General features: G+C 63.7%; 128 protein-coding genes and 1 tRNA gene (1 of these 129 only partly in view). 63 read left to right on the top strand and 66 right to left on the bottom strand.

Translation table 11 applies throughout. The annotated features are described in order from the left end of the window. Window positions 1-35: 35 nt before the first annotated feature. From scpA to AO684_RS20045, 9 genes are all read right to left on the bottom strand, one after another. Entirely contained in the window at window positions 36-2165 is a 2130-nt protein-coding gene (scpA, locus tag AO684_RS20010; protein ID WP_054304504.1) for a methylmalonyl-CoA mutase, read from the bottom strand. 99 nt (window positions 2166-2264) lie between these two features. After that, window positions 2265-3488: a hypothetical protein gene (locus AO684_RS20015; RefSeq protein ID WP_054304505.1), complete on the bottom strand. Its 1224-nt coding sequence runs from the start codon at window positions 3486-3488 to the stop codon at window positions 2265-2267. A 98-nt stretch (window positions 3489-3586) separates the two neighbouring features. Beyond that, a complete protein-coding gene (locus AO684_RS20020) occupies window positions 3587-5590 on the bottom strand; it encodes an acetyl/propionyl/methylcrotonyl-CoA carboxylase subunit alpha (protein ID WP_054304506.1) in 2004 nt (667 codons plus the stop codon). A gap of 125 nt (window positions 5591-5715) precedes the next feature. Further along, window positions 5716-5973 carry a hypothetical protein gene (locus tag AO684_RS20025; RefSeq protein WP_054304507.1) on the bottom strand — a complete coding sequence of 86 codons (258 nt, stop codon included), beginning with the start codon at window positions 5971-5973 and terminating at the stop codon, window positions 5716-5718. 337 nt (window positions 5974-6310) lie between these two features. Beyond that, window positions 6311-6706, bottom strand: coding sequence for a hypothetical protein (locus tag AO684_RS20030; protein WP_054304508.1), 396 nt, complete (start codon window positions 6704-6706; stop codon window positions 6311-6313). Window positions 6707-6769: 63 nt separating this feature from the next. Beyond that, window positions 6770-6910, bottom strand: coding sequence for a hypothetical protein (locus AO684_RS22100; RefSeq protein WP_170120522.1), 141 nt, complete (start codon window positions 6908-6910; stop codon window positions 6770-6772). Window positions 6911-7121: 211 nt separating this feature from the next. Further along, entirely contained in the window at window positions 7122-7529 is a 408-nt protein-coding gene (locus tag AO684_RS20035; protein ID WP_229825263.1) for a DUF6497 family protein, read from the bottom strand. After that, a complete protein-coding gene (locus AO684_RS21910) occupies window positions 7516-8286 on the bottom strand; it encodes a hypothetical protein (protein ID WP_054304509.1) in 771 nt (256 codons plus the stop codon). The genes AO684_RS20035 and AO684_RS21910 overlap by 14 nt, the downstream gene beginning before the upstream one ends. A gap of 18 nt (window positions 8287-8304) precedes the next feature. Continuing rightward, a complete protein-coding gene (locus AO684_RS20045) occupies window positions 8305-9837 on the bottom strand; it encodes an acyl-CoA carboxylase subunit beta (RefSeq protein ID WP_054304510.1) in 1533 nt (510 codons plus the stop codon). Between the two features lie 233 nt (window positions 9838-10070). On the opposite strand from AO684_RS20045, the gene AO684_RS20050 reads away from it, so the two are divergent. The 3 genes from AO684_RS20050 (at window position 10071) to AO684_RS20060 (ending at window position 13175) form a co-directional block, all read left to right on the top strand. Beyond that, the gene (locus AO684_RS20050; RefSeq protein WP_054304511.1) at window positions 10071-10421 is read left to right on the top strand and encodes a DMT family protein; all 351 of its coding nucleotides are present in this window, start codon (window positions 10071-10073) and stop codon (window positions 10419-10421) included. Window positions 10422-10492: 71 nt separating this feature from the next. Then, window positions 10493-11710, top strand: coding sequence for a multidrug effflux MFS transporter (locus AO684_RS20055; RefSeq protein ID WP_054304512.1), 1218 nt, complete (start codon window positions 10493-10495; stop codon window positions 11708-11710). A gap of 67 nt (window positions 11711-11777) precedes the next feature. Then, window positions 11778-13175, top strand: coding sequence for a short-chain fatty acyl-CoA regulator family protein (locus AO684_RS20060; RefSeq protein ID WP_054304513.1), 1398 nt, complete (start codon window positions 11778-11780; stop codon window positions 13173-13175). 55 nt (window positions 13176-13230) lie between these two features. On the opposite strand, the gene AO684_RS20065 is transcribed toward AO684_RS20060, so the two are convergent. The 4 genes from AO684_RS20065 to betI all read right to left on the bottom strand — a co-directional run bounded on the left by AO684_RS20065 (window position 13231) and on the right by betI (window position 17261). Further along, window positions 13231-13467 (bottom strand): YdcH family protein, encoded by a 237-nt coding sequence (locus tag AO684_RS20065; protein WP_054304514.1) that lies wholly within the window; start codon window positions 13465-13467, stop codon window positions 13231-13233. A gap of 97 nt (window positions 13468-13564) precedes the next feature. Next, complete coding sequence (gene betA / locus AO684_RS20070; protein ID WP_054304515.1) at window positions 13565-15217, bottom strand: choline dehydrogenase; 1653 nt, start codon at window positions 15215-15217, stop codon at window positions 13565-13567. A 7-nt stretch (window positions 15218-15224) separates the two neighbouring features. Then, window positions 15225-16679: a betaine-aldehyde dehydrogenase gene (betB, locus tag AO684_RS20075; protein ID WP_152968484.1), complete on the bottom strand. Its 1455-nt coding sequence runs from the start codon at window positions 16677-16679 to the stop codon at window positions 15225-15227. Between the two features lie 15 nt (window positions 16680-16694). After that, window positions 16695-17261: a transcriptional regulator BetI gene (gene betI / locus AO684_RS20080; protein ID WP_054304517.1), complete on the bottom strand. Its 567-nt coding sequence runs from the start codon at window positions 17259-17261 to the stop codon at window positions 16695-16697. 115 nt (window positions 17262-17376) lie between these two features. On the opposite strand from betI, the gene AO684_RS20085 reads away from it, so the two are divergent. From AO684_RS20085 to choV, 3 genes are all read left to right on the top strand, one after another. Further along, on the top strand, window positions 17377-18312 hold the full coding sequence (locus AO684_RS20085; RefSeq protein ID WP_054304518.1) for a choline ABC transporter substrate-binding protein: 936 nt from the start codon (window positions 17377-17379) through the stop codon (window positions 18310-18312). Window positions 18313-18392: 80 nt separating this feature from the next. Continuing rightward, window positions 18393-19229, top strand: a complete 837-nt coding sequence (choW, locus tag AO684_RS20090) for a choline ABC transporter permease subunit (protein ID WP_054304519.1) — start codon at window positions 18393-18395, stop codon at window positions 19227-19229. Continuing rightward, window positions 19226-20251 (top strand): choline ABC transporter ATP-binding protein, encoded by a 1026-nt coding sequence (choV, locus tag AO684_RS20095; RefSeq protein ID WP_054304520.1) that lies wholly within the window; start codon window positions 19226-19228, stop codon window positions 20249-20251. Before choW ends, choV begins: the two co-directional genes overlap by 4 nt. A 48-nt stretch (window positions 20252-20299) precedes the next feature. Here the strand turns inward: choV and topA are convergent, their stop codons facing one another. Beyond that, window positions 20300-23020 carry a type I DNA topoisomerase gene (gene topA / locus AO684_RS20100; protein WP_054304521.1) on the bottom strand — a complete coding sequence of 907 codons (2721 nt, stop codon included), beginning with the start codon at window positions 23018-23020 and terminating at the stop codon, window positions 20300-20302. Between the two features lie 161 nt (window positions 23021-23181). Here topA and AO684_RS20105 point away from each other — a divergent pair, with 161 nt between their 5' ends. Then, complete coding sequence (locus AO684_RS20105) at window positions 23182-23610, top strand: hypothetical protein (protein WP_152968485.1); 429 nt, start codon at window positions 23182-23184, stop codon at window positions 23608-23610. Between the two features lie 7 nt (window positions 23611-23617). On the opposite strand, the gene dprA is transcribed toward AO684_RS20105, so the two are convergent. Then, window positions 23618-24769: a DNA-processing protein DprA gene (dprA, locus tag AO684_RS20110; protein ID WP_054304523.1), complete on the bottom strand. Its 1152-nt coding sequence runs from the start codon at window positions 24767-24769 to the stop codon at window positions 23618-23620. Window positions 24770-24875: 106 nt separating this feature from the next. On the opposite strand from dprA, the gene AO684_RS20115 reads away from it, so the two are divergent. Then, window positions 24876-25898 carry a GlxA family transcriptional regulator gene (locus tag AO684_RS20115; RefSeq protein WP_054304524.1) on the top strand — a complete coding sequence of 341 codons (1023 nt, stop codon included), beginning with the start codon at window positions 24876-24878 and terminating at the stop codon, window positions 25896-25898. A 6-nt stretch (window positions 25899-25904) separates the two neighbouring features. Here the strand turns inward: AO684_RS20115 and AO684_RS20120 are convergent, their stop codons facing one another. Next, the gene (locus AO684_RS20120; protein ID WP_082401161.1) at window positions 25905-26882 is read right to left on the bottom strand and encodes a formylglycine-generating enzyme family protein; all 978 of its coding nucleotides are present in this window, start codon (window positions 26880-26882) and stop codon (window positions 25905-25907) included. Between the two features lie 147 nt (window positions 26883-27029). On the opposite strand from AO684_RS20120, the gene AO684_RS20125 reads away from it, so the two are divergent. The 4 genes from AO684_RS20125 (at window position 27030) to AO684_RS20140 (ending at window position 30298) form a co-directional block, all read left to right on the top strand. Further along, window positions 27030-28307, top strand: coding sequence for a 4-aminobutyrate--2-oxoglutarate transaminase (locus tag AO684_RS20125; RefSeq protein WP_054304526.1), 1278 nt, complete (start codon window positions 27030-27032; stop codon window positions 28305-28307). A gap of 144 nt (window positions 28308-28451) precedes the next feature. Beyond that, on the top strand, window positions 28452-29171 hold the full coding sequence (locus AO684_RS20130; protein WP_054304527.1) for an energy-coupling factor ABC transporter ATP-binding protein: 720 nt from the start codon (window positions 28452-28454) through the stop codon (window positions 29169-29171). Further along, a complete protein-coding gene (locus AO684_RS20135) occupies window positions 29146-29742 on the top strand; it encodes an energy-coupling factor transporter transmembrane component T (RefSeq protein WP_054304528.1) in 597 nt (198 codons plus the stop codon). The genes AO684_RS20130 and AO684_RS20135 overlap by 26 nt, the downstream gene beginning before the upstream one ends. A gap of 13 nt (window positions 29743-29755) precedes the next feature. Then, window positions 29756-30298, top strand: coding sequence for a biotin transporter BioY (locus tag AO684_RS20140; protein WP_054304529.1), 543 nt, complete (start codon window positions 29756-29758; stop codon window positions 30296-30298). A 146-nt stretch (window positions 30299-30444) separates the two neighbouring features. Here the strand turns inward: AO684_RS20140 and AO684_RS20145 are convergent, their stop codons facing one another. From AO684_RS20145 to aroQ, 3 genes are read right to left on the bottom strand one after another with little or no spacing between them, the layout of a single operon-like run. Continuing rightward, window positions 30445-31530, bottom strand: coding sequence for a thiolase family protein (locus AO684_RS20145; protein ID WP_054304530.1), 1086 nt, complete (start codon window positions 31528-31530; stop codon window positions 30445-30447). Then, on the bottom strand, window positions 31523-32677 hold the full coding sequence (locus tag AO684_RS20150) for an AMP-binding protein (protein WP_054304531.1): 1155 nt from the start codon (window positions 32675-32677) through the stop codon (window positions 31523-31525). Before AO684_RS20150 ends, AO684_RS20145 begins: the two co-directional genes overlap by 8 nt. 5 nt (window positions 32678-32682) lie before the next feature. Then, window positions 32683-33123: a type II 3-dehydroquinate dehydratase gene (gene aroQ / locus AO684_RS20155; RefSeq protein WP_054304532.1), complete on the bottom strand. Its 441-nt coding sequence runs from the start codon at window positions 33121-33123 to the stop codon at window positions 32683-32685. Window positions 33124-33233: 110 nt separating this feature from the next. Here aroQ and AO684_RS20160 point away from each other — a divergent pair, with 110 nt between their 5' ends. Genes AO684_RS20160 through msrQ form a run of 3 tightly spaced genes read left to right on the top strand, consistent with a single transcriptional unit; the run spans window position 33234 to window position 35701 of the window. Next, window positions 33234-34118, top strand: coding sequence for an asparaginase domain-containing protein (locus tag AO684_RS20160; RefSeq protein WP_054304533.1), 885 nt, complete (start codon window positions 33234-33236; stop codon window positions 34116-34118). A 60-nt stretch (window positions 34119-34178) separates the two neighbouring features. Further along, on the top strand, window positions 34179-35087 hold the full coding sequence (gene msrP / locus AO684_RS20165) for a protein-methionine-sulfoxide reductase catalytic subunit MsrP (protein ID WP_054304534.1): 909 nt from the start codon (window positions 34179-34181) through the stop codon (window positions 35085-35087). Continuing rightward, the gene (msrQ, locus tag AO684_RS20170) at window positions 35087-35701 is read left to right on the top strand and encodes a protein-methionine-sulfoxide reductase heme-binding subunit MsrQ (protein ID WP_054304535.1); all 615 of its coding nucleotides are present in this window, start codon (window positions 35087-35089) and stop codon (window positions 35699-35701) included. Before msrP ends, msrQ begins: the two co-directional genes overlap by 1 nt. A gap of 52 nt (window positions 35702-35753) precedes the next feature. On the opposite strand, the gene metF is transcribed toward msrQ, so the two are convergent. Next, window positions 35754-36620, bottom strand: coding sequence for a methylenetetrahydrofolate reductase [NAD(P)H] (gene metF / locus AO684_RS20175; RefSeq protein ID WP_054304630.1), 867 nt, complete (start codon window positions 36618-36620; stop codon window positions 35754-35756). Window positions 36621-36711: 91 nt separating this feature from the next. Here metF and AO684_RS20180 point away from each other — a divergent pair, with 91 nt between their 5' ends. Then, complete coding sequence (locus AO684_RS20180; protein ID WP_054304536.1) at window positions 36712-37614, top strand: LysR family transcriptional regulator; 903 nt, start codon at window positions 36712-36714, stop codon at window positions 37612-37614. A 73-nt stretch (window positions 37615-37687) separates the two neighbouring features. Continuing rightward, entirely contained in the window at window positions 37688-38629 is a 942-nt protein-coding gene (locus tag AO684_RS20185) for a calcium-binding protein (RefSeq protein ID WP_054304537.1), read from the top strand. A 4-nt stretch (window positions 38630-38633) separates the two neighbouring features. On the opposite strand, the gene ppk2 is transcribed toward AO684_RS20185, so the two are convergent. After that, window positions 38634-39551: a polyphosphate kinase 2 gene (ppk2, locus tag AO684_RS20190; RefSeq protein ID WP_054304538.1), complete on the bottom strand. Its 918-nt coding sequence runs from the start codon at window positions 39549-39551 to the stop codon at window positions 38634-38636. A gap of 200 nt (window positions 39552-39751) precedes the next feature. Here ppk2 and AO684_RS20195 point away from each other — a divergent pair, with 200 nt between their 5' ends. After that, window positions 39752-40540: an inositol monophosphatase family protein gene (locus AO684_RS20195; RefSeq protein ID WP_054304539.1), complete on the top strand. Its 789-nt coding sequence runs from the start codon at window positions 39752-39754 to the stop codon at window positions 40538-40540. Here AO684_RS20195 and AO684_RS20200 read toward each other — a convergent pair whose 3' ends face one another. Further along, on the bottom strand, window positions 40541-41290 hold the full coding sequence (locus AO684_RS20200) for a rhomboid family intramembrane serine protease (RefSeq protein WP_054304540.1): 750 nt from the start codon (window positions 41288-41290) through the stop codon (window positions 40541-40543). Between the two features lie 411 nt (window positions 41291-41701). Beyond that, window positions 41702-42337, bottom strand: coding sequence for a hypothetical protein (locus tag AO684_RS20205; RefSeq protein ID WP_054304541.1), 636 nt, complete (start codon window positions 42335-42337; stop codon window positions 41702-41704). Window positions 42338-43086: 749 nt separating this feature from the next. Here AO684_RS20205 and AO684_RS21435 point away from each other — a divergent pair. The 3 genes from AO684_RS21435 to AO684_RS21675 are packed head-to-tail and all read left to right on the top strand — an operon-like array spanning window position 43087 to window position 44119. Next, the gene (locus AO684_RS21435; protein WP_082401163.1) at window positions 43087-43386 is read left to right on the top strand and encodes a hypothetical protein; all 300 of its coding nucleotides are present in this window, start codon (window positions 43087-43089) and stop codon (window positions 43384-43386) included. Continuing rightward, window positions 43383-43736 carry a hypothetical protein gene (locus AO684_RS21440; RefSeq protein WP_082401165.1) on the top strand — a complete coding sequence of 118 codons (354 nt, stop codon included), beginning with the start codon at window positions 43383-43385 and terminating at the stop codon, window positions 43734-43736. The genes AO684_RS21435 and AO684_RS21440 overlap by 4 nt, the downstream gene beginning before the upstream one ends. Beyond that, complete coding sequence (locus AO684_RS21675; protein ID WP_152968486.1) at window positions 43733-44119, top strand: hypothetical protein; 387 nt, start codon at window positions 43733-43735, stop codon at window positions 44117-44119. Before AO684_RS21440 ends, AO684_RS21675 begins: the two co-directional genes overlap by 4 nt. Window positions 44120-44357: 238 nt before the next feature. Here AO684_RS21675 and AO684_RS20215 read toward each other — a convergent pair whose 3' ends face one another. Beyond that, on the bottom strand, window positions 44358-45110 hold the full coding sequence (locus AO684_RS20215; protein ID WP_054304543.1) for a Crp/Fnr family transcriptional regulator: 753 nt from the start codon (window positions 45108-45110) through the stop codon (window positions 44358-44360). 172 nt (window positions 45111-45282) lie between these two features. On the opposite strand from AO684_RS20215, the gene AO684_RS20220 reads away from it, so the two are divergent. From AO684_RS20220 to AO684_RS20235, 5 genes are all read left to right on the top strand, one after another. Beyond that, window positions 45283-45522: a hypothetical protein gene (locus AO684_RS20220; protein WP_054304631.1), complete on the top strand. Its 240-nt coding sequence runs from the start codon at window positions 45283-45285 to the stop codon at window positions 45520-45522. A 549-nt stretch (window positions 45523-46071) separates the two neighbouring features. Beyond that, on the top strand, window positions 46072-46278 hold the full coding sequence (locus tag AO684_RS20225; RefSeq protein ID WP_054304544.1) for a cold-shock protein: 207 nt from the start codon (window positions 46072-46074) through the stop codon (window positions 46276-46278). Then, window positions 46275-46514, top strand: coding sequence for a hypothetical protein (locus tag AO684_RS20230; RefSeq protein WP_054304545.1), 240 nt, complete (start codon window positions 46275-46277; stop codon window positions 46512-46514). Before AO684_RS20225 ends, AO684_RS20230 begins: the two co-directional genes overlap by 4 nt. 197 nt (window positions 46515-46711) lie before the next feature. Then, window positions 46712-46882, top strand: a complete 171-nt coding sequence (locus AO684_RS21445) for a hypothetical protein (RefSeq protein ID WP_235451329.1) — start codon at window positions 46712-46714, stop codon at window positions 46880-46882. Window positions 46883-47052: 170 nt separating this feature from the next. Next, entirely contained in the window at window positions 47053-47304 is a 252-nt protein-coding gene (locus AO684_RS20235) for a DUF982 domain-containing protein (RefSeq protein ID WP_054304546.1), read from the top strand. A gap of 312 nt (window positions 47305-47616) precedes the next feature. On the opposite strand, the gene AO684_RS21915 is transcribed toward AO684_RS20235, so the two are convergent. Together AO684_RS21915 and AO684_RS20240 are read right to left on the bottom strand one after the other, a co-directional pair. After that, window positions 47617-47793 carry a hypothetical protein gene (locus tag AO684_RS21915; protein WP_161806032.1) on the bottom strand — a complete coding sequence of 59 codons (177 nt, stop codon included), beginning with the start codon at window positions 47791-47793 and terminating at the stop codon, window positions 47617-47619. A gap of 2 nt (window positions 47794-47795) precedes the next feature. Further along, window positions 47796-48539, bottom strand: a complete 744-nt coding sequence (locus AO684_RS20240) for a lysozyme (RefSeq protein WP_200907842.1) — start codon at window positions 48537-48539, stop codon at window positions 47796-47798. Between the two features lie 121 nt (window positions 48540-48660). Here AO684_RS20240 and AO684_RS21920 point away from each other — a divergent pair, with 121 nt between their 5' ends. After that, window positions 48661-48825 (top strand): hypothetical protein, encoded by a 165-nt coding sequence (locus AO684_RS21920; protein WP_161806033.1) that lies wholly within the window; start codon window positions 48661-48663, stop codon window positions 48823-48825. On the opposite strand, the gene AO684_RS20245 is transcribed toward AO684_RS21920, so the two are convergent. The 6 genes from AO684_RS20245 to AO684_RS20270 all read right to left on the bottom strand — a co-directional run bounded on the left by AO684_RS20245 (window position 48791) and on the right by AO684_RS20270 (window position 55781). Then, complete coding sequence (locus AO684_RS20245) at window positions 48791-49090, bottom strand: hypothetical protein (protein ID WP_054304547.1); 300 nt, start codon at window positions 49088-49090, stop codon at window positions 48791-48793. The two genes, AO684_RS21920 and AO684_RS20245, sit on opposite strands and share 35 nt — an antisense overlap. A 70-nt stretch (window positions 49091-49160) precedes the next feature. Then, window positions 49161-49586: a hypothetical protein gene (locus tag AO684_RS20250; protein WP_054304548.1), complete on the bottom strand. Its 426-nt coding sequence runs from the start codon at window positions 49584-49586 to the stop codon at window positions 49161-49163. Further along, on the bottom strand, window positions 49583-49915 hold the full coding sequence (locus AO684_RS20255; protein WP_054304549.1) for a hypothetical protein: 333 nt from the start codon (window positions 49913-49915) through the stop codon (window positions 49583-49585). Before AO684_RS20255 ends, AO684_RS20250 begins: the two co-directional genes overlap by 4 nt. Window positions 49916-49927: 12 nt before the next feature. Beyond that, window positions 49928-50965 carry a pyocin knob domain-containing protein gene (locus AO684_RS20260; protein WP_152968487.1) on the bottom strand — a complete coding sequence of 346 codons (1038 nt, stop codon included), beginning with the start codon at window positions 50963-50965 and terminating at the stop codon, window positions 49928-49930. Beyond that, the gene (locus tag AO684_RS20265; RefSeq protein WP_054304551.1) at window positions 50965-51855 is read right to left on the bottom strand and encodes a hypothetical protein; all 891 of its coding nucleotides are present in this window, start codon (window positions 51853-51855) and stop codon (window positions 50965-50967) included. The genes AO684_RS20260 and AO684_RS20265 overlap by 1 nt, the downstream gene beginning before the upstream one ends. Beyond that, window positions 51852-55781, bottom strand: coding sequence for a hypothetical protein (locus tag AO684_RS20270; protein WP_152968488.1), 3930 nt, complete (start codon window positions 55779-55781; stop codon window positions 51852-51854). The genes AO684_RS20265 and AO684_RS20270 overlap by 4 nt, the downstream gene beginning before the upstream one ends. 837 nt (window positions 55782-56618) lie before the next feature. On the opposite strand from AO684_RS20270, the gene AO684_RS21680 reads away from it, so the two are divergent. After that, entirely contained in the window at window positions 56619-56921 is a 303-nt protein-coding gene (locus AO684_RS21680) for a hypothetical protein (protein ID WP_152968489.1), read from the top strand. A gap of 413 nt (window positions 56922-57334) precedes the next feature. After that, entirely contained in the window at window positions 57335-58192 is an 858-nt protein-coding gene (locus AO684_RS21685; protein ID WP_152968490.1) for a hypothetical protein, read from the top strand. Between the two features lie 16 nt (window positions 58193-58208). Here the strand turns inward: AO684_RS21685 and AO684_RS20275 are convergent, their stop codons facing one another. Beyond that, window positions 58209-58541, bottom strand: a complete 333-nt coding sequence (locus tag AO684_RS20275) for a hypothetical protein (RefSeq protein WP_152968491.1) — start codon at window positions 58539-58541, stop codon at window positions 58209-58211. A gap of 41 nt (window positions 58542-58582) precedes the next feature. Beyond that, window positions 58583-59059: a hypothetical protein gene (locus AO684_RS20280; RefSeq protein ID WP_145693801.1), complete on the bottom strand. Its 477-nt coding sequence runs from the start codon at window positions 59057-59059 to the stop codon at window positions 58583-58585. Window positions 59060-59261: 202 nt separating this feature from the next. On the opposite strand from AO684_RS20280, the gene AO684_RS20285 reads away from it, so the two are divergent. From AO684_RS20285 to AO684_RS20295, 3 genes are read left to right on the top strand one after another with little or no spacing between them, the layout of a single operon-like run. Next, a complete protein-coding gene (locus AO684_RS20285; RefSeq protein WP_054304555.1) occupies window positions 59262-59450 on the top strand; it encodes a type II toxin-antitoxin system HicA family toxin in 189 nt (62 codons plus the stop codon). Window positions 59451-59499: 49 nt separating this feature from the next. Then, window positions 59500-59898: a type II toxin-antitoxin system HicB family antitoxin gene (locus AO684_RS20290; RefSeq protein ID WP_054304556.1), complete on the top strand. Its 399-nt coding sequence runs from the start codon at window positions 59500-59502 to the stop codon at window positions 59896-59898. Between the two features lie 13 nt (window positions 59899-59911). Next, the gene (locus AO684_RS20295) at window positions 59912-60154 is read left to right on the top strand and encodes a hypothetical protein (protein ID WP_054304557.1); all 243 of its coding nucleotides are present in this window, start codon (window positions 59912-59914) and stop codon (window positions 60152-60154) included. A 133-nt stretch (window positions 60155-60287) separates the two neighbouring features. On the opposite strand, the gene AO684_RS20300 is transcribed toward AO684_RS20295, so the two are convergent. The 17 genes from AO684_RS20300 to AO684_RS20380 form a co-directional block, all read right to left on the bottom strand. After that, a complete protein-coding gene (locus AO684_RS20300; RefSeq protein WP_054304558.1) occupies window positions 60288-60722 on the bottom strand; it encodes a hypothetical protein in 435 nt (144 codons plus the stop codon). A gap of 5 nt (window positions 60723-60727) precedes the next feature. After that, complete coding sequence (locus tag AO684_RS20305; RefSeq protein WP_145693799.1) at window positions 60728-60988, bottom strand: hypothetical protein; 261 nt, start codon at window positions 60986-60988, stop codon at window positions 60728-60730. Between the two features lie 2 nt (window positions 60989-60990). Next, complete coding sequence (locus AO684_RS20310; protein WP_054304560.1) at window positions 60991-61335, bottom strand: hypothetical protein; 345 nt, start codon at window positions 61333-61335, stop codon at window positions 60991-60993. A gap of 84 nt (window positions 61336-61419) precedes the next feature. Next, on the bottom strand, window positions 61420-61842 hold the full coding sequence (locus AO684_RS20315) for a hypothetical protein (protein WP_054304561.1): 423 nt from the start codon (window positions 61840-61842) through the stop codon (window positions 61420-61422). Then, window positions 61839-62165 carry a hypothetical protein gene (locus AO684_RS20320; protein WP_054304562.1) on the bottom strand — a complete coding sequence of 109 codons (327 nt, stop codon included), beginning with the start codon at window positions 62163-62165 and terminating at the stop codon, window positions 61839-61841. The genes AO684_RS20315 and AO684_RS20320 overlap by 4 nt, the downstream gene beginning before the upstream one ends. A gap of 1 nt (window position 62166) precedes the next feature. Beyond that, a complete protein-coding gene (locus tag AO684_RS20325) occupies window positions 62167-62496 on the bottom strand; it encodes a DUF2190 family protein (RefSeq protein WP_054304563.1) in 330 nt (109 codons plus the stop codon). A gap of 103 nt (window positions 62497-62599) precedes the next feature. Then, on the bottom strand, window positions 62600-64696 hold the full coding sequence (locus tag AO684_RS20330; protein WP_054304564.1) for a head maturation protease, ClpP-related: 2097 nt from the start codon (window positions 64694-64696) through the stop codon (window positions 62600-62602). Next, window positions 64693-66171, bottom strand: coding sequence for a phage portal protein (locus AO684_RS20335; protein WP_054304565.1), 1479 nt, complete (start codon window positions 66169-66171; stop codon window positions 64693-64695). The genes AO684_RS20330 and AO684_RS20335 overlap by 4 nt, the downstream gene beginning before the upstream one ends. 2 nt (window positions 66172-66173) lie before the next feature. Beyond that, window positions 66174-66392, bottom strand: a complete 219-nt coding sequence (locus AO684_RS20340; RefSeq protein ID WP_054304566.1) for a phage head-tail joining protein — start codon at window positions 66390-66392, stop codon at window positions 66174-66176. A 9-nt stretch (window positions 66393-66401) separates the two neighbouring features. After that, window positions 66402-68567 carry a terminase gpA endonuclease subunit gene (locus AO684_RS20345; protein ID WP_235451330.1) on the bottom strand — a complete coding sequence of 722 codons (2166 nt, stop codon included), beginning with the start codon at window positions 68565-68567 and terminating at the stop codon, window positions 66402-66404. Between the two features lie 8 nt (window positions 68568-68575). After that, window positions 68576-69235 carry a DUF1441 family protein gene (locus tag AO684_RS20350; protein ID WP_152968492.1) on the bottom strand — a complete coding sequence of 220 codons (660 nt, stop codon included), beginning with the start codon at window positions 69233-69235 and terminating at the stop codon, window positions 68576-68578. A gap of 124 nt (window positions 69236-69359) precedes the next feature. Beyond that, window positions 69360-70076 carry a hypothetical protein gene (locus AO684_RS20355; protein ID WP_054304569.1) on the bottom strand — a complete coding sequence of 239 codons (717 nt, stop codon included), beginning with the start codon at window positions 70074-70076 and terminating at the stop codon, window positions 69360-69362. A 183-nt stretch (window positions 70077-70259) separates the two neighbouring features. Then, on the bottom strand, window positions 70260-70823 hold the full coding sequence (locus AO684_RS20360; RefSeq protein ID WP_054304570.1) for a transcription termination/antitermination protein NusG: 564 nt from the start codon (window positions 70821-70823) through the stop codon (window positions 70260-70262). A 65-nt stretch (window positions 70824-70888) separates the two neighbouring features. Beyond that, the gene (locus tag AO684_RS20365; RefSeq protein ID WP_054304571.1) at window positions 70889-71575 is read right to left on the bottom strand and encodes a hypothetical protein; all 687 of its coding nucleotides are present in this window, start codon (window positions 71573-71575) and stop codon (window positions 70889-70891) included. Between the two features lie 101 nt (window positions 71576-71676). Next, window positions 71677-72318 carry a DUF1376 domain-containing protein gene (locus AO684_RS20370; protein WP_054304572.1) on the bottom strand — a complete coding sequence of 214 codons (642 nt, stop codon included), beginning with the start codon at window positions 72316-72318 and terminating at the stop codon, window positions 71677-71679. Next, entirely contained in the window at window positions 72315-72764 is a 450-nt protein-coding gene (locus tag AO684_RS20375; protein WP_054304573.1) for a hypothetical protein, read from the bottom strand. Before AO684_RS20375 ends, AO684_RS20370 begins: the two co-directional genes overlap by 4 nt. Beyond that, window positions 72761-73459 carry a hypothetical protein gene (locus AO684_RS20380; protein WP_054304574.1) on the bottom strand — a complete coding sequence of 233 codons (699 nt, stop codon included), beginning with the start codon at window positions 73457-73459 and terminating at the stop codon, window positions 72761-72763. The genes AO684_RS20375 and AO684_RS20380 overlap by 4 nt, the downstream gene beginning before the upstream one ends. Window positions 73460-73806: 347 nt before the next feature. Between AO684_RS20380 and AO684_RS20385 the strand changes: the two genes are divergently transcribed. After that, a complete protein-coding gene (locus AO684_RS20385; protein WP_054304575.1) occupies window positions 73807-74085 on the top strand; it encodes a hypothetical protein in 279 nt (92 codons plus the stop codon). A 253-nt stretch (window positions 74086-74338) separates the two neighbouring features. On the opposite strand, the gene AO684_RS20390 is transcribed toward AO684_RS20385, so the two are convergent. The 3 genes from AO684_RS20390 to AO684_RS20400 form a co-directional block, all read right to left on the bottom strand. After that, a complete protein-coding gene (locus tag AO684_RS20390; RefSeq protein ID WP_054304576.1) occupies window positions 74339-74623 on the bottom strand; it encodes a hypothetical protein in 285 nt (94 codons plus the stop codon). 542 nt (window positions 74624-75165) lie between these two features. Beyond that, window positions 75166-75354: a hypothetical protein gene (locus AO684_RS20395; protein ID WP_152968494.1), complete on the bottom strand. Its 189-nt coding sequence runs from the start codon at window positions 75352-75354 to the stop codon at window positions 75166-75168. Window positions 75355-75387: 33 nt separating this feature from the next. Then, window positions 75388-75615, bottom strand: coding sequence for a helix-turn-helix transcriptional regulator (locus AO684_RS20400; protein WP_054304578.1), 228 nt, complete (start codon window positions 75613-75615; stop codon window positions 75388-75390). Between the two features lie 95 nt (window positions 75616-75710). On the opposite strand from AO684_RS20400, the gene AO684_RS21450 reads away from it, so the two are divergent. Next, on the top strand, window positions 75711-76010 hold the full coding sequence (locus tag AO684_RS21450) for a helix-turn-helix domain-containing protein (protein WP_161806034.1): 300 nt from the start codon (window positions 75711-75713) through the stop codon (window positions 76008-76010). Between the two features lie 283 nt (window positions 76011-76293). Continuing rightward, complete coding sequence (locus tag AO684_RS20405) at window positions 76294-76512, top strand: hypothetical protein (protein WP_054304579.1); 219 nt, start codon at window positions 76294-76296, stop codon at window positions 76510-76512. Here the strand turns inward: AO684_RS20405 and AO684_RS20410 are convergent. Continuing rightward, a complete protein-coding gene (locus AO684_RS20410) occupies window positions 76499-76873 on the bottom strand; it encodes a hypothetical protein (protein WP_152968495.1) in 375 nt (124 codons plus the stop codon). The genes AO684_RS20405 and AO684_RS20410 overlap by 14 nt on opposite strands. Before the next feature lie 179 nt (window positions 76874-77052). Here AO684_RS20410 and AO684_RS20415 point away from each other — a divergent pair, with 179 nt between their 5' ends. The 15 genes from AO684_RS20415 to AO684_RS20480 all read left to right on the top strand — a co-directional run bounded on the left by AO684_RS20415 (window position 77053) and on the right by AO684_RS20480 (window position 85384). Then, complete coding sequence (locus AO684_RS20415) at window positions 77053-77259, top strand: hypothetical protein (RefSeq protein WP_054304581.1); 207 nt, start codon at window positions 77053-77055, stop codon at window positions 77257-77259. Next, window positions 77256-77501 carry a hypothetical protein gene (locus AO684_RS20420; RefSeq protein ID WP_054304582.1) on the top strand — a complete coding sequence of 82 codons (246 nt, stop codon included), beginning with the start codon at window positions 77256-77258 and terminating at the stop codon, window positions 77499-77501. Before AO684_RS20415 ends, AO684_RS20420 begins: the two co-directional genes overlap by 4 nt. Beyond that, the gene (locus AO684_RS20425; protein ID WP_054304583.1) at window positions 77494-77835 is read left to right on the top strand and encodes a hypothetical protein; all 342 of its coding nucleotides are present in this window, start codon (window positions 77494-77496) and stop codon (window positions 77833-77835) included. Before AO684_RS20420 ends, AO684_RS20425 begins: the two co-directional genes overlap by 8 nt. A 67-nt stretch (window positions 77836-77902) precedes the next feature. Next, window positions 77903-78100, top strand: coding sequence for a hypothetical protein (locus AO684_RS20430; RefSeq protein WP_054304584.1), 198 nt, complete (start codon window positions 77903-77905; stop codon window positions 78098-78100). Beyond that, window positions 78100-78321: a hypothetical protein gene (locus AO684_RS20435; RefSeq protein WP_054304585.1), complete on the top strand. Its 222-nt coding sequence runs from the start codon at window positions 78100-78102 to the stop codon at window positions 78319-78321. Before AO684_RS20430 ends, AO684_RS20435 begins: the two co-directional genes overlap by 1 nt. Window positions 78322-78356: 35 nt before the next feature. Continuing rightward, complete coding sequence (locus tag AO684_RS20440; RefSeq protein WP_054304586.1) at window positions 78357-78731, top strand: hypothetical protein; 375 nt, start codon at window positions 78357-78359, stop codon at window positions 78729-78731. 17 nt (window positions 78732-78748) lie between these two features. After that, entirely contained in the window at window positions 78749-79714 is a 966-nt protein-coding gene (locus AO684_RS20445; RefSeq protein WP_235451331.1) for a DUF2303 family protein, read from the top strand. A gap of 81 nt (window positions 79715-79795) precedes the next feature. Beyond that, on the top strand, window positions 79796-80149 hold the full coding sequence (locus tag AO684_RS20450) for a dATP/dGTP pyrophosphohydrolase domain-containing protein (protein ID WP_054304588.1): 354 nt from the start codon (window positions 79796-79798) through the stop codon (window positions 80147-80149). 15 nt (window positions 80150-80164) lie between these two features. Beyond that, window positions 80165-80554, top strand: coding sequence for a hypothetical protein (locus tag AO684_RS20455; RefSeq protein ID WP_054304589.1), 390 nt, complete (start codon window positions 80165-80167; stop codon window positions 80552-80554). A gap of 193 nt (window positions 80555-80747) precedes the next feature. Then, a complete protein-coding gene (locus tag AO684_RS20460) occupies window positions 80748-80981 on the top strand; it encodes a hypothetical protein (protein WP_054304590.1) in 234 nt (77 codons plus the stop codon). 501 nt (window positions 80982-81482) lie between these two features. Continuing rightward, a complete protein-coding gene (locus tag AO684_RS20465) occupies window positions 81483-83729 on the top strand; it encodes a DNA cytosine methyltransferase (protein ID WP_054304591.1) in 2247 nt (748 codons plus the stop codon). Continuing rightward, window positions 83726-83956: a hypothetical protein gene (locus tag AO684_RS20470; RefSeq protein WP_054304592.1), complete on the top strand. Its 231-nt coding sequence runs from the start codon at window positions 83726-83728 to the stop codon at window positions 83954-83956. Before AO684_RS20465 ends, AO684_RS20470 begins: the two co-directional genes overlap by 4 nt. Before the next feature lie 11 nt (window positions 83957-83967). Beyond that, window positions 83968-84105 carry a hypothetical protein gene (locus tag AO684_RS21925; RefSeq protein ID WP_158640743.1) on the top strand — a complete coding sequence of 46 codons (138 nt, stop codon included), beginning with the start codon at window positions 83968-83970 and terminating at the stop codon, window positions 84103-84105. 3 nt (window positions 84106-84108) lie between these two features. Then, entirely contained in the window at window positions 84109-84294 is a 186-nt protein-coding gene (locus AO684_RS21930) for a hypothetical protein (protein WP_054304593.1), read from the top strand. Then, window positions 84287-85384, top strand: coding sequence for a tyrosine-type recombinase/integrase (locus tag AO684_RS20480; RefSeq protein WP_054304594.1), 1098 nt, complete (start codon window positions 84287-84289; stop codon window positions 85382-85384). The genes AO684_RS21930 and AO684_RS20480 overlap by 8 nt, the downstream gene beginning before the upstream one ends. Before the next feature lie 20 nt (window positions 85385-85404). Here the strand turns inward: AO684_RS20480 and AO684_RS20485 are convergent. From AO684_RS20485 to pdxH, 4 genes are all read right to left on the bottom strand, one after another. Beyond that, window positions 85405-85481 (bottom strand) — tRNA-Pro (locus tag AO684_RS20485). A gap of 41 nt (window positions 85482-85522) precedes the next feature. Further along, window positions 85523-86017 (bottom strand): DUF192 domain-containing protein, encoded by a 495-nt coding sequence (locus AO684_RS20490; RefSeq protein ID WP_054304595.1) that lies wholly within the window; start codon window positions 86015-86017, stop codon window positions 85523-85525. Continuing rightward, the gene (locus tag AO684_RS20495) at window positions 85984-86523 is read right to left on the bottom strand and encodes a cold-shock protein (RefSeq protein ID WP_054304596.1); all 540 of its coding nucleotides are present in this window, start codon (window positions 86521-86523) and stop codon (window positions 85984-85986) included. The genes AO684_RS20490 and AO684_RS20495 overlap by 34 nt, the downstream gene beginning before the upstream one ends. Window positions 86524-86635: 112 nt before the next feature. After that, window positions 86636-87247 carry a pyridoxamine 5'-phosphate oxidase gene (gene pdxH / locus AO684_RS20500; protein WP_054304597.1) on the bottom strand — a complete coding sequence of 204 codons (612 nt, stop codon included), beginning with the start codon at window positions 87245-87247 and terminating at the stop codon, window positions 86636-86638. Window positions 87248-87406: 159 nt separating this feature from the next. Here pdxH and fabI point away from each other — a divergent pair, with 159 nt between their 5' ends. The 7 genes from fabI (at window position 87407) to AO684_RS20535 (ending at window position 96485) form a co-directional block, all read left to right on the top strand. After that, complete coding sequence (gene fabI, locus AO684_RS20505) at window positions 87407-88228, top strand: enoyl-ACP reductase FabI (RefSeq protein WP_054304598.1); 822 nt, start codon at window positions 87407-87409, stop codon at window positions 88226-88228. 34 nt (window positions 88229-88262) lie between these two features. After that, entirely contained in the window at window positions 88263-88769 is a 507-nt protein-coding gene (gene gpt / locus AO684_RS20510) for a xanthine phosphoribosyltransferase (protein ID WP_054304599.1), read from the top strand. Between the two features lie 172 nt (window positions 88770-88941). After that, window positions 88942-90135: an aminotransferase gene (locus AO684_RS20515; protein ID WP_054304600.1), complete on the top strand. Its 1194-nt coding sequence runs from the start codon at window positions 88942-88944 to the stop codon at window positions 90133-90135. A gap of 75 nt (window positions 90136-90210) precedes the next feature. Then, a complete protein-coding gene (locus tag AO684_RS20520; RefSeq protein ID WP_054304601.1) occupies window positions 90211-92076 on the top strand; it encodes a peptidyl-prolyl cis-trans isomerase in 1866 nt (621 codons plus the stop codon). Between the two features lie 7 nt (window positions 92077-92083). Next, complete coding sequence (gene trpE / locus AO684_RS20525) at window positions 92084-93592, top strand: anthranilate synthase component I (protein ID WP_054304602.1); 1509 nt, start codon at window positions 92084-92086, stop codon at window positions 93590-93592. Between the two features lie 142 nt (window positions 93593-93734). After that, on the top strand, window positions 93735-94898 hold the full coding sequence (locus AO684_RS20530; protein WP_054304603.1) for a hypothetical protein: 1164 nt from the start codon (window positions 93735-93737) through the stop codon (window positions 94896-94898). A gap of 3 nt (window positions 94899-94901) precedes the next feature. After that, entirely contained in the window at window positions 94902-96485 is a 1584-nt protein-coding gene (locus AO684_RS20535) for a peptidoglycan -binding protein (RefSeq protein WP_054304604.1), read from the top strand. A 3-nt stretch (window positions 96486-96488) separates the two neighbouring features. On the opposite strand, the gene AO684_RS20540 is transcribed toward AO684_RS20535, so the two are convergent. The 7 genes from AO684_RS20540 to AO684_RS20570 form a co-directional block, all read right to left on the bottom strand. Further along, complete coding sequence (locus AO684_RS20540) at window positions 96489-97379, bottom strand: extensin family protein (protein ID WP_054304605.1); 891 nt, start codon at window positions 97377-97379, stop codon at window positions 96489-96491. After that, window positions 97376-98314, bottom strand: a complete 939-nt coding sequence (locus AO684_RS20545; RefSeq protein ID WP_054304606.1) for a prephenate/arogenate dehydrogenase family protein — start codon at window positions 98312-98314, stop codon at window positions 97376-97378. The genes AO684_RS20540 and AO684_RS20545 overlap by 4 nt, the downstream gene beginning before the upstream one ends. Next, window positions 98311-99396: a histidinol-phosphate transaminase gene (hisC, locus tag AO684_RS20550; RefSeq protein ID WP_054304607.1), complete on the bottom strand. Its 1086-nt coding sequence runs from the start codon at window positions 99394-99396 to the stop codon at window positions 98311-98313. Before hisC ends, AO684_RS20545 begins: the two co-directional genes overlap by 4 nt. A gap of 122 nt (window positions 99397-99518) precedes the next feature. Next, window positions 99519-100055, bottom strand: coding sequence for a TIGR00645 family protein (locus tag AO684_RS20555; protein WP_054304608.1), 537 nt, complete (start codon window positions 100053-100055; stop codon window positions 99519-99521). Between the two features lie 114 nt (window positions 100056-100169). Continuing rightward, window positions 100170-100790: a 30S ribosomal protein S4 gene (rpsD, locus tag AO684_RS20560; RefSeq protein ID WP_054304609.1), complete on the bottom strand. Its 621-nt coding sequence runs from the start codon at window positions 100788-100790 to the stop codon at window positions 100170-100172. Window positions 100791-101069: 279 nt separating this feature from the next. Then, window positions 101070-102152, bottom strand: a complete 1083-nt coding sequence (locus tag AO684_RS20565; protein ID WP_054304610.1) for a Hint domain-containing protein — start codon at window positions 102150-102152, stop codon at window positions 101070-101072. A gap of 122 nt (window positions 102153-102274) precedes the next feature. Then, complete coding sequence (locus AO684_RS20570; RefSeq protein ID WP_054304611.1) at window positions 102275-103186, bottom strand: lipid A-modifier LpxR family protein; 912 nt, start codon at window positions 103184-103186, stop codon at window positions 102275-102277. Window positions 103187-103429: 243 nt separating this feature from the next. Here AO684_RS20570 and AO684_RS21935 point away from each other — a divergent pair, with 243 nt between their 5' ends. The 6 genes from AO684_RS21935 to AO684_RS20590 all read left to right on the top strand — a co-directional run. After that, window positions 103430-103573 (top strand): hypothetical protein, encoded by a 144-nt coding sequence (locus AO684_RS21935; protein WP_158640745.1) that lies wholly within the window; start codon window positions 103430-103432, stop codon window positions 103571-103573. Beyond that, window positions 103570-103740, top strand: coding sequence for a hemin uptake protein HemP (gene hemP / locus AO684_RS21455; protein ID WP_082401175.1), 171 nt, complete (start codon window positions 103570-103572; stop codon window positions 103738-103740). The genes AO684_RS21935 and hemP overlap by 4 nt, the downstream gene beginning before the upstream one ends. An 11-nt stretch (window positions 103741-103751) precedes the next feature. Next, a complete protein-coding gene (locus AO684_RS20575; RefSeq protein ID WP_054304612.1) occupies window positions 103752-105005 on the top strand; it encodes an imelysin family protein in 1254 nt (417 codons plus the stop codon). 52 nt (window positions 105006-105057) lie between these two features. Continuing rightward, complete coding sequence (locus AO684_RS20580; RefSeq protein ID WP_054304613.1) at window positions 105058-105309, top strand: bacterioferritin-associated ferredoxin; 252 nt, start codon at window positions 105058-105060, stop codon at window positions 105307-105309. A gap of 133 nt (window positions 105310-105442) precedes the next feature. After that, on the top strand, window positions 105443-105928 hold the full coding sequence (gene bfr / locus AO684_RS20585; protein ID WP_054304614.1) for a bacterioferritin: 486 nt from the start codon (window positions 105443-105445) through the stop codon (window positions 105926-105928). A gap of 155 nt (window positions 105929-106083) precedes the next feature. Beyond that, window positions 106084-107196, top strand: the 5' portion of a protein-coding gene (locus AO684_RS20590) for a di-heme oxidoredictase family protein (protein ID WP_054304615.1). It continues 402 nt past the right edge of the window; the window shows 1113 of its 1515 coding nt (coding positions 1-1113); the start codon lies at window positions 106084-106086; the stop codon falls past the right edge of the window.

The following is a 107196-nucleotide window of genomic DNA, read 5'->3' on the forward strand; positions in this document are numbered from 1 at the left end:
CCAAGAGGGGGGCAGACAGCCCCCCTCCCCTCGTATCAGCCGCGCGCTTCACCGATCAGCTTCAGGATATCGCGCGCCGCGTTGGGGATGTTGGTGCCAGGACCAAAGATCGCCTTCACGCCGCTCTTGTACAGGAAATCATAGTCCTGCTGCGGAATGACGCCGCCGCAGATCACGATGATGTCGCCCGCACCCTTGGCCTTCAGCGCCTCGACCAGCTTCGGTGCCAGCGTCTTGTGGCCCGCCGCCTGGCTGGAGATGCCGACGATATGCACGTCATTGTCCACTGCATCCTGCGCCGCCTCTTCCGGGGTCTGGAACAGCGGCCCCACATCAACGTCAAAGCCGATATCGGCAAAGGCGGTGGCAATGACCTTGGCGCCCCGGTCGTGACCGTCCTGCCCCATCTTCACCACCAGCATGCGCGGGCGGCGGCCCTCGGCCTCGGCGAAGGCGTCAACATCCTTCTGGATCTGGGCAAAGCCGTCGTCGCCCTCATAGGCGGCGCCGTAAACCCCGGCGAGGGTCTTCACTTCCGCGCGGTGGCGGCCGAATACTTTTTCCATGGCGTCGCTGATCTCCCCTACCGATGCACGGGCGCGGGCGGCCTCGACCGCGGCTTCCAGAAGGTTTCCGCCCTCGGCGGCGCGGCGGCCAAGCTCGGCCAGCGCGGCCTGTGCCTTCGCCTCGTCCCGCGCAGCGCGGGTGGCTTTCAGCCGTGCGATCTGCGCCTCGCGCACCGCGATATTGTCGATGTCGAGAATGTCGATCGGCTCTTCCTTGTCCTTGCGGTACTTGTTGACGCCAACTATCACCTCTTCGCCCCGGTCGATCATGGCCTGACGCCGCGCCGCCGATTCCTCGATGCGCAGCTTGGGCATGCCCGAAGCCACGGCCTTGGTCATGCCGCCCATCGCCTCGACTTCCTCGATCAGCGCCCAGGCTTTTTCCGCCAGTTCTGCCGTCAGGCTTTCGACATAGTAAGATCCCGCCAGCGGATCGACGACATGGGTGATGCCGGTTTCCTCCTGCAGGATCAGCTGGGTATTCCGCGCGATGCGGGCAGAAAATTCGGTCGGCAGGGCAATCGCCTCGTCCAGCGCATTGGTATGGAGCGACTGTGTCCCCCCCAGCGCCGCCGCCATCGCCTCATAGGCCGTGCGGATGACGTTGTTGTAGGGGTCTTGCTCCTGCAAGGACACGCCCGAGGTCTGACAATGGGTGCGCAGCATCAGGCTACCCGATTTCTTCGGCTCGAATTCCGCCATGATGCGGTGCCACAGCAGACGCGCGGCGCGCAGCTTCGCGGCCTCCATGAAGAAATTCATGCCGATGGCAAAGAAGAACGACAGCCGCCCGGCGAAATCATCGACATTCATGCCCCGCGCCAGCGCCGCGCGCACATATTCGCGCCCGTCGGCCAGCGTATAGGCCAGTTCCTGCACGAGGTTCGCGCCCGCCTCCTGCATGTGATAGCCGGAGATCGAGATGGAGTTGAACTTCGGCATCTCTTTCGACGTGTATTCGATGATGTCGGCGATGATCCGCATCGAGGGTTCGGGCGGATAGACATAGGTGTTCCGAACCATGAACTCTTTCAGGATATCGTTCTGGATCGTGCCCGACAGCAGGCTGCGGTCCACGCCCTGTTCCTCGCCCGTCACGATGAAATTGGCGAGGATCGGGATGACCGCGCCGTTCATCGTCATGGAAACGCTGATCTTTTCCAGCGGGATGCCATTGAACAGGATCTTCATGTCCTCGACCGAGTCGATGGCCACGCCCGCCTTGCCCACATCGCCCACCACGCGCGGGTGATCGCTGTCATAGCCGCGATGGGTGGCGAGGTCGAAGGCGACCGAGACGCCCTGCTGCCCGGCGGCCAGCGCCTTGCGGTAGAAGGCATTCGATTCCTCGGCGGTCGAAAACCCGGCATATTGCCGGATCGTCCAGGGCCGGCCGGCATACATCGTCGCCCGCACGCCGCGGGTGAAGGGGGCGCTGCCCGGCAGCGTGCCCATATGCGGCAGGTTTGCCGTGTCTTCCGCCGTGTAAAGCGGCTTGACGGTAATACCTTCCAGCGTCTGCCAGTTCAGGCTGTCCGGGCTTTTGCCCTTGAGTTCCTTCTCGGCGACCTTGCGCCAGGTTTCGATCGGGTCAGTCATGGCTCTCGTCCTTGGCTTCTGCCGGATGGGCACCGGCACAGGGAGTTGCGGCGCGTGCGAACGCACCGATGCAAAATGGCTGCCGGTCAGGGCCAGCGCCTATTCCAGAAAATCCTCGGCGGTGGGGATGCGCCCGAAGGCGATCTTGGCGCCGGTATAGGGCACATGGTGCGGCGGCAGCTGGCCATAGCGCACGGTATCCTGCCCGAAGCGCTGGTTCAGACGATCCACCACCGCGCAAAGCGCGCGCCGGTCCTGCGCCGGGGCGAACAGATCCGCCGAAACCCCGGCATCCGGCACCAGACCGCCCAGCGTGACCGAAACCGACAGCGGCCGGTGTGGTGGCAGCGCTGTCCAGTAGCGACCCAGTACCTCCAGCAGGAAAAAAGTATCCTGCGTCGCGCGGATGTCGCCGCCATGGCCGATATAGCCCGCCTCGGCGCATTTCACGCTCAGATGCAGGCTGCGGGCATGGAAGCCTTCGCGCCTCAGCCGCGCCGCAGCCTTCACCAGCAGGCGCCGCGCCACCAGACGCGCGCCCTCGGGCGTCTTGTTGCCCGCAGTCAGCACCTGGCCATGGCCGATCATGCCGCGATGGGTTTCCGGCCAGACCACGGTTTCGCCGCGCAATTCGCGCAGCAACCGTTCGCCCGCCACATTGCCCCAGATCGCCCGTGCGCGCTTCGGGTCCAGATGGTAAAGTGCAGGCACATCCGTGATCCCTGCCGCCTCCAGCCGCGCCTTCATCCGCCAGGACACGCCCGGCAGATCGTCCAGCGCCAGATGCGCCAGCCGGTCGGGCAGCACATGCGGCAACAGCCAGTGCAACCCGCCCGGCTTTTCCAGCCCGGCGGCCAGTTTCGCCAGCAATCGCGTCGGCGCCAACCCGACAGAGCAGCGCAGCGCCGGGCTGACCCGATCCAGCACCGCCTGTTGCAGATCGCGCCCGATCTGCATGGCCCGCGACAGTTCCTGCTGCGAGCCTGTCAGAAGGCACGAACATTCGTCGATCGACCAGACCCGATGGATCGGCAGCACCGTTTCCACCGCTTGCAGGATGGCATGGTGATACCGCACGCAGACATCGTGCTTCACCGGGCGAAAGACGATGCCGGGGCAAAGCCTGCGCGCCTCGTCCTGCCGTGTGCCCATGCCGACGCCCCGGCGCTTGGCGTCGATGCTGGCCGCGATACAGGCCGCGCCCGGCGCATCCGTCGTCAGAACACCCACCGGGCGCCCCATCAGCGCCGGCTCCTCGGCCTGCGCGACCGAGGCGTAGAAACTGTTCATGTCGAAGAACAGGGTAGAAACGCGCAGCGTCATGGCAGGACGACCCGGACAGGAGTTGAGGCCCCACTATAGAACAAAATGGGAACTCAATTCCAGCCCGAAGCCGGTATGCCATGACGCCGCGCGCCACCTTATTCGAACTCCATGATCACATCATCGACCTTGAGGCTGGCCCCGGCGGCGGCATTGATCTTCTTCACCACGCCCCGGCGTTCGGCCTTGAGGATGTTTTCCATCTTCATCGCCTCGACCGTGGCCAGCGCCTGCCCTTCCTGCACTTCCTGGCCTTCCTCGACGCTGATCTTCACCACCAGACCCGGCATCGGGCACAGCAGGAATTTCGAGGTATCCGGCGGCAGTTTTTCCGGCATCAGCAAGGCCAGATCGTGCTGGCGCGGGCTGCGCACATGGACTTTCAGATCGGCACCGCGCACCCGGATGCGGAAGCCCATCGGGATCTTGCCGACCTTCAGCACCAGCGGCGCGCCCTCGACCGTCAGGCGGGCCAGCGGCTGCCCCGGCGTCCAGTCGCTTTCGACACGCATGGCATGGCCATCCTCGAAGGTCACGGTCGAACCGGCCTTGTCAGCCGCGATCTGCACCGGGAAAGCCGTGCCTTGCAGGCTGACCACCCAGTCGTCACCGACGCGGCGTTCGTGGTTGTCCATCGTGCCGGAAATCTTGGTGCGGCGAATCTCGGCCACGCGGTTCATCGCCGCCGTCGCCGCCACGACACGGCGCAGCATGGCCTCATCCAGCGTCACCCCGTTGAAACCTTCGGGATATTCCTCGGCGATGAAAGCGGTGGTGATATTGCCGCTGGTGAAGCGCGGGTGATCCATCACCGCCGAGCAGAACGGCAGGTTATGGCCGATGCCTTCCACCTCGAACGTGTCCAGTGCCAGCCGCATTTCCTCGATGGCGGCCTCGCGCGTTGGCCCCCAGGAACAGAGCTTGGCGATCATCGGGTCGTAATACATGCTGATCTCGCCGCCTTCAAAGACGCCGGTATCATTGCGCACGATGCCGCCGCGCGCGGTTTCACCCTCAACCGGCGGACGGTAGCGGGTCAGCCGCCCGATGGAGGGCAGGAAGTTGCGATAGGGATCTTCGGCATAGAGGCGGCTTTCCATCGCCCAGCCGTTGATCTTCAGATCTTCCTGCCTGAACGGCAGCGGCTCGCCATTCGCGACGCGGATCATCTGTTCCACCAGATCGACCCCGGTGATCAGTTCCGTCACCGGATGTTCCACCTGAAGGCGGGTGTTCATCTCGAGGAAATAGAAGTTGCGGTTGCCGTCCACGATGAACTCGACGGTGCCCGCGCTGGTATAGCCCACGGCCTTCGCCAGCGCGACCGCCTGTTCGCCCATGGCCTTGCGGGTGGCCTCATCAAGGAAAGGCGACGGCGCTTCCTCAATCACCTTCTGGTTCCGCCGCTGGATCGAGCATTCGCGTTCGTGCAGGTAGACCGCATTGCCATGCTTGTCGGCCAGCACCTGAATTTCGATGTGGCGCGGCTGGGTCACGAATTTCTCGATGAAGATACGGTCGTCGCCAAAGCTGTTGGCCGCCTCATTCTTCGAGGACTCGAAGCCTTCGCGCGCTTCCTGATCATTCCACGCGATGCGCATGCCCTTGCCACCGCCGCCCGCGCTGGCCTTGATCATCACCGGATAGCCGATCTCGCTGGAAATCTTCACCGCCTCGTCGGGATCGGCGATCAGGCCCATGTACCCCGGAACGGTGTTCACGCCCGCCTCCATGGCGATCTTCTTCGAGGTGATCTTGTCGCCCATCGCCTCGATGGCCGGGCTCGGCGGGCCAACGAAGATCACGCCCTCGGCTTCCAGCGCCGCGGCGAAATCCATGCGTTCGGACAGGAAGCCATAGCCCGGATGCACCGCCTCGGCCCCGGTCTGGCGAATGGCGTCCATGATCTTGTCGATCACAATGTAAGACTGGTTGGCGGGCGGCGGGCCGATATGCACCGCCTCGTCGGCCATCTTGACATGCAGTGCGTTGCGGTCGGCGTCCGAATAGACGGCAACCGTCTTAATACCCATCTTGCGGGCGGTCTTGATCACGCGGCAGGCGATCTCGCCCCGGTTGGCGATCAGGATCTTCTTGAACATTCGGCTTCCTTCCCTCAACGGCACGCGGGCCAGCGTGCGCGGCAGCTCAAAAAAGAAGGGCCAGCCGGGGGATACCCCGACTGGCCCTGGTGACAGGTTCAGACGCCGCGAAAGCGGCAGTCAGATCAGTAGCAGGCCGGCAGCCCGGCAACGCCGCAGGATGCGCCACCGGCCAGCGCGCCAAGCGCAGCCCCGGCAACCATGTTTTCATCGGTCGCATCGGCAATGGCGGCACCGACGACTGCGCCTGCGACGGCGCGGCCGCCCTGGGTTTGCAGCGGGTTGGACGGCTGGCCGTAGTAGCCATTCGACGGCTGCGACTGCACGCAGCCCGCGACGACAAGAACCAGCGCGCCGCTGGCGAGAAGGGAAGTGATACGCATTTTGCTCGGCCTCCATGAGCGGTCTCGTTATGGAGTAAGTCTAGCGCAACCGTGAACGGCGACCAGTCGGGAAATGCGCGAACAGCCGCGCCGCAGGCAAAGCCTTGCCGATGTCCTGCGACAAAAAGAGACCGCCCGCCCCGCGCGGGAACGGACGGCCGAGATGGGGAAGGGTCACACTCCTGGCGCAAGGCCCGGATGCCGACATGGCCGGGGACAGCCACATCGGCAGGCAGAAGATGCGGCAGCCCATGGCCACAGGCAAAGGCAAAAGCGCCCTCCACCTCCGCTTGCGCGGAGATTTGCCGGAAAACCATGGGGTTGCGCGAAATCATGCTCAATCGTCCTCTTCGTCCCAGTCGTCGAGATCATAGGGCTCTGCCTCGGGGGCAAAGATCTCGGGGAAAGAGGCCTGGGCACGCTGCACGTCGATCCGCAGCAAGGCGTCATAGGAGGAGGGATCGAAGGGGTCTTCGGCAGGAACCACCTCGCGCCCGAACAGCCAGCTCAGGCGGCCAGCGTCCAGATTGCCACGTTCGAAGGGTTCTTCGCCGAAATAGGCCCAGAGGGCCGCCATGAAGGCGCTGTCCGCCGCCCGGTCAAGGTTCTTGCGGTCCTTGAACCGCTCACGCCGGATGATTTTGGTCGCGCCTTCCTTCATGTTGGCGCGGCGGATTGTGAACTGGAAGTCCGTCCCGGTCATGCGACCGGGGAAACCACGATGTTTCAGCATGTTGCGCCTCCCAGACCGGAGGCGCCGAAGGGGGCGGACCGCAGCCCGCCCCGCGCCGGGGTCTTACTTGTACTTGCCGGTGTAGACCGGCTCGGTGGTGAGCTGAGGCTCAGCCGAATAGACGACTTCTTCTTGCTTGCCAGCGCAGGCCGCGACGAAGGCGACAGTGCAAAGCGCGAAGGCGATACGGGCAGTGCTCGACATTCTCTTCTCCATTCTTGCGGGACGACCGCGACAGAGAAATCCGCAGCGGCCCCCCGATACAGGGTTGGAAACGCTGATGCGCGTTTCCCCGCAATCATAACCCTTTCCCGCAAGACAGGACATCCGCGCCCGGCGAAAGCGGGCTGCTGTGTCCGGGCTACATCATTCCGGGCAGTGGATGAAGAACATACCGCAAGATGTTGTGGATACATCAGAACATCTCCCAGATGCAGGCCCCGTCGCGAATGGCGAAGGCTTCGAAGAATTGCGTGGCTTCCGGCGCACTTTCGCCGAAAGGCACCGCCGTATCCGACAGCGAGATGATGACCTGTTGCGGCACCGGCCCAAAATCGCTGATCCGCGGCAGTGCAAAACTTTCGCACAGCGCGTGGATATCAGCGGTCGCCGTATCGACATCGACACTGCCACCCAGGCGCGCGATCTGCGGCGCCAGAAAGCGGAACCGCAGGGTCAGGCCGTCGGGCCCGGTCTCGTTCCAGATCACATCCAGCAGCGTGACCGGCTGGCCGGAAGGCACGGCAACGGGGTTGGCATCCCCGACCAGGACCACCTCGCCCGGTTCCTGCATGGGATCGGGGGTCTGGTCAGGCAGCGTCATGCCCCACCCCCTTGCGCATCATCACCCGCAGATACTTCGGCTGCTCCGACAGCACCTCGACCGCGCCGCGCGACCGAAGCTTTGCAAGCTGCGTCTCGGCGCGACCGGCGCGCAGGTCGAACAGCGCCGCACCACCCGGGGCAAGCGCCTTGTCCAGGAAGGGCAGATAGGGGTCCAGCGGATAATGGAAGCCGCAGGACAGGAAGGAGGCCGCACAATCGACCGGCCCCGCCTCTTCCGGCGCGCGGTCGCGCGGGTTCAGCAACTCGATCCGCCCGGCCGCGATGCCGTTTGCAAGCAACATCGCCCGTGCGGTCGCAAGACTGGAATAGGCGGCCCCGTCCTTTGCAAAGCCGAAGTGCCGCCGCTCGTTGCTTTCCAGGTCGATCAGCAGCAGGTCACAGCCGGTCTCGCGCGCCAGAAACAGATCGAACAGCGCATAGCCGCAGCCGATATCGGCAAAGCGCTTCGGCGCCAGCTTTTGCAAAACCGGCGCAAGCAAAGTGTACTCTGCAAATATGACGCCCGCCGCCCGATAGGCGATCTCGATGCCCAGCTTCTCTACCGCCTCGGCAATGGGCGCCTCGTCCCCGGCGTTCCATGCCTTGATCACCTGGCCGGGCTGAGGCCAGTCAAACAGCACCTCAGACCGTTGCAGGATCAGGTTGAGCAGATCCTGCGGTCCGAATGCCGTCAGGTCCAGCGACCGGATTTCCGGTCGCTGAGCCTCGGCCCCTATGTCGATATCAAGCTGCATGGCACCCCCTGCTTGCGATTACAGGGGGATATTATCGTGCTTCTTCCACGGGTTTGCCAGCTTCTTGCCCCGCAGCGAGGCGAAGGCGCGGGCCACGCGGCGACGGGTCGAATGCGGCATGATCACCTCGTCGATGAAACCACGCTCGGCCGCGACGAAGGGATTGGCGAAACGGTCCTCGTAATCCCTGGTCCGCGCCGCGATCTTCTCCTTGTCGCCCAGCTCGCTGCGATAGAGGATCTCGGTCGCGCCCTTGGCGCCCATCACCGCGATTTCCGCCGTGGGCCAGGCATAGTTGAAATCGCCGCGCAGGTGTTTCGAGGCCATCACGTCATACGCGCCGCCATAGGCCTTGCGGGTGATCACCGTGACCTTTGGCACCGTCGCCTCGCCATAGGCGAACAGCAGTTTCGCACCATGCTTGATGACGCCACCATATTCCTGGCCCGTTCCCGGCAGGAAGCCCGGCACGTCGACCAGGGTCAGGATCGGAATTTCAAAGGCGTCACAGAAGCGCACGAAACGCGCGGCCTTGCGACTGGAATCGATATCCAGACAGCCTGCCAGCACCATGGGCTGATTGGCGACCACACCCACGGTCTGCCCTTCGATCCGCACGAAGCCGGTGATGATATTCGCCGCATAATCCTTCTGGATCTCGTAAAAATCGCCCTCGTCCGCGATTTTCTGGATCAGCTCTTTCATATCATAAGGCTGGTTCGGATTGTCAGGGATCAGCGTATCAAGGCTGTTTTCCACCCGCGACGGATCATCGAAGAACGGGCGCACCGGCGCCTTTTCCCGGTTGTTGAGCGGCAGGAAATCGACCAGACGCCGCACCTCGGCCAGCGCCTCGACATCATTTTCGAACGCGCCATCAACCACGCCCGATTTCCGGGCATGGGTCGAGGCTCCGCCCAGTTCCTCGGCTGTCACCACCTCGTTGGTGACCGTTTTCACCACATCGGGGCCGGTCACGAACATGTAGGACGTGTCCTTCACCATGAAGATGAAGTCGGTCATCGCAGGGCTGTAGACCGCGCCACCGGCGCAGGGGCCCATGATGACGCTGATCTGCGGCACCACACCCGAGGCCATGATATTGCGCTGGAACACCTCGGCATAACCCGCCAGCGAGGCCACGCCCTCCTGGATGCGCGCGCCGCCGGAATCGTTCAGACCAATGACAGGGGCGCCGTTCTGCACCGCCATATCCATGATCTTGCAGATCTTCTGCGCATGGGTTTCCGAAAGCGATCCGCCGAAAACCGTGAAATCCTGGCTGAAGACATAGACCTGACGGCCATTGACCGTACCCCAGCCAGTCACCACGCCATCGCCCGCCGGACGGTCTGCCTCCATGCCGAAATCGGTGCAGCGGTGGCGGACGAACATGTCGAATTCCTCGAACGAGCCTTCGTCCAGCAGCAGTTCAATCCGTTCGCGCGCAGTCAGCTTGCCCTTGGCATGCTGCGCCTCGACCCGGCGCACCCCACCCCCGGCACGCGCAGCGTCACGGCGGGTTTCAAGCTCTTGCAGGATGTCTTTCATGGCGGTCCTCTCCCCGGGAATCGGCTGCAACATAATCTTGCGTGACAGCCGCGTGAAACGAAATTGCGAAAATTTGCAAATTATTGGCAAGGCCATTTGTGCAAATTGCAAATTCCGTTCAGATCCCGCACACCCCCTTCGCAGCAAGTTGAGAACTCAGGCCGGCGTTAGCGATACCAACTCTGGCCCGGCCGCATTAGGATCGCGCGCAGATCAACCCGTCCGGAGCCATCATGCCCGCCCTGCCCGTTCCGCTTGTTACCATCGGATTGCTTGTCGCCTCCAATGTTTTCATGACCTTCGCCTGGTATGGCCACCTGAAATTCAAAGAGGCGGCGATCCCCATTGTGATCCTCACCTCCTGGGGAATCGCCCTGTTCGAATACATGCTGATGGTGCCAGCGAACCGCATCGGCTACGGCTATTTCTCCGCAGCCGAGCTGAAGACGATCCAGGAGGTCATTACCCTTGTGATCTTCGGCATCTTTTCGACGCTGTTCCTGAAAGAGCCGCTGAGCTGGAACCACTTTGTCGGCTTTTCGCTGATTGCGGGCGGCGCCTTCTTCATCTTCCACCGCTGGTAACCGGCCTGCCGCACAGCGGCCTGTGCATTCTTGCGATGGACAGAGCCGCCGCGCGCGCGTAGCCCTTGCATATGCAACTACCGCCCTCACGCTTTCTCGATCCGACGACCCCGCCGAAGATCGTCACGCTGACCCTGCTGGCCGGGGTCTCTGCGCTGACCATGAATATCTTCCTGCCCTCGCTTCCGGGCATGGCAGAGTGGTTTGGCACGTCTTACGGGTTGATGCAGCTTTCCGTCGCGCTGTATCTGGCGCTTTCTGCCGTGCTGCAAATCGCCATCGGCCCGATTTCGGACCGTTATGGCCGCCGCCGCGTGGTGCTGGGGGCGCTTCTGCTGTTCCTTTTGGCCACGGTCGGCACCTTGCTGGCCCCTAATGCGACGGCCTTCCTGATCTTCCGTATGGCGCAGGCGGTTGTCGCCGCCGGCATGGTGCTGTCGCGGGCCATCGTGCGCGACATGGTCAGCGATGCCGAGGCAGCCTCGATGATCGGCTATGTGACGATGGGGATGAGCCTCGTGCCGATGATCGGCCCGGTGATTGGCGGTGTGCTGGATGAATATTTCGGCTGGCACGCCAATTTCGGCCTGCTGCTGGCGGCAGGCATCGCGGTTACCTTGCTGTGCTGGCGCGATCTGGGCGAAACCTCCACCCCTTCAGGGATGAGCTTTACCGAGCAGGCCCGGCAATATCCGCTCCTCCTGCGGTCGCAGAGGTTCTGGGGTTACTGCCTGTCCGCGGCTTTTGCCTCGGGCTGTTTCTTCGCCTATCTCGGCGGCGCCCCCTTCGTCGGTACCGAGGTTTTCGGCCTCTCCGCCTCGCGCGTGGGCATGTTGTTCGCCCTCACCGCGCTGGGATATGCGGGGGGCAACTTCTTTGCGGGCCGGTATTCGGTGCGCATCGGGATGAACCGCATGGTTCTGCTGGGAACGGTGGTGACCACGCTGTCCTCCGCCGTGCTGGCGCTCCTGTCGCTGCTGGATCTGACCACTGCCTTCCTTTTCTTCGGGCTGACCCTGTTCATGGGGCTTGGGAACGGCATCTGCCTGCCGAATGCCAATGCCGGCATCCTTTCAGTGCGCCCCGAGCTGGCAGGCACCGCGTCGGGGCTTGGCGGGGCCTTCATCATCGGCGGGGGCGCGGGGCTCGCGGCACTGGCCGGTATCCTGCTGCAACCCGGCTCCAGCGAACTGCCCCTGGTACTGCTGATCCTTGCCTCCTCCGTTGCATCGGTGCTGTCGATTCTCTGGGTCATGCAGCGCGCCCGCGCCCTTGGTCTTTCGGGCTGACCGCTTGACGACAGGCTTTGCAAAGGCGAGTGTTTGCAATTAGCAACCCCGCCGCAACGGAGGCCTGATGTCGACCCAGAAGCTTTATGCCGGGGTAAAGCTGCGCGAACTGCGCGGCAGGCTCGGTGTCACCCAAAAGGTCTTTGCAGACAAACTGGGCGTATCCCTGCCCTATCTGAACCAGATGGAGAACAACCACCGGCCGGTTTCAGCTGCGGTCGTCTTGTCGCTGGTGCAGGAATTCGGCTTCGACGTCACCGAACTGACCACAGGTGATGCAGAGCGGATCGTGTCGGACATGCGCGAGGCACTGGCCGACCCGGTTTTCCAGAGCGGCGCGCCGCCGCTGGCCGATCTGCGGCTGGCCGCGTCCAACGCCCCGGCGCTGGCGCGGGCCTTTCTGGACCTGCATCGCGCCTATCGTCAGACCCACGAACGCCTCGCCTCGCTGGACGAGGCTCTGGGTCGTGAGGATGCGGCACTGCGCCCATCACCATGGGAGGAAGTCCGTGATTTCTTTCACTATTGCGACAACTACCTCGATGCCATCGACCGCGCGGCAGAACATTACGCCATGCCTTCGGGGAGCCGGAAAGACCCGCTTTTCATCGCAACCGACACGCTGACCAAAGCGGGGGTGGAGCTGCATTTTTCCGACAGCACGGCGCTTCGGGTTTACGATCCGAACGGGCGGCGGCTGGAGATTTCGGGCCGTGCCTCCGGGCCGACCCAGCGGTTTCAGCTGCTTTACCAGGTGGCGCTGACCACCCAGAACGATCTGCTGGAAGCAACGCTGGATCTGGCCCGCTTTGCCACGCCGGAGGCGCGGGATATCGCCAAGATCGGTCTTGCCAACTACTTTGCCGGGGCCGCGCTGCTGCCCTACCGTGCCTTCCAGGCGGCCGCCATGGAAACCCGCCATGATCTTGAGCGCCTGTCAGACCTGTTCGGCGCCTCCATCGAACAGGTGGCGCATCGCCTGTCCACCCTGCAAAGGCCGGGTGCGAAAGGCATACCTTTCTTCTTTGTCCGGGTCGATCAGGCGGGCACGATCACCAAACGCCATTCGGCCACACGTCTGCAATTCGCCCGTTTCGGCGGGGCCTGCCCGCTGTGGAACGTGCATCGCGCCTTTGAAACACCCGGTCGGTTTCTGCGTCAGCTGGCGGAAACACCGGATGGCGTGCGCTATTTCTGCCTCTCGCGCGATGTCAGCAAGGCGGGGGGCAGTTTCCAGGCGCCGGTGCGCCGCTACGCGATTGGCCTTGGATGCGAGGTGCAACACGCTGATGCTCTGGTCTATGCCGACGGGCTGGACCTCCGGGGCCGGTTCGAGCCGATCGGCATTTCCTGCCGGATCTGCGAGCGGCGCGACTGTCACCAGCGCTCCGTCCCACCGCTGGAGCGCCGGTTGAAGGTCGACCCCGACAAACGCGGAGTCCTACCCTACCAAATTGCTGAGTGATTATTGCAAAGCAAAGGCCCGGAGTTTGCAAATTCCGGGCCTTTTTTTCCGGTCGTTACGCGGCGAGGCGCTGCCAGATCTGGTCTTTCAGCGCGGCACGCTTGCGGCGCAACTCGGCCTCATGTTCTTCCGACAGCGCCTCGACGCGGGTTTCCGCACGATGCACGGCGCGGTTGACCTCGTGATATTCGTCCACCAGCCGGGCGAAATGCGCATCGGTCTCCTTCAGAGCCGAAATCTTGCCCGCTTCAGCCGGAAACTCTTCGGCCAGTTCGTGGGGGGTGTTCGACATGCGTCTGTCTCTCCTTCAACGTTACCCCCACATCCTAGCCGCCGCTGAGGGGCACCACCTTGACCCGGATCAAATCGCGCAACTGGCAGGCATCTTTTCAGCGCTGCGCCTGCTGCCAGTCCGGGTTGATCCAGGGCGCAAGGTTCGACGGCGGCAACATCGCGCGGCCCAGAATATGATCCGCCGCCTTCTCGCCCGTCATGATCGACGGGCCGTTGAGATTGCCGTTGGTCACCCGCGGGAAGATCGAACTGTCGGCAACGCGCAGGCCGTCCACCCCGATCACACGGCATTCCGGGTCCACCACGGCGCCGGGATCGCTGGCGGCCCCCATCCGCGCAGTCCCACAAGGATGATAAGCACTTTCAACATGTTCGCGGATGAAAGCGTTCAGTTCATCGTCCGACTGCACGCCCGCACCAGGCTGGATTTCCGATTTCAGATAGGGGGCGAAGGCCTGCTGACCGATGATCTCGCGCGTGAGCCGGATGCAGCGGCGGAAGTCATCCCAATCCGACTCCTGGCTCATGTAGTTGAAACGGATGCGCGGCGCGACACGCGGATCGGAGGACCGCAGCGTGACATCCCCGCGCGAGGCAGAGCGCATCGGGCCGACATGGGTCTGGAAGCCATGGCCCTCGGCCGCGGCCTTGCCGTCGTAGCGTACCGCGATGGGCAGGAAGTGATACTGGATATCCGGGTAATCGACCCCGGCCTTCGAGCGGATGAAAGCGCAGCTTTCGAACTGGTTCGAGGCACCAAGTCCCCGTCCGGTCAGCAACCATTGCGCCCCGATCAGCGCCTTGCCCCAGAGGTTCCAGTATTTGTACAGGGTCACCGGCTGGCTGGCTGCAAACTGCAAATATAGCTCAAGGTGATCTTGCAAATTCGCGCCGACACCCGACCGGTCTGCCCAGACATGGATGCCATGCTCGCGCAAATGGGCCGCGGGGCCGACACCGGACAGCAGCAGCAGTTTCGGCGTATTGATCGACGAAGCCGCGAGGATGACCTCACGCGCCGCCGGTATCACCACGATCCCGCCCTTCTGTTCCACCTCGACGCCGGTGGCACGGCCATTTTCGATCACCACACGGCGGGCGAAGCCCTTTTCGACCCTTACCCGCCCGGTTTTCAGCGCAGGTTTCAGATAGGCGTTGGCGGCCGACCAGCGCCGCCCGCGCCAGATCGTCGCCTCCATGGCGCCGAAACCTTCCTGCTGGCGGCCGTTGTAGTCTTCGGTCACCGGATAACCTGCCTGTCGGCCGGCCTCGATGAAGGCGTTGAACAGGGGATTCGCACGCGGGCCTCGGGTGATGTGCAAAGGGCCATCGCTGCCGCGATAATCCGCCTCGCCGGTATCGCCGTGCCAGCTTTCCATGCGTTTGAAATAGGGCAGCACATCGGCATAGGACCAGCCCGCAGCACCCTGCTCCGCCCAGTGATCGAAGTCGCGCGCATGGCCGCGCACATAGACCATGCCGTTGATCGAGGACGAGCCGCCGATCACCTTGCCGCGCGGGGTGGCCAGCACCCGCCCCCCCAGATGCGGTTCGGGTTCGGTCTGGAACCCCCAGTCATAGAGGCCCATGTTCATCGGATAGCTGAGCGCGGCAGGCATCTGGATGAAGGGCCCGGCGTCGGTGCCGCCGAATTCGATCAGGGTGACACTGCGCCCGGCCTCAGCCAGACGATAGGCCATGGCGCAACCGGCGGAGCCCGCACCGACGATGACGTAATCGCTGCTCATCTTCGCCTCAATACGGAGCGTCGACGGGGCCCATGCCCACATAGACGGATTTCACCTGCGTGTAATGCTCGACCGCCGCCCGCGAATTTTCGCGCCCCACACCCGAAGATTTCACCCCACCAAAGGGGCCTTCCACGGGGGTCAGGTTATAGGCATTGATCCAGCAGGTTCCGGCCTGAAGCTGCGCGACCACGCGATGCCCGCGTGCCAGATCGGCGGTGAACACCCCGGCGGCGAGGCCAAATTCCGTGTCATTGGCGCGGGTTATCACCTCTTCTTCATTCTCGAAATCAAGAATGGCCATGACCGGGCCGAACACCTCTTCCCGTGCCAGCGTCATATCGTCGGTCACATCGGCAAAGGCAGTGGGCTGAACGTAGAAGCCGGTATTCAGCGCGGCACGGTCGCCACCGCAGATCAGCCGGGCGCCTTCAGCCTTTGCAATTTGCATATAGCCCAGAACTTTTTGCAACTGCGCCTCCGACACCAGCGGGCCAAGCTGGGTTTCGGGGTCCAGCGGATCACCAAGGCGGATCGCAGCGGTTCGCTCGGCCAGGCGGCTCAGGAAACGCTCCTTGATGACCTTCTGCACGAAGACGCGGGTGCCGTTGGAACAGATCTGCCCGGTGGAATAGAAGTTCCCCAGCATGGCCGCGCCAATGGCGCTTTCGACATCGGCATCGTCAAAGACGATCAGCGGCGACTTGCCGCCCAGCTCCATCGTCACATGACGGATACCTTCAGCGGCAGCGGCATAAACCTTGCGCCCGGTCGGCACCGACCCCGTGAGCGAAACCTTCGCCACGCGCGGATCGGTGACCAGCGCACCGCCCACGGTTCCCCGCCCCTGCACCACATTGAACAGCCCGGCAGGCAGTCCGGCCTCCACCAGAATCTCGGCCAGTTTCAGCGCACCGAGCGGCGTCACCTCGGACGGTTTGAAGATCATCGCATTGCCAAGGCTCAGCGCGGGGGCGGCCTTCCAGCAGGCGATCTGGCTGGGGTAATTCCATGCACCGATGCCGACGCAGACGCCCAGCGGTTCGCGGATCGTGTAGACGAAATCGCCGCCCAGCGGCACGGTTTCGCCGGTCACCGTCGGCGCCAGCCCAGCGAAATATTCCAGCGCATCGGCGCCCGAAGGCCAGTCGGCCACCGTGGTTTCCTGCACAGGCTTGCCGGTATCCAGCGTCTCAAGCACCGAAAGTTCTTCATTGCGGGCGCGGATCAGATCCACGGCGCGGCGCAAGATGCGGGCGCGTTCGACCGGGCGCGTGGCCCCCCAGGCTTTCTGTGCCGCCGCTGCCCCGGATAGCGCCGCCTCGATCACCGCAGGCGTCGCCTCATGCAGCACGGCGATCATCTCGCCCGTGGCCGGATAGACAACCTCGATCGCCGCACCGGCGGTATCTTCGACATAGTCACCATTGACGAAATGGCTGGCCTTCGGCTGTGCCCGCATGGTCATCCCCTTTCTTTATTTACGTTTCCCGAGTTCCGAGGCCACGAATTCCATAACCGTGGCCACGGCCGAGGCCGAATCCGGCGGCCCCTCCTTCAAAGCTTCGCGCAGGTAGACGCCGTCGATCAGCGCCCCCAGCGCATCGGCCGCGCGATCCGCCCGCACGCCGACCAGCGGCCGCAGGCAGCTGAGCAGGTTCGACCGCAAGCGCCGCTGATAGACCGACAGCAGGCGCCGCGCCTCGGGCACGGTCTGCGCCAGAACATAGAAGTTCAGCCATGCACCGACCGCCTCGCGGCGGAAGTTGCCGGGGCTGAAGCTTGCGCGCAGAATCGCCTGCAACCGCGCCTCAGGTCCATCCACCGCTGCCAGCGCGCCGCGCACTTCGGCCCCGTAAAGCGACAGGATATGTCGCATCGCGGCAAGGAAGATGTCTTCCTTCGACCCGAAGTAATGATGCGCCAGCGCCGAAGACATCCCCGCCCGCTTGGCGATCTGGCTGACCGTCACATCCAGCGACCCGGCACGGCCCAACTCCACGATGGTCGCTTTGACCAGCGCGGCCTTTCGGATAGGTTCCATCCCAAGCTTCGGCACGGCATTTCCCCAAAAAACACTTGCCAAACCGAGCTAGCGCGTTTTTTATTGATCCGTCAATCAACAAAAAACGCAACCACGCCAGACACAGGGAATCGACATGACCAAAATGAAATCCGCCCTTCTGGCCACCACGGTGGCCTTCGCCTTCGCCGGCACCGCCCATGCCGAAGGCTGCGACAAGGTGATCTTCTCGGATGTCGGCTGGACCGACATCACCGCCACCACCGCCGCCACCAGCGTCGTGCTGGAGGCTCTGGGCTATGAAACCGAAACCAAGCTGCTGTCTGTGCCGGTCACCTATACCGGCCTTGCGGGCGGCGACGTGGATGTGTTCCTCGGCAACTGGATGCCGACGATGGAAGCCGACATCGCCCCCTACCGCGAAGCGGGCACCGTCGAGACCGTGCGCACCAACCTTGAAGGCGCGAAATACACGCTGGCCACCAACGAGGCCGGTGCCGCGCTGGGGATCAAGGATTTCGCCGACATCGTTGCGCAGAAAGATGCGCTGGAAGGCAAGATCTACGGGATCGAGCCGGGCAATGACGGCAACCGCCTGATCCTCGACATGATCGAGAAGGATGCCTTCGGCCTGAAGGGCTTCGAAGTCATCGAAAGCTCGGAGCAAGGGATGCTGGCCGAAGTCGCCCGCACCACGGGCGAGCAGAAGCCGATCATCTTCCTCGGCTGGGAACCCCACCCGATGAATGCCAATTTCAAGATGACCTATCTGACCGGCGGCGATGATTTCTTCGGCCCGAACCTTGGCGGCGCCACCGTGGCGACCAACGTCCGCAAGGGCTATGTCGCGGAATGCCCGAATACCGGCAAGCTGCTGCAAAACCTCGTCTTCTCGCTGCCGATGGAGAACGAGATCATGGGTGCGATCCTGGATGATGGTGCCGATCCGAAGGCCGCCGCCTCGGCCTGGCTGAAGGCCAATGCCGATACGCTGGGCCCCTGGCTGGACGGCGTGACCACAAAGGACGGCGGCGACGCCATGGCCGCGGTGAAATCGGCGCTGGGTCTTTAAGGCTTCCCTGAACCGCCCTCCCCTGTCCGACCGGCGGGGGAGGGTTTTCGCATGCGCCCCGCAGGAAGGAAACGCGCCGGATGCTCGACTGGCTGACCGACAACAAGCTGCCGCTGGGCAAGCTGTCGAAAATTGCCTTCGAATGGATGAAAGTTAACCTGAAGCCCCTGTTCGACGTGATGGGGACGGTGATGGATCGGCTGATCGACGCGATCCTCTGGGTTCTGCAAAGCCCGCCGCCGCTGGTGGTGATCGCGGCGTTTCTTGCGCTGACATGGTATCTGCAAAGATCGTGGAAGGTGGTGCTTTTCGTGGCGCTGGCTTTCGCCTTCATCCTCAATCAAGGCTACTGGAAACCCACGACCGAAAGCCTGACACTGGTGCTGTCATCCTGCGTGGTCTGCATGGGGCTGGGGGTGCCCATCGGTATCTGGGCCGCGCACAGGCCCAAGGTCTATGCAGCGCTGACCCCGGTGCTGGACCTGATGCAGACGCTGCCGACCTTCGTTTACCTGATCCCCGCCATCGTGTTCTTCGGCATCGGTATGGTGCCCGGCCTGATCGCCACGGTGATCTTCGTGCTGCCCGCGCCGATCCGCATGACGCAGCTGGGCATTTCCTCGACCCCCATGCCGCTGCTGGAGGCCGCAACCGCCTTTGGCGCCACCAAACGGCAGGTGCTGTGGAAGGTAGAACTGCCTTATGCCCTGCCGCAGATCATGGTCGGGCTGAACCAGACCATCATGCTGTCGCTGTCGATGGTGGTGATCGCCGCGCTGGTGGGGGCGAACGGGCTGGGCGTGCCGGTGGTGCGGGCGCTGAACTCGGTCAATACCGCGCTCGGGTTTGAAAGCGGCCTCGTCATCGTCGTCGTGGCCATCATGCTGGACCGCATGCTGAGGGTGACGCGCAAATGACCGCAGTTGAATTCGACCAGGTGTCCATCGTCTTCGGCGATGATCCGCAAAGCGCGCTGCCGCTGATGGACCAGGGCAAGAGCCGGGCCGAGGTGCAGCAGGCCACCGGGCAGGTGCTTGGCGTGCATGACTGTTCGCTGAGCGTGGCCGAAGGCGAGATCCTCGTGCTGATGGGCCTGTCCGGCTCGGGCAAATCCACGCTGCTGCGCGGGGTGAATGCCCTGAACCCGGTGGTGCGTGGCGAGGTGCGGGTCTCGGATGGCGACCGCATGGTCAGTGTCACCAGGGCCGATGCCGATACGCTGCGCCGCCTGCGCCTGTCGCGCATCGCCATGGTGTTCCAGCAGTTCGGCCTCTTGCCATGGCGGTCGGTGCGGGAAAACGTGGGGTTGGGGCTGGAGCTTGCGGGCATCCCGGTCGAGGCCCGCCGTCAGCCGGTGGACGAACAGCTTGAACTGGTGAACCTGACGCAATGGGCCGACCGCAAGGTGGGCGAATTGTCAGGCGGGATGCAGCAGCGCGTTGGTCTGGCCCGCGCCTTTGTCACCCGTGCGCCGATCCTGTTGATGGACGAGCCTTTCTCGGCGCTGGACCCGCTGATCCGCACCAAGTTGCAGGACGAATTGCTGGATCTGCAACAGCGGCTGAAGCGCACCATCGTCTTTGTCAGTCACGATCTGGATGAGGCGTTCAAGATCGGCAACCGCATCGCCCTGATGGAGGGCGGCCGCATCGTGCAATGCGGCACGGCGCGCGAGATCATCGCCAATCCGGTCAGCGAATATGTCGCTGATTTCGTGGCGCATATGAACCCTCTGAGCGTGCTGACCGCGCGTGATGTGATGCGGGCGGGGCCTGCCTCCGCCAGTCATGCGGTGGAGGCGGAGACCCCGGTGAAAGCGGTGATGGAGATGATCCGTGACGGCGCCACCGCGATTGCTGTGACCGAGGGAGGGAGCACCATCGGCAGCATCGCCGCCGCCGATGTGATGGCGCGGCTGGTCAATCCGCGCGGCGCCTGAGCCGGAGCGTGAGGCAAAAGGGGGGCGTTCAGCCCCCCTTTTTCTGTTTCAGCTTTCGGCGTCGGCAGCCTTCTTGCCCGCGGCCTTCTTCGGCCTGGCTTCGGCTTTGGCCTTCGTCGCCTTGGGTTTTGCCTCTGCCTTCGGCTTTGCCGCCGCTTTGGGCTTGGCCGCCTTCTTGGCCCCGCCCTTCTTGCCCGCCTTTTCCGCGATCAGCGCCAGCGCCTCGTCAAAAGTAATGGCCTCCGGCTCCATGCCCTTGGGCAGGGTCGCATTGACCTTCTCCCATTTCACATAAGGACCGTAGCGCCCCGGCATCACAGCGATGACGCCGCCGTCCGGGTGCTCGCCCAACTCCTTCAGCGGCTGGGCCGGCGCGCTCGCCCCCCGCCCGCGGGAGGCTTTGAGCGCCAGCACTTCGACCGCACGGTTCATGCCGATGGTAAAGACCTCGTCCACCTCGGGCAGGTTGGCATAGGTGCTGTTATGCTTCACATAGGGGCCGAAGCGGCCGATCCCGGCCTCGACCAGCGCGCCATCCTCGGGGTGCGGGCCGATGGGACGCGGCAGGTTCAGAAGCATCAGTGCGCGTTCCAGATCAATGCTTTCCGGCGACCAGCCCTTGGGCAGGCTGGCGCGCGGCGGCTTGGGACTGGCCTCGTCCGCATCGCCCTTCTGCACATAGGGGCCAAAGCGCCCGGCGCGCAGGGTGATCGGCTGGCCGTCCTCGTCCTGCCCCAGCACCTTGCCGTCCGGGGTGATCGCACCCGAATCGTCGCCCACCGAAATCGGCCGCGTATAGCGGCATTCCGGGTAATTGCCGCAGCCGATGAAGGCCCCGCCAGACCGCGCCGTCTTCAGATGCAGCCGTCCCGAACCGCAGACCGGGCAGGATCGCGGATCGCCGCCATCGGCCCGCGCCGGGTAAAGATGCGGCGCGAGGAAATCATCGAGCCGCTCCAGCACCTCGCCGATGCGCAGATCAGCGGTTTCCGCCACGGCGGCCGAGAAATCGCGCCAGAACCGCGCCAGCACTTCCTTGTAATCGCGCTCGCCCGCCGACACATCGTCCAGCTCGCCCTCAAGCTCGGCGGTGAAATCATACTCAACATAGCGGCGGAAGAAGTTGGTCAGGAAGGCCGTAACCAACCGCCCCTTGTCTTCGGGGATCAGGCGGTTCTTGTCCTTCCGCACATATTCGCGGTCCTGGATGGTCGAGATGATCGAAGCATAGGTCGAGGGCCGGCCGATGCCGAGTTCCTCCATCCGCTTGACCAGTGTCGCCTCGGTGTAGCGCGCCGGCGGCTGGGTGAAGTGCTGCATGCCCTTCACCGCCTCTGTCTTGCCCAGCATCATGTTCTGCGCCCGACGGATGTCGCCGCCGACCGGTGCCGGTTCGCCTTCGGCAAAAACCGCCTTGGCGAAATCGGCGCGATAGGCACCGGCAGCGGGTTTCACCGTTTCGCCCTGCATGATCTGCGGCAGGCGGCCCTCGTCATCGCCATCCTCGTCACGGCCTTCGTCATAGACCTTGAGGAAACCGTCGAACATCACCACCTGCCCGTTGGCGCGCAGCGTGACCTGGCCGTCGGGGCTGGTCACATCCACCGCTGTCCGTTCCAGCCGCGCTGCCGCCATCTGGCTGGCGATCGTGCGCTTCCAGATCAGGTCATAAAGTTTGCGCTGGTCCGCCTCGGTCAAACGCAGCTTTTCGGGCGCCGCCGACATATCGGTCGGGCGGATACATTCGTGGGCTTCCTGCGCGTTCTTGGCCTTGTTTTTATACATGCGCGGGCTGTCCGGCACATATTCGGCGCCGAAGCGATCCTTGATCTCGGCCCGCGCCGCCATCACCGCCTCGGGCGCCATGTCGATGCCGTCGGTCCGCATATAGGTGATATGCCCGGCTTCATAGAGCCGCTGCGCCGCTGACATCGTGGCCTTGGCGCCCATGCCGAACTTGCGGCTGGCCTCCTGTTGCAGGGTCGAGGTCATGAAGGGCGGAAAGGGGTTGCGGCTGGCGGGTTTCGATTCCACCGCCGCCACGCGCAATTCGCGCGATTGCACCGCCTGCACCGCCAGTTCGGCCGCTTCGGCGGTCGGGATGTCGAACTTGTCGAGCTTCCTGCCGCCCAGCACGGTCAGCTTCGCCTCGAAGCTCTGGCCGCGCGGCGTGTCGAGCATGGCAACCACGCTCCAGTATTCGCGGGCGCGGAAGGCCTCGATCTCCATTTCCCGTTCGACAATCAGCCGCAGGCAGACCGACTGCACCCGCCCCGCCGATTTCGCACCCGGCAGCTTGCGCCACAGCACCGGCGAGAGCGTGAAGCCCACCAGATAATCCAGCGCGCGGCGGGCCAGATAGGCGTCAACCAGCGCGGCATCAACCTCGCGCGGGTTCTTCATCGCCTCGGTCACGGCGGCCTTGGTGATGGCGTTGAAGGTGACGCGGCTGACCTTCTTGCCCTTCTTCAGGCTGGAGGCCAGCGCCTCTTTCAGGTGCCACGAAATCGCCTCGCCCTCGCGGTCAGGGTCGGTAGCGAGGATCAGTTCGTCATCGGTTTTCAGCGCCTCGGCGATGGCCCGGACATGCTTCTTGCTGTCCGAGGCGACCTCCCATTTCATGTCGAAATCGTGCTCGGGATCGACCGAACCATCCTTCGGCGGCAGGTCACGGACATGGCCATAGGAGGCCAGCACCGTATAGTCGGAGCCAAGATATTTGTTGATTGTCTTGGCCTTGGCCGGTGACTCGACGACGACGACTGCCATGAAAACCTCTTGCGCCCTGCCCATCGGGGGCGCCGAAACATGTGTATGACCGGGCACCCATGTCAAGGCAGGGCCGTGTCGTCAAGCCCGCAATCGGGTTTGACGGAAGCGTGAAGACCGCGCAATCTGCGCCGGATTTCCCTTTGATCCGGTTGATTTCGATGCGCCTTGCCCTGGTTCTGAGCCTCTGCCTCGCCCTGCCCCATCCCGCCGCCGCCTGGACCGAACCCGCCCGCGGCACCGCCGACCGACGCGCCATGATGGATGCGATGCGCCCGCTGGCCGAAATGAACCTCGGGGCGCCGGTGGAGTTCGTTGTCCACACGCTGCGCGTCGACGGCCGCGCGGGATTCGCCATGGTCAGTGCCCAGCGGCCGGGCGGCGGCGAGATCGACATGGCGCAGACCCCGATGGTACGGCGGCAGGGGCTGGACCCGGAATTCATGGATGGTGCCAACATGCAGGCGCTTCTGTGGAAATCCGGCCAAAGCTGGGCCGTGGTCCATTGGGCCATCGGGGCCACCGATGCCTGGTGGGCCGATCCGGCGCTGTGCCCGCAATGGGCCGCGGTCACGCCCGAGGTCTGCTGATCCCGCCTCACGCCCGGCAGATCAGACCGCCGGGCTGGCGCAGTACCCGCCCCTCCAGCTCCAGCGTCAGAAGCTGCGGTGCGACCTCATGCGCGGGCACCGCCAGATCGCGGATCAGCTGATCCTCGGCCACCGGGCTGGGCGACAGCCGGTCAAGAATCTTGCGATGCAGCGCCGCAATCTCGGCCAGCGGTCGGCGGGCGGGCACCGGGCCGGGCAGTACCCCGTCAGGTAATGCGGCATGGGCGCGCGCGGCGGGCGCGGGCACCTGGCCAAGTGCTTCGATCACATCCTCAGCCGAGCGCACCAAGGTTGCCCCTTCCCGGATCAGCTGGTTGCAACCCGCCGCGCGGGCGTCGAAGGGATGGCCCGGCACCGCCAGCACCTCGCGCCCCTGATCCGCCGCCTCTTTCGCGGTGATCAGTGAGCCGGAGCGCGCCGCCGCCTCCACCACCACCACCGCGCGGGCAAGGCCCGAGACGATGCGGTTGCGCAGCGGGAAATGCCGTGCCTGCGGTTCCGTGCCCATGGGCTGTTCCGACAGCAGCGCCCCTTCTGCCGCGATCCGGGCCGCGAGACCGCCGTTTTCCACCGGATAGATCACGTCAACCCCACCCGCCATCACCGCCACTGTGCCAGTGCCCAGCGCAGCGGAATGCGCCTCGCCATCAATGCCGCGCGCAAGGCCCGATACGACGACAAACCCCGCCTCGCCCAGTGCCCCGGCCAGCCTCCTCGCCATGCGGATACCCAGGCTGGAGGCATTGCGGGCCCCCACCAGCGCCACCATGGGCCGGGCCAGCAGCGCCGCATCGCCGCGCAGCCACAGAACCGGCGGCGCATCCGGCAGGCCCGCCAGATGTTCGGGGTATGCCGCCTCGCCCCGACAAACCATACGCGCCCCGGCAGCCCGTGCCGCACGCATCTCATGCAAAGCCACCTCCACCGGGCAGGCCGCGTAATCATTCACCCCCGCCGCGCGCGCCACATCGGGCAGCGCCGCAAGCGCCGCCTGCGCGGTACCGTGTTCCGCCAGCAGCCGGTGAAACGTCACCGGCCCGACCCTGCGGGAGCGAATGAGGCGCAGCCAGGACAGCCGTTCCTGTTCCGTGAAGGGGTGGGTGGGGTGTGGGGTGTCACAGTCCGGTCCGGGCGCCATGATTCCGCTCCTCATTCGCAGGGCCAGACTGGCCCGGAAAGGGTTAACCAGCGGTAAACACCAACTGCCGCTTGCGACAATTCACAGGCCGCGCTACGGCAATCGGATGAGCACCGATCAGACTGAGGATTCGCAGCGATACGTGGCGCGCGGCGTGGCACATGTCACGCTGCCGAAAGTCATCGAGCCGGTGCATGTCACCTTCGTTCTGGCCCCTCGCTTCACCATGCTGGCCTTCACCTCGGCCATCGAGCCATTGCGGGTGGCGAATCAGCTCACCGGGCAGATCCTGTTCCGCTGGCAGACCTTCTCGGAAGACGGCCAGCCGGTGCGCTGTTCCAACGGCGTGCCGGTGATGCCCGACGGGCCGCTGAGCGCCGCGCAGCCGCAGGGCCATGTGCTGATCTGCGGTGGCGTGCAGCCCGAGGTCACGATGGGCGCGACGCTGGGTGACTGGGTGCGCAACCAGTGGCGGCGTGGCCGCACGGTGGGCGGGCTGTGCACCGGCGCCTATGCTCTGGCGCGGGCGGGTATCCTGAAGGGGCGACGTTTCACTCTGCATTGGGAAAACCTCAGCGGCTTTTCCGAAACCTTCCCCGATCTGACCCCGGCGCGGCAGGTGTTCTGTCTTGACGACCGGATCGTGACCTGCGCGGGCGGCGTTGCTGCCGCCGACCTGATGCTGAAACTGATCCATGACCATTACGGCGCCGAACTGAGCCAGGAGGTCATGAACATGTGCCTGCTGACCCAGCGGCGCGACGAGGCGGACGAGCAGGTCACCTCGCTGGCGGCACGGCTGGGCACCCGGAACGAAAAGCTCATCAAGGCCGTGGCCTTCCTTGAGGCGCGGATCGAGGAGGAATTTGATCTGGACGCCTGTGCCGATCACCTTGGCGTATCGCGGCGCCAGATCGAACGTCTGTTCAATCGTTATCTCGGCGTCACCCCGGTGCGCTACATGAATGACCTGCGGCTGCAACACGGCCGCGCCCTGCTGGCCGAAACCGACCTTAGCGTAACCGAAGTGGCCGTCGCCTGCGGCTACGCCTCCAGCAGCCATTTCTCGAAAAGTTTCCGCAAGAAATACGGCGTCTCGCCCTATCGCTTCTCACATTTCCGGGCCTGACGCCGGTCAGAACTGCCGGATGAGGCGGAAGCCGGCCATATACCTGCGATATGATTCGATGGCACCGCCACGCGCCGCAGGACGGGCGTAATCCATGCCATCCGTGAAGGCGCCGCCGCGTTCGACCCGATTGCATTCTTGCTGTGACAGCGCATTTGCCAAATAGGCACTGTCTCTGGCAAGGCCGAGGTGCCCGCCCTCAGTCCAGCAGGAGAGTGTCCTTTCACTGACATTGCCTGACATGTGGCGCAGGCCCCAGCCGTTTGCAGCATCCAGTGCATCCACTTCGACCGGCGTGTCCCGCCAGGCGAACGTCGGAACAGTATTACCGCGCATCCTGTCCTCGCCCTCGCCATTGAAATTCGCCTGATCCGAGGTCAGCTCATCCCCCTGGGCAAAGCGGGTTTCGGTGCCCGCACGGGCGGCATATTCCCATTCCGCTTCAGTCGGCAGACGATAAGCCTTCGCCCCGACCAGCGTATTCAGCCACAGCACATACTCCTGCATGTCGAGGTAAGAGATATTGATGACCGGATGCTTCGGGCCAAGCGGGATGTCGCGGCTGAGTGTCGGGGTCACATGTTTCGGCACGCGGGTGCAGGCACCGGCGTCCACGCATGCCATCCATTCGGCATGCGTGACCTCGTTACGGCCCATGGCGAAGGGAATGTCCATCTCGACCCGATGGCGCGGATGTTCGCCGGGGATGAAGGGTTCCTTGCCGGGGGGAAGCAGGCGGAGGGTCGCATTCGAGCGGAACATGTCAATCGGGTTACGAGAATCCCCCGGCTTTGCCCCAATCATAAAACTGCCGGGCGGCATGACGATCATTTCGGGACAGGCATCACATTCGCGGAACATGTCCAGCGGCGCGAGGCTTCGACCATCGGTCAGAAGATAGCCTTGCTGCCCCTGCCCCGCAGCCGGCAGGCAAGACACCCAGAGACCCAGCGTGATGCACCACAATCCAGACCTGAAACCCATCGCCCCAACCCGTCATTCCGAAATCCGTTCGGGGCAGTATCCTTGTGCCTCCCCGGATCACAAGACCTGCCGAATCCCATTGCCTGCGGTGGGGATATTTGATCAAATGCGGCGCAACTCCCCTTAGGGCAGATGAGGACCAGAAAGATGAAGAATACCGAAGTGGCCAGCCGCCGGGACGAGGCGATTTCGCGCGGTGTGGGGATGCAGACGCAGATCTATGCTGACCGGGCGCTGAACGCCGAGGTCTGGGATGTCGAGGGCAATCGCTATATCGACTTCGCTGCGGGCATCGCGGTGGTGAATACCGGCCATTGCCACCCGAAGGTCATGGCGGCGGTGGCCGAACAGATGGGCCGCTTCACCCATACCTGCCATCAGGTCATGCCCTACGAGAACTACATCCGCCTCGCCGAGCGCCTGAATGAAAAGGTGCCGGGCGATTTCCGCAAGAAGACGATCTTCGTCACCACCGGCGCCGAAGCCTGCGAGAATGCGGTGAAGATCGCCCGCATCGCCACCGGCCGCGATGCGGTGATCGCCTTCGGCGGCGGCTTCCACGGCCGCACCTTCATGGGCATGGCGCTGACCGGCAAGGTGGAACCCTACAAGAAGGGCTTCGGCTCGATGATGCCGGGCGTATTCCATGTGCCCTTCCCGATGGATGTGCACGGGATTTCGGCCAGGGATGCGATGGCGGGGATCGAGAAGCTGTTCAAGGCCGATCTGGACCCGGCGCGCGTCGCCGCGATCATCTTTGAACCCGTGCAGGGCGAAGGCGGCTTCTACCCGGCGCCGACCGAGCTGGTGAAGGCCATCCGCGCTTTGTGCGACAAGCATGGCATCGTGATGATCGCCGACGAGGTGCAGACCGGCTTTGCCCGCACCGGCCACCTGTTCGCCATGGAGGCGCATGGCGTCGCCGCCGACCTGACCACCATGGCCAAGGGTCTGGCGGGTGGCCTGCCGCTGGCGGCAGTGACCGGCAAGGCAGAGCTGATGGATGCGGCCAATCCCGGCGGTCTGGGCGGCACCTATGCGGGCAACCCGCTGGGCATCGCCGCCTCGCATGCCGTGCTGGACGTGATCGAGGAGGAAGACCTTTGCGCCCGCGCCAACGAGCTGGGCTCGCGGCTGAAACAGAAGCTCGAATCGCTGCGCGCGACCACACCCGAGATCGTCGACATCCGCGGCCCCGGCTTCATGGTGGCGGTGGAGTTTGCCAATCCCTCGACCAAGGAACCCGATGCGGGCTTCACCGGCCGGGTGCGGGCCGAGGCGCAAAAGCGCGGGCTGATCCTGCTGACCTGCGGTGTTTACGGCAACGTCGTGCGGTTCCTTGCCCCGATCACCATTCCCGACGCGCATTTCGCCGAGGCGATGGAGATTCTGGAAGCCTCGGTCGCGGCGGCGCAACAGGGCTGAGCGGGGCTGGGGGCTCTGCCCCCGCGCCTTCGGCGCTCCCCCGGGATATTTATGGACAGAAAATGAAGGGGGGCCTCATGCCCTCCTTTTGCTCTGCCCTCCTTTTTCGTTGTGCGCGGCCGGGGTGACCGCTATGCGGGCGGCATGGACGGGATAGAGTTTTCCGGGGTGCAATATGCGGTGCAGGGCAAGCCGGTCCTGCACGGCATCACGCTTTCGCTGCATGAGAGGCGCATCGGCATCGTCGGGCGCAACGGATCGGGCAAAACCACATTGCTGCGGCTGATGGCAGGGCTGTTGGCGCCGACGGGCGGCACGATCCGGGTGGCAGGCGTGGACCCGGCGGTGGATCGCAAGGCCATGTTGCGGGCCATCGGCATCCTGTTCCAGAACCCTGATCACCAGGTCATCTTCCCCACGGTAGAGGAAGAACTGGCCTTCGGTCTGCGTCAGCTGGGGCTGCGGGCCGGGGAGGCCACGGCGCGGGTACGGACCTGCCTCGCGGCAGAGGGCCGCGCGCATTGGGCGGCGGCGCCCGTCACAGCGCTGAGCCAGGGGCAGAAGCAATGGCTGTGTCTGATGGCGGTTTTGCTGATGGAGCCGGCGACACTGTTGCTGGACGAACCCTTCGCGGCACTGGATTTACCCACGCAGGCGCGGCTGTCGCGGAGGCTGGCATCCCTGCCGCAGCGGCTGGTGACCATCAGCCATGATCCGCAGGCGGTGGCGGGTTGCGACCGGGTGATCTGGCTTGAGGCCGGCCGCGTGGTGGGCGACGGCGCCGCTGCCGGGGTTCTGGAGGAATTCCGGGCCGAGATGGCGCGGCGGGGGGATAGCGATGCTGACACTGACCTCGGCGCATGAGACAGCAGCGCATCGTTGGCCTGCCGGGCCAAAGCTGGCCGCTGCCGCGCTGGGGTCGGCGCTGATCTTTCCGGTGCAGGCACTGCCGGTAATCGGTGGCGCGCTGCTGGCGCTGGCGGCGCTGCATCTGGTGCTGGGGTGGGGCTTCACCCGCGAGGCAGCGGGGCGGCTGTGGATGCTCTGGCCGTTTCTGCTGGTGCTGGCGCTCTGGCATCTGTGGACGGGCGAAATTCGCGCAGGCGCGGTCATTGCGGGCCGCATGGTCTTTGCCGTGGCGCTGGCCAATCTGGTGACGATGACCACCCGGCTGGATGCGATGCTGGCGGCGGTCGAGCGGGTTCTGACCCCCTTCGCGCGCTTCGGGCTGAACCCCCGCGTGCTGGCGCTGGCGGTCGCGCTGGTCATCCGCTTCACGCCGGTTCTGCTGGACAAGGCCGGGCAATTGCGGCAGGCATGGCGCGCGCGCAGTCCGAAACGCGCCGGGGTGGCCATCGTGCTGCCGCTGGTGCTGACCGCGCTGGATGACGCTGATCATGTGGCCGAGGCCCTGCGCGCGCGGGGCGGGCTTTGAGGAGATCCCCCCGATGGAACGCAACCTGACCCATATCGCGCTTTTCGCTGCTCTTATCGCTGTTCTGGGCCTCGTGCCCAAGATCGACCTCGCCTCGGGCGTGCCGATCACCGCGCAATCGCTGGGCATCATGCTCTGCGGCACGGTGCTGGGCGCGAAACGCGGCACGCTGGCGGTGCTGCTGTTCCTTGGCCTCACCGCGCTGGGTCTGCCGCTTCTGGCGGGCGGGCGTGGCGGGCTTGGCGTCTTTGTCTCGCCCACTGCCGGTTATCTGGTGGGCTTCCCGCTGGCAGCCTTTGTTGCCGGTCTGGTGGTCGAGAAATGGCGCGCGCCTGTGGGCATCGCCGCTTTCGGCGGCGCCTTCCTGGGGGGTCTGGTTGTACTGCATGCCTGCGGCATTGCCGGTATGGCCGTGGTTCTGGGCAAGACCTTGCCCGAGGCCGCCGGTCTGGCCCTGCCCTTCTTTGCCGGTGACCTGCTGAAGGCCGTCATCGCCGGGGCGATCACGCAAGGCCTCGCACGGGTGCGCCCGCAGGCCCTGCTGTCACGCGGCTGAACCATCTGCCAAGGGGGCGGCCTGCCCCCTTTGCTGCGGCCATTCACCCCCGGGAATATTTCCGCAAGGTAGAAGCCCATCCGGCTCTTTATCTTGGTCCAAATATCCCGGGGAAGGCCGCAGGCCGGGGCGGAGCCCCCTCAGACTCAGACCTGCAGAACCAGCGCCGAGCCGATACCCCCGGCCGCCGCGATGGCGGCAAGGCCGGGGCCATGTTGCAGCCCGTGAAACAGCCGGGCAACCAGAATGGCCCCCGAGGCCCCGATGGGGTGCCCTCGCGCCAGCGCCCCACCGCCCGGATTGACGCGTTTCTCTGGCAGGGCACAGGCGTCCATGCAGGCAAGGGCCTGCACGGCGTAGGCCTCCATCAGTTCAATCTGTTCCAGCGCATCGGGGGCAAGGCCGGTGCGGTCCAGTACCCGGCGGATGGCGGCGACCGGGGCAAGGCCCGGCTCTTCCGGTGCGGCACCCAGCGTCGCACAGGCGCGGATGCGCAGGCTGCGACGTGCCTTTGCCGCGATATCCGGCGCTACGACCAGCGCGAAAGCTGCGCCGTCGGCCTCCACCGCCGTGGTTGCGGCATTGACGCTGCCCGCCAGACGTGGTGCGCGGGCCGCCAGCGCCGGGGTCAGCGTGCGGGTGAAACCATCCCTGTCCTGCCCCGCGACCGGCACGATTTCCGGCTGCGCGCTGGCGCGGGCAAGGGCATGGCTGCGCACCGCCCAGGCCTGCTGGCGCGCGGCAGAAATCCCCAGCCGGTCGGCCAGTGCGGCGGCGGCATCGGTCATGTCCGGATCACGGTCGGGCCATGGGGTGAAGGGCGGGCGGTCATAAGGTTGCGGCGTCTGACCGGGCGCCTGTGCCAGCCGCAGGGGGCGGCGCGAATAGCTTTCCACCCCGCCCGCCAGCACCACCCTTGCCTGCCCGGACGCCACCAGCGCCGCCGCAATGCCAATGGCATCCAGCCCGCCCGCACACTGGCGGTCGATGCTCAGCCCCGCGACACGCTCTGGCAAACCCGCGGCCAGCGCCGCCAGCCGCGCCGGATTGCCGCCCGCCCCCAGCGCGTTCGACAGGATCAGCTCGTCCACCTGATCCAGCGCGATGCCTGCATCCTTCAGAACGGCGGCAATCACCGGCGCGGCCAGTTCGTGCAGGGCAAGACCGGCGAAGGCGCCGCCACGCGGCATCACCGGGCTGCGGCGGGCGGCGATCAGGCGGGGTTCAGTCATCGGGCAGATCCCACGCCAGCGCTGCGAGGTCAGTCTTGCCCGAGGGCAACTCGGGCCAACTGTCGCGCCAGATCACGCGGCGCGGCGCGGCCAGCAGGCCGAAAGCGGCGCGCAAGGCGTGAAGGATTGCAGGCTCTGCCGCCCGGTCTCCGACCACAACCGCCACCAGAACCTGCCCGCGCAAACCATCGGCCACCGGCAGAACAGCGGCGCGCGTCACGCCGGGCAGGCCCAGCAGCGCCAGTTCGATTTCCTCGGGGAACACGCTCTGATCGGCAATCTTCACCCGCCGCCCGGCCCGTCCACGCAGGAACAGCGCGCCGTCGCGCAACTCGGCAAATTCATCCAGATGCAGCCAGCCGTCACGCCATTCGGCCCCGGCCCCGCCTCCGGCATAGCCCTCGGCCAGATAGGGCGATCTGACGGACAAGCCATCGGTGTCACAGCGCAATTCAACACCGGGATAGGGCCGCCCCACGCTGTCGGGCGGGGTCGTTTCATCCGCCATGGCGATGAAACTCGCCTCCGCCGCGCCGTAAAACTCGGTTACCCGCGCCGGACCCAGAGCCGCCAACGCCGCCCGCAGCGCCGGATCAAGCTTTGATCCGCCGACGACGATATGGCGCAGATCGGGCAGCGCGCCGCCCGCCTCGGTTAGAAGGCGCAGTTGCGCAGGCGTCGCGTAAAGCAGCGACACGCGCCGCGCTGCCAGCGCCGCGCGCTGCCGGTCGGGGCGCAGACCGTCCAGCAGATGCAGCTCCGCCCCAAGATGCAGCGCCTCCACCGCGCCATAAAGCGCCAGCGAATGCACCAGCCGCCCCAATACGGCGACCCGCGTGCCCGGCCCGATGCCGAACAGCCGGGCATTCACCGCGAAACTGGCGATCCAGGATGCCTGCGTGCGGCGGATGCGTTTCGGCGTGCCCGAGGTGCCGCCGGTCAGGGTTTCAAACACCGGCACCCTGCCCGGTTCGGGCGGCGGAGCCTCCGTCGCCCCGATACGAAACGCCGGATGCCCGATGGCAGACTGCAAGGCGGCCAGCGCCGGACGATCCGGCAGAACCGCAGCCCCCGGCACCGCCCCCTCGCAAACCGTGCCGCGCGCATCGACCGCCCGCGCTGCCGGATGCCAGCGAAAGCTTTCCACCCCGCCTAGCCCGCCCGCAGCAGCGACACCACGCGGCGCAGCGCCAGAAGGTAGCCTTCCGTCCCGCAGCCCGCGATCACCCCATCTGCCCGCAGCGAGACATAGGAGTGATGGCGAAAGCTCTCGCGCTTGTGGACATTCGAGATATGCACCTCGATCACCGGCCCCTCGAAGGCGTTCAGCGCATCCAGAATGGCGACCGAAGTATGGGTATAGGCGGCCGGGTTGATGACGATGGCCGAGGCGGCATCGCGCGCCGTATGGATCATCTCGACAATCGCGCCCTCGTGGTTCGACTGCGCGAAATGCAGTTCCACCCCAAGATCGGCAGCCAGCGCGGCGCAGCGCGCCTCGACATCAGTCAGCGTTTCATGGCCGTAAACCTCGGGCTGTCGCTTGCCCAGCAGGTTGAGGTTCGGCCCGTTGAGGATATGGATCGGTTTCATGTCTGCCCGTTGCACTGGATCGCCGCCACGATAGCAACGCCCGCCGCGACTGGCCAGATGGCTTGCCCCGCGCAGGCAGGCATGGCAAGCGATGGAAAACGGGAGGGCGGATGAAGCTGCTACTGATCCATACCGGCGGCACCATCGGCATGGCGCCGGGGCCGGACGGGCTGCACCCCGCACCGGGGCTGGTCGAGGCGGCGCTGGCCGCACGGCTGCCGAAGGGCACCGATCTGGTGGCCGAGGTCTTTGCCCCCCTGCGCGACAGCGCCGATGTCGGCCCGGCGGAATGGAACCGCATCCTGACTCTGATGGCGGATCATCCGGGCCGGGCGGTCCTGCTGACCCATGGCACCGATACGCTGGCCTTTACCGGCGCGGCGCTGGATCAGGCACTGGCCGGGTCGGGGCGGCGGCTGGTGATCTGCGGCGCCATGGTGCCGCTGGGCATGGGCGGCGATGCCGAGGCCAATCTGGACCTTGCGGTGGCCGCACTGGCCGAACCGGACGCCGGGGTGTTTCTCGCGCTTGGCGGCGCGCTGCTGCCCGCAGGCGGTCTTGCCAAGATCGACAGCCACGCGCCGGATGCCTTCACCGCCCTGCCCCAGTCCGCGCCCGTGCCGCGTGCGCCACATCCGGCGCCGTTTGACGAAAACAAGCGCCTTGCCATCCTCAGCCTGTCGCCCGGCCTGCCCGCCGCGATGCTGGAGGCGGCGCTGGAGGTATTGGATGCCGCTGTGCTGCGGGTCTTTGGTGCCGGAACCATGATGTCCGACCCCGCAATTGTGTCGGCACTGGCCCGTGCCACAGCGCGCGGCTGCCGTATCCGCGCGGTCAGCCAGTGCCTGCGCGGCGGGCTGGAACCGGGGGCCTATGCCGCCGGAGCCGCGCTCTGGTCCGCCGGGGTGGAAAACGGCGGGCTGGAAACGGCCGAGGCCGCCCTGGCGCGGCTGTGGCTGGATCTTTCGGCCCGCGCCCCGCACACGATCGCGTGAAAGGTGTAACTTTCACGCCCTCCTGACCGTAGAATAGGAAAAGCGACAGGAGGCACCGCGATGGCGCAACGCTACAATTCCGGGCTCGGCTGGGCCGATGTCACCCCGAAGGCCGGCTGGCTGAACCGCAGGCAGCTGATGATGACCATGGGCGCGGCGCTGGCGGCCAGCCCCGCACTGGCCGCGACCGGCCCCTATTCCACCGACGAGGCGCCAAACAGCCTTGAGGACATCACGGGCTACAACAATTTCTATGAATTCGGCTTCGACAAGACCGACCCGGCCGCCCATGCGGGCAAGCTGACCACCTCCCCCTGGGCGGTGGAGGTTGACGGGCTGGTGGATCGCCCCGGCAGCTACGACCTTGGCGATCTGCTGAAGGGCCTGCCGGTCGAGGAACGCATCTACCGCTTCCGCTGTGTCGAGGCGTGGTCGATGATCATCCCGTGGAACGGCGTGCAGCTTTCGCATGTGCTGGATCGTGTCGGCGTGCAACCCGGCGCGAAATTCGTGCAGTTCACCTCGCTGGCCCGGCCCGAGGAAATGCCGGGGGTCAAGGCCGGTCTGCTGGACTGGCCCTACCGAGAGGGGCTGCGTATGGACGAGGCGATGCACCCGCTGACCCTGCTGGCGACCGGGATCTATGGCGAGCCGATGCCGAACCAGAACGGCGCGCCGATCCGGCTGGTGGTGCCGTGGAAATACGGCTTCAAATCCGCGAAATCGCTGGTGAAGATCACACTGACCGACCGCATGCCCTATACAACCTGGAACGCGCTTCAGCCCAAGGAATACGGCTTTTATGCCAATGTGAACCCGGAGGTGGATCACCCGCGCTGGTCGCAGGCGTCCGAGCGCCGCATCGGTGCGGGCCTGTTCGCGTCTAGGGTCGATACGCAAAAGTTCAATGGTTACGGGGATCTGGTGGCCGATCTTTACAAGGGGCAGGATCTGGCGAGGGATTACTGATGCTGCGCGATACGATCCACCGCGCCTTGCGGCCGGTGCGCCCCTGGATGGTCTACACCCTGGGGGCGCTGCCCGCGTTGCTGCTGGTCGTTGATGTCTTCACCGGAAATCTGGGCGTCGATCCGGTCAAGACCATCGAGCACCGCGTCGGCGAGGTTGCGCTGCAACTGATCGTGGCAGGGCTGTGCATCACACCGCTGCGCCGATTTGCCGGGCTGAACCTCATCCGATTCCGGCGCCAGATTGGCGTGCTGGCCTTCGTGTACGCGGCACTGCATCTGCTGGTCTGGATCACGCTGGACCTGCAATTCCGCTGGTCGGAAATCGGCGCAGATCTGGTGAAGCGGCCCTATATCATCGTCGGCTTTGCGGCTTTCCTGATGCTGCTGCCACTGGCCGTCACCTCGAACAATGCCGCGATCCGCCGGATGGGCGCCGCCGCCTGGCAGCGTCTGCACTGGCTGACCTACCCCGCCGCCATGTTGGCGGGGCTGCATTTCATCATGCTGGTCAAGGCCTGGCCCGCCGAGCCGCTGATCTATATGGGCGCCATCATCGCCCTGCTGGGTTTGCGCCTGATCCCGCGCGCCGCCCCGCGCCGGGTGCCTGCATAAAAAAACGCCCGGGCCGCAAGGGACCGGGCGCAGGTTTGCCGGAAAGGGCCTGTCAGGCCACCTTTTCCAGCGCCACCTCGGGAGAGATCCCCAGCGCGTGACAGACATCACGCGTGAGATGCGGACGGTTCAGGGTGTAGAAGTGCAGGTCTTCCACCCCTTCCGAAATCAGTTCGTCGCACAGTTCGGTGCACAGCGCGACCGACAGCAACTCCTCGCGGCCATCGCGTTTTGCGGTGGCATAGGCATCATCGAGCCACTGCGGCACCTGTGCCCCGCAGCGCGACGCGAATTTCTTGACGCCCGCGAAATTCTCGATCGGCAGGATGCCGGGGATGATCGGGGCGGTGATGCCCTCCTTTGCGCAAAGATCGCGGAAGCGCAGGAAGGTTTCGGCCTCGAAGAAGAACTGGGTGATGGCCGAGGTTGCACCGGCATCCAGCTTGCGTTTCAGCCAGCGCACATCGGCCAGCGTATCGGCGGCATCGGGGTGCGGTTCGGGGTAGGCGCCGACGCGCAGGGTGAATTTGCCGGTGGCGGCCAGCGCCTCGATCAGTTCCACGCTGTTGGCAAAGCCTTCAGGATGCGGGGTGAAGCGGGTCGCGCCCTTCGGCGCATCGCCGCGCAGCGCCACGATTTCACGCACACCGGCGTCAGCATAGGCCGCCGCGATTTCCAGCGTCTCGGCCTTGGTCGCCTCCACACAGGTCAGATGCGCCGCGACGTTCAGGCCATAGTTGCGCCCGATGGTGGTGACCGCCTCATGCGTCAGCTTGCGGGTGGTGCCGCCCGCGCCGTAGGTGACCGAGGCAAATGTCGGACGCAGCGGCGCCAGCATCTGCACGGTTTCCCACAGTTTGAACGACGCATCCAGCGTCTGGGGCGGGAAGAACTCGAACGAGATGCGCGGGGTCGTCATGATCTGCTCCGTGTTTGCGGTGTGTCCCTTGTGCCGGAAAGCGGCCTGTGAGACAAATTCATAATTCTCAAGATCAACATGAGGCCGCTTCATGTATTTCGAGCTGCGCCACCTGCGCACCATCCGCGCCATCCATGATTGCGGCGGGCTGGCCCGCGCCGCCGACATGCTGAACATGACTCAATCGGCCCTGAGCCATCAGGTGAAGGGGCTGGAGGAGCAGGCGGGGGTCGAACTGTTCGTGCGCCGTTCAAAACCTCTGAAGCTTTCCGCCGCCGGGCAGCGCATGCTGCGGCTGGCCGACAAGGTGCTGCCCGAGGTTGAGGCGCTGGAGGACGAGTTTCGTGCCCTGCGCGCGGGCAAGACCGGGCGGCTGCATATCACGCTGGAATGTCACGCCTGTTTCGACTGGCTGTTCCCGGTGCTGGAGAAATTCCGCCACGCCTGGCCCGATGTGGATGTGGACATCCGCGCGGGCCTGGCCTTCGATGCCTTCCCCGCGCTCGACCGCGAGGAAGTCGATCTGGTCATCACCTCGAACCCGACCGACCTGCCGGGCGTGGTGTTCAACCCGCTGTTCGACTATCACCCCACGCTGGTTGCATCCTCCGCCAATCCGCTGGCGGGCAAGGCCGCGATCAGTGCCGAGGATCTGCGCGATCAGATGCTGATCACCTACCCCGTCAGCCGCGACAAGCTGGATGTGTTCACCGAATTGCTGACCCCCGCCAAGGTAGAGCCGCGCGGGCACCGGCAGGCCGAACTGACGGCGGTGATCCTGATGCTGGTCGGCTCGAATCGCGGGGTTTCCGTGCTGCCCGACTGGGTGCTGCGCGGGGTGCGTGACAATCCCGATTATGCGCTGCGCCCGCTGGCGGGGAACCCGTCGAAACGGCTGTACGCTGCCACGCGCACCGAGGATGCGACACAGCCCTACATGGCGCATTTCCTGCGTCTGGGGCGCACCGAGGCGGTGAAGCTGCAACGCGGCTGAACCCTGTTCCTTCGGGAACAGCCGCGCCCGGCGTGCCATGGCAGGGTGAGCGTATCAGAGAAGGAGATCCCCCATGGCCCGCACGATCCGTTTCACCAATGGCGACGACAGCTTCCGTCAGGGCTTTGCCCCCGAAAACACCCGGCTGACGCTGGTGATGGGCGGCGGCAAGGACAGCGTGCTTCTGGACCGAGACGATGATCTGGGCGGGCTGAACCGCGTGCTCGCCGGCGCAGGCGACGATTCTGTGATCAGCCGGATCGAACAGGGCAATGTGATCTCGCTCGGCGCGGGGAACGATATTTATGTCAGCACCGGCTTCGGCAGCTTCGCCACCGACCGCGGCGACCGTGTTTCGGGCGGCGCGGGCAGGGACACATTCGCCGTCTCGACCTTCCAGAGCACCTATCTGGGTGGCACCGGCAACGACATTTTCCACTCCGTCGGCTGGCAGAACACTTTCGTCGGCGGCAAGGGTCGTGACACCATCAGCTATGAGCCGCGCGCGGATGATTTCACCCAGGGCGGCAGCGGTGTGACTGTCGATCTGGGTGCAGGCCGTACCCAGACCGGCGCCAACCGTTTTGAAACCCTGCGCGGCATCGAGAACGCCATCGGCTCGGGCGCGGATGATGCGCTGTTCGGCACCAATGGCCGTAACGTGCTGACCGGCGGACTGGGCTTTGACCAGCTGACCGGACGCGGCGGTGCCGATACTTTTGTCTGGCGCAGCGCCGCCGAGGCGGCGATGGCCTCGGATGCCATCGACCTCGTGACGGATTTCAGCACCGCACAGCGTGACCGGATCGACCTGCGCGGCATCGACGCCGATGCCACCACCCGCGCCAATGACGCGTTCGACTTCATCGGCGCGCAGGGCTTCAGCGGCACGGCGGGCGAGCTGCGCTTTGCCGGTCAGATCCTTGAAGGCGACACCAACGGCGACGGTCTCGCCGATTTCCGTATCGGCCTGCTGAATGTCGACACGCTCGGCGCCAGCGACATCCTGCTGTAAGCAGTCAGTATTTCGACGGCACATACAACTCGGGCGGCAGCACCGCCCGTTCGTAGGACGGATTGAACACGCGATCCGGCAAATGGATTTCCTCGTGCGGGACAGGGCCATAGGGCACCATGCTCAGGAAATGGTCGATACAGTTCAGCCGCGCGCGCTTCTTGTCATTGCCCTCCACGATATACCATGGCGCCTCGGCGATATTGGTGCGGGCGAACATCTGTTCCTTGGCCTTGGTATAACGCTCCCACCGCACCCGCGATTGCAGGTCCATCGGGCTGAGCTTCCATTGTTTCATCGGATCGTGGATGCGCATGAGAAAGCGGAACTGCTGTTCTTCGTCAGTGATCGAGAACCAGTATTTCACCAGCCGGATACCCGAACGCACCAGCATCCGTTCAAACTCCGGCACGTCACGGAAGAACTCTTCTACCTGATCCTCGGTGGCGAACCCCATCACCCGCTCAACCCCGGCGCGGTTATACCAGCTGCGGTCGAACAGCACGATTTCCCCGGCCGCCGGCAGATGCGGCACATAGCGCTGGAAATACCACTGGCTGCGCTCGCGTTCGGTGGGCGCGGGCAGCGCCACGGTGCGCACCACGCGCGGGTTCAGCCGCTGGGTGATGCGCTTGATGACGCCCCCCTTCCCGGCCGAGTCGCGCCCCTCGAACAGCACCACGACCTTTTCACCGGAATGCACCACCCAGTCCTGCAACTTGATCAGTTCCGACTGCAGCCGGATCAGCGCATGCATGTAGGTGACACGGTCCAGCGCATTCGGGTGCTTTTCCTTGTAGATACGGGCGATTTCCTCGGAAATTGCCACATCTTCCAGCTCCAGCTCGTATTCCTCGTCCAGCGTATCAGCCAGCTCTGCCGCCAGCCAGTCACGCCCCGGAAGATCCTCTTCGCCGTTCATCACCGCCCCCTGTCCTGCGCACGGTCGTTTCGCGCCGAGACAAACCATGTCCACATGACGGTTTCGTGACAGGTTGATAACATCTGTCCCCGGTGGTGCCGGATGCAAGACAATGCCCCGCCCCCTTCACAAAGCGTGCATTCCGGTCTAGAAGCCCCGGCTTGAACATCCGACATGACCGAACGAACCGAGGAAAGCCGATGCAAGGCAGCGCCAACCTGAACGTGATGATCAAGGCGGCCCGCAAGGCCGGCCGCAGCCTTGTGAAAGACTTCCGCGAGGTGGAAAACCTTCAGGTCTCGGCCAAGGGTCCGGGCGACTTCGTGTCGAAGGCCGACCGCGAGGCGGAACGCATCATCAAGGAAGAGCTGATGGGTGCCCGCCCGACCTATGGCTGGCTGGGCGAGGAAACCGGCGAGGAAGCCGGGCAAGACCCGACCCGCCGCTGGATCGTCGATCCGCTGGACGGCACCACCAACTTCCTGCACGGCATCCCGCACTGGGCGGTTTCCATCGCGCTGGAACACAAGGGCGAGATCACCTCGGCCGTCGTGTTCGACGCCGCGAAGGATGAGCTTTACTGGGCCGAAAAAGGCGCCGGGTCGTGGATGAACGACAAGCGTCTGCGCGTCTCGGGCCGTCGCCATATGCATGAGGCGCTGTTTTCCACCGGCGTGCCTTTCGGTGCAAAGCTCGGCCTGCCCGCCGTGTTCCAGGATCTCGCCCGCCTGATGCCCGCCACCGCCGGGGTGCGGCGGCTCGGCTCCGCCTCGCTCGACCTCGCCTGGGTTGCGGCAGGGCGTTACGACGGCTTCTGGGAACGTGGCAACAAGATCTGGGACATTGCGGCCGGTATTCTGCTGGTGAAAGAGGCCGGTGGCCTGATGTCGGGCATCCGCGAGGGGCAGGACATCCTCGAAAGCGGCTCTGTCATCTGCGCCAACGAAGCCCTGTTCGAGCCCTTCCGCAAGATCATCCGCGGCGAGTGATCAGCGGCCGCGCCGGGGGACCACCGGCACCCGGCTGCGCGACAGCCGGTAAGTGGCGGGCGGATGGGCCGGGTGTCCCTCGGTCCGCCGCCAGAAGCCGGGGCCACCGCGCCGCAGCCACACCAGAAGCGTCAGCACGAAGCCTGCCACGAAACCGCCCGCATGCGCCCAATACGCAACGCCGCCCATATCGGTTGGTGTGCTGATGCCCGATACCAGTTGCAGCGCGAACCAGATCCCCAGCACCGCCCAGGCCGGAATGGCGAAGATGCGGAAGAAGATCACGAAGATCACCAGCACATCGACCCGCGCGCGCGGAAACAGCAACAGATAGCCCCCCATCACGCCCGCAATCGCCCCCGAGGCGCCAACCATGGGAACGGGCGAAGACGGTTCAGCCGCCACCTGCGCGAAAGCCGCAGCGAGGCCGCAGGCCAGATAGAAGCCCAGAAAACCCGCATGGCCGAACTGGTCTTCCAGATTGTCGCCGAAGATCCAAAGAAACAGCATGTTCCCCAGCAGATGGGCCCAGCCGCCGTGCAGGAACATCGCGGTCAGCAGCCCGCCGTAATGGCCCCCGTGTATCAGATCGGCTGGCACCAGCCCGTAGCGGTAGAAAAACCCGTCCAGCGCCGCGCCATCGGGCAGCACCAGCCAGTAGCTGACGAAAATTGCCACATTGGCCGCGATCAGCGCCCAGGTGATGTACGGGGTACGCCCCGAAGGGTTATGGTCACGGATCGGAAACATCCGCTCACGCTTCCCGATCCCGCGCCGCGCGTCAAGTGACCGGCGTAAACGAGGCGCGTTGCCGCTCCGGGCAACGCCTCCCGCGCCTGAAACAGAGACGGGCAAAAAGGCTGAGAGAGGATCAAGATGGTCGGGGCGAGAAGATTCGAACTTCCGACCTACGGTACCCAAAACCATACAGAAACCATGACATGAAACGCGGTTTTCTGCAAACCGCTAGATTTTCTGCCCTTTTAGATTCAATGGGTTATGCGGCATGTGCAAACCGCAGCTTCGCCAATGTAGAGGAAGTCGTTCATGCGCCTCATGACGCTCGCACGCGGGCCGTCTTGGCTTTTGCCAACCGCCTTTCAGCGCGTGCGTTTGCAAGCAACAGCCTGATCGTGCGCCCTCCCGAGCGCCAATATCTGCTCACGACCAACTATCCGGGGCTTGCCCTCCACGGACTTCCAAAGGCCCGCGTGATGCGATACGCCGCGCCATGCGTACAGCTGCGTCGAAAGCTTCAGTTTCGAGCTTGAAACTGCGGATCAGTCGCCCGTCCACCAGCAGATCCCAAGAATCCTCGCGCTGGCGGATCATGAAAAGCGTCGGAGTGAAGAAGCCCAGAACCGGCGCACCTACTGCTGATTTATCTTCAGTTGGGATCACCTCGGTGAGGATAACTTTCGCAAAGTTCGGAACGCTTTGACCGAGAATCTCGATCGCACGGATGAATTCAGCCGCATAGTCTTCTGTTTCGACATAGTTTTGCTCATAACGCTTCATCGACAGAGGCGTCACAAAGGTCTTTTTCAACCTTTCCATATACTGAGGGTCGAGTTCAGTCAGATGCGCAATCAGCGATTGCAGTATGCGTTCATGTGCCAGGACGCGCCGCTCAAGAGTTGTCACTTCCGAAGCTCTTTCTTGTGAACTTGCAGGCATTGTGTCCTGAAGAACCGGCATCCCTTCATTTTCCGCCCGTTCGATTTGATCCTTGATCATCGGCCTGTTCTCAGGCTTGTAACCAAAGAATATCGGCTGCGCGGTGTCATTATAGAGCATGGCAACCTCCAAAGGGTTAATTGAGAACAAATCACGGGGCGGCGGGCAGAAACTCCCGCCGCCCCGCAGCTCGGTTAATTCATGCGAATGGTTCCAGAGAGCTGAAGAAGCTATACCTCTTTGCCCAAACTTTCGCCGAGCTCCGTTCAGGCTGGCGGCAGAAACTTTGCAATGTAAGCGCCTGCAGATGCCAGCCCGTCGCGCAACAGCATGATCAAGCCTGTTGGGGCTTTTCTGCGCGAGTCTGTTCCGTTGCCGGAGGGTCGCCAGCTTCGCGGCGCTTCGGGTCGGTTTCCGAAGGTTCGCCCTGCTGCTTCTGGTGGGGGTCTTGTGCCTGGCCGTAGCCAGTGTGCTTTTTGTCGGTACCCATGATCGGGTCCTCCATATTGTCGCTCGGGATTTTCCCGCGACAAGCAATACATAGGCCCGAAGTCGCCATTCTCCTAACTCTTTCTTGGCGGCTCAGCGTAAGCGCATACGAACGCTCATTTCTTTTTTCTATTACGCATGGTGCAGGAAAAATCAGAGCGGCAAACCCTGATAGCAAGTCGTTCCTCGCTGGCCTGCGTCACATTCCTAAGTGAAGAAAAAGCAACTTATCACTGCGTTCAATGCATTATCCGGAACCTGCGATTAAGATACCCGCCTCAACCCTAACCTGTGATAGCTACGGCTGCTTTAGGCCGGGTTAGGATGGCAAGCCGCATCGCAGGCAGAAAATCTGCTTACGCGCGATCAAAGGGGGGGGCATGCCGATCCAATCATCCATCTTGCATCTCACGTTTGTACATCCATTCAACCTTGCCGGTTACTCCGAAACGTTTCCAGCAGGCTCCTACGATGTACTGACGGAGTACGAATTGCTGTATGGGCTGAGCTTTCAAGCTCACCGTCGAGTTTCAACCTTCTTACGCGTCGAAGCTCGAGCAGGCGTGACAGAGCTGCTCCCTACCACAGAAAACGACTTGGAGGCCGCCTTGGCAAGGGACACGGCCAGTCACGAAATCTCCGACGCCACGGTATCCATTTCATCGAAGGAAACAAAATGAACACACCTAAATGGCTGAAGCCCGGCCTGTACGGAGCGCTCGTCGGTGCAGCCGCGCTGGCTTTGATTGGATTCAACTGGGGCGGCTGGAAGACCTCTGGAGGCGCAGAGCAACTGGCAGCGAACCAGTCATCCGTCGACGTGACGGCAGCACTGGTCCCCGTTTGCGTCGAGAGATCCCGCGCTGACCCGGCGGGAACCTCCAAACTCGAAGCCCTGCGCGCCGAGTCGTCGATTGGACAGCCCGCCGCCCTGATGAAAACGGGCTGGGCCACGCCGCCGGGAAAAGACAATCCTGATATCATTCTTGCACGAGCCTGTCTTAAGGCACTGGCGATCACAGCACCATGACCGACAATCTTGATGAGCCTCCTGCTACCGGGACAATTACGCTGGCTCCCTCAGATATCGATATTGAGGTGCATTCCTGCAGCGCTGGGACCGTAACTGATCTCGACGACAGCAGAACTTCTGCCGACTTGTTCCTCGTTTTCCTTCGGAGATCAATGCGCGGAACCGCCTCATTCGATCCTCGCCTACGCTTGAAGGCTGCAGACACCCTCCTGCTACAAGGGCCTGCGCGGAGGTGGCCAGATGCGGCAGGTCGCTTGCGTTATGTGGTGGAACAATACCTGCTGACCCTCGACGGGCAAAACAGCCGCAATCAAACTCTGGCTCGACGAGCTTTAAGAGATATCGCCTTTCTCTTGCACGAGGCGGAAGAGGCGAATTGATCGCAGAAAACCAAATCATTGTGCGTCACTCCAGGTGGATAGTATCAAGCCTTCGCTGACTATCCACCCGACGAGGCTGGCAACCTCTAGATCACATCAGGACCCACCTCAATCCAGAACAGGATCGAGTATAGGCCGATCAAAAGCAAACTATCCAATCCTCAAGGACGGGGCCCTGCGTTGAATTGGCACCAGCTTCTGTCATTAAAAATTTTACCTTCTTGTTTCCAAAAACACTTCAATTTATTAATGGCCCATCGTGATCAAGATACGCCCGGTCAAAACTGGCGAAATCGACCAATGCGTCATAATTGTTGAACTCTACGCGGCCCCGACGGAATGTAACCAATCCGTCCTCGCGCAATTCCCGCAGGACGCGGTTTACATGAACCGCGCTCAATCCCAGAGCATCGGCCAAGAGATACTGCGAAAGCGGACAGGCAAACCCTGTGCTGTTTCCCATGCCAACCAATCTCAGCCGCGCACCCAGCTCCAAAAGGAAGTGCGCCATCCGTTCGGATGCAGACCGTCGCCCCAGGTTAACAAGGTGCTCAACGACCATTGCTTCATCCCGAGATGCCGCCCATAAAATAGCAGTAGCCAGACGTGGTGTTTCAGAAAATGCAGCCAATAGATCACGCTGTGTCACCTCTGATGCCTGAATAGGCGTTACCGCCTCAACATTATGATCAGATGCACGAAACAGCACAGACCGTAGGCCAAGAAAATCTCCCGGCACCTGAAAATCAACGATTTGCCGCGTTCCTCCACTCAGCAGTTTGTAGGAGCAGGCCCATCCTGAAGCCAGTACAAAGGCCGACTGCCCCGCCTGTCCCTGGTGGATGAGTTCGGCACCCATGGCAAAGTTAAGCCTTCTGCGGAACATGCCCGCCACGACCTCAACATCATTCGGTGAGAGCCGAACAAAGGCAGATAACTTCCTGGCCAACGGGTTGTCTTGGTAACGTTGGATAGCAGGTCGCTCGGTCATGGACATTCCTTCGAGCTCAGCAGCAGCCGTCTGCTCTCAACCAATCTTGTTCAGACAAAGGAAGGGCAACATGCTGATCTGCGTCAGCTCGCTCGTGCTATTTCCTGCCACATTTCCAGAGGCTGGCCGCCTGTTCTTCCAGCATGGCAGAAACTGCACAGAAAGTCGAAAAATGATATACCCCAAACCAGACGTTGCCGGGCATGCCGCTCTCGCGATCTGCGAGTCACTCTTGCTGGCCCTGAACGACCGCAGGATTCTACCTGAACAGGAGATCTTGGGCATCCTCCAAGACGCCGCTGCTGCGCATGAAAACGCCTCGGGAACAAACGCTGACCCGGTTCTGCATCAAGAAGTGGCAAATTTGATTCAGCACATCATCAACAGCGGGAACTCTGTGCGCCGAATTTGATTTTACCATTTGATAACAACGAGATATGAAACCGGCATGTTACGCACGAACATCTCTCCGTTCACGATACCAAGCCTTGCACAGTGGAATCATTGCGTATTTTGACAAGGCGCGCGCCCCCACCGGCGCCTCTTCGCCGGGCTTGGTTGCGATAGCGGCAGGCCATGCTTCTCGATCAGCACTGCGCTCCGCGTCCTCCGCCGCGCCCGCACTACGCGAAACCAGGGCTCCAGCTCCCACGCACGTCCACCTCTTTCAGGCCATCGTTGCCCGTCCATGTCCCGGTCACAAAGCTGGTAACGACCTCTGTCGAACAAATCAGACCCGAACATAGGCGATCTGGCGACAATTATACCTAATGTCGGGCCGAGGGCGAAACTCTGTAAAAGAATCCTTGCAATCTGACGGTACGACACCCATCTGTGATGAGCTTATGTTTCTTCTCTTCGAAATGCTGTCGCCGCTGACCCGGTTCCGGTTGATCGACCTGGATCGACTTTTGCCGGACTGCCGCGATCCTGCGGGCAGCATTTATAGGAGAACACGGATATGGCCAACGGCACCGTGAAATGGTTCAACACCACCAAAGGTTTCGGCTTCATCGAGCCTGAGCAGGGCAGCAAGGATGTGTTCCTGCACATCTCGACCGTCGAGCGCGCAGGCATCGGCCAGTTGACGGACGGCCAGAAGGTCACCTTCGACGTCGAATCCGGGCGCGATGGCCGCCAGTCGGCCTGCAATCTGGCACTTGCTTGAAAACTTCGCTGGAAGACCTCATCCCCGGCGTCCCCGAGCAAACGGGAAATGGTGGCAAGCTTCTGAAGCCCACCTTTCCTGGCACCAAAGCTGTTGTATCAGGTCCGATGTCTCTGAAGGAGAAAGCGACCGTCAACGCCATGGACACGCTGGAAGAAGAGGCCAAGGCGCGCGCGGAGAAAACCGCGCGCCTCCGGGCTGCGCGGCAAGAGCGCGATTCCGGCAGCACACGATAGGCTGACCACTGCGTACCCCAAGAAGGGGCAGCATGGGTCGCGCCGCACCTAAAGGCATTTGTTTATCAGGCGAGCGCATCAAGTGATGCGGTTCCTTTGCGGCGCTTACCCCTCCCGAAGGATGCTTGCCCAGACGACCTGTTCCACGTTCTGCTGGCGACAGGCCAGATGCATGACATATTTCGAGGAGAGAAATAATGGGATACTCATCCCCTAAGAAACAGCTGGACCTCAAAGAATTCCTGAGCACGCCAGCAACGAAGCGGCCGAGCGCAAAAGGCTTTGGCTTCCGTAAGTACCCTTTTCCCAAGGATGCCACGCCAGAGACCACGCCCGACACCCCGGAGGCTGACGGCAAGGAAAGCTGATCCGCCACGACTGAAAGACCTTTTGTGCCCTGCCACTGCTGCCGGGCACGAACCCACCTGCGGTGAGACTCACCGCATCGAACAGATCCCGGCGCCGATCTTACAGGTCTCGCGCAGGGCAGCCCTGTGAAGTGGCAGCCCGGATCTACTGAAATTGAAAGACACTACGAATGATGGAAATTCAATGGGGCCAGCCCGTGGTCCTGATTACCCCGCATGATGGCGAGGCGGAACGCTTCGGCACAATCGAGAAAGCCCGTTACTGGCTGCGCCGCAAATGGCCGGTTTCGGACAATGCCCGAAACACGGCGCTGAGACAGGTTGAAGCCGCAATGGATTGCATGCAACCCGTCGAGGAGGCGCGCAATGCTTTCCTTGTCGCGGCTCTTTCAGCCGGATTTGTCGCTGCACGCGCCATCTGAATGATCTGGATGCCTCCCGCCCAAGTTTTTGGGCAGAGGCACCATATGCATTGGCCACGCCTTTAAGAGCGGGTCACAGAGACCCGTACCTGACCTACATGCTGCGGTCAAATCGGAGCGTGGGATGATCCGGCAAGCAGCGACAATCCGCTGTACCGCGCACCGTTCATCACACGCGACTTGTCCCGCCAGGCAGGACCACTACTCTCGAAATTGCAGTGTCCTAACCCCACAACTGCCCGCGCAGTTCAACGAGCGCGCAACGCCCCGCCATCCCCCCAGATTGGCGGGGCATCTCATTGTGCGGCTGCCTCAGCGAGCCTTGTCGCGCTGGCGGCTGGCCCAAAGCGCGGCCAGCACGGCTCCGACGGCAAGCGCGGCCTCGATAATGGGCTGCTGAAGTTCGGCCGGCACCCAGCCCTTAGCGACGGCATAGGCCAGCGCGGGCGGCAGGATGTGGCGAGCGAGGCGGGCGATTTCGGTCTGCATGATCAGGCTCCTTTGATGATGAATTGGATCTTGTCGTGGGCGTCGCGCGCGGCCTGCACGGCGGCGGCAGTGAGCGGGCCGAAATCACCATCGAGTCGCGCGCGATAGAGGCCGATGGATTGCAGGACGGTTTGCAGGTCACGGACACGCTCGCCCTTGCTGCCCGGCCCGAGTGGCCCCTTCGGCGCGCGATGGGGCAGCATCGCCAGCACATCCTCGACTGACAGCGCGCGCTGGACCTGCCAGACCACCCTACCCGCCTCTGTCACGCCCCAGACCGGCGCGGACTTGTCGGGATAGGTGCCATCGCGGAACAGCCGCTGCTCAGCCATGCGGCGGGGAATGATCTCGGCAGGGCTGCGCCAGTTGAGGATCGCCGTGATCGCGGCGTCACGCTTGCCGTGGTTGAACTGGCTTACCCACTCGGCCCTCGCGATGGCGCCCGTGTTGTAGTGGAACGACACCGCCGCATCGAACTCATGCTGAGCCAGCGGCACCGTGAAGGCGGCCCGCACATCCGCCTCATAGACCGGCAGGTCACGGGCGAACTGGTCGAACACCTCGAGCAGCGCCACGTCCAGATCTGCCGGCATACCACGCGGCATCTTCGCCGGATCAGGCGCCCCGGCTGCGGCCGTGTGGCCAATGCCCCAGGTCCAAACACCCACACTGTCAAGATATGGGCCGGGCACGATACCCTCGTGCGCCACCAGCGTGGCAATGCCGCGTGGCGATATGGTCTGCATCATCATGCTCCATGAAAAAGCCCGCGCGAGGCGGGCGAGTGGTTTCCGGGTTGCGTTGATTGAGGGATGCCCCCTATACACGCGTCAGTTGTTAGTGATTGATCAGGAGGGATTGTCTCCCATGGAACGCAGCCGAAACTTGCGTGCCGAACTCTCTGCCTACATCGCGCGCACGGGCCTCACGCAGGAAGCGCTGGACGATCTGGCGGCGAAAATCTGGAATGAACGGGCCACCGATGACCTGCGCATCCTCAGGGTTTGCGCCAGAGGCGCCAAAGCTCGATGATCTGCCTGGGGTCGTTGATCCCGATCAGCAGCCAGCGCATCGCGCCCTCTGCCGTCAGGGTCACAATGGCGGCAGCGATGGGCAGCGGCACGCCGAACACCTGCGCAGCATAGTCAGCACTGACCCCGGCCGCGCCGATGCCGACAATCATCGTCACCATGACCTTGGCCGGACTGAGCTGTCTGGTTGTCCTGATCTTGACGATGAGCGCGACGATGACCGCGATCCAGAAATCAAGGCTGCGAAACGGGGATGGATCTTGCACGGCGCCTCCTGCGCATGAAAAAGCCCGCGCGAGGCGGGGTGGGATATTGGGGATCATGACGGGGTGCGGATCAGGCCCCGATGAGCCTTTCATGCATTTCGGCAATCGCCGCCTCGACCTCCTCAACCGCCGTCGCGGCGTCGATTGCGGCGTTGGCGGTGAGCCGGAGGGCCTCCAGATCAGCAGCGGCGCTGCGCCACAGGGTGGCGAGGTTGAGCCAGATCTGCGCGAGGCTGGCGGCGTCGGGGGCGGTGATGCCCAGCTCGGCCGAGAGCAGCGGATAGTCGGCAATACCCGGCGCGGGATCTGCTATCCAGGCGCGGGCCTCTGCTTCCTTGGCGAGGTAGATCATGCTCTGCCCAGGCAGATCGGTGATCATCCTTGCACGCGCCTGTGCAATGGCAGCCGTCAGTCCGGCGCGGGCTGCGACCTTTGCCCCCTCCAGTTCAGCAGCCGCGCGGGCTTCGGCGGTGATCGTCTTGCTCCAGTCGATCATTGGCTGATCTCCTCAGGACTATAGCTTGGCAGAAGGATCGGCCCGTCTGTCGTGACAAGGATAGGTTCGGGATGGGTGACCACCCGCGATTCAGGCGGTGCGGGCCACGGGATCGGGCCATGCGGCAGGATCAGTGTCAGATGGATCACACCATCGATACGGCGTACCTCCGAGGCCAGCCAGTCGCAGGGCACCGCTTCGCGCGGCAGAACGGCGCCCTCGGGCAAGGGACCAAAGTCGAGATCAACGCCGTTGACGGTCAGGACATCCCCCTCCTGGGACAGGGTGAGGGTGGCATCCGAACGAATGGGCGAAAACGAGATGTACATGGGTGGACCTCCTCAGTACCAGCGGCCGACGGCGCGAAGATCAGCGCGGGCCGTAAGCGCAGCACCGCCTGTATTAGCCAGAACGAACACGCCGCTCGAAGCACCTGAAGGCGTAGCGCAGACCCGCAGATATTGCGCTGCGGCGAGGCGGTCGGCAGTCGTGTTGGTCGCCCGCGCGGTGGCCTCTACCGCAGGTGTCGTCCCGCTCAGGAAGCTGGCCGGGAAAGTCCAGGACTGATCGCCACTGTTCGCCCCACCAGCCAGCGAAGCATCATAGGCTGCATCTCTCCAGCACCACTGGGAGCCATCTGCAAGCCGGACGTATTCGCCATTGGTATTGCTACCGCGTTCAATGATCGCCCCGGTCGGCACACCTGCGGATTGACTGGCTGGCCCGACGATGTTGTCCCGCATCAGGATCTCATCCCATGCAGTCCAGCCATCGGTTCCACGACTGCGGACGTACTGGCGCAGACTTGCTGTGCTCGCCGTGGTTCCACCGAAGGTCGTGTAGATCTGGACCACATTCTGAGCGGCCCGGAAGATCACCTGCAAGGCGCCAGCCGCATTTGACGGGTAGTTGTTACCTGTCGTGTTTGCGGTGCTCGGGTTGTAGTAAACGCCCGAGGTCAGGATGTTGTCCAGGTTATCTGTCGCCCCCAGAGAGATCGCGGTTCCCAGCCCGAAATCTCCCGTCTTCAGCAGCCGCCCCGCTGTCGTGTCGTTGGGCGACTGTGTGACTGCGGTGCCGATCAAAGGCACATCGATCTGCATCCCCGTGTTGGAAAGCAGCCATCTGGTAACCCCACCCGTCACGGCCGCAAGCTGGTTCGCGCCAGGGCGGTAAAGCCCTGTATCCGGGTCAGCGGCAAAACTGATACCCGGATTCGCGGCGCTGCCATTGAGAAACAGCCCCGGCCCTGTCGCAAGCGCCAGGGCATTGAACTCCGGCACAGCCGTCACAAGCCATGCAAGGAATGAATCCATTCGTGGAGAGAATGTCGCCGGGTTATTGCGCGATGGCGCCGGCGGCGGGAGAGTGATCGGCATCAGGTAAGCCCCTCGACTTCAAGGTTGCCAAAAGATCGGTTGGTGGTGAGCGGGATCGAGAAGTCCCGGAAGAACCCGTACACTGTGGTCCCGTACTGGCTGGTGGAGGGACCGGCGTAATAGACCGCCGGCGTTGCCCTCAGCCGCGCGAGGATACCGCGAATGCGCCGCGCATCCTCAGTTGGGAAAGCGAACCGAAAACTCGCGGTCTGGGCATAGGCGCGTTCGATGATGATCGCATTGCCGAAATCATCACGTTCCTTGCGCGAGAAATCCTCGATGCCGATCGCGGTATCGACAAGCGCCTCGCCAAGGATCTGGTCACGGCCGACAACGATTTGTCCGACCTGTGTCGCGCTCCCGCTGGTCACGGTGATATCGAGCGTCACACCGGAATAGATCGGCACTCCGGTGACAATCTCCTGCGTGTCATAGACCACCGGCTCGAAGCAGTAGGACCAGCCATCGAAAACAGCGCTGTTGTCGACGATGGTGCGCGTGACATCATAGATGACCCCATCCACCGGATCGGTCACCTTGACCCGAACCGATGATGCGTTGAGCCCGAAGAACGCAACAGCATCCGCAAGGCTGCTGATCTGAAGCGAATAGGTGATGCTGCCCGTCTTCACGACCGGATCGGAGATCAGCCGGTCAAACGCCTTCCAGCGGTTCGTCGCCCCCAGCTTCAGCCAGTAGGTGCTGCCCGCGTCCAGCAATGGGTCCTGCCCGGTATGCGCTTGCACGGCCTCATAAACAGCATGCCCCCGGATCACCTGGTTGCCGACGGCATAAGCCGTCCCGGCATTCCACGCCGCGGCATCGGTTTCCGGGACATTGGACGAAACCAGCATGGCTTCGGTAATGGCAATCGGCTCAACCACCCTCATTCTGTGCGCTCCGCAGGCAGACCATTGGCATCCCAGTCCCGCACGATCCGGGCCTGCTGACGCTCGTACCCTTCGATCCTCAGCAGCAGCTGGGTGTTTTCCGCGCGGGCGGCGGCAACCTCCCGGCGCAATTCGGTGATCGCCTCGACCACGGCACGATTGTCGAGCATCTCCCGGGTCTCACGCGGGCTGTAGACCCGGGACGGGGCCACGAGCTCCAGATCATTTTCCCCGATATATGCCGGGCCGCCGCTATGCTGACCGCCGCGGGCAAATGCCGGGTACTTCTGATCTTTCAGCCACTTTTCCGCCGCTGCTCTGGTGATGAATTGTGCCCCGCCTGGCCCGATGGTACCCCGGATTCCACCGAGCGGGCCAAGGATCGAAAAGCCCTCGACCCTACCGTCATCGCTGCCGTATTGACGCCAGAAGATCCGGAAATCGTCCAGCGTCAGGCTTTCACCCTGTGTCTCCTCCGGCAAAAGGCTGTCGAGATACCGGCGTTCGCGCGATCCCGTGGGATCATAGATCGTCCCGCGCAAAAGATCGCCCTTGCTATACCCCGCCACACGGTTGCGCAGCGTGTTCCGATCCATTCCGGTAGCATCGATCCCGAGGATTTCGGCCATCCGCGCAAGTTCGGTATCATCGACAAAGGCACGGCCTTCGCCATCGCGGGTCAACGTCCCCACATAGGCGTTCAGCGCCGCAACCTTTGCCGCACGCTCCTGCCGGTTGCCCTCAGCCTCTATCACTTTCCGCAAATCCGCGAGCGACCCGCCCAGTGTGGCGAGCGCGCCCCGCATCGTGGCAAGCGGATTGGCAATATTCGAGGTCGTCGTCGTCTCGAACCATACCGAGAATGCCTTTGCAGGCTCGAATGCGAAGCTCCCGCCAAGCAGGATCTTGCCCGCCGTGGTCCCGTTGATCGCATCGAGAAGGGTCTTCTGTCTGTCATTGAGCCCGGAAAGATCCACAGCCCCCTTGATCGTGCGAAGAATGGTCGAGGTGGTGGCGCGCAGCATCCTGAGCTGATCCGCCCCCAGCTTTGCCAGGGTCACGCCACCCGCGATTGTGATATCGACCCTTCCGGCTTCGGCAAGAAGCATGCGGCGTTGGTCCACTGTCAGCGTGCCGGAAGCCTTGAAGATCGCCGCACGGTTCACCGTTCCGGAAATCGCAGCGAGCAACAGGCGCTGATCGGTGGTCATGGACCCTGTTGCCCTCAGATCCGCATTCTTCCGCACCGTCTCGCTGATCGCGCCAAGCAGCATCCGCTGATCGGCTGAAAGCGCAGACAGCGCGATCTGGCCCGTGATCGTCTTCTGGAAGGCTTTGCTGCCTGCCCCGATCTGCGCCAGAAACAAGGCCCCGGTGGGTGACAGCCCTGCCAGGCTGATTGCGGCACGGATCGTCTTGAAGGACTCTTGTGCCGATGAAATCAGGGCCGCGCGCTGATCGGCCGTCATGCTGCTGGCAAACACGGACGCAACCGTAATCGCCCGCGCGGCGGCCGTGTTTGCATTCAGCAGGAGGCGACGGGTCGGGCCGTCCATGTCCGAAGCGAGAACACCCGTTATGTTCGCGATATACTCACCCTGCTGCGCCAACAGAATCCGGCGCGCGCGCTCCCCCATCTGCGCGCTGATCGCCGCCTCGATCATGGCGGCGTAGCTGCCCTGCTGGGCGATCACGATCCGCCGCACACCGTCGCTGATCCCGGGAGATAGCGAGGCCATGACGCTGACCGCATATGCGCCGACATTCCCGAGCGCGAGACGCATCGCAGCCGGGCTGATCCCGGAGGAAAGCGTCGCCGTCACAACACGCGACAATTCCGAGTTTCCGGCCAGCGCGATCCGCATCACATCGACCGGCAGCGCAGCCCCCGTCAGCAGATGTACGGTCTTTTGCAGGCTCGACACATCGGCCAGTGCCAGCCGCGTCAGATCATGGCCCAGATCGTTCCGGGCCAGGTAATCGATGGTCTTGATATGTTCGGAGGCTCCGGTCAGTGCCAGCCACTTCAGATCGGCAGGCAGATCACTGCGCGTCAGGAAATCAATATAGCCGGTGACGCCGGTCGCTGCATTGTTCAGCAAGGCGCGCAAATGCGGCGGGATATCGGCATCCGCGATCACATCCACGGTCACCGCCAGGCGCTCCCGCAGGAACTGGTAATTGATCATCTCGGCCGCAGCGATGGCCTGCTGAAGGCCGCCCAGCTGCCCGTTCAGCTGATCGATCATCGCCTCGTCCAATACGCCACCGCCGGCGAGGAAATCCCGCACCTCGGTCAACACATCGATCTGCTGCCCCAGCAGCCCGGCGATCACGTCATGCCGGGCCCCCTCGATATCTGCAACACCCTGCACCAGCCCAAGGTCGGACAGCACCCGCGCCTGCGCCCGCGCCAGTTCCACACGGTTGCGCGCCATATCGCGCTGGCTTGCCAGCATCGCATCGGCGGCGCCGGTCAGATCACCAACCGCCGCGATATCGCCTGCCACAGCGCGCGCCAGAATGGCCTGATAGCGTGCCTCATTGTAAACCAGCGCCTGCTGCCCGGAGACCAGCGCCCCAGCCGTGCCACGAAGCCGGTCAATATAGTCTCGGATCGATTGCGCCGCGCGGTACCAAGTCCGGGCTGCATCCAGCGCCGCCCGCTGCGCCTCTGTCGTCGCATCGATCGTCGCGTCCAGCCCGGTCGAGACCATGCCCGTCAGTTGCTCCATTTCGCGCGTCATTTGGGCAATCGAAGGCAGAACCTGATCCATCACCCCGGAAAGGCCGATCAGCGTTGCATAGAGCTCCTGCTGTTTCTTGTCGGTCAGATCCAGCGCCTCGACCATCAGCCGGTATTCCGCCCGCGACCTCGGCATGGCAGCCCCGAGCCTGGCCAGCTCCGCCTCGGCCCGCCGCGTGGCGGTCGCGACCTGTTCTTCCTGTGTGTAGAAGGTCTGGAAATAGTTCGCGGTTGCCGTGGCCATGTTGTCCAGACCGCCGAACGCATCGGCCAGCGATGATGCGACATCCCCGCCGACAAGCCCCACCATGTCGAACCGATGCCCCAGCAGATCCACCACGTCGCGGACGCCGGTCAGGCTGGCCGACAGTCGGGTCAGCGTATCCAATGCGGTTTCGCCCGCCCGGGTATAGGCGTCCGTCCCCAACACCAGTTCGGCCATCCCTGCCCCGGCCTTGGCCATTTCCGCCTGCAAGGCCTGAAGCACCTGTTCCTCGGACATGTCCTTGGTGCTGATCTTGAAATCATGCACGAAATCAGCAATCGCGCCCGATCCCAGATCCAGTACCCCCGCCATGTCGCGGATATTGCCGCGCAGATCGGCATAGGCGAGGCCGATGGTATCAGACACCTGCGGGTCCAGTGCTTCGGTCGAGGTCTTGTTCGACCGGAACAACCCGCCCTTGTAGTACCGATAGGACGAGCCATCGAACGTGTCGCCGGTGAACTGGCCCATCACGCCGGTATCGGCCAGCTTGCGCCCGAACAGCGCCTTGCCGAGCGACATGACAAGCCCGATCCCGCCCGCGATCATGCCCACGGTGCCCAGCATGCTGCCCAGACCGCCCAGCATCCCTGCCCCGCCCGCGCCGGTACCGCCAAAACCGAACAGCTTGCCGATGCCGCCAAGGAAGCCTTTTCCGGATGCCAGCCCTTTGCCCAGCCAGCTGTCCTTGCCGATCAGGCTGCCAAGGCCGAGCAGGCCGGGCGCGCCGCCAGCTGCGCCAGCCGCGGGAACCTTTCCATCCGCAGGCAGAATGCCCATCGAGACCATGATCTGCTGTTTCGCAGCATCCGCGATCATCTGGTGCAGGGTCTGCCTGAACAGATCACCAAGGCCGGAGATATCCTTGCCCCCCGACATCACGAAATCAGCCCAGGCATTCGACAAATCGCCCACGAGTGGAATCGCATCCGCCAATTCTTGCGAAACTAGCTTTTGGCCCCTGCCGAACTCTTCCTGCGTGAGCTTTCCAGCCTTGTAGAGCTGCGTCAGTTCAGCGAGCTCAGTGTTGTATCTTTCCAGAGGTGTTTGCGTTTCTTTCAGCCGGTCACGCCATTTATCAGCCGCCTTCGCAAGATCATCTGTTGCTTTGGCGGCCCCTCCAGCCTTCTTTGCACTGTCGCCCAGCCCAGACCTTAGACTGGGAAGCTCGAAGAGCTTTTCATCGTCCGAAAGCACGGTTGAAAGTTGGCCAATGGCTTCCTTGGCCTTGCCAAAGCCATCAGCAGTAATCGCACTGGCCCGCGCTGCGGCTTCGCCAGATGCAATAAAAGCATCCGTGGACGCCTTCATCGACGAAGTAACCATTTCATCAGCTGTTGAGGCCAAGCCGTCCAGACCCATCGACGCTAGAAAATCCCGCCATGCCCCGGCAATAACTGTGAGCATGTCAAAAAAGTTGGACTTCACATCTTCCCACACCGAAGCGAGCCCAGCCGGAATTGCGCCCGCAGAGATAACGATCCCCTCCCAAACACCTGACACAACGTCGCCCATCAGAGAAAACGCCCTGCCAATACCCCCAGCAGCCTTTGTGACGCGGCCAAACTGATAGACCAGCTCTCCGGCCCCCACGATCAGCGCTCCTATCCCGGTACGGATCAGCGCGCCGCGCAGTACCAGCAAAGCCCCGGACAAAGTGCCGGTGGCGACGGCCGAAGCCAGCAAACCAGCCACCCACTTCCCTGCGAATAGTGCGGCAGCAGTCCCTGCATAAACGACGATCCGGTCAAAATGCTGGGCCAAAGTACCGATGGCAGTGCGCGCGGCCGTGACGACGCCGGTGGCCTGATCAAGCTGATCGGTCATGCGTTTCACCGCTTCGCCTACCCCATCAATCTTGGGGATGACAGCCGCACCGATAGCCACCAAAGTACCGAGGATGGCCCCGAAAAGCGCTATTTTGCCAGAGAAGCCGAAAGCGCCCAGCAGTTGTGGAAGCTGCTGAGACAGTGCTGTGACAGCGGCAGTTCCAGCCGCCACTTGGACGAAGAAGTCCTGCACCTGGAAGCTAGCATTTGTGATGGCGCCGGTTAGCCGGTTGCTGCCCGCAGCGGCGGCAACATTGGCCTCGCGAAAACCTCTCGCCACAACACCGCCCCTGCTGGACAAGCCGATGAACCGACCCATGGCAGCAATCAGCCCCTGCATGCCACCAGTGCTTTGCACAATAGCGCGCTGGTTTTGATCTAGCTGGTCCGTCACACGCCGAACACCATTGGCACCTGCGATCATATCTGTCGCCAGCCGCCGGGTTGAACGCGACAACCGCTGCGCTGTCGTACCAACCTGCCCGGCAGCTCCTTCAATCTTGCGAATATCACGGGCAGATTCGTCTGCGCCGCGAGTTGTCAGCCGAATGGACAGCTCAGCGAAAGTGGTCATACTGCGTTCCATTTCTGATAGAAAAGCCCCCATGGCAGGAAAACCCGGGGGCAATGTGAGGCTCGATGCATTTGCAATTTTTCGCCGCTATCCTTTTGGCACTTCCAGGTACTGCCCTCGCTGAAACGCCCATACCCAATCTTCCGAACCAAAGTGATGCCTCGGGATCTGGCCCTGTCATCAGAGAAATTCGACTGACTTCTAGCGAAATGGATGCTCTGCGCGTCGCGATAGAACGCTGCTGGAACGTTGGATCGCTTTCAACTGAGGCGCAGCGTGTTGCGGTAGAGATCGGGATGATCATCGGTACAGACGGCAGGCCGGTTGCATCGTCAATCGAGCTTCTTTCGTTTTCAGGCGGATCAGACAGCGCAGTAAGGCAGGCATACGAAGCTGCCCGGAGGGCAATCCTGCGTTGCGGATCACAAGGATTGCCGGTTCCTGCAAGAGCCGATCAAGAGGGTAGCCACATCACCTTTGGATTTCACGCGGCAGAGGCCGAATTTGATCAAGCCGCGCCAGCTGCAGGCAAAGCAGACCCTCGCGCTGTCGCAGCCTGCCAAAAGGAAGCGACAGGATTCATGGAAGTTGCTGCCTGCTTGCCGCACGCCCATGTTGCAGTTCTAACTCTGGACGCGTTTAGCAGAATTTACCCGCCAGAGGCTTTCGAACTCAAAGAAACTTGCCTTCGGATCAATAAGACTCTTGCGGGCGGGGCCACCTGCGTAACAGCAGCGATCTCCACCGCCGTGACACTACAATCGCACCTGCCCGATGGCACCGATCTCGATGATCCCTTGTTTTCCTCCATATCGTCCCCTCAGGACGAGAGTAAGTTAAATGCCGAAATTTCTGATGCCAGACGAGACTTCCCGGACCAGCCGCTTTGGGGGCTGATCCGTTACAGTCCCTTTAAAAGGTGATCTATCTCGCAAGACATCAGGTATTTGGCGATCTCTCGGCGGGGGCAATGACCATAGCATCATTTCGCGCTTCATCATGTGCAGAGCAATAGGCCCTGCACATGTGAAACAGGATACCCATGTCCGTGCCGTCCTCGACCGATCCCGTGCTGATCGCGAAGGCGAGGATGTCGGGCCACTCCAAAGGAATGGCTCCGGCAAAGCCCGACTTGCTGATACCGCACTCCCGGAAGGCGACAATCAGGTTGCGGTCATTCTCGCCCAGTTCCGGCAGGCCCAGTTCATGCCCAAGACGCAACCTCAGAGCACGATTTGTAACGCCCCGAGGCTGCTTTCTTTTCTCATTCACAGGATCCGCATCGAGCCACCCTGACTGCGCCGCCCAGAGTATTAGGCGGTCGCGTCGATCCGCAAAAAACGGGTACGATCCGCGATAAACTCATTCAGCTGATCAAACGCAGGACGATATGCCTCCAGGAACATGAGAAGATTGTCGTCGGTAAACGACAGCAGATAGCCCTTGTCTGCATCGGACCACGGGATATTCTTCCAGCCCACCACCCCGGCAGCGACCATCTTCATTGCTTCTTGCTCGGCTTGAGCCGATTTGATGCTCCGCTGCCGGTTGCGCATCGCATCCACCATTTCATGACGACGACGCCGATAGGTGCGGCTGTCCTGCCCGACCACAGTCATGATGCACGGCACCGCACCTTTCGCTTCCGCATCCACAGTCACAATCCAGCCGCGCTGCGCATCCTCAACGGCAAAGAGCGGCGTGAAGCCATCCGGGCCGACCAGATGGACCTCGGTGCCCTCGTTGCTGGCCAGCACCTTACCCATAGTTGCAAACGTCGTGAAATCCATGATCTTCATCCTTCAGGTTCTGGTTCAAGGGATGGGCGGCACCGGCTGAACCACGACCGGCGCCGCCCGGCTTACCTGCCCGACTGGCCTACATGCCGCAGGCCATGCACTCGGTCAGGAAAGATTTATGCACACTTATATACACACTCCCTTGACAAACGGTCAGAGAGTGTGTATATAAATACACATGAAAGGAGGGGCGATGGAGCTTGAAACGAATTCAAGAAAGCTCCTGAAAGTCTTGAAAGCAGAGGGTTTTGAGGAAGTGTCCAAGAAGGGTTCACACCTCAAGCTTCGGAAAGGGGATCGCACCGTGATCCTGCCGCATCCGAAGAAAGACCTGCCGCTCGGGACCGTCAGGAGCATCTACGAACAGGCCGGGCTTCTTTAGCCCGGCCACCCCATCGCCCCTCTACGAAACAACCACATGGGGTACTGCCATGCGCTACTACATCGCTATCGTTCACCAGGAAGGTGACAGTGCCTTCGGCCTGACCTTCCCCGACCTTCCCGGTTGCCATGCCGCTGCGGACAACTGGGCGGGCATCTCTGCCGCCGCGACCGAGGCTCTCGACCTCTGGTTCGAGGATATGCCGGATGTCGATCCCGCGTCGCTCGACCAGATCCGGGCCCGCGCCGATGTGGCTGAAGCCATTGCAGACGGCGCCGTTTTGCTGCCCGTGCCCTATATCCCGGCCGACACCGCCCCGGAGCGGGTCAATATCTCGATGGAACGTGGCTTGCTGCGCGCCATCGACGAAACCGCCAAGGCACGCGGCATGACCAGATCGTCCTTTCTGGCATCTGCGGCGCGCCGGGAACTGGTAGGCTCGGTTTGAGGATCAGGCCCGCATGACCGAGGAAGAGGAAACCGAGTTCCAGATGATGCGCGCAGAGGCTGCAATCTACAAAGCCATTGCCGAGATTTCGCTTCAGAGGCTTCCCCAAGGCCAGGCATTCAGCCTGCTTGAAGCCTTCCGCGCGCATACTATGGCTTCGTCACCAATCCAATCGCTCGGGCCAAGCGCTTCAGAGCGCCTTTACCGCTTGCTTGATGAACTTCAGAGGAAGTATCCGCCGCCATCTCGCGGGTGATCCTCTTCAGTTCACCCAGAAGCTCGTCCACGATTCTCTTCAGCGAACGGTTCACCAGCCTTCCCTCCTGTCCGGGCGCATAGGCGCTTCTCGTTGAGGATCAGGCCCGCATGGCGGCGGGCCTGAGACCATATCAGACGCGGACGGTCGCGCTGTTGACGCGGAATTCGCCGGTCTGGCCTTTCATGGTCGAGGCGGTGCGCTGACGATCCTTCAGGTTCGCAACCTTCCCGAAGAAATAGGTGATCTGGCCATCGGGATCGGTGATCTTCACCGACACCTCGTCATTGGTGTTGTTCTTGGTCTTGAGGATCGTCTGGCCGGCATCGGTGCCATTGCTCAGGATGGTGAACGCAACCGATCCGCCGTCCAGCGCGCCATTGGCGTGGTTGGTGCGACCGGCCAGCGTGGTCTCGGTCACATCCTCCGAACTGTCGCCCACCTCGCCCCATTCGGTGATGCTGCCGACGGCAGTATAGGTCAGTGCCGCGAAACCCGCCTGATCGACGGTCGCGGGCACGGCGGCGGAAACGGCGACGGTGCCGCCGATATAGGTGATGAATGCCATGGAAATCAGCCTTTCGATTTGCCCGCAGCGGGCGATTCAGGTTGGGAGGAAAGTGTCGGGGCGACCTTGGGCGCCTCGGGCGGCTCCACAGGGTCGGGATCGAACTGGAGGGTGAGCGCACCCGACAGTTCCTGACCGCGCAGGAAGGCCACGTTGTCAGCACAGCGCAGCACATCATTGGTGGTCACGAGTTCGCCCTGCCTCGGAACCACATGGCCAGTCGGCAGCGGGATCGGACGCAGACCGGGATTGAGGATCTTCGCCATGATCACGCCCCCAGCAGCATGGCCACGAGGCCGGTTCCGGTGACATTGATCGTGCCCTGCAAATAGGCCGAGATGCTGTCGAGCGGTACCAGGCGGGATGCACCGGCAGGGATGGAGCCGACCGCATATCCGGCAGAAACATCGACATTGCCGATGCCCGGTGCCGGAACCACGGTTCCGTCAGCCCCGTCGATGATGCAGGAAACGGCACCAGCCGTAGGGTTGCGCAGGATGAGAATCTGCCCGGTGCCCGCCTCGTACGCGAAGGTGTTGCTGGAGGTCAGCGTCACCTCGGTCACGTTGCGGGCACCGGGACCGCCCATCGTCGTCTTCGTGATGGTTGCCATGTGGAGCCTTTCGGACATGGAAAAGCCCCGCCGGATGGCAGGGCCGGATTAACCCGCTGATCCTGCGGGCCAGGAGGTTCGTGGTCAGAGCAGCTGACCCGCCAGCGTGCGCTGCCAGGTCACGCGAAAGTCGGCTGTGATGGTGGCGATCTTCTGTTCGCCCTCACCGTTGAGGGTGAAAGTCACTTTTTCGGGCAGCAGCATGATGCCCTGCGCGGCGAAAAACGGGCAGAGACAGGCCTCGATAGCGTCGGCGTCGTCATCCAGATCGGCCTCCGGATCTGCCCCGCCCAGCCGCTTCACCACGACCTGCAACAGCGTGGACCGGGAGAAATGTGACAGGGATTCGGGCTGAACGTTTTCCTGCGCGGTCACCACACCCAGCACCGGCAGGACATCGGCCGAGATATTCCCTGCCCAGGCCGAGATTTGCGTGACATCCCCCATGCGAGGATCAGCCGCGAGGGCCTGCCGGGCCAAGGCCCGAAAATCGGAACGACGGCTCATTCGATGATCCTCTCCAGTTCGCAGATGACATGCGCGTCTGATGCGGTTGATCCTGAGGGCACCACGTTGAACACGGCGTAGATCTTACCGTTGCCCGGGGCGATCCGGTCCCCTTTGGCAAGCTCGGGCACCAGATTGTGCCGCACCCGCCAGCTGGGCGAGGTGATCAGCACAGGATGGCCATCCGGATCGATGGCCTCGACCGGCGTTTCCCGAAAGATCGATTGCACGTCACGGGGCACCCCGCCCTTCGGCGTATAGGCAACCGGGGCGCCCAGCGTATCCGCCAGCACCCCGGCCATGCCGTCAAATACGCTCGCCATGTCAGCCGGTCAGCCGGACGCGGCCCGTGGTTTCCCCGGCACCACTGCCGACTGCCGACACGGCCTTGCCGATCAGCGTGTTGCCCGAGGCCGCGTTGGTGCAATACTTGTTGGTATTGTCCCAGTAGATCGCGGCGCCCACCGTCCAGGCCTGCGATCCGACCTTCAGGATATCAACGACGCCTTCGAGCTGCGTCTCGACATCTGCACCGCTGACCGCATCGTGGACAGCAACGCCGAAGATGGTCCCGACCAGAAGGCCTGCGCCCGAGGCCACGTCATAGGGCGCGGGAAGCGTGATCCGCTCGCCGCGCTGCACATAGTTCTTCATGTTCCGATCCTTTCGGTTGGCGATTGCACCCGGCATTCATGCAGGGCGAATGACGAAGGGCGGCCCGAAAGCCGCCCTTTCGTCAGGTCATGTCGTCGCCCGATCAGGCGCCGGCGTTCTTGTAGCCGCCGCGGAAATCAATGGCGCCGCAGCCGAAGTCGTGTTCCAGCGAGAACTTGGTACCCTGCACACCGAAGGGATCTTCCATGCGGAAGCGCGGCGCGGCGTAGCCTTCCAGCAGCCCCCATTCGAAGCACGGCGCCTCATCGACCGAGGCGAAGACATACCAGGCGTTGCCGGTGATCTTGGCGGTGATGACCGGCGACATGACCCCCGAGAACGGGTTCACGTTGCCCGCCTGCTGTGCCTGAATCGGCGCGAGGATCTGCTGCGCCTCGGTTTCCTTGTCCGGCCCGCACAGCAGGATCGACGCGGTCAGTTCCAGTTCGGCACCATCCAGCGACTTGCGTTTGCGCAGGGCGGCGCGCGCAAGGCTCAGCGAGGCGATGTTGATCGCCGCCGCCGTCCCGGCCTTGGTGCCATCGGTCGTATTGAACACCTGCCGGGTGGTTTCGAGCAGCGTCGGACCATCGGCATTCGAACCGCCCAGCATCATGGTGTAGAAGGTCCGGTCCTCGAACCGCGCCACCGCATTGCCCCGGTCGTTCAGCACCTGCATGATGCCGTCGAGACTGTCATTGACCAGCAACTGCCGCGACAGCAGCACCTGCACACCGTAGGCCAGAACCTTGGTCTTTTCCTTCGACTCGCTGAAGCTTCCCGCCTTCAGTTCGCCCGCCTCGGGGCTGACCGGCTGAAGATCCGGGAAGTCCCCGACACGCACGGTGGTGTGGTCGCGGAAATCGACATAGGTCCGCTGCCGGGCAATGCGACGGTAGGTCGGCTGCGCCTGCGCATAGCGCGCGGCCAGCGAACGGTTCATGGCGTTTTCCAGCAGCGCCGGGAAATCGCTGGTCGAATGGAAGGCCATGCGCAGCGTTTCCTCGCGTCCCGCAAAATGCCCCGGCACCCGGCGCTGGCCCAGCCGTTCGGCCGCCATTTCGACGATGGAGAAATCCATATACTGCCGGGACACATCGGCGGGTTCGGCGCGTGTCAGGCGAGCGACAAGTGCGCCTTCCATGCCCAGACGGCGGGTTTCGGTTTCATCGCGGCCGCGTTCGGTCACCCGCATCGGGCCGGGCGCCGGTTCGCGCTGCGCCATGGTCGCCATGAACCGCGACCCGGCCATATCGGCCGCCGTGCCGTCATTGATCAGCGCGGTCACATCCGCGTCGGTCAGGCGACCGGCCTCCACGAACGGACGCGCCATGCTCTGGATCATGGTGACGCGGTTGCGCTCCGCCATGATTGCCGCCTGCGGATCGGGCGCGGGCGACGGCGGGGTCTGGATCTGCGTCGGTGCCGGGGTCTGTACCGGCGCGGTGGGGTTGGTCGGATCGGGCATCACATGCTCCATGGTTGCGGCCACCGGGGCCGGGACACCGCCGGGGGCGGCAGGGTTGCGGGGCGCGGCAGTGCCACGGCCCGGAGATTTGTCGCGCATCATCGCGGCATAGGCGGTCATGTCGCGCTGCATGCGGGCGCGCAGCGCATCGTCGAAGCTGGGCGGGGCTGCGTTCGCGTCAGTGCCATCGGCCACCGCATCTGCGAATCCCGCCTCGATGGCGGCCGAGGCGCTGTAGAAGGTTTCGGCATTCATGATGGCAAGAACGGCTTCGATGCTCTGGCCCGACCGATCTGCATAGACCTGGGCGTAGACCCGGGCCAACATGTCGAGGAAATCGGCCTGCGCACGGTGATCCTCTGCCCCGCCATAGGCATAGCCGGAGGGGTTGTGCAGCATGATGAACGACCCGGCGGTCATCTCGCGCTGCGCGGCCCCCATCAGAAGAAGCGAGGCCGCCGAGGAGGCCTGCCCCTCGACAATGACACGGCAGCCGCCGGGATGGCCTTGCAGCGCCGTGCGGATCGCCTCGCCTGCCACCGGATCGCCGCCGCCGGAATTCAGACGCACGGTGATGCGCCCCTCTCCCATGGCCAGAAGCGCCTCGCGGACCATGGCCGGGCAGAAGAAGATCTCTTCCTCCCAGGCCCATCCCGCCGCCTCATCCGACATCACATAGCCCGACAGCACCAGCTCGCCGCCGATGATCAGGTCCGCCCCGCGTCGTCTCATACCACAGTTCCTTCGGGATTGGCCTTGGCCCGGCTTTCGCGGGCGGTCGGCAGGTTGCTTGCCCCAGTCGGGGCGAGGTTCGCATCGCTGTCCTTCTGCGCATCTTCCGCGCGCTCGCGCCGGATGCGCTCGGGGTCGAGCCCGAGCGTGCGCTGGACGTTCTGGCGACTGTTCACGCCCCCATCGATCTGCTTCAGAAAGGCGTCGATTTCGTCATTCGGATCGATCAGCGGACGGCGCGGCGGCGTATGGGCCAGACGGATGACCTCGGTGGGCAGCACGCGCTGCATGGCCCAAGACTCCCGGACCCAACGCTCGACCCCCATGCAGAACTGCATGATGACCATGCGTTGCCAGCGTTCGACATTGCGGTCCATCTCCATCCGCCCCATGCGGCCACTGGAGAAATTGGTCCCGCTCAGATCCCCCGTCAGGGATTCACGGGTGATCCCGATGCCCATGGCAACGGCCCCCAGTGCCTCGCGCATGAAGGGCTGATAATCGTCGACCTTGGGAGGGGTCGTGAAATTGACCGACGTCCCTTCCGGCGTGCCGACCACGGCGCCGGGCTCCAGCGCCTCAAGCCCCTTGAGCCGCTTCGAGGGATCAACACCGGAATCCTTGTCATAGGTCACGACAGCCGCCAGCAGTGCCGCCATCTTCTGCTTCAGGATCTGGGCTTCCTGATAATCGCTGATCTCTCCCATGGTCATCATGACTGGCGCCAGCCACGGCACACCGCGCAGCTGGCCGGGCCTGTCGAACCGCCGGATGTGCAGCACATCCTGCCACGGCACGCGGCGCGACGTCAGCTTCAGCCCCCGCATCCGCGCCGCACCGGGATGTTCGTCAAACAGGTGATAGGCCTCGATATCGCCGATGGGGCTGTATTCGACGCCCTCGATCACCTCGTTCGCGCCCCAGCTGGTGACGGTATCGTCCAGATGATCCGCCTCCAGCAGCTCGACCTGAAAGCCCAACGGCAGATCGCGGGCGTATTTCCCGCGCCGGATGCGGCGGCGGGCCAGCACCTCGCCATCGGTGAAGACGGTGCCGATCACCACTTCCTGCATGGCGTAGAGGTCCAGCTCGCCCCGTGCATCCAGCGCAGGGGTAAGCAGGTGTTCCGACAACACCGCCCCTATTTGCGCCTGCACCTCAGCAGTCTCATGCACCACCGATGGCACGATCCCGGTGCCCACCACATTCGAGATCACCACCTCGCGCGCCCGCGCCGCGTAGGGGCGATTCCGCACCATGTCGCGGCTCAGCTGGCGCAGACGCGCCCTTACCCCGAATGCGGCAGCATCGGCATCTGTCGCCGGCGCCTTCCATCCCGCTGCGCGTCGGCCCCGCGAAGCGGCGTCATAATTCATCGCCAGTTTCGCGGCCGAGCGGGCGAGAGCCCGGCGCCGCCCGGCTTCCGGAGCAAATTCGCCAACCAGCGCATCCAGAGTGGCTCCGATCCATCCCATGATCAGAGGCCCCGCCCGGTCGTGACATAGCCGACGACGAAGCCGCCAGCGCCCTGCGCCTCCGCGATCTGCGCGGTCAGCGATGCGATTGCGGCGGCCATCTCCGCGTCAGTGCGGTACTCGACCCGCTCGCCGTTCAGCTGCACCGATTTCACGCCCTTGGCGCGGGCCCGGATCAGAGCATCACGCATCTGGACCAGTTCGGCCTGATCAATCGCCATGGGGTAACCTCACCGTCTGAGCCAGTTGATGTATTGCGGCGCAGCATCGTCGCTGGCCTCTGGTGGGGGCGCCGCCTGCCCTGTCCAGGTCGCAAACGGATTGACCTCGCCCAGCACAGCCCAGCCCGGCGGATCGTCCGGGTTCAGCCGGTTGACGCCCCGATGCTCGGCAATCGCCTGCGCCTGCACCGACAGGTCGAGGGTTTCGTTGCGCCCGGCACCCGGCCGCTTGCTATAGCCATCGACCCCGCGCCGCTCGGCCAGCATTTCCTCGATCCGCTCTTTCTCGATCGACGCCGCGAACAGATAGGCGCCGGGGCCATGATCCAGCCGCGCCGCCGCGGCCAGAACGGTATCCTTCAGCCGATCCACTGCCATGTTCAGCAGCTTGATCGACCGCGCCTTCTTGCCTTGTGACCCGCGTTCCGGCGAAACATGCCAGACCCGATCCGACAGCTTGAACCCGCCCCGCCCGATGGACAGGAACCACAACGCGCCCTTGCCTTCGCGCTTGCGGCGCCGCCAGAACTTCTCGGCATTGTCAGACCAGCCGGTGGGGCCGTTGAAATCCACCACTGCAACGCAAGGCTTCAGGCTCCAGTCCTCGCCATCCACCGCATAGGACCGTTCCATCAGATCGGTCAGAACCTCGGCATCCTCGACATATTTACCGGGGTTGATCGCGCGAAACCTTCCTTCCGCATCCCGCGCCTTCGGTGCCGTTTCCGGCGGCTGCACCAGGTCGAACCGATCCAGCGCCATGCGCTTGCCGTCCAGTCCCCATGCGGTGATCAGAACCGCGAACCACGACCCGTTCGTATCCACCGACACCGTGATGAACCGCGTCCAGGACGGACAGGTCATCGCACCCAGCTCCACCGCTGTCTCGCGCAACGCGGCAGCCGTCAGATCCTGATCATCGCCATCCGGCCGCGCATAGGGCACCCCGATATCGGTGTAATGCACCCGCGCAAAATCGCTGTCATCCTGCGACACCTCGAAGGCCCGGCGCGCTGTCTCATAGCGCTCGACCAGCTCATCCCAGACAGAAAACGCCGCCGCAGCGCCATTCAGCGCATAGCTGGCGACCGGGGTCTGACGAATGCGCGGATCGTCGATGCGCACCAGCAATCGGTGCCCGCGCGCGTCCACCAGCGCATTGCCCTCCGCATCGAACGGTCGCGCCTCGTGCAACCATCCGCCGCGCCCCAGAGCCGCGAGGGTGTTGAGGCGCGCCTTTTCGCGATGGCTGATCCGGTGCCCGCAATCGGGACACTGCATCTTTGCCGTGGCGCCGGCGGCCCCCGGCTCCAGTGTCTCATCATAGACCAGCCTGTCGAAGCGCGGTTCGAACAGCTCGGCACAGTTGGGGCATTCCCAGAACCACCGGCCCCGCGTCCCCTCGTTGTAGATCTTGCAAATCCCGTTCGTCACGGGCGGCAGCCGGTGCGGCGCGGTCTTGTCAAACTCCCAGACCTGTTCGGGATCGACCGGAAAGGCCGGCGTGCTTTCCACGAACACACATCCCCGGCTCATGAAGGTCCGGATACGCTGAAGCGCCATGCCGTGGGGCGAACCCTCGGGCGAGTCCTTCGGCCCCAGCTTCTGCGGCATGTGGTCGTAATCGGTCAGCAGAACCATTCGCTGCGACCGGCTGGAAAGCTGGTTCGGCACCGGATAGCCGATGGTCAGGCGCATCCCCTTGAACCGCTTGCGGGCAAAGGTACTGTCATCCCGCGCCGTGCCCAAGCGCTCCCGCAGGAAGCGGCTGTTCATCAGCGCCGGGTCCAGCTTTTCCTCGACCCAGGCATCCGCATCCGTCTTGGTCATATGGATGATCTGCACCGGCGACGGCGCGCACATGATTGCATGCGTCGAAACTGACAGCAGCATCTGGCTTTTGCCGCTCTGTGACGGCCCGACAAAGCAGACGGTCTTGAACCGGCGCGACTGGCTCATGTCCTGCGGCTCGACCGTGTAGGGCGCGACCGTCCGGTCATAGTCCTGCCAGTTGCCCTGCACCGGCACCTTCAGATACTGCTCTGCCGCATCCGTCACCGAAATCCGGCTGGGCGGATCCAGCAGCGGCAACGAATCTGCCAGCAATTCTTCCGGCGTGATGAACGGCGGCAACGGCGGGATTCGGGCCAGCAGCCCGATCCCGCGGTCAGACATTGCTACCATCAGACGCTCAGCTCACCCTGACGGGTACTGATCGGCACAACCGATCCCGGTCGCCGCACCAGATCCTCCAGCGCCGCCTTGATATCGTCGCGCAGCTCGTCAGTCCGGGCCACGACCTGCGCCACCTGTTCCGCCGACAGGCCGAACTTCATCTCCAGAAAATCCGGCAGGGTATCGAGGCTGTTGCCGATCTTGACCAGAGACTCTTCGAAAACCGCCCGCACCCTGTCTGTGCGGATCAGATCCCCGCGCTGCTCTGCCAGGCGGTTCCGGGCATATTCTGCCTCGGACCATGCCCGCACTTCTGCCGCTGACATGCCCGCTTCAGCCTCGGCCTGATCATCGTCGAGGTTCCGGAAGGCCAGCGCAGCCTGCGCTGCGATCTGGTCGCCGCGCTGCTTGGCCGCGCGGATCTTCTCATTCCGCGCCGCGCGCCATGCCCAGCAATGCGACAGCCGGAATTCATAGGACACGCCGTTCTGCCCTTCGGACAGCACCGGCATGCCCTGACCGATCCACTTGGTGATCGTGTTTTCGGTCACATCGAAAGCGCGGGAAAGCTGCCCCCGGTTCAGCACGCCGTCCTCCACCCCGTCGGGCAGCGGCCATGCCGAAACGTCCAGCACCTCCCCATCCGACAGAGTGATGAGGTCAGACACAGTTTTTCCTTTCAAGAACAACAACAAGCACGGTAACATGCACCCATGCTGAAAAATTCCCGGCCAAAAGTAACGGGGTGCGAATTACCCGCGTGAGGGAGATGCCCCGGAAGGACCCGAGGGCTTAGCCGAACCGCTTTGCGAGCATCTGCCCGAAGGTCCGGCCCAGATGGTCCGCCATCCGCGCAGCGAACAGCCGCTCAGCATGCTCATAAAACCCGAGGCGCTGCTGATAGACCGGCACCTTCGGCGTGAAGATCGCCACGATGCCGATGCGGCCCTGCCGATCCTTTTTGTAAATCCCCGGCGTCAGGCCCGACTGCGGCACGAAGTAGCTATCCCGCCGCTTGCGCGCCCGCCGCCACGACGCGTCGGTCATGTTCGTGGCCCCGTCCCTCTGGGCCTTCAGGGCAGATTGCACCTGATTGCGCTCCGGTCGCGCCCAGTTGCCATACTGATCCAGCCGGGCATTGTCGGCCGGGATGATTGCCTGAATGACGCCTTCATGTACAAGGCTGCGCGACAGTTGCGCTTCGAACCCAGTCTGAGCCCGAGGCCCACCCGCCTCCTGCACCCGCAGATAGTGACGCCGCGAGGCCGAAGGTTTCAGCTGCACAGCGGCTTCCAGCCTGGATGTGCTGGCATTCGCTACCATGAACGCATTCTTCGTCCACGGCGTCGGTCGGTCGAACACCACATCCATCCGGTCACCCAGATCCTTGTGGATCTCGGTCGCCATATCATTCAGCGCCCAGACCGTCGCAATCCGAAGATCCCGCTCCGCAAGCTGCTGCATGGCAAAGCTGAAGGTGCTGGTGTCAAGGGTTACACCGAAGTCCATCGCAGCCCCCTGAAAAGCGAAACGCCCGTGAGCTTGATGCTCCGGGCGCAATGAAGGCGTGTCGGACCTCGCGTTCAACGGGTCCCCGCCGACCACCTTCCGGGGCGCAAGGCCCTGATGCAGGGCGGGCTGGCCGGATTAAGTCTATAGTTGCTGGACGCTACGCCTGTCCGCGCTGATCTGTCAACCCGCCTTGCGCATTGGCAGAAGATCCATCGGGCTGCTTTCCACCAGCACCTCGCGCCCGAACAACTGGAAGCGCAAACGCACACCGCCATCCGCCACAAGCTCGACGACCTCGCAGGGGAACTCAGCAAAGGGTCCGACGCGGAACATCACCATGTCACCGGCCCGCATTCTCGCCGCCTCACGCCTCCGCAGCACTTCCTCGGCCCGGCTCCCTTCAATCCGTTCGTCGCGCTTGCGCATGGCATGGACGGCCCGCAGCTTCGAAGGCTCCAGCACACCCCAATGCCCGTCGGCCCGGCACAGCGCACCGATCACCCACGGGCAGGACATCACCATATGCACCACCGGATCGCCACTGAACCGCGCGAACACATATCCGGGCAGATAGCGACGATGATAAGTGCGCACCACGCCACGGGTCCGGGTCTGCCGCTTCAGAACGGGGTGGAATGCATACACCCCGCGTTTGCGGAGCCATGCCTCAACTTCATCCTCACGCTGCGGGGCAACCCGCAGGGCATACCATCGCGCCGGCCCCGGCAGGACGATCCCGGCCATGTCTCGGGGTGGCAGGACATCTCCGATCCTGAGGGCCACTTGCTCAAATCCATTTGACCGCATGATCACGCCGCACCCCGCTTGCTCTGCCCCGCCTCGACCAGCGCCATGGCATCGGCCTTGTCGCGCAGATAGGCCGCCTCCCACCGCAGCTCTGCATCGGTCAGGCTGGCCCCGCGATCCCGCTTATCGGCCAAGATGCGCAGACCCCGCGCGTTATCCTCGGCCTCCTGCGTGATGCCCCGCTGTTCATATTCAAACGGCGGGCGCGGATATTGGCGCAGGAACCGATAAACCTCGACCAGATCCCCGCGTCCCAGCGCCTTCGGCCCTTCGACCGACCCCAGCCAACTGACCAGCGCCCGGTTATGCGCCAGCGGACGCGGCTGCCAGACCTGAGCCCGGTGCATGATCAGCACTTCGGACGGCCAGTCAGCCTTGCCGCCCGACAGGTCAATCAGTTCGTCCGCCAGCGCATCCAGCTTGTCCGGGTCCATGTAGGACAGTTTTTCCGCGATCACCGTCATCCGCGCCTCATGCGCTTCCAGCGTCACGCCGCGCTTGCGTACAAAACCGGCCTGCTCCAGCCGGGCAATCAGATGCTCCCGCACAGCCCTGCGGCCATGGCCTTCCTCGGTCTCTGCGCCTTCGGTCATCGCATCCTCCATTTTCTCAGCCCCTTCACCGTCAGCCATCCCGCGCTTCGCCCCGCGATCCGGGAAGGAATGTTCTGTCAGGTCCTGTCCTGTCATTCTTTGTCCTGTCCTGTAGGGCAATTTCAGCGAAACCCCTGAAAAAAGAGCGAAATCGCCCTGAAACCTTTCACCGTGTTACTGAAACCATTTCAGCGATTTCAGCCTGTTTCACCGTCGCCGCCGAGGTTGACCACACGCGGCACGCCCGCCACCGCATCCGCCGCGACGCGCACATTGTCCTCGTTGACGAACAGCCCATGCTCATCCAGCCACCGCGTGATCGCCTCGACCGCATGGGAGGAATTGGCGATCCGCGTCATGCCCGCGATGCCCTTGAGCTTCGATTTCACCCGACTGCGCATGACGGCCAGGCGGCTTTCCTCGCGACTGCGCGCGCGGCCTTTCTTGCGCTTCACCGCCCGTTCCGCGATTTCTGCGATGAAGGGATGCCCCAGCCGGTCAGACCGCATCTGGCCGCCCGTCTCGACATGGCATTGCCGCCAGCCGTGCAGCACGCCCTCGCGCACCGCGCGCCAGCCCTCGACATCCGCACCGAACCGGGCCAGCTGCGCCAGTTCCACATCATCATCGGGCAGTGTGCCCGCCGGGTCCTGCCGGTAGCACTCCGACCACAGGATCAGTGCAGTCCCGATGTCGGCCCGGCGATCCTCGCGCAGCGCATAGGCAAGAAAGCGCGAGGTCAGCAGCTTGTGGATGTGCAACTCCACCCATTCATGCGAGGCCAGCGTATCGCCCTCGCGCAGCGGATATTGCCAGAAATCGCCCACGAGATCCGTCATCTGCGCTTCCCCCCGTCATTGGAGGCCAGCACACCCGCGATACGGCAGGCCGCCATGGATCGTGCCGCCTCGGCCTCCATTCGCACCCGCATTTCAGCCTCGAAGAATTGCGCCAGCGTCACCTGCGCGATCCAGCCCTTACCGCGCGGCGGCAGACCAAGCTTTCTGACGACATGCGGGAACGAAGAGCGGTGCATGCCGAAATGGCACCCGATTTCGGCCATCGACACTCCGGCCCGATACAGGCGGATGAACAGAGCCTCGTCATACTTGAGCTTCGGCCCCTTGCGCCGCGGTGGCAGCCCCAGAGCCTTGGCCGTTTGCGACAGCCCGCGCGCAGACCGATTCAGCCGTGCCGCGATCTGGTCGCAGGTCAAATCGCCATCGGCCCGGAGCGCACGGAACTCGGCCAGCGGAAACCGATTATAGGTGGTCAGAGAGGTCACAGCATATCCTCAGCGAACAGCGAATGCTGGCGGTTATCGACGCGATCCATGAACCGCATCTGCATCGGCACTTCGGCCCAGTCGCGCCGCCAGACGAACCAGGCATTGCGCTGCGGCGGGCTGCCCTCGCCCGTGAAGCCCAGCTTCCAGCGCATCAGGTAGCAGTAGGAGAACGGCGACGCCTCCAGCAACTCGCCCAGCCCGTTCGCCCGCGCGGCTGGCCAGTCCCACGACAGCAGCAAGGCCATGTAAGACCAGCCTGGCATATCCAGCGCATGGCGCAGCCACCGGCCGCGCCCATCGCGGGCGTTGATCAGATTGTAGGGCGGATTCGTGATGATGGCCCGCGCCGGGCTTTCGCTGACTTCAAAGTAATCGCGCACTCCGGCATCCGGGCAACCACGATCAACGATGTCGGATGCTACCACGCGCAGCCCTGCCTCGCGCAGCGGCATCACGAGCGCACCATCTCCACAGGCAGATTCCCAGACCGATCCGCAAGATCGGATCACCTCGCCATCATGGGCCAGCAGACCCCGAATGGCCTCAGGCTGCCCGGTCGGGTAAAAGTCGTGATCGCGCCGCACATCCGGCGCCCGCGCCTCGGGCAGATCCATCAGGGCAGCCTGCCGCGCATCGGGGCGACGCCCGCCTTGTATCGCCCGAAACAGCGGCTTCGCACTGGGCGCCACCATCACACCGCCCCCATGCAGAAGCGGCCCGGGCGGAACAACCCGGGCCGCTGCACCAGCCCCGCAAGGGCCTGCCGGGAAAGCGCCCGACGCGCACCCGCGGGCCATCCCGCGAATTTCTGGTATGTTGGCAAAGAAAATTGGCGGGACATTCGATGCCCCCGTTTTCGGAATCGAAGGCCGGACAAAAATGGAGCGTCGGCACGACCACGCGAAAAGAATGCAGTGGCGACCCGTTCGCGCGGGCCGCCACCAATGGCGAAGCCGCTGCCGCCAGAAGCAGCAGCACCACCTGCGACGTGGCGCCTTGACCCTCGCCCGCCGCCCTTGATCACGATGAAAGGAGCATCATGACCAACCCGAAAGACCCCGTAGGCGGGGTGCAACTGAATGACATCACCATCATCCGCAACAGACGCCTGACCGAAGCTGAACAGGCCATGGCCGAGGAACTGATGCGCTGCGGCACGCCGCGATGGCGGGCCGCAGCGATGCTGGGGACGCACCCCCTGAACATCAACCGCGCCGACAATCTCGCCCCGCGCCGCACCCGCGCGACCGGCCGTTTGTTGTCCACCACTGCCGCCAGCCGTGACATCCGCCAACTGCGGATGCAGGGCCTCGACTGAACCGCCCGGGACGCTGACGGGACACGAACCGCACCCCGCCAACGCTCCAACGAACGGGCGCGCCATCGCCAGCCGCCACCGCGCCCCGGTGCGGCGCCGGGAGGATCTGGGGGCCCGGCCTCGTGCTGACGTGTGGGAAGAAAAGACGGGCGACGGGATAGCGCCGCCCAAGTTTGCCGCCTCGACAGAGACAGAGAGGTCGAGGCAGCCGCACCAAACAGGGAGGTGGTGCAAAACGGTGGAACGGGTCCGGTCACACATCGCCGCCCCCAGTGAATTCCTCGGGCCACATCCGCATGGCCATCATCACCTTGTCGCCAGTCGGACAGCTGAAACCGTCGTGCCAATTGCACGAAGTTTGGAACGTGACACCAAACATCACCGCGCATTCCTCGCGGCTGGCACAGCGCCGCGCCACCAGATCGGCCCAGAACGCCGTCGCCGCATGGCGCGTGATGACCGGCGGCACGCTGATCCGCCGCGCCGCAACTGCGCCCCTGCCACGGCCCGCGCGGTCAAATGCCTTGGTATGGGACATTTGACCCCGGCGTGGGGCAAGGTCGGCAGGTGCGATTTTACGGAGCGAGGACGATGACATCAGGCACAAACCTCATGCAGATTGCCGAAAACAGGCATCTTTTGATTGAATACTTTCGGCACGGCGCTCAGCCCTCCCGACGGAAGGCCGGAGGGACAAAACCCCAGAGCTCCAGCCCGACACGGCCGCTCTCGGGCCCGAGCAGTGACAATGGCCCAACGGGATATGATCTGCGCGGCGGGGTTCCACAGTTTGTGCAAGCGCATTCGCTGGCGCGCTGCCCGGCCAGAACCTCTGCCAGATCAAGCTGCGATTGCGCCGACACCAGCAGACGCAAAACCGATCCATCTTCCATCGAGAATGACAGGATGGCCGCGCCACAGTCTCCGCAGGCCGCAGACAGGCCACGCCAGCACGCTGGAACCGGGAGGGGGAAGCAGATGTGAGGCATCATGCGACGTCCTCAGCAAACGAAACAGCCCGAAAAGCGTGAAGGTGAAGACGTGAACCGTGCGCGCGCGACTTCGAGAGAGGTATTACCGCTACCAGAAGCGGTCGAGCACAAGCATGACCACCGCGATGGAAAGAAGGACCACCGCCACCAGAAGCAGGATGGCGATCACGACATCCGAGGCCCCCGCCGCATTTGCAATAACGCTTGCGGTGCTGAAGGCACTGGCGAGGACGGAAAGTATAGCTCCTTTGACGGGAAGATCCTCTGGCAAACACATCTTGAACCTCAGGGGTTGGGGGGTGGCACTGCATCAGGCGACATCCTTTTCGGGATCTTCCTCGACAGGTGGCGGCGCAACCCAAGACCGCGCAGTCACTACGCCCTCCGTTGCATCTTCGATCTTCACGGCCAGCTCGAGGCCAGGCCGTGCGGTGCGCGCGATGAAGCGAGAGACCACACTCGGATCAACGCCAAGCTGATCAGCGAATGCCTTCTGACTGACGCCCACTTCCTTGAGATATGTGCCGAGTTCTTTCATGGCGCCAAGTATTGCACTATGTGCACAATTACGTCAACCCGACATTGCACATCATGCACTTGCATAACATGCACTGACCCATGGATACTTGGGGCATGAGATTAGCGCAGATCAGAAATGAACGCGGCTTGAGCCAGAAGGCGCTTGGCGAGATGATCGGCAAGGATGCGTCTACGATCCAACGTGCGGAAACCATGCATCATTCCGCGAAGTTGGCTACTTACGCGGCATGCGCCGAAGCACTGAAAGTATCATTGGCAGATATTTTTAGTGACGATCTGTCACCCGTTGAACGTCAGGTTCTGGAAACCTTCAGGGCCGCCCCACCCGAGGCCCGCGAACGACTGGCTCAGTTGCTCGAGCTTGCAGCAACCCCTCTTTCACCATCAACCTGACAAGCTTTTCGAGTTGTTCTAGTGAAAGCTCCTTCAGGCGCTTTTCAAATTCATCATCCGTCATAAACACCTCCGCCAACTTTGTTAACGTGACGCGAACAAAATGAGAACACAACCCAAGAGGCCGCAGGTTCTCGGGGATAAATCAGTGGACAATCACAAGACGTGAACGAGTGATCTGGTTCGGGAAAAAGGTCTAACAGCCGGCGCCGATGCTCGCATGGCTGCGGAGCCCTCCCGCAGCCTACACCCACCACAACCATCAAATAGTGGAGTTTAGACGATGGAAATCCTCGATCAATTTTTTGCGGAAAGCACCGATGGGCGACGTGTCAGAATCATCAAATGGCATACTCCGATCCAGGAATTCCCCCTGGCGGGCGCCATCGCAAGAGTACAGGGCGCCCCACTCTACAAGACCGCCGATGGCCAAAACCTGAATGCTTCCGATGACGAAATGACCTTCACGACGACATCCGGCGAAATCTTCAGGCGCCTTTGATCGCACCATCGCGATCAAGCAGCTTCCCTCCCAGATCGAGCTCGGGCAGATCGTCGCAGGCGGTGATCTGCTGCCCATCTGCGTCCACCAGCCGCAGCCCGTATGCCGTCGCCGCGCGCACCAGGCTGTCCCGCGTCAGCAGCGGGTGCGCCTCGATATCCAGCCCATCCAGTGACAGCCCGATTTCTGCGATCACAAACGCCTCAGCCACCAGCGGCCTGATGGTCACACTGAACACCCCCTGCAATTCCCTTCCGTCATGCGTCAGCACCTTGGTGCCATATGCAATGACGGGCCGACCATCCGCCGACGGTGGCGTCACGATCCGCACCCGATTCCAGTCCTTATACTTACCGGTCATTTCTTACCTCCAGCGCCCGCACCCTTGGCGGCCATTCTCGTCCGGCGGCACCCTGCCGCTAGGTGATTCTGGCACAGGCCGCGCTCGCAGACAATGATCATTGCACTATATGCATTATTGGTGTTGACCATATATTGCACATTATGCATTATCATCTCCATCCAACGATGGAGGCCCCTTTGCCAAACGACCAGTTTCCCCCCGACCTCATTGCGCAGTCGCGCCACCTGATCACCAACAGCCATACCTACCTGCACCTGCCCGCCGATGAGCGGCGCGAGCTGCTGGTGACGGCATGGGATGTGCTGATCTCCGACCGCCGTCGCCGCCTCGGCCGCCGCCCGGTCCTGCACTGCGGCACCAGCACGCCGGGGGATGCGGCATGACGGGAAGTTCCCCATCCGAACTTCGCAGGCAGGCAGCGCTTTTCGCCAAGCTCATCGCCGCGCAGGCAAAGCTCTGGTCTGCATGTGCGCCCGACAATGAAGAGCCGCGCGAGCGAGTGGTTCACAGCATCGCCTGCCTCGCCGCGCTTTTCGGCTACCGCCTTGAACCCATCAGCACCACCTCGCTGCCCGTCACCACCGGCATCCTGCCCGGCACCACGGTCGGGGCACCCCATGATTGAGGGCCGCCACCCGCGCCGGGACGAGGGCTATGCGCCCATCGGCACCACCACGCACCCGGCGCTGCACCGGCTGCGCACGGCATGGGCCTATGCCCGCGAAACCAGCCAGGCGGTCGAGGCGATCAACAGCGCCTGCCCCGGCCTGCGCGCCGTGCCAGTCTGCGAGGGCACTTGGGTTCTGCAAGGCCCCACGCCGACCGGCGGCTCGGTCCACGCCTGCATCACGATCTTCGACCAGCTGACCGTGATCCGGGTCGAGGACGGCAAGCCCTATGAGCATCACCTGATCAACCTGCCTGACCCGCTCCGCACCGCCCGCCCGGCGGTCGCCTGAGAGGCTCCGGTGCGGGGCGGCGCGCCGCCCCTATCCCGAACCCCTCCACATCACCGAAGGCAAGCCGATGAAAGCGCCTCAAATCCATTTGAACACCGCCGCCGCCCGCGCCGACCAGATGTCGCAGATCCTGCATTTCGCGGCGACCGTCGCGCTGGTGCTGACCATGACCGGCGGCGCGCTGGTAATCGCCCGCGCCGCCATCGCCAACGCCATCGGCATGCCCGCCGTGCTGGATCAGGCCGCCGAACGCGGGGGGATGTGATGACGGTATTCAAGACCTATGCCCGCATCGCGGAAATCTGTCGGCCCACGGCTGACCCTGCTGACAAGCCGACGCCCGAACCTGCCTTCGGAGATCTGAGCGAAAAGGCCGGCGAAGCGGAGCAAGTCCTCTCCAACTGGCTGGATGTTGCCAGCCACAACATTGGCGAGGCCCTCACGGCCGAGCTGCTGAAGAAGGCCCTGAGACAATGCACGCGCTGAAACCCCATCCCACGCTACGGACCGAAAGGACGCCGATGCAGAACCATGAACTTCGGGGGATCGACCAGATCCTCACTCTTGCCGACAACGGCGCATATCAGCCCGTTGTGCTGGCCGATCTGGGGCAACTTGTCCTCGACATGAAGGATTTCTCGCTCGCCTTCGGGGGCGTGAAGGCCAAGGGCAAGTTCAAGCTGGAAATCGACCTGACGATTGATCGCTTCGGGCAGATCGACCTCGAGGCGCGTCACAGCGTCACCGTGCCCAAGCCGCCGAAGGCCAAAGGCACGGCATGGACCACGGATGAGGGCGGTCTGACCCCCGCCAATCCCAACCAGATGCGGATGGAAATCCGCGACGTTTCACCGGGCTCCCGTGAATTCCGGGTACCTGGCGCCAATCAGGACTGACCGCAAAGGATCACATGATGACCGACTTTAAGACCATGATTTCGAACTTCATCGCGGGGCTGGCAAAGCCTCAGGCATTGGGCGAGTTTCCCAGCAAGGAACTGGACACGCCGCGCATGATGATGACAGCAGTTCCTGACGGCATGCGGCAGGTTGACCTGTCCGGGCTGTACGAAGCTGCCGCGACCAAGCTCCAGCCCTGGCGTCGCACCGGCACAGCGAAGATGCAGGATCTGCAAAGCCTGATCGACTGGGCCAATCGCAACAAGGGCGAGACGAGCGCGCTTTTCGCCACCGTGTCGGACGCTCCGAGCCTGACTTGCATCGCCGATTACATGGCCGCCGGCTCGCCGGTATTGGATCATCACAGCCGCGATCCTGCCGCCAGCCATTGCCGCCACCGCGCGCACTACGCATTCCCCCTGTCGCGCGAATGGAAGCTGTGGACCGCGATCAGCGGCAAAGCGATGGAAAAGGCGGAGCTGGGCAACTTCGTCGAGGAAAACGCCAAGGACTTTCTGGCCCCGTCGCCTGCGCTTGTCAACGGTGGTGGCAAGCTGGAGGACTGGGAAAAGGCATTCGAGCTGATCGCCCAGCAGGTGCGCGGCCGCTTCGGATCGGTCGATGCCCTGATTACCCTCTCGCGGCAGTTCGAAGTCAATGAGACGATGAACCTCAAGGCCACGCGGAACCCGGATACCGGCGAAAGCAGCTTCGTGTTCATCAACGAACACCAGCAGCCTGATGGAAATCCGATCCAGATCCCGACGCTGTTCATCATCGCGCTGCCGGTCTTCGAGAACGGCCATTTCTACCGTCTGGCTGTGCGCTTCCGCTACCAGAAGCAGGGCTCGGCTCTGAGGTTCTTCCTGACCCTGCACAACCCCGACATCGCCATGCGCGACGCGGTCGAGGGCGCGCTTGACACGGCAACGACGGAAACCGGCCTGCCGCTGTTCCGCGGCCAGCCCGAAGCCGCCTGACCTTCCTGTGCCGCGCCCCAAGCGGGCGCGCATCACGAGCGCCAGTAAACCCGCAACCAGTTCGTCAGAGGAACAAGAGTCATGGATTTGAAACAGCACTTGATCCGGCAGATGGCATTTAGCCATGCAACATTTGGGCCCGGTGAACGCACCGCAGGCGTATCCGACCACATCCGCAAGGAACTGGAGGAAGTCGAAGCCGCGCACGGCGAAGCTGAGGAATGGGTAGACGTGGTAATCCTTGCCCTCGATGGGCTGACCCGCCGCCTCGCTTTCTTCAATGGCGAGCGCGCTGACCCTGAGCGCGTAGCCGAAATGGCCTGCAACATGATCGTCGGCAAGCAAACCCGAAATGAAGCTAGGACGTGGCCAGACTGGCGCACCATGGCCACTGACAAGGCCATAGAACACGACCGCGCCAGCGGCGTCCAGTAACCCACGAGGACAGCCATGCCTGACCAGATCCACACCGTCCACATCAGCCCGTATATCGCGGCACAGGGCACCGCCGAGGAACTCGCCGAGATGGGGGTAAGGCCAACGGGTGACGACCTGATCACTATGGCAGCCCGCCAGATGCTGACCAACCACGATGCATTCATGATGTGCGAACCCTGCGACAAGGCCATGGAACGGAGGGTCGTGCTGGCAGCCTGCTTTGGCTCCGAGGCGCTGGCGCATGGCATGTGTGAGGGCAGCGGCACCAATGCGATGATCCGCGCCATCCTGATTGCGCTCATCGACCCGATGGACCCGCAGCTTGATTACCTGCGCGCCTGCAACCAGCCACCCCGCACTCAGGACGAGCATGACCGGCAGGTGCTGGCCGGGGAGATTTGAGCGATGGGACAGACCCAGAAGACTGGAATAGGACCGTGCGACAGGTGCGGCTCTGAAGACGACTGCCGTTGCGGCCCATGCCAATGCAAGTGGTGCCGCTACGAGCGCGGAGAGGCAACCGACCTAGAAATCGCAATGATCAAGCGTGCCCGCGAAGAACGCGGCCGCAAGATCATAAAGTCGGAGGTGCGTCATGGCTGACACTCCGGAACATCACGAACACACCTGCCCCGGCAGCCTCGCGATATGCGACCAGGTGACCGCACAGGTCGAAGGCGACGCGCGCGCCGCCTCGCTCGTCCTGATCTTCGCCGCCACCATCGCGGCGATCCGGGCCGGCATCCCGGTCGAAAGGCTCGGCCAGCAATGCGTCAGCCTCGAAGAAATCGCCCGCACGCTGATCGGCCAGCCGAAGGAAGTGCATTGATGCAGGCACCATGGAATGCAAGCTGGACCAGCGAAGAGCGGTTTGAGGTGCGAAACTGCCGATGGGCAGGCGGGCGCCCTGCAATCTGGCAACCACATGCGCCGGGTGACGGCAGCCCTATCTTTGCCAAGCCTCATAGCGTCCGACAGCGCCGTAGTATTGCTGAGATGCGCTGCACGGTTTGCGGCGAAAAGACCGGGCCCGGAGTCCTAGATAGCTGGTGGTTCGGCTTGGTCGAGCGCCGTGACGGCTGGTGGATGACGCAGGAATCCCCAGTCCACCTCGAATGCGCACAACTCGCTCTGCGAGTCTGCCCGCACCTGAGGAAGCTCGGACGCGATCCACAGCCACATCCGGCAGGCTTTACCGTCATGCGTTCCATGATCGGGGGACCGCAGACCGAGGCTGATTTCGGGCTTCGCCTGCAAAACCCTGTAGTCGGCCACCTCAAGCTGGCATGGCGTTACGATCCGCGACCGACGGAGTGGCGGGAGGTGCAGCATGCTTGACGCGCTCACCCTATTCCCCATCGACACGCCGGCGGCGCGAGCACCAGATCCGCGACCGATGATCGTGGACAGCTTTGCCGGTGGTGGCGGCGCCTCGACCGGGATCGAGCTGGCCCTTGGACGCAGCCCGGATATCGCGATCAACCACAGCGAGGCGGCACTGGCCCTGCATGCAGCCAACCACCCCGAGACGCTGCACCTGTCGGAAAACGTCTATCGCGTCGATCCGCTGACCCACATGCACGGGCGGCACATCGGCCTGATGTGGTTTTCGCCCGACTGCAAGCACTTCTCGAAGGCCAAAGGCGGCGCCCCTGTCAAACGGAACATCCGCGATCTGGCGTGGATCATCCCCGGCTGGATCGAACGCATCCAGAAATCAGGTGGCCGCGTGGATGTGGTGCTGCTGGAGAATGTGGAGGAGTTCCGCACCTGGGGGCCGCTGATCGAAACAGACAAGGGGTTGATGCCATGCCCCGATCGGCGCGGCGAGACCTTCGCGGCATGGTGCAAGGCGCTGCGCCGTCTTGGAGGGCGCATCCAGTGGCGTGAGCTGCGCGCCTGCGACTATGGCGCCCCGACTATCCGCAAGCGCCTGTTCGTCGTGGTGCGGTTTGACCGCCAGCCGATCAAATGGCCCGCACCGACCCACGGCGACCCGGAATCGGATGAGGTCCGCAAGGGCAAGCTGAAGCCATGGCGCACCGCGGCGGAATGCATCGACTGGTCACTGCCCTGCCCGTCGATCTTTGACACCTCTGCCGACATCATGGCCAAGCACGGCCTGCGCGCCGTCCGGCCCCTGAAACCCAACACGCTCGCCCGGGTGGCTCGCGGCATCCATCGCTATGTGCTGGAGGCGGCCCAGCCCTATCTGGTCAACCTGACCCATGGCGGGCGGCTGGAGGATCTGGCGGCGCCGATCCGTACCATCAATGGCGCACACCGGGGCGAAAAGGCGCTGGTGGTGCCGTCCATCGTCGGCTGCGGCGGTCGGGCCGGTCAAAGCCGCCCGCGCGGCGGGGCCGAGCCGTTGGCTACGATCACGGCAAAGGCCGATGCCTGCCTGCTCGCGGCCAGCATCACCCGCTTCAACGGAGGCGCCACTGGGCAGGATCTGCGCGCGCCCATGGCGACCGTGACCGCGAATAGCTGGATCAAGAAACCGGGCGGTGCAGCGCCGTATGGCCTGCTGGCGCCTTGCCTCGCCAGCATCGCCCACGGCTATTCCAGCGGGCGCCGGGAATACCCGCTGACCGATCCGCTGGGCACCATCACTGTGGGCGGCGTGCAGCATGCCGTTATCGCGCCGACGCTCGCCAATGTTGCCAATGGCAAAACGACAGGTCGCGGGCCCAACACCTGGCCGGTGGCGGCACCCCTACGAACGATCACAAGCGCCAATGGGCATGCAGTTGTCGCGCCGATCCTGTCGCAGATGTACGGATCTGGCGGGGGTAATGGCGATCTGCGGCGCCCGCATCCGGTGGTTACTGCCGAGGGTCAGCATTCGAGCTTGGTCGCAGCGACGATGATCCAGACCGGCTACGGCGAACGGGCTGGCCAGGCGCCGCGCTCCCTCGACATCCAGCGCCCGCTGGGCACGGTGGTCGCGGGTGGGCAGAAACACGCGCCCATCGCCGCCTTCCTCGCCCAGCAGAACAACGACAGCCGCCGCGTGGGAGGCGTCAATCCGGGCCGACCAGCCGATGCACCCATGGCGACGATCTGCCAGAGCGGCAGCCATCAGACCCCGGTCGCGGCCTTCTTCGCGAAATACTACGGCACCGGCGACGGGGCCCGCACCGATGAGCCCTGCCACACGATCACGACCCGGGACAGGATGGCACACTGCGAGGCATCGCTAGCCGCGCCGCCCTTCGGCCCAGAACATCACGCCAAGGCCCGCGACGTCGCTCAGCTGCTGCGCGATCACGGGCTGTGGGATGACCGGGAGTTCGTGACGCTGACCGTGGAGGGTGCCGAGTTCGTCATCGTCGACATCGGCATGCGCATGCTCACCCCCCGCGAGCTGTTCACCGCGCAGGGCTTCCCGCCGGATTACGTCATCGAGGGCGTGTGGGAGGATCAGGACAGCGAAACCCCTACGTTCCGCGCCTTCCCGAAGGATGTGCAGGTGAGCTGCTGCGGCAACAGCGTCTGCCCGCCGCTGGCCGAAGCGCTGGTGCGGGCGAATTGCGGGCACCTAGCGGTGGATACCGAAGTGAGGACAGCATGACTATCATGGACTTTCAGCCGCGCAAGTTCTGGATGGTATCAGGAGATGGGCCATCGCGCCTGCGCCATCCCGACAGATTGTCAGCAGAGATGGAGGCACGGCGCCTCGCGCGCGCCCATCCTGGAACGCCGTTTTTTGTCATGGAGGCCATCGCCGTTCACCGCAAAGTGGACGTAGAGCGGATTGATCTTGGCGATGCTCCTCATGTCGATGACGTGCCGTTTTGATGGATGACAGCATGACCCATATCGACACGAGCAAAGAGGCGGCGAAACGGGAACATGACAAGTTCGTCACCCGGGTTTTCCGCGACATCCACCAGATCGAGCGCATGGCGACCGAGGCAGTCACCACCGCGCGACCACAGGAGGGCTGACACATGGGCCGCCGCGCGACCTTTACGGAAAAACAGATCGCAGCCGCCGTCTCGGCCGCCCGTGCGACAGATCCGCGTGCGGTGGTTGAAATCGTCACCCCGTCTGGCACGATACGCATTCTGCCGGAATCTGCCCCTGCGAAACCGGCCGATGATGTGGAGGCATGGTTCGGGCGTGACAATGGTTAAGCTGCGCGGCATCAACAAGGTCCGCAAACGCCTGTCCGATGGCAGCGTGATTGAGATGCATTATGCATGGCGCGGCAAAGGTGCGCCGTGCTTCTGGCGCAGTGACAGCAAGATCGAAATCGGGTCACCCGAGTATGTAGCCGCCCTGGCCGAAGCCGCGCCCAAAGGGCAGGCTGCCAAGGGCAAGTTCCGTGAGGTGATCCTCGGCTTTCTGTCCAGCCAGGAGTTTCGCGGTCTGGCGCCGCGCACCCAATCAGACATGCGCATATCCATCAACCATCCGAAAAGCGGGATCGACACCAAATTCGGTGATGCACCCCTCAGGGCATTCGACGATCCGCGTATCCGCAAGCAGGTGCTGGACTGGCGCGACGGGATCGGCGGCAAGGTTGGGGATGACCGCGTGCGCCACCTGCAAAGGATCGTCGGCTGGGCGCTGGATCGCGGGTTGCTGATGCAGCACCGCCTAATGGGGATCAAATCGACCTACAAGGCCAGCCGCGCCGAAGTGTTCTGGCTGGCGTCCGACATAGAGGCATTCGTGGCCGGGGCGCCGGCGCATGTCGGGCGCATCCTGATCGCCGCCACCGAAACCGGCCTGCGGCCCGGCGATCTGGCAAAGCTGACGCGCGAGCAGATCCACCCCACTCCGACCGGCCGCCGGATCGTCGTCTGGACATCGAAGGGTAAGGCCAAGCGCCGTGTCGCCTCGATCCCGGTCACGCCGCGCATGGCTGCGCTGATCGACAGCACCCCGGCCGACCAGTCTGCCATCATCACGAACAAGGGCGGGCAGCCCTATCAGCACGAGAACTATCTGGGCGATGCGGTCAGTACCTGGCGCGACAAGCTCGGGTTGAGATCAGAACTGCGCCTCTATGATGCGCGGGGAACTGCGGCGACCCGGCTCTTTCAGGCAGGCGCAGAACTGCGCGAGATCGCAACCCACATGGGATGGTCGATCAAACACGCATCCGAGGTGATCGAGCGTTATGTCGCGCTGTCTCCGGAGATGACCGACGAGCTCGCCGGAAAGCTGCGACAGGCCGAATCCAGAACGAAAATGCAAACTGGGGTGCAAACCGGATAGGTCCGGAACCTGCTAAGTATTGGTCGGGGCGAGAAGATTCGAACTTCCGACCTACGGTACCCAAAACCGTCGCGCTACCAGGCTGCGCTACGCCCCGACTGGCGGCTTCCTAACCGGGTATCGTCGGCTTGGAAAGGGCTATTCCGCCGCGCAGCGCCAAACAGCTTCATCCTGCCCGATGGCGGGATGGCGCAGCTCGGCTCCGGGCGCGATGCCGATGGCTGCGGCCAGACCGCCGTTTACCTCCAGCACGAACTGCACATCTTCACCGCCGTCGATCGGGGTTTCGTCCTGCGGCACCGCATTGGCATGCACCCGCGTCACACGTCCCGCTGCATCGGCGAAGATCATGTCCAGCGGAAGAAGGGTATTCTTCATCCAGAACACCGCGCGTTGCGGTGCCTCATAGACGAACAGCATTCCGGCAGACCGGCCAAGATGATCGCGGAACATCAGCCCCTGCGCCCGCTCTGCCGTATCGTCGGCCACCTCGACCGAGAACCGGGCCGTGCCGAACGGCCCCCGAAGATCCACCGCCTGCGGATCGCAGGCGCCGGCCAGCGCGCTGCCAGCCATCAGGCCGGACAGCACCGCTGCCGTCAGGATTTGTCGCCGCGCACTGCTGCTTCCCATGACACCACCTGCACCGCCATCCGGCCGCGCTTGCCTTCGATGATGCGCAGACAGACCGCCTCTCCCGCCGCCAGATCGGCAAAGCCCGACTGGCGCAGAACCTCGACATGGATGAACACATCCTCTGACCGGCCAAAGACGTTGGCGAAGCCAAATCCCTTGCCCTTGTCGAACCATTTCACCCGCGCGGGTTCCAGCGGACGCGCGGCAATCTCTTCCGCCGTCGCCGAGGTCTGCCCCTCTGCCACCGGGAAGGTCACACCCCCCGGAGGCTCGATCTTCACCACTTCTACCGCCTGCACTCCACGCTGCGTATTCTGCACAAGAACCGAAATTCCGGTGCCATCCGCGACCGAGCTTTGCCCATAGTTGCGCAGCACATTGGCGTGCAGCAGAATATCTGCCCCGCCTTCGTCACCGACGATGAAGCCGAAGCCCTTCGCCGGATCGAACCACTTTACCTTGCCGTGCACGAGCTGTGCAGCGACATCATTTTCTTCAGTCATATGAGAGCCGTGTCCCCAGTTGTCCCTCGCCTCTGTCAATCGGGCAATCGCGCGACGTGTTCAAGCAAAAACCACTATGGTTTACGCCCTGCATTTCACGAAGCGTAAAATGTCAGGGGTTCAGTCGGTCGACAACCCATTCGGAAGAAGGTGTTGAACGGGTCCAGCGAAAACGGTCATGGAGGCGGAAGGCACCATCTGCCCAAAACTCAATCTCAGTCGGAATAATACGAATGCCCCCCCAGAACGCGGGGCGCGACGGATTGGTTCCCTTAAGGGCTGTAATTTTTGCGACCTCGGCCATCAGCGCCGTGCGCGAGGCCAGCGGCCGCGACTGGCGGCTCGCCCAGGCACCCAGCCGCGACTTCAGACTGCGGCTGGCGTAATAGGCATCAGCCTGCGGACCTTCCTCGCGTTCGGTCGTGCCCCGCACCCGGATCTGGCGGCGCAGGCTCTTCCAGTGCAGCACGAAAGCCGCCTTGCCGGTGGCCGCGATCTCCTGCCCCTTGGCGCTTTCGTAGTTGGTATAGAAGACGAAACCACCGGCACCTGCCGTCTCGATCTCTTTCAGCAGCACCATCCGCACATTCGGCAGCCCTGCGGCATCGACCGTAGCCAGCGCAATGGCATTGGGGTCGTTCGGCTCTTCCGGCTCGGCCTCGGCCAGCCAGGCCCGCGCCAGTTCGAAAGGATTGTCGCCCGCGAAAATGCCCGTTCTGTCCATATCCGTCTCTCCTGCCGGTCCGCGCCCGAAGCGCCGCGCCATGGTTGCCACTCGCCGCAGCGGGCATCAAGCGCGTTCCGCCCTGCACGGGCCGCCTTGATGCGACCGTGCGGATGGCCTAAACCTCGGGATCAGCCTGAATACTGAGACGAGGGAACAATGGCGAACGGACTGCTGGCCGGGAAGCGCGGACTCATCATGGGCCTCGCGAATGACAAGTCGATCGCCTGGGGTATCGCCAAGGCGGCGGCCGAACAGGGTGCGGAACTTGCCTTCTCCTATCAGGGTGATGCCCTGAAGAAACGGGTGGAGCCGCTGGCCGCCTCGGTGGGGTCGGATTTCCTGGCCGAATGCGATGTGGGGGATGAAGCCTCGCTCGACAGCCTGTTCACCACGCTGAAAACGCGCTGGGACAGCCTCGATTTCGTGGTTCATGCCATCGGCTTTTCCGACAAGAATGAACTGCGTGGCCGCTACGTCGACACCACGCGCGGCAATTTCACCATGACCATGGATATCTCGGTCTACAGCTTCACCGCCGTCTGCCAGCGCGCGACCGCGATGATGGGACCGGGTGGCAGCCTGCTGACGCTGACCTATTACGGCGCCGAAAAGGTCATGCCGCACTACAATGTCATGGGCGTGGCCAAGGCGGCGCTGGAGGCATCGGTCAAGTATCTGGCCGAGGATCTGGGCAAGGATGGCATCCGCGTCAACGCGATCTCCGCCGGGCCGATCAAGACGCTGGCCGCCTCGGGTATCGGCGATTTCCGCTATATCATGAAGTGGAACGAGCTGAACTCGCCGCTGCGCCGCAATGTGACGCAGGAAGAGGTCGGCAAGGCCGCCCTTTACCTACTGTCAGATCTGGGCAGCGGCACCACGGGCGAGAATCTGCATGTGGACGCGGGCTATCACGTCGTCGGGATGAAGGCGGTGGACGCCCCTGACATCGACGTGGTGACCGGCCGCAAGGACTGATCCCTCAGCATCAACGCAGCGAAAGAGGCCACGCATGATTGACCGCCTGCCGCATGAAAAAGGCTTCCACGTCAGCTGGGACCAGATCCACCGTGACTCCCGCGCGCTTGCCTGGCGGCTGGATGGCAAAGGCCCCGGCGAGGGCGGCGCCTGGAAAGCCGTGGTCGGCATCACCCGCGGCGGCCTCGTCCCCGCGATGATCGTCTCACGCGAACTGGACATCCGTGTCGTCGATACGATCTCGGTGAAAAGCTACAACCATCAGGCCCAGATGGAAGCCGTCGTGACCAAGAGCCCTCAGGTTGACCTGATGGGCGACGGCACCGGCATTCTGGTGGTGGACGATCTGGTCGACAGCGGCAAGACGCTGGAAATGGTGCGCAAGCTTTATCCGAAGGCGCATTTCGCCACCGTCTATGCCAAGCCCTCGGGCCGCCCGCAGGTCGATACCTATATCACCGAGGTCAGCCAGGACACCTGGATCTTCTTCCCCTGGGACATGGCGCTGCAATATGTGCAGCCGTTCCGCGGCACCGACTGACGCATCAGGGGGCTGCCTGCCCCCTCTTGCCTGCGGCAATTCACCCCCGGGGATATTTCCGCCAAGATGAACGCGCATGACTTTCATCTTGGTCCAAATATCCCGGGGGAAGGCCGCAGGCCTGGGGGCAGAGCCCCCTTCCCCATCGACACCCGTAGCTGACGAGGCCCCGATGTCCCTGCCGCTCAACCCCGCGATGGCCGCCACCTTCCCGCCCCCGGTGATGGAGGCGCGGCGCTGGCTGGAGGGGATCGAGTTCGGCCCCGACCGCCCGCTGATCAACGTGAGTCAGGCGGCGCCGGTGGACAGCCCGCCACTTGGGCTGCGGCAGGCGCTGGCGGAGGCGGCTCTGAACGATCCTCAGGCGCATCTTTATGGCCCGGTGCTGGGGCTGCCCGCCTTGCGCGAGGAGATCGCGGTGCAATGGTCGGCGGCCTATGGCGGCACGATCCGCCCCGCACAGGTCGCGATAACCCAAGGCTGCAATCAGGCATTTACCGCCGTGATGTCCACGCTCGCCGGCGCCGGGGATGAGGTGATTCTGCCGACGCCATGGTATTTCAACCACAAGATGTGGCTCGACATGCAGGGCGTCACCACAGTCCCGCTGCCGACCGGCGAAGGCCTTCTGCCCGACCCCGCGCAGGCTGCCGCGCTGATCGGGCCGCGCACGCGGGCCATTGCGCTGGTCAGCCCCAACAACCCCGGCGGCGCGGAATATCCGGCGGCCCTGATCGCGGCGTTCCGCGATCTGTGTCGCGCGCACGGTATTGCGCTGATCCTTGACGAGACCTACCGCGATTTCGACAGCCGCCACAGCCCCGCCACCGGCGGGCGTCCGCATGATCTGTTCACCGATCCCGACTGGGACGATGTGCTGATCCATCTCTATTCCTTCTCAAAGGCTTACCGGCTGACCGGGCATCGCGTGGGCGCCATCGTGGCGGCCAGCGCCCGGCTGGCAGAGGTGGAGAAATTCCTTGATACCGTTGCGATCTGCCCCAGCCAGCTTGGCCAGATCGGCGCGCTGTGGGGCATGCGCAACCTCCGCGACTGGGTCGAGGGTGAGCGGCGCGAGATCCTCGCCCGCCGCGCGGCTATGGAGGGGGGCTTCGGCGCGCTGGAGGGCTGGCGGCTTCTGGGCTGCGGCGCCTATTTCGCCTATGTCGAACATCCTTTCGCCGCCGCCTCACCCGATATCGCCCGCCGTCTGGTACGCGAAGAGGCGGTGCTGATGCTGCCCGGCACCATGTTCCAGCCCGCCACCCACCCCGAGGGCGCTCGGCAGTTCCGCATTGCCTTTGCCAATGTCGACAGCGCCGGAATCGCGGAATTGTTCCATCGGCTTGCCCGTTTCCGGGGCTGAGCCACACCTCCGGGCCTTGCCGGGCAAGGGACGAGCGCATAGAACCTTGCGAAACCCTTGAACGACAGGCGAGCCATGGCCAGAAACGACGAGACCGAAAGCCCGAAACGCAAGCGCAAGGGCGCCTCTGTCATGGTCTGGCTGCTGATGGCGATGCTGGTGACCGGCCTTGGGGGCTATGGCGTCACCAATTATGGCGGGCGGGTTGCGGCCATCGGCTCGGTCGGCGGGCGCGACATTGACGTCAAGGATTACGGCCGGGCGCTTCAGGCAGAAATGAATGCCCTTGGTGCGCAGGCAGGCACGCAACTGACCATGCAGCAGGCCCGCGACATGGGAATTGACGCCCGCGTGCGGCAGCAATTGGTCACCCAGACCGCCGTGGATGATGCTGCGGACCGCATCGGCGTTTCGGTCGGCGATGGCCGCGTCGCGCAGGATATCACCGCCATGCCCAGCTTTCATGGCGCGGCAGGCGGGTTTGACCGTCAGACCTACAAGATGACGCTGGACCGCAACAATCTGACGGAAGCCGAATTCGAGGCGAAGATCCGGGACGATCTGGCCCGCGCGCTGGTGCAGGGTGCAGTGACCGGCGGTTTCGTCGCCCCCGCCGCAGTGACCGACACGCTTTACAATTTCATCGGCGAGCGGCGCGGCTTCTCGCTTCTGGTTCTGTCCGAGGCCGATCTGGCAACGCCGCTCGCCGCCCCAACGGATGCAGATCTGAAAGCCTTCTACGACGCGAATGTCGCGGCTTTCACCAAACCGGAAGCGAAGCGCATCACCTATGTCTCGCTGCTGCCGGAAAAGCTTGCGGCGACGATGCCGGTGGACGATGCCGAGCTGAAGAAGCTCTATGACCAGCACCATGACGAATATGTCAAACCTGAGCGCCGTCTGGTGGAGCGTCTGGTCTTCGGCACCGAGGATGAGGCCAAGGCGGCCAAGGCCCGGCTGGATGCAGGCGAAAGCTTCGAGAAGCTGGTCGAGGAACGCGGGCTGAAGCTGATCGACATTGACCTTGGCGATGTGACCCAGGCTGAACTGGGCGCGGCCGGGGCCGATATCTTTGCCATGCCCGAGCCTGGCGTGATCGGCCCGCTGCCGTCGGATCTGGGACCGGCGCTGTACCGGATGAATGCGGTTCTGGCGGCACAGGAAACCAGCTTTGACGATGCGCGCGAGATGCTGACGCTGGATTACCAGACCGATGCCGCGCGCCGCGCCATCACCGACCGCAGCGAGGCGATCAACGATGCGCTGGCCGGTGGGGCAACGCTGGAAGATCTGGCCAGGGAACAGGCGATGGATCTTGGGACCATCGACTATGCCGCCGGGTCGGACGAGGGCATTGCTGCCTATCCGGCCTTCCGCGAGGCTGCGGATGCCGCCAATGCGGGCGATTTCCCGGAAACCGTTGCCCTTGAGGATGGTGGTCTGGTGGCCCTGCGGCTGGACGAGATCGTGCCCGCCTCGCCCATTCCCTTCGACGAGGCCCGCGAGGGCGTGACTCAGGCCTGGCGTGCCGAGGCGCTGCACAAGGCGCTGTTGGCCGAGGCGGAGGCCATGCGCGAAAAGGTTGCCGCAGGCACCTCGATCGGCACACTGGGCGTGGTCAGCGTCACCCCGGAAATCGCGCGCAACGGTTTTGTCGAAGGCGCACCGCCGAGCCTGCTGCCTGCGGTCTTTGCCATGTCTGAAGGCGAGGCGAAGGTGATCGAGGACAAGGGCTTCGTGGCGCTGGTGCAACTGGACCGCGTCGCCCCCGCCGAGCAGGAAGGCGAAGGCCCCGCCGCGCTGAAAGGGGCGATTGCCGCGCAGGCGGAACAGGCGCTGGCACAGGATGCCTTCGCCCTGTTTGCCCGGGCCGAGGCAGATATCGGTGGCATCACGCTCAATCAGGCGGCCATCGACGCCGTCCACGCCCAGATGCGCTGAGGCCGCAATGACCCTGATCCCTTCTTTCGAAGCCTTTGAACGCGGCTGGAACGCGGGCAAGAACCAGCTGGTCTATGCCCGTCTCGCCGCCGATCTGGATACGCCCGTCAGCCTGATGCTGAAGCTCGCCGAGGCGCGCAGCGATACGTTCATGCTGGAAAGCGTGACAGGCGGCGAAGTGCGCGGTCGCTATTCGGTGGTCGGCATGAAGCCCGATCTGATCTGGCGCTGCCGGGGCGAGGCATCCGAGATCAACCGCGAAGCGCGGTTCGATCCGGCGGCGTTCCGCCCGCTGGACGGGCATCCGCTGCAAACCCTGCGCGATCTGCTGGCCGAATGCCGGGTGGATATGCCCGAAGATCTGCCCGCCATCGCCTCGGGCCTGTTCGGCTATCTGGGCTATGACATGATCCGTCTGGTGGAACACCTGCCCGACGTGAACCCCGACCCGCTGGGCCTGCCCGATGCGGTGCTGATGCGCCCCTCGGTCATTGCCGTGCTGGACGGTGTGAAGGGCGAAGTGACCATCGTTTCCCCCGCCTGGACCGGATCGGGCCTCTCAGCCCGTGCGGCTTATGCGCAGGCGGCGGAACGGGTGATGGATGCGCTGCGCGATCTGGACCGCGCGCCTGCCGCCCAACGCGATCTGGGTGAGGCCACGCCGGTGGGCGAGGCGCAATCCAACTTCACGCATGACGGTTACAAGGCCGCCGTCGAGAAGGCGAAGGAATATATCCGCGCCGGTGACATCTTTCAGGTCGTGCCCTCACAGCGCTGGAAACAGCGGTTCGAACTGCCGCCCTTCGCGCTTTACCGTTCGCTGCGCCGGACCAACCCGTCGCCCTTCATGTTCTTCTTCAACTTCGGCGGTTTTCAGGTGGTGGGCGCCAGCCCCGAAATCCTCGTGCGTCTGCGCGAGGGTGAGGTGACGATCCGCCCCATCGCAGGAACCCGCCCGCGAGGGGCCACGCCGGAAGAGGACAAGGCGCTGGAGGCTGATCTGCTGGCCGACCAGAAGGAACTGGCCGAACATCTGATGCTGCTGGATCTTGGCCGCAACGATGTGGGCCGGGTGGCGAAGGTGGGCACCGTGCGCCCGACCGAGAAATTCATTATCGAACGCTACAGCCATGTCATGCACATCGTCTCGAACGTTGTGGGCGAGATCGCCGGGGGCGAGGATGCGCTGTCGGCGCTACTGGCGGGGCTTCCCGCAGGCACGGTTTCCGGTGCGCCCAAGGTTCGCGCCATGGAAATCATCGACGAGCTGGAGCCGGAAAAGCGCGGCGTCTACGGCGGTGGCGTCGGCTATTTCGCCGCCAATGGCGAGATGGATTTCTGCATCGCCCTGCGCACGGCCGTCCTGAAGGACGAGGCGCTGTATATCCAGGCGGGCGGTGGGGTGGTCTATGACAGCGACCCCGAGGCCGAATATCAGGAAACGGTCAACAAATCCCGCGCCCTGCGCCGCGCGGCTGAAGACGCGGGCCTCTTCGCCCGCCGCGGCAACACATAACACGCAGCGGGGCGCCCACCTGCGCCCCGCTGCCGTTCGCGTGTCTTCAACTGCCCGTTAGGTGCTTGGCAGCGCCGCGCCCTGCCCTTATCCTGCCCCGGAAAACCGCACAGCCCGGGCCAACCGGGAAAGGAACCGAGGCATGACCCGAGTAGCCCCGAGCGCCGCGCCTGTCTTCGCCCAGCCGATCCGGCAGGTCGTGCTGATGCTGATCGTGACCGGCCTTGTCGCTGCCGGGGCCTGGGTGATGCTGCCCACCCTGCGCGGCATCTTCGCCTCAAACCCGCTGTTGAACGGCTTCATCGCCACGGTCTTCCTGCTCGGCGTGCTGACCTGTTTCTGGCAGGTCTGGCAACTGGTGCAATCGGTCAACTGGCTGGATACCTATGTGCAGGATCGCCCCGGCGCCGAACCTGGTGCCGCGCCGCGTATCCTTGCGCCACTGGCCGCATTGCTGGGGCCGCGCACGGCGCGGATGCAGATTTCGGCCAGTTCCTCACGCTCTATCCTCGATTCCGTAGCAACGCGGATCGACGAGGCGCGCGACATCACCCGTTATCTGGCCAACCTATTGATTTTCCTTGGACTTCTCGGAACCTTCTACGGCCTTGCCACCACCGTGCCCGCCATTGTCGAAACCATCCGCTCGCTCGCCCCGCAGGAGGGCGAAGGCAGCATGGAGATTTTCGGCAAGCTGATGGGCGGGCTGGAATCGCAGCTTGGCGGCATGGGTACGGCATTTTCCTCGTCGCTGCTCGGCCTCGCCGGATCGCTGGTCATCGGGTTGCTGGAACTGTTCGCAGGGCATGGCCAGAACCGTTTCTACCGTGAACTGGAGGAATGGCTGTCCTCCATCACCCGCATCGGGCTGGATGGAGCCGAGGGCGAAACCGGCGGCATGGGCGCGCTGGCGCAGGTTCTGGATCATCTGGGCGAACAGATCGAAAGCCTTCAGATGCTGTTCACCCAGTCCGACGTCAGCCGGACGCTGGCGGATGAACGGCTGGGCGATCTTTCGGCCGCCGTCGCGCGCCTTGCCACGCGTCTGGAGGAGGACAGCGCCCAGACTGCCGTGCTGACCCGCATCGCCGAGGGGCAGGACCGGATCGTCGCCGCGCTGACCTCGGAAACCGGGGGTGCGCATGTCGATGCCGAAAGCCGGATGCGGCTCCGCTCCATCGACGTGCAATTGCTGCGCATCCTTGAGGAAATCTCTGCCGGGCGTCAGGAAACCATTGCTGACCTGCGCGGGGATCTGGGGGCGCTGACACAGGCGGTGCGGCAGCTTCTGCGGGCACGGGGGTAGGTCATGGCACTGTCGCGACGCGGATCTGTGCGGTCGGGCGACGGGATGATCTGGCCCGGCTTCGTCGACGCTGTGACGACGCTCTTGATGGTACTGATGTTCGTGCTGACCATCTTCACCGTCATGCAATCGGTGCTGCGGCAGGAAATCTCGACCCAGGACAATGAGTTGAACGCGCTTTCGGCGCAGGTGGCGCAACTGGCCGATGCGCTGGGTCTGGAACGTGCACGCGCCGATGGCTTGCAGGCCGAAATCGGCGGGCTGCGGTCGAACCTGAATGCGGCGCTGGCCAAGGGGGCCGAACAGGAAAGCCTCATCGCCTCGCTGGCCAGCCAGATTTCCGACAAGGAAAGCCAGCTCGCGCAGGCGCAGGGGCGCATCGCCTCGTTCGAGGCGCAGGTGGCAAGCCTTCTGGCCGAAAGGGATACCGCACGGGGCGAAGCAGCAGCGCTGACCGCTTCGGTCGAGGATCTGAAGGCGGCGCAGGCGAAACTGATGACGGAACAGGAGGCGCTGAACCTCGCGCTGGCGAAAGCGCGCGAGGAGGTGGATGCCCAGACCGAAGCCGCCCGCCTTGCCGCCGCCCGTGCCGATGCTGTGGAGGCACTGGCCGCCAAGCTGCGCGCCGAGAATGCCGAAAGCGCGACGAAACTGTCTGATGCCGAGGCCGCACGGCTGGTCGATCAGGCCGCGCTGGCGGAATTGCGCGACAAGCTGAAATCCTCCGACACCGAGTTGACCGCCATGACCCTTGCGCTGGAAGAACAGCGCAGGAAGGCCGAGGAAACGCTGACCCTGCTCGCCGCCGCGCAGGGGGTAGAGGCCGACAGGACCGATGCGCTGGCCACCGCGCGTGCCTTACTTGCCGAGCAGGAAGGCAAATCCGCCGAGGCGGAGCGCCGGGTTGCCCTGCTGAACGAACAGATCGCGGCGCTGCGCACGCAACTGGGCAGCCTTCAGGCCCTGCTCGACGCCGCCGAATCCCGAGATGCCGAAGCCAAGGTGCAGTTGGAAAACCTTGGCGGGCAGCTCAATTCCGCTTTGGCGCAGGTTGCGGCGGAACAGAAGCGGCGGGCTGAACTGGAAGAGGCAGAGCGCAAGCGGCTGGAGGCCGAAAAGCTGGATCTGGAGAAATTCCGGTCAGAATTCTTCGGCCAGTTGCGGCAGGTTCTGGCCGGGCGCGAGGGTGTGCGTATCGTGGGCGATCGTTTCGTCTTTTCCTCCGAAGTGCTGTTCAACCCCGGTTCTGCCGATCTGGCCCCGGAAGGGCGACGCCAGATTGCCGGCGTGGTGCAAACCCTGAACGAAATCGCGGGCGACATTCCGCAGGGCATCGACTGGATCATCCGTGTCGACGGCCACACTGACAATGTGCCGCTGTCCGGTCAGGGCGCGTTCAAGGACAACTGGGAACTGAGCCAGGCGCGCGCGCTGTCGGTCGTGCGCTTCATGCAGGATCAGCTGGGCTTCCCGCCCAACCGACTGGCCGCAACCGGCTTTGGTGAATGGCAGCCGGTGGCACCGGGTGACAGCGCCGAGGCGCGGGCACAGAACCGGCGGATCGAACTGAAGCTGACCGAACGCTGAGGATCAGCGGCAATAGGCGCCGTTGCGATAGCGCGCTACGTCGAAATGCAGGTGATCCTCGTGATGCCCGTCCGATCCGGGGCCAAGCGTCGTGCCGAAGATGCCGCAGGCCGCCTTGTGCGCCGCCTTCATCCCCTTCGACTTGTAGTAGCCCCCGGCGACATTGATTTTGGTGCCATTGGCCAAAACCAGCCCGCCGATGTCCAGCGCCCGGCCCTTGCCATGTTCACTGATCTTGTTGCCACGGATGCTGTTGCGCGGGCGGCAGGTATAGCTGCCCGCGATCTGCAACTGCACCACCGGGGTCTTGCCGAACTGCGGCTGCAATCCCCGCTCGATCCATTTCTTCGCGGCTTTGGCGGTATCACAGGTGATGGTGGCGGGCTGGCTGAATTTCACGCCGGAGATGCTGGTGACTTTCACGGGGTCGGCGATGCCGCAACCCTTGACGCGGCTGACCACGGGGGCAAGCACCTCACCCCGGATATCCGGGTCACCGCAGACCGAGCCCTTCTTGCCGCGCAGGCTTTTCTTGTCCTGCGGCACCCGCACCAGCGCGGCCTTTTCGATCACGGCCTCGCCCTGCCCCAATCCGGCGGGGCGGGCTCGCGGGCGCAGCACCGCAGCGACGGCCGGGGCCGCCTGCGCAATCTGCTGTGGCTGGGGTTCGGGTGTCGGCACCGGCAGGACAACCGCCGCCGGGCGCGGTTTGGGGCGAAACAGCGCCAGCGGGCTGACCGCATTGGCGGTGGAAACAGTGGTCACCAGATCCGAAGGCGCGGGCGCTGCGGCCACCGGACGGGGCTTCGGCAGCGGCGAGGATTTCAGCCCCTCGGCCCCTGCCCCATGGGCAATAGCCGCAAAAGCCAAAGCCAGCGCCAGCGTGCGTTTCATCCGTCCCGTCCCCCCGAGGGCGGTTGCCCCCGCCCGAAATCCGGCGCGGACGTATCCTGCCCCGCCTCGATGATCCCCCGACGGATCGCGCGCGTCCGGGTGAAATAGGCGTGCAGATGATCGCCATCCCCCAGACGGATCGCCCGTTGCAGCGCAAAAAGCTCTTCGGTGAACCGTCCGAGTATTTCCAACGTGGCGTCCTTGTTCGTCAAGAACACATCACGCCACATGGTAGGGTCACTGGCGGCAATCCGCGTAAAGTCGCGGAAACCCGCCGCTGAGTACTGGATCACCTCGCTGTCGGTGACGCGGGCAAGGTCATCGGCCACACCCACCATCGTATAGGCGATGAGGTGCGGGGTATGGCTGACGACGGCCAGCACCACGTCGTGATGCGGCGCATCCATCGTATCGACCTTGGCGCCGAATCCCTCGACCAGCGCGCGGAAGCGCGCCAGTGCCACGGGGTCATGCCCCTCCAGCGGGGTCAGCAGCCACCAGCGATTGCGAAACAGCGTGGCAAAGCCCGAGCGCGGGCCGGAGTATTCCGTCCCGGCCATCGGGTGACCGGGGATGAAATGCACACCCTCGGGGATATGTGGGCGCACGGCGTCAATCACCGCCTGCTTGACCGAACCCACATCGGTCACCGTCGCACCGGGGGCCAGATATGGGCCGATCTCGGCCGCGATGGCGCCCATGGCACCCACCGGCACCGCCAGCACCACCAGATCGGCGCCTTCCACCGCCTCGGCCGCCGTGGCGGCAGCGCGGTCGATGAAGCCGATCTCAAGCGCGGTGGCGCGGCTTTCGGCGGATTTCGCGTAACCCACGATCTCGGCCGCCAGCCCGCCCGCCTTCATCGCATGGGCCATGGACGAGGCAATCAGCCCCAGCCCGATCAGCGCTACTCGGTTGTAGATGGGGGCTGTCATTTCAGCCCCTTGAACTGCCCCACCGCATAGGCAATGCGGCGGCACGATGCCTCATCCCCCACGGTGATGCGCAGGCAATGCGGCAGGTTGTAGGAGGCCACGCGCCGCACGATCAGCCCCTGCCCTTGCAGGTAATCATCACAGGCCTCGGCCTCTTCGGTGCTGGCAAACCGGGCCAGCACGAAATTCGCCATCGAGGTGTCCGAGGGCACGCCGACCTCGGCCAGCGCCTCGGCCAGCCAGTGCCGCAGCCGCGCATTTTCGGCCCGGCATTTGGCAACGTAATCCTGATCGCGCACTGCCGCTTCGGCGGTTTCAAGCTGGGTGTTCGACAGGTTGAACGGACCCCGGATGCGGTTCAGCACGTCAATGATCGCCTGCGGGCCGTAGCCCCAGCCGATGCGCAACCCGCCCAGACCATAGATCTTGGAAAAGGTCCGCGTCATCACGACGTTCGGCATGGCTTCGACAAGGCTCAGCCCGGCGTCGAAGCCCTCGACATATTCGGCATAGGCGCCGTCCAGCACAAGAATGGCCTGCGGCGGCAGGCCACGCGCCAGCCGCGCCACCTCGCCTGCCGAAATCATCGTGCCGGTGGGGTTGTTCGGGTTGGCGATGAACACAAGCTTCGTGCGCTCGCTACAGGCCGCCAGCAGCGCATCCACATCGGTGGTCCGCTCGCGCTCTGCCACCTCGACCGGGGTGGCCCCTGCCGCCATGGCCGAGATTTTGTACATCAGGAAGCCGTGCTCGGTATAAAGCACCTCATCCCCCGGCCCGGCATAAGCCTGACACAGGAAGTGGATGATTTCGTCCGAACCGACGCCGCAAATGATGCGCCCGGCATCCAGACGGTGTGTTTCCGCAATGGCCTGGCGCAGCGCGGCGTGATCGGTCGAGGGATAGCGATGGAGCTGATGCACCGACTTGGCGAAAGCCTCTTTCGCCTTGTCCGAAGGCCCGAACGGGTTTTCGTTCGAGCTGAGTTTCACCACATTGGCCACGCCAGACACATGGGCCTTGCCACCTTGATACAGGGCAATGTCCATGATGCCGGGTTGGGGGCGGATGGCGTCGTTCATCGCTAGCTCCATAATCTGCCGCCCGGGTTTAGCGGGCGGCCCGATCCAATGCCAGCGCGATATGCGCGCAGCGGGACGAAAGGACCGCAAACGCGACCCCAAAGCCCCGCTTTCCGCGCCGTTCAGTGTTTGCTCGTGCGCGCGGCCAGCCAGTCCATCAGCGCCAGCAGCACGCCCGAGACGACGAAGGTCAGATGGATCGTCACCAGCCAGAACAGCTTGTCCCCGTTCAGCCCCTCGCCGCTGGTCTTGCCCAGTTCCATGAAGACCTTCAGAAGATGGATGCCCGAGATCGCCACGATCGAGGCGATCAGCTTCATCTTCAGCCCTGAGAAATCGACCTTGCCCATCCAGCTTGGCCGGTCGCGTGAATCGCCGAGGTCAAGTTTCGAGACGAAATTCTCGTACCCCGAGAACAGCACGATCAGCAGAAGATTGGCCGCCAGCGACAGGTCGATCAGCGTCAGAATGGCCAGAATCGCCTGATCCGCGGTGAGCGTGAAGGTCTTGGCAGCGTAATAGACCAGCTCCTTGGTGAAGACGATGGTCAGCATGGCAAGGCTGATGACCAGCCCCAGATACATCGGCGCCATCAGCCAGCGCGAGGCGAACAGCCCCTGTTCGAACCTGGCCTCAAGCGAATTCTTGTCAGTGGTCATGCGCGGTATCCTGTCCCGTTTTGTCCTGCCCCGCGCGCGAGATAGGGATGGCAGGGACAAAAGAAAAGGGCCTGCGCGCGGCAGGCCCTTCCCAAGCACAAGTCCCGCGAAGGATCAGTTCTTCGCGTAGTATTCGACGACGAGGTTCGGTTCCATGACGACCGGATAGGGCACGTCCGACAGGGCCGGGGTGCGCACGAATTTCGCGGTCATTTTGGAGTGGTCGACTTCCAGGTAATCCGGCACGTCACGCTCGGTCAGCGCGACAGCTTCCAGCACGATGGCCAGTTGCTTGGACTTCTGACGAACTTCGATCACATCGCCTTCCTTGCAGCGATACGAAGCGATGTTCACGCGCTGGCCGTTCACGGTCACATGGCCGTGGTTCACGAACTGGCGGGCGGCAAAGACGGTCGGCACGAACTTGGCGCGATACACGATCGCGTCCAGGCGGCGCTCCAGCAGGCCGACGAGGTTTTCACCCGTGTCGCCCTTCACACGCTCGGCTTCGGCATAGATGCGGCGGAACTGCTTTTCGGTCAGGTCGCCGTAGTAGCCTTTCAGCTTCTGCTTGGCGCGCAGCTGCGTACCGAAGTCCGACAGCTTGCCCTTGCGGCGCTGGCCGTGCTGGCCCGGACCGTATTCGCGCTTGTTGATCGGGGATTTGGAACGGCCCCAGATGTTCTCGCCCATGCGGCGGTCGATCTTGTACTTGGCAGCGGTGCGTTTGGTCATCGCTGATCTCCTTCTTTGTTGGCTCCCTCGACCTGTCCGAAAGCCGGTTTCCGATTTTCGGGTCACGGGCAGCGAATGCCGCGCGGTTCCCGATCTGTCGTTGCCGGCCCGTTCAGGCGTCGGGCGAGAAGGGCGTTGTCCTTTCCCCTTTACCCTTGCGGGTTTCAGGGGCGACAGGCTACCCCTTGCGGGGGCCACCAACACCAATGGAAAGCCCCGCAATCGCTTGCGGGACCGGGCGCTTATACAGCGCAAAACGGGGCTGTCAACAGGCGCGGATCACGCCGCCATGTCATGCCGCAGGATCGCGGCTTCCGAGGCCGAGAGATTGCGCCGCGCATAGTCGCCATAACGCTCGGGATTGGCCTCCACCCCCGGCATCAGCGCCAGCAGGCTGGCGCGGCTTTCCGGGCTCAGCGTATCCAGAGCGGTATTCGCCGGGTGGAAGCTTTCCGTCTCCATCCCGTTGGCAAAGACGATGTTATGCCCTTCCAGCAGCAGATGCACATAGGTGACTTCACGCAGTGCATGATCGACCAGAATGCTGTGATCGTTCAGCAGATCCTCGGCCGCGACCAGCACTTCATCGGTATTGAACAGCGCCCGCGCGGCGGCGCCCGTCACCAGCATCCGGTGCTGCGGCGAGACCAGAAGATCATCCTCAGGCCGGCCACTGCCGAAAGCGCCCGCGCGAAAGCGCACCGGGCGCAGATGCGGCATGGCATAAAGCCGGGCGCCCGACATGCGGCGGCTGCCGGTCCACAGAATCTCTTGCGGGCCATTGTCGCGGGTCAGCACCCGATCACCGGGACGCAGATGCTGGATCAGTCGCGGACCATCGGGAGTCGCGATGCGGGTATCGGGGGTGAAACAGATCACCCCACCCGCCTGCCGCGCCCCTGCCCCGGATTGTGTCCGGTCAACGGAGGTCCGCACCACCCACAGATCGCGGTCGGCCGGGGGCAGATCGTCGACAAACATGGCCAGCGTGCTGCCGGTATCGGGCACCGCGATCAGCGTGACGCACCAGCTTTGCAGCCCGTCGGTCACCACGACACCCTGTTCGGGTTCCGCCTCATCCTGTTCCGGCGCGGCCAGTGCGGCTGCGCGTTCCTCAAGACTGGCGCTCAGCGATGCGCCGATCAGTCGGCGCACCATACGCGCCGCACGTTTGCGGATGTCGGCCATATTCTCGGCCGCCTCCAGAACCAGCACCGATTGCGGGCCGTCCACCCGCACCGGCGCGCCGGTCCAGCGCCAGGAGGCGCCCACCGCCAGCACATCGGGCGTGGCAGCCCGAATGCCATCTGTTTCTGTCTGCGACCAGGAAATGACGAACGTGCCCCGAGAGCCCGTTTTCATGCCAGTTCTGCCTGCTCGTTTTATTTTTATGCGAACAGGTTAACAGGCCGACTCAGGCTTGGCTATGTCAAATCGGCAACAATCCGCCTGCTAAACACACATTTCCGAATGCGTGGGAACAGTCAGAAGCGGAGGTTCACGCGCAGCGAACCAACGACCTGCCCTTCCGGCTGACTTTCATATTCCTTGCCCAGCCAAGTGACGCCATAGAAGGCCGCAGCGCGTTCGCCCTGCCAGTGCACACCGGCGCGCAGGCGGCTGCGGCTGTCAGCCAGATCGGCCGTACCGCCCGAAGGCAGGTATTCGCTGTCGAAGACGCGCGCCACATCGCCGCCCAGCGTCAGGCTGAAGCCTTGCGCCACGTCGCGTTCGATCCCCAGCGCCCGCTGCCCCGTCACCACATCGCGCGCGAACAGCCCGCCGCGCCCGAAATCGCCCAGCACCATGTCACCGCCGACCCGCACGAAGCTTTCCACACCGGCCTGCGCCTCGACAAAGGGACGCAGCGTCAGACGCTCCGTCACCTCAATGTTGCGGCCGATCTCGGCCTCCAGTGTCGGGTGAAAACCGTCGGGGATCTGGCTGTCGAGCACGGTGGGCCGGTCGAAGCCGAACATCTTGTGAATATCGCGCTGGAAGCGGCCCACGCCGGTCTGCGGCCCGGTGATCACCAGATCCAGACCGACGCGGGTTTCAAACCCGCCCATGTCGAAATGAGTCGCGATCCCCGGCGCGATGATGCCGACATAGCGGCGATCCGGCGTCGGATTGGTCAGCGATTCCGGGGCAATGATCTCGGCCCGCAGACGCACCTCCAGCAATTCGCCAAAGGTGGCGGGCAGGTGGCCATCCCAGCGTTCCGCCCGGAAACGGCTGACGCTGTAAGACCCCGTGCGCCAGCGGTCCTTCGTGTCACCAATTGCGTCATTGTTGAAGATTCGCGCGAAACCAAGGGTCACACGCTCCTGCGCGGCGGCAGAATGTCCGGAAAGTGAAAGGGCCGCGAGTGCTGCGGCAAGGAGTGCCTGTTTCATGTATCGTCCGTAACCCGGCCCCCCAGCCTGCACCATTCGTACCAAGATCATCGCCCACGCGATAGTGCAAGCTTGCAACAGACTGAGACCGAGCATCCGGCGCGGCAGATCTGATACAAAAACCAAGTGAAAGAATCAGACTTTACAAAGCCGAGTGATTTTGTCACCTTATCTCCATCCAAGCCAACCCCCTCGGGTCAGCCCGGATGCCCCGCGCAGACCGCCGCAACACCCGAGGTCCAGATGAAAGCGAATGATACCGGCCCTTTGGCCGAACCCAGACCCGAGCCGCTGGTGATCGAGATGATCCGCCAGTCGCTGAACGGGCTGATCCCCGCGTCGCCGGACCTCATGGCCCTTTTCGACCGGATGGAGATGCCCCGATGAACATGCAAGTCGATCCCCGTGCCCTGATGTCACTGCCTGCCGACACCACCCCCAGCCATGACGCCCTTGCCCTGACTGCGGGCGGCAATCTGGCGCGGATCGTGCTGCACGGTCAGGTCTATTCGCTGCGCATCACGCGGGCGGGCAAACTGATCCTCACCAAGTAACGGACCCCGGAATGAAACGCATCCTTCTGCCCGCCCTTCTGTCGACCGCCGCCCTGCCTGCCTTCGCCGTAACCGAGGCCGAGGTCGTCAAGACCTATGCCGATATCGCTCAGGCCGGGTACGGTGACAGCCTTGCCACGGCGAAGGCACTGCAAACGGCAGTGGATGCGCTGATTGCCACCCCGTCGGAGGCCACGCTCCAGGCCGCGCGCAGCGCCTGGCTTGCAGCCCGCGTGCCCTATCAGCAGACCGAGGCCTTCCGCTTCGGCAATCCGGTGGTCGATGACTGGGAGGGCCGGGTGAATTCCTGGCCGCTGGACGAGGGGCTGATCGACTATGTCGACCCCGGCTATGGCCAGTCCGAGGAAAACCCGTTGTCCACGCTGAACGTGATCGCGACGCCGAAGTTCAGCATCGGCAGCACCGAAGTGGATGCCACCACGATCACGCCCGCGCTGATCAGGGAAACCCTGCACGAGGCTGACGGGATCGAGGCCAATGTGGCTTCGGGCTATCACGCCATCGAATTCATGCTCTGGGGGCAGGATCTGAATGGCACCGCGCCGGGGGCGGGCAACCGCCCGTACACCGATTACCTCACCGGCGACGGCTGCACCGGCGGCAATTGCGACCGGAGGGGTGCCTATCTGAAAGCCGCGACCGACCTTCTGGTGGCGGATCTGGAGGAAATGGCGGGCGACTGGGCCGAAGGTGGTGCAGCCCGCGCCGTGGTGACTGACGATCCGGCCAAGGGCGTGCAAGCTATCCTGATGGGTATGGGCTCGCTGTCCTACGGCGAGCTGGCGGGCGAGCGGATGAAGCTGGGCCTGATGCTGAACGACCCCGAGGAGGAGCATGATTGCTTCTCGGACAATACCCATAACAGCCATTACTACGATGGTGTCGGCATTCGGAACGTCTATCTGGCCAGCTATACCCGGCCCGATGGCAGCACGGTTTCCGGCCCTTCGCTGTCGGAACTGGTGGCAGAGAAGGATGGCGCGCTGGATACCGAACTGCGCGCGCGGCTCGACGCTTCGGTCGAGGCTCTGGGCGCGGTCAAGGCGGCGGCCGAGGGCGGTTTTGCCTATGACCAGATGCTCGCTCCGGGCGACAAGAAGGGCGAGGCGCTGATCATGGGCGCGGTCGATGCACTGGTGACGCAGACCGCCTCGATCGAGCGTGTCGTGCGCCTGCTGGGCATTTCGGGGACAGCGTTCGAAGGCTCTGACAGTCTCGACAACCCCGACGCCGTTTTCCAGTGATCCCGCAAGGGGGCGACACACGCCCCCTTCCCCCCTCCGGGCCGAGGTTGCCATGATCGTCTGCCACTGCATGAATATCACCGATCACGAGATCCGCGCCGCCGTCGACTGGATGCGCGCCGCCGATCCTGAAACCATCGTAACCCCCGGCAAGATCTATCACGCGCTTGGCAAGCGGGCCGATTGCGGCGGCTGCATGCCCCTGCTGCTGGATACGATGCGGTCCTGCGACAGTTTCGGTGTTGCCGACCAACCCGCCCGCCCGCCCGCGCTGACCGCAATGCGTCAGCGCCGGATCGGCTGAAGTTCGCAATTTCTAGAATTATTCTAAATTATGCCGCCCGCCCATGGACAGGCTGCGGACAGTGGCATAGCGTTTCATTCACACGAAGCCCGTCGGGATGCCTGCGCAGCCCGAGCAACGAATGAGGAACCCCATGAAAGGCGATGCAAAGGTCATCGAATATCTGAATGCCGCGCTGCGCTCCGAACTGACGGCGGTCAGCCAGTACTGGCTGCATTACCGGCTTCAGGAAGATTGGGGCTTTGGTCATCTGGCCGACAAGTCGCGCGCCGAAAGCATCGAGGAAATGCAGCACGCCGACCGGCTGATCGCGCGGATCATCTTCCTAGAGGGTCATCCGAACCTGCAAAAGCTTGACCCGCTGCGCATCGGCCAGACCGTGAAGGAAACGCTGGAATGCGATCTGGCGGGCGAACATGACGCCCGCACCCTGTATATCGAGGCGCGCAAGCATTGCGATGCGGTGGGTGATTTCGTCAGCCGCGCCCTGTTCGATGCGCTGATCGCCGATGAGGAAGGCCATATCGACTTCCTTGAGACCCAGCTTGGTCTTTACGAGAAACTGGGCGAAGAGAAATACGGCCTGCTGAACGCCAAACCCGCCAGCCAGGCGGAATGAGCGCAGGCGGGGCCAGCCACCGGNGGCCCCGCCCCTTCACAGGAAAGTGTCAGCGTCAGAGCCTTGACGCGGCACCGTGTGAAAACGACGCATTGCGCGCGGCAAAAACTCCCGATAAAAAAACTCGGGATACGCCCTGACGCATCGGCACTCACATGACTTACCGCCTCGCCTGTACGGCTGCGCTTCTGCTTGCAGCCCCCGCCATGGCCCAGACGCTTGACGACCGGCACCTGCCCGTCCTCCCCCGCACCAAGGCCGAAACCGCCCGCATCGCCCGCGTGCTTGCGCCCCCTACCGATTTCAGTGCGCCTGAGAAGTTCGAGGCGAAACCCGGCGGCGCCGCGACCACCCGCGCCATCGCCACCGCCGATGCCTTTTCGCAAAGCTCGGAAAACATGCCCTTCGCCCGCGAAATGGATTTCAAATTGGGCAACGGGCTGTTCCGCAAGACCTGGGTCGCGGCGCCTTCCTCGACCAAGGCCAGCGACGGGCTGGGGCCCTTCTACAATGCCCGCGCCTGTCAGGATTGCCATATCAAGGACGGGCGTGGCCATACGCCCGAGGGCGCGGACGAGCCGCGGGTGTCGATCTTCCTGCGGCTCTCGGTGCCCGGCGGCAATCCGGTGCCCGAGATAGCCGATTACATCGCCACAAGCCCCGAACCGACCTATGGCGGCCAGTTGCAGGACTTCGCAGCCCCCGGCCTGACACCCGAAGGACGCATGGGCATCGACTGGCGCGAAGAGCCGGTGACGCTGGCCGATGGCACCGTGGTTTCCCTGCGCCACCCGACCTATCGGTTCGAGGCCCCCGCCAACGGCCCGCTGGCCCCGGACATCCAGCTTTCACCGCGCGTGGCGCCGCAGATGATTGGCCTCGGTCTGCTGGAGGCGATTCCGGCGGCTGACATCCTTGCACATGCCGACCCAGAGGATGCTGATGGCGATGGCATCTCGGGCCGCCCGAATATCGTGATGAGTGCGGAATATGGCGTACCGATGCTGGGCCGTTTTGGCCACAAGGCCGGTGCGCCGACGATCAAGGAACAAAGCGCAGGCGCCTTCGCGGGGGACATGGGGCTTTCTACCCCGCTGCATCCCGATCCCTGGGGGGATTGCACCGCCGCGCAGACCGCCTGCCGCACGGCGCCGCACGGGCAGGAACCCGACATCCGTGACGGGCTGGAGGTTGATGCGCAAAGCCTTGATCTGGTCATCTTCTATTCCCGCAACCTCGCCGTGCCGGAACGGCGCGGGCTGGATGAT

Origin of the sequence: Gemmobacter sp. LW-1, from assembly GCF_001303875.1 — a bacterium.
Taxonomy (GTDB): domain Bacteria; phylum Pseudomonadota; class Alphaproteobacteria; order Rhodobacterales; family Rhodobacteraceae; genus Gemmobacter; species Gemmobacter caeni.

What these genes read in the sequence shown, in the direction of transcription:
- scpA (WP_054304504.1), bottom strand. Translation starts at nt 2,165, where the DNA reads ATGACTGACCCGATCGAAACCTGGCGCAAGGTCGCCGAGAAGGAACTC.
- AO684_RS20015 (WP_054304505.1), bottom strand. Translation starts at nt 3,488, where the DNA reads ATGACGCTGCGCGTTTCTACCCTGTTCTTCGACATGAACAGTTTCTAC.
- AO684_RS20020 (WP_054304506.1), bottom strand. Translation starts at nt 5,590, where the DNA reads ATGTTCAAGAAGATCCTGATCGCCAACCGGGGCGAGATCGCCTGCCGC.
- AO684_RS20025 (WP_054304507.1), bottom strand. Translation starts at nt 5,973, where the DNA reads ATGCGTATCACTTCCCTTCTCGCCAGCGGCGCGCTGGTTCTTGTCGTC.
- AO684_RS20030 (WP_054304508.1), bottom strand. Translation starts at nt 6,706, where the DNA reads ATGCTGAAACATCGTGGTTTCCCCGGTCGCATGACCGGGACGGACTTC.
- AO684_RS22100 (WP_170120522.1), bottom strand. Translation starts at nt 6,910, where the DNA reads ATGTCGAGCACTGCCCGTATCGCCTTCGCGCTTTGCACTGTCGCCTTC.
- AO684_RS20035 (WP_229825263.1), bottom strand. Translation starts at nt 7,529, where the DNA reads ATGACGCTGCCTGACCAGACCCCCGATCCCATGCAGGAACCGGGCGAG.
- AO684_RS21910 (WP_054304509.1), bottom strand. Translation starts at nt 8,286, where the DNA reads ATGCAGCTTGATATCGACATAGGGGCCGAGGCTCAGCGACCGGAAATC.
- AO684_RS20045 (WP_054304510.1), bottom strand. Translation starts at nt 9,837, where the DNA reads ATGAAAGACATCCTGCAAGAGCTTGAAACCCGCCGTGACGCTGCGCGT.
- AO684_RS20050 (WP_054304511.1), top strand. Translation starts at nt 10,071, where the DNA reads ATGCCCGCCCTGCCCGTTCCGCTTGTTACCATCGGATTGCTTGTCGCC.
- AO684_RS20055 (WP_054304512.1), top strand. Translation starts at nt 10,493, where the DNA reads ATGCAACTACCGCCCTCACGCTTTCTCGATCCGACGACCCCGCCGAAG.
- AO684_RS20060 (WP_054304513.1), top strand. Translation starts at nt 11,778, where the DNA reads ATGTCGACCCAGAAGCTTTATGCCGGGGTAAAGCTGCGCGAACTGCGC.
- AO684_RS20065 (WP_054304514.1), bottom strand. Translation starts at nt 13,467, where the DNA reads ATGTCGAACACCCCCCACGAACTGGCCGAAGAGTTTCCGGCTGAAGCG.
- betA (WP_054304515.1), bottom strand. Translation starts at nt 15,217, where the DNA reads ATGAGCAGCGATTACGTCATCGTCGGTGCGGGCTCCGCCGGTTGCGCC.
- betB (WP_152968484.1), bottom strand. Translation starts at nt 16,679, where the DNA reads ATGCGGGCACAGCCGAAGGCCAGCCATTTCGTCAATGGTGACTATGTC.
- betI (WP_054304517.1), bottom strand. Translation starts at nt 17,261, where the DNA reads ATGGAACCTATCCGAAAGGCCGCGCTGGTCAAAGCGACCATCGTGGAG.
- AO684_RS20085 (WP_054304518.1), top strand. Translation starts at nt 17,377, where the DNA reads ATGACCAAAATGAAATCCGCCCTTCTGGCCACCACGGTGGCCTTCGCC.
- choW (WP_054304519.1), top strand. Translation starts at nt 18,393, where the DNA reads ATGCTCGACTGGCTGACCGACAACAAGCTGCCGCTGGGCAAGCTGTCG.
- choV (WP_054304520.1), top strand. Translation starts at nt 19,226, where the DNA reads ATGACCGCAGTTGAATTCGACCAGGTGTCCATCGTCTTCGGCGATGAT.
- topA (WP_054304521.1), bottom strand. Translation starts at nt 23,020, where the DNA reads ATGGCAGTCGTCGTCGTCGAGTCACCGGCCAAGGCCAAGACAATCAAC.
- AO684_RS20105 (WP_152968485.1), top strand. Translation starts at nt 23,182, where the DNA reads ATGCGCCTTGCCCTGGTTCTGAGCCTCTGCCTCGCCCTGCCCCATCCC.
- dprA (WP_054304523.1), bottom strand. Translation starts at nt 24,769, where the DNA reads ATGGCGCCCGGACCGGACTGTGACACCCCACACCCCACCCACCCCTTC.
- AO684_RS20115 (WP_054304524.1), top strand. Translation starts at nt 24,876, where the DNA reads ATGAGCACCGATCAGACTGAGGATTCGCAGCGATACGTGGCGCGCGGC.
- AO684_RS20120 (WP_082401161.1), bottom strand. Translation starts at nt 26,882, where the DNA reads ATGGGTTTCAGGTCTGGATTGTGGTGCATCACGCTGGGTCTCTGGGTG.
- AO684_RS20125 (WP_054304526.1), top strand. Translation starts at nt 27,030, where the DNA reads ATGAAGAATACCGAAGTGGCCAGCCGCCGGGACGAGGCGATTTCGCGC.
- AO684_RS20130 (WP_054304527.1), top strand. Translation starts at nt 28,452, where the DNA reads ATGGACGGGATAGAGTTTTCCGGGGTGCAATATGCGGTGCAGGGCAAG.
- AO684_RS20135 (WP_054304528.1), top strand. Translation starts at nt 29,146, where the DNA reads ATGCTGACACTGACCTCGGCGCATGAGACAGCAGCGCATCGTTGGCCT.
- AO684_RS20140 (WP_054304529.1), top strand. Translation starts at nt 29,756, where the DNA reads ATGGAACGCAACCTGACCCATATCGCGCTTTTCGCTGCTCTTATCGCT.
- AO684_RS20145 (WP_054304530.1), bottom strand. Translation starts at nt 31,530, where the DNA reads ATGACTGAACCCCGCCTGATCGCCGCCCGCCGCAGCCCGGTGATGCCG.
- aroQ (WP_054304532.1), bottom strand. Translation starts at nt 33,123, where the DNA reads ATGAAACCGATCCATATCCTCAACGGGCCGAACCTCAACCTGCTGGGC.
- AO684_RS20160 (WP_054304533.1), top strand. Translation starts at nt 33,234, where the DNA reads ATGAAGCTGCTACTGATCCATACCGGCGGCACCATCGGCATGGCGCCG.
- msrP (WP_054304534.1), top strand. Translation starts at nt 34,179, where the DNA reads ATGGCGCAACGCTACAATTCCGGGCTCGGCTGGGCCGATGTCACCCCG.
- msrQ (WP_054304535.1), top strand. Translation starts at nt 35,087, where the DNA reads ATGCTGCGCGATACGATCCACCGCGCCTTGCGGCCGGTGCGCCCCTGG.
- metF (WP_054304630.1), bottom strand. Translation starts at nt 36,620, where the DNA reads ATGACGACCCCGCGCATCTCGTTCGAGTTCTTCCCGCCCCAGACGCTG.
- AO684_RS20180 (WP_054304536.1), top strand. Translation starts at nt 36,712, where the DNA reads ATGTATTTCGAGCTGCGCCACCTGCGCACCATCCGCGCCATCCATGAT.
- AO684_RS20185 (WP_054304537.1), top strand. Translation starts at nt 37,688, where the DNA reads ATGGCCCGCACGATCCGTTTCACCAATGGCGACGACAGCTTCCGTCAG.
- ppk2 (WP_054304538.1), bottom strand. Translation starts at nt 39,551, where the DNA reads ATGAACGGCGAAGAGGATCTTCCGGGGCGTGACTGGCTGGCGGCAGAG.
- AO684_RS20195 (WP_054304539.1), top strand. Translation starts at nt 39,752, where the DNA reads ATGCAAGGCAGCGCCAACCTGAACGTGATGATCAAGGCGGCCCGCAAG.
- AO684_RS20200 (WP_054304540.1), bottom strand. Translation starts at nt 41,290, where the DNA reads ATGTTTCCGATCCGTGACCATAACCCTTCGGGGCGTACCCCGTACATC.
- AO684_RS20205 (WP_054304541.1), bottom strand. Translation starts at nt 42,337, where the DNA reads ATGCTCTATAATGACACCGCGCAGCCGATATTCTTTGGTTACAAGCCT.
- AO684_RS21435 (WP_082401163.1), top strand. Translation starts at nt 43,087, where the DNA reads ATGCCGATCCAATCATCCATCTTGCATCTCACGTTTGTACATCCATTC.
- AO684_RS21440 (WP_082401165.1), top strand. Translation starts at nt 43,383, where the DNA reads ATGAACACACCTAAATGGCTGAAGCCCGGCCTGTACGGAGCGCTCGTC.
- AO684_RS21675 (WP_152968486.1), top strand. Translation starts at nt 43,733, where the DNA reads ATGACCGACAATCTTGATGAGCCTCCTGCTACCGGGACAATTACGCTG.
- AO684_RS20215 (WP_054304543.1), bottom strand. Translation starts at nt 45,110, where the DNA reads ATGACCGAGCGACCTGCTATCCAACGTTACCAAGACAACCCGTTGGCC.
- AO684_RS20220 (WP_054304631.1), top strand. Translation starts at nt 45,283, where the DNA reads ATGATATACCCCAAACCAGACGTTGCCGGGCATGCCGCTCTCGCGATC.
- AO684_RS20225 (WP_054304544.1), top strand. Translation starts at nt 46,072, where the DNA reads ATGGCCAACGGCACCGTGAAATGGTTCAACACCACCAAAGGTTTCGGC.
- AO684_RS21445 (WP_235451329.1), top strand. Translation starts at nt 46,712, where the DNA reads ATGGGATACTCATCCCCTAAGAAACAGCTGGACCTCAAAGAATTCCTG.
- AO684_RS20235 (WP_054304546.1), top strand. Translation starts at nt 47,053, where the DNA reads ATGATGGAAATTCAATGGGGCCAGCCCGTGGTCCTGATTACCCCGCAT.
- AO684_RS21915 (WP_161806032.1), bottom strand. Translation starts at nt 47,793, where the DNA reads ATGCAGACCGAAATCGCCCGCCTCGCTCGCCACATCCTGCCGCCCGCG.
- AO684_RS20240 (WP_200907842.1), bottom strand. Translation starts at nt 48,539, where the DNA reads ATGCAGACCATATCGCCACGCGGCATTGCCACGCTGGTGGCGCACGAG.
- AO684_RS21920 (WP_161806033.1), top strand. Translation starts at nt 48,661, where the DNA reads ATGGAACGCAGCCGAAACTTGCGTGCCGAACTCTCTGCCTACATCGCG.
- AO684_RS20250 (WP_054304548.1), bottom strand. Translation starts at nt 49,586, where the DNA reads ATGATCGACTGGAGCAAGACGATCACCGCCGAAGCCCGCGCGGCTGCT.
- AO684_RS20255 (WP_054304549.1), bottom strand. Translation starts at nt 49,915, where the DNA reads ATGTACATCTCGTTTTCGCCCATTCGTTCGGATGCCACCCTCACCCTG.
- AO684_RS20260 (WP_152968487.1), bottom strand. Translation starts at nt 50,965, where the DNA reads ATGCCGATCACTCTCCCGCCGCCGGCGCCATCGCGCAATAACCCGGCG.
- AO684_RS20265 (WP_054304551.1), bottom strand. Translation starts at nt 51,855, where the DNA reads ATGAGGGTGGTTGAGCCGATTGCCATTACCGAAGCCATGCTGGTTTCG.
- AO684_RS21680 (WP_152968489.1), top strand. Translation starts at nt 56,619, where the DNA reads ATGCTGGGCCAAAGTACCGATGGCAGTGCGCGCGGCCGTGACGACGCC.
- AO684_RS21685 (WP_152968490.1), top strand. Translation starts at nt 57,335, where the DNA reads ATGCATTTGCAATTTTTCGCCGCTATCCTTTTGGCACTTCCAGGTACT.
- AO684_RS20280 (WP_145693801.1), bottom strand. Translation starts at nt 59,059, where the DNA reads ATGGATTTCACGACGTTTGCAACTATGGGTAAGGTGCTGGCCAGCAAC.
- AO684_RS20285 (WP_054304555.1), top strand. Translation starts at nt 59,262, where the DNA reads ATGGAGCTTGAAACGAATTCAAGAAAGCTCCTGAAAGTCTTGAAAGCA.
- AO684_RS20290 (WP_054304556.1), top strand. Translation starts at nt 59,500, where the DNA reads ATGCGCTACTACATCGCTATCGTTCACCAGGAAGGTGACAGTGCCTTC.
- AO684_RS20295 (WP_054304557.1), top strand. Translation starts at nt 59,912, where the DNA reads ATGACCGAGGAAGAGGAAACCGAGTTCCAGATGATGCGCGCAGAGGCT.
- AO684_RS20300 (WP_054304558.1), bottom strand. Translation starts at nt 60,722, where the DNA reads ATGGCATTCATCACCTATATCGGCGGCACCGTCGCCGTTTCCGCCGCC.
- AO684_RS20305 (WP_145693799.1), bottom strand. Translation starts at nt 60,988, where the DNA reads ATGGCGAAGATCCTCAATCCCGGTCTGCGTCCGATCCCGCTGCCGACT.
- AO684_RS20310 (WP_054304560.1), bottom strand. Translation starts at nt 61,335, where the DNA reads ATGGCAACCATCACGAAGACGACGATGGGCGGTCCCGGTGCCCGCAAC.
- AO684_RS20315 (WP_054304561.1), bottom strand. Translation starts at nt 61,842, where the DNA reads ATGAGCCGTCGTTCCGATTTTCGGGCCTTGGCCCGGCAGGCCCTCGCG.
- AO684_RS20320 (WP_054304562.1), bottom strand. Translation starts at nt 62,165, where the DNA reads ATGGCGAGCGTATTTGACGGCATGGCCGGGGTGCTGGCGGATACGCTG.
- AO684_RS20325 (WP_054304563.1), bottom strand. Translation starts at nt 62,496, where the DNA reads ATGAAGAACTATGTGCAGCGCGGCGAGCGGATCACGCTTCCCGCGCCC.
- AO684_RS20330 (WP_054304564.1), bottom strand. Translation starts at nt 64,696, where the DNA reads ATGAGACGACGCGGGGCGGACCTGATCATCGGCGGCGAGCTGGTGCTG.
- AO684_RS20335 (WP_054304565.1), bottom strand. Translation starts at nt 66,171, where the DNA reads ATGGGATGGATCGGAGCCACTCTGGATGCGCTGGTTGGCGAATTTGCT.
- AO684_RS20340 (WP_054304566.1), bottom strand. Translation starts at nt 66,392, where the DNA reads ATGGCGATTGATCAGGCCGAACTGGTCCAGATGCGTGATGCTCTGATC.
- AO684_RS20345 (WP_235451330.1), bottom strand. Translation starts at nt 68,567, where the DNA reads ATGTCTGACCGCGGGATCGGGCTGCTGGCCCGAATCCCGCCGTTGCCG.
- AO684_RS20355 (WP_054304569.1), bottom strand. Translation starts at nt 70,076, where the DNA reads ATGGACTTCGGTGTAACCCTTGACACCAGCACCTTCAGCTTTGCCATG.
- AO684_RS20360 (WP_054304570.1), bottom strand. Translation starts at nt 70,823, where the DNA reads ATGGCCGGGATCGTCCTGCCGGGGCCGGCGCGATGGTATGCCCTGCGG.
- AO684_RS20365 (WP_054304571.1), bottom strand. Translation starts at nt 71,575, where the DNA reads ATGACAGGACAGGACCTGACAGAACATTCCTTCCCGGATCGCGGGGCG.
- AO684_RS20370 (WP_054304572.1), bottom strand. Translation starts at nt 72,318, where the DNA reads ATGACGGATCTCGTGGGCGATTTCTGGCAATATCCGCTGCGCGAGGGC.
- AO684_RS20380 (WP_054304574.1), bottom strand. Translation starts at nt 73,459, where the DNA reads ATGGTGGCGCCCAGTGCGAAGCCGCTGTTTCGGGCGATACAAGGCGGG.
- AO684_RS20385 (WP_054304575.1), top strand. Translation starts at nt 73,807, where the DNA reads ATGACCAACCCGAAAGACCCCGTAGGCGGGGTGCAACTGAATGACATC.
- AO684_RS20390 (WP_054304576.1), bottom strand. Translation starts at nt 74,623, where the DNA reads ATGTCCCATACCAAGGCATTTGACCGCGCGGGCCGTGGCAGGGGCGCA.
- AO684_RS20395 (WP_152968494.1), bottom strand. Translation starts at nt 75,354, where the DNA reads ATGTGTTTGCCAGAGGATCTTCCCGTCAAAGGAGCTATACTTTCCGTC.
- AO684_RS20400 (WP_054304578.1), bottom strand. Translation starts at nt 75,615, where the DNA reads ATGAAAGAACTCGGCACATATCTCAAGGAAGTGGGCGTCAGTCAGAAG.
- AO684_RS21450 (WP_161806034.1), top strand. Translation starts at nt 75,711, where the DNA reads ATGAGATTAGCGCAGATCAGAAATGAACGCGGCTTGAGCCAGAAGGCG.
- AO684_RS20405 (WP_054304579.1), top strand. Translation starts at nt 76,294, where the DNA reads ATGGAAATCCTCGATCAATTTTTTGCGGAAAGCACCGATGGGCGACGT.
- AO684_RS20410 (WP_152968495.1), bottom strand. Translation starts at nt 76,873, where the DNA reads ATGACCGGTAAGTATAAGGACTGGAATCGGGTGCGGATCGTGACGCCA.
- AO684_RS20420 (WP_054304582.1), top strand. Translation starts at nt 77,256, where the DNA reads ATGACGGGAAGTTCCCCATCCGAACTTCGCAGGCAGGCAGCGCTTTTC.
- AO684_RS20425 (WP_054304583.1), top strand. Translation starts at nt 77,494, where the DNA reads ATGATTGAGGGCCGCCACCCGCGCCGGGACGAGGGCTATGCGCCCATC.
- AO684_RS20430 (WP_054304584.1), top strand. Translation starts at nt 77,903, where the DNA reads ATGAAAGCGCCTCAAATCCATTTGAACACCGCCGCCGCCCGCGCCGAC.
- AO684_RS20435 (WP_054304585.1), top strand. Translation starts at nt 78,100, where the DNA reads ATGACGGTATTCAAGACCTATGCCCGCATCGCGGAAATCTGTCGGCCC.
- AO684_RS20440 (WP_054304586.1), top strand. Translation starts at nt 78,357, where the DNA reads ATGCAGAACCATGAACTTCGGGGGATCGACCAGATCCTCACTCTTGCC.
- AO684_RS20445 (WP_235451331.1), top strand. Translation starts at nt 78,749, where the DNA reads ATGACCGACTTTAAGACCATGATTTCGAACTTCATCGCGGGGCTGGCA.
- AO684_RS20450 (WP_054304588.1), top strand. Translation starts at nt 79,796, where the DNA reads ATGGATTTGAAACAGCACTTGATCCGGCAGATGGCATTTAGCCATGCA.
- AO684_RS20455 (WP_054304589.1), top strand. Translation starts at nt 80,165, where the DNA reads ATGCCTGACCAGATCCACACCGTCCACATCAGCCCGTATATCGCGGCA.
- AO684_RS20460 (WP_054304590.1), top strand. Translation starts at nt 80,748, where the DNA reads ATGGCTGACACTCCGGAACATCACGAACACACCTGCCCCGGCAGCCTC.
- AO684_RS20465 (WP_054304591.1), top strand. Translation starts at nt 81,483, where the DNA reads ATGCTTGACGCGCTCACCCTATTCCCCATCGACACGCCGGCGGCGCGA.
- AO684_RS20470 (WP_054304592.1), top strand. Translation starts at nt 83,726, where the DNA reads ATGACTATCATGGACTTTCAGCCGCGCAAGTTCTGGATGGTATCAGGA.
- AO684_RS21925 (WP_158640743.1), top strand. Translation starts at nt 83,968, where the DNA reads ATGACCCATATCGACACGAGCAAAGAGGCGGCGAAACGGGAACATGAC.
- AO684_RS21930 (WP_054304593.1), top strand. Translation starts at nt 84,109, where the DNA reads ATGGGCCGCCGCGCGACCTTTACGGAAAAACAGATCGCAGCCGCCGTC.
- AO684_RS20480 (WP_054304594.1), top strand. Translation starts at nt 84,287, where the DNA reads ATGGTTAAGCTGCGCGGCATCAACAAGGTCCGCAAACGCCTGTCCGAT.
- AO684_RS20490 (WP_054304595.1), bottom strand. Translation starts at nt 86,017, where the DNA reads ATGGGAAGCAGCAGTGCGCGGCGACAAATCCTGACGGCAGCGGTGCTG.
- AO684_RS20495 (WP_054304596.1), bottom strand. Translation starts at nt 86,523, where the DNA reads ATGACTGAAGAAAATGATGTCGCTGCACAGCTCGTGCACGGCAAGGTA.
- pdxH (WP_054304597.1), bottom strand. Translation starts at nt 87,247, where the DNA reads ATGGACAGAACGGGCATTTTCGCGGGCGACAATCCTTTCGAACTGGCG.
- fabI (WP_054304598.1), top strand. Translation starts at nt 87,407, where the DNA reads ATGGCGAACGGACTGCTGGCCGGGAAGCGCGGACTCATCATGGGCCTC.
- gpt (WP_054304599.1), top strand. Translation starts at nt 88,263, where the DNA reads ATGATTGACCGCCTGCCGCATGAAAAAGGCTTCCACGTCAGCTGGGAC.
- AO684_RS20515 (WP_054304600.1), top strand. Translation starts at nt 88,942, where the DNA reads ATGTCCCTGCCGCTCAACCCCGCGATGGCCGCCACCTTCCCGCCCCCG.
- AO684_RS20520 (WP_054304601.1), top strand. Translation starts at nt 90,211, where the DNA reads ATGGCCAGAAACGACGAGACCGAAAGCCCGAAACGCAAGCGCAAGGGC.
- trpE (WP_054304602.1), top strand. Translation starts at nt 92,084, where the DNA reads ATGACCCTGATCCCTTCTTTCGAAGCCTTTGAACGCGGCTGGAACGCG.
- AO684_RS20530 (WP_054304603.1), top strand. Translation starts at nt 93,735, where the DNA reads ATGACCCGAGTAGCCCCGAGCGCCGCGCCTGTCTTCGCCCAGCCGATC.
- AO684_RS20535 (WP_054304604.1), top strand. Translation starts at nt 94,902, where the DNA reads ATGGCACTGTCGCGACGCGGATCTGTGCGGTCGGGCGACGGGATGATC.
- AO684_RS20540 (WP_054304605.1), bottom strand. Translation starts at nt 97,379, where the DNA reads ATGAAACGCACGCTGGCGCTGGCTTTGGCTTTTGCGGCTATTGCCCAT.
- AO684_RS20545 (WP_054304606.1), bottom strand. Translation starts at nt 98,314, where the DNA reads ATGACAGCCCCCATCTACAACCGAGTAGCGCTGATCGGGCTGGGGCTG.
- hisC (WP_054304607.1), bottom strand. Translation starts at nt 99,396, where the DNA reads ATGAACGACGCCATCCGCCCCCAACCCGGCATCATGGACATTGCCCTG.
- AO684_RS20555 (WP_054304608.1), bottom strand. Translation starts at nt 100,055, where the DNA reads ATGACCACTGACAAGAATTCGCTTGAGGCCAGGTTCGAACAGGGGCTG.
- rpsD (WP_054304609.1), bottom strand. Translation starts at nt 100,790, where the DNA reads ATGACCAAACGCACCGCTGCCAAGTACAAGATCGACCGCCGCATGGGC.
- AO684_RS20565 (WP_054304610.1), bottom strand. Translation starts at nt 102,152, where the DNA reads ATGAAAACGGGCTCTCGGGGCACGTTCGTCATTTCCTGGTCGCAGACA.
- AO684_RS20570 (WP_054304611.1), bottom strand. Translation starts at nt 103,186, where the DNA reads ATGAAACAGGCACTCCTTGCCGCAGCACTCGCGGCCCTTTCACTTTCC.
- AO684_RS21935 (WP_158640745.1), top strand. Translation starts at nt 103,430, where the DNA reads ATGAAAGCGAATGATACCGGCCCTTTGGCCGAACCCAGACCCGAGCCG.
- hemP (WP_082401175.1), top strand. Translation starts at nt 103,570, where the DNA reads ATGAACATGCAAGTCGATCCCCGTGCCCTGATGTCACTGCCTGCCGAC.
- AO684_RS20575 (WP_054304612.1), top strand. Translation starts at nt 103,752, where the DNA reads ATGAAACGCATCCTTCTGCCCGCCCTTCTGTCGACCGCCGCCCTGCCT.
- AO684_RS20580 (WP_054304613.1), top strand. Translation starts at nt 105,058, where the DNA reads ATGATCGTCTGCCACTGCATGAATATCACCGATCACGAGATCCGCGCC.
- bfr (WP_054304614.1), top strand. Translation starts at nt 105,443, where the DNA reads ATGAAAGGCGATGCAAAGGTCATCGAATATCTGAATGCCGCGCTGCGC.